General features: G+C 37.2%; 107 protein-coding genes, 4 tRNA genes, 3 rRNA genes, 1 other RNA gene and 1 riboswitch (2 of these 116 cut by a window edge). Of the genes, 7 read left to right on the top strand and 108 right to left on the bottom strand.

The annotated features are described in order from the left end of the window. The 52 genes from TEPIRE1_RS05865 to yfmF form a co-directional block, all read right to left on the bottom strand. On the bottom strand, window positions 1-1,389 hold the 5' portion of the coding sequence (locus TEPIRE1_RS05865; protein ID WP_013778244.1) for a SpoIID/LytB domain-containing protein. 108 nt of this gene lie to the left of the window's left edge; 1,389 of the gene's 1,497 nt are visible here — the first part of the coding sequence; it begins with the start codon at window positions 1,387-1,389; its stop codon lies off the left edge, out of view. Between the two features lie 33 nt (window positions 1,390-1,422). Next, window positions 1,423-2,421: a Holliday junction branch migration DNA helicase RuvB gene (gene ruvB, locus TEPIRE1_RS05860; RefSeq protein WP_013778243.1), complete on the bottom strand. Its 999-nt coding sequence runs from the start codon at window positions 2,419-2,421 to the stop codon at window positions 1,423-1,425. A 12-nt stretch (window positions 2,422-2,433) separates the two neighbouring features. After that, window positions 2,434-3,015, bottom strand: coding sequence for a Holliday junction branch migration protein RuvA (ruvA, locus tag TEPIRE1_RS05855; protein WP_013778242.1), 582 nt, complete (start codon window positions 3,013-3,015; stop codon window positions 2,434-2,436). Between the two features lie 2 nt (window positions 3,016-3,017). Then, window positions 3,018-3,518, bottom strand: a complete 501-nt coding sequence (gene ruvC / locus TEPIRE1_RS05850; RefSeq protein ID WP_013778241.1) for a crossover junction endodeoxyribonuclease RuvC — start codon at window positions 3,516-3,518, stop codon at window positions 3,018-3,020. A gap of 62 nt (window positions 3,519-3,580) precedes the next feature. Continuing rightward, window positions 3,581-4,138, bottom strand: a complete 558-nt coding sequence (locus TEPIRE1_RS05845) for a BofC C-terminal domain-containing protein (RefSeq protein ID WP_013778240.1) — start codon at window positions 4,136-4,138, stop codon at window positions 3,581-3,583. An 88-nt stretch (window positions 4,139-4,226) separates the two neighbouring features. Continuing rightward, window positions 4,227-4,964 (bottom strand): YebC/PmpR family DNA-binding transcriptional regulator, encoded by a 738-nt coding sequence (locus TEPIRE1_RS05840; RefSeq protein WP_013778239.1) that lies wholly within the window; start codon window positions 4,962-4,964, stop codon window positions 4,227-4,229. Window positions 4,965-5,010: 46 nt separating this feature from the next. Beyond that, complete coding sequence (nadE, locus tag TEPIRE1_RS05835; RefSeq protein ID WP_013778238.1) at window positions 5,011-5,736, bottom strand: NAD(+) synthase; 726 nt, start codon at window positions 5,734-5,736, stop codon at window positions 5,011-5,013. Window positions 5,737-5,785: 49 nt separating this feature from the next. Beyond that, entirely contained in the window at window positions 5,786-6,415 is a 630-nt protein-coding gene (locus TEPIRE1_RS05830) for a YigZ family protein (RefSeq protein ID WP_013778237.1), read from the bottom strand. A 144-nt stretch (window positions 6,416-6,559) separates the two neighbouring features. Further along, the gene (locus tag TEPIRE1_RS05825) at window positions 6,560-7,246 is read right to left on the bottom strand and encodes a cell wall hydrolase (RefSeq protein WP_013778236.1); all 687 of its coding nucleotides are present in this window, start codon (window positions 7,244-7,246) and stop codon (window positions 6,560-6,562) included. A 608-nt stretch (window positions 7,247-7,854) separates the two neighbouring features. Beyond that, window positions 7,855-7,929: transfer RNA gene (locus tag TEPIRE1_RS05820), tRNA-Asn, on the bottom strand. Between the two features lie 36 nt (window positions 7,930-7,965). Further along, window positions 7,966-8,078: ribosomal RNA gene (rrf, locus tag TEPIRE1_RS05815) — 5S ribosomal RNA — on the bottom strand. Window positions 8,079-8,122: 44 nt separating this feature from the next. Next, window positions 8,123-11,086 (bottom strand): 23S ribosomal RNA (locus TEPIRE1_RS05810). A 78-nt stretch (window positions 11,087-11,164) separates the two neighbouring features. Then, window positions 11,165-11,241, bottom strand: a tRNA-Ile gene (locus TEPIRE1_RS05805). 10 nt (window positions 11,242-11,251) lie between these two features. Next, window positions 11,252-11,327: transfer RNA gene (locus TEPIRE1_RS05800), tRNA-Ala, on the bottom strand. Window positions 11,328-11,388: 61 nt separating this feature from the next. Continuing rightward, window positions 11,389-12,912, bottom strand: a 16S ribosomal RNA gene (locus TEPIRE1_RS05795). The 16S, 23S and 5S rRNA genes sit together here with 3 tRNA genes alongside, the layout of an rRNA operon. Before the next feature lie 326 nt (window positions 12,913-13,238). Next, complete coding sequence (gene yunB / locus TEPIRE1_RS05790) at window positions 13,239-13,886, bottom strand: sporulation protein YunB (protein ID WP_013778235.1); 648 nt, start codon at window positions 13,884-13,886, stop codon at window positions 13,239-13,241. A 127-nt stretch (window positions 13,887-14,013) separates the two neighbouring features. Further along, complete coding sequence (locus TEPIRE1_RS05785) at window positions 14,014-14,973, bottom strand: P1 family peptidase (protein ID WP_013778234.1); 960 nt, start codon at window positions 14,971-14,973, stop codon at window positions 14,014-14,016. 27 nt (window positions 14,974-15,000) lie between these two features. Beyond that, a complete protein-coding gene (locus TEPIRE1_RS05780; protein ID WP_013778233.1) occupies window positions 15,001-16,041 on the bottom strand; it encodes a protein-glutamate methylesterase/protein-glutamine glutaminase in 1,041 nt (346 codons plus the stop codon). Between the two features lie 72 nt (window positions 16,042-16,113). Then, window positions 16,114-17,442, bottom strand: coding sequence for a replication-associated recombination protein A (locus TEPIRE1_RS05775; RefSeq protein WP_015295280.1), 1,329 nt, complete (start codon window positions 17,440-17,442; stop codon window positions 16,114-16,116). A gap of 5 nt (window positions 17,443-17,447) precedes the next feature. Beyond that, window positions 17,448-17,723 carry an acylphosphatase gene (locus TEPIRE1_RS05770; RefSeq protein ID WP_013778231.1) on the bottom strand — a complete coding sequence of 92 codons (276 nt, stop codon included), beginning with the start codon at window positions 17,721-17,723 and terminating at the stop codon, window positions 17,448-17,450. 724 nt (window positions 17,724-18,447) lie between these two features. Then, window positions 18,448-19,926 carry a stage IV sporulation protein A gene (gene spoIVA, locus TEPIRE1_RS05765; protein ID WP_013778230.1) on the bottom strand — a complete coding sequence of 493 codons (1,479 nt, stop codon included), beginning with the start codon at window positions 19,924-19,926 and terminating at the stop codon, window positions 18,448-18,450. A gap of 186 nt (window positions 19,927-20,112) precedes the next feature. After that, window positions 20,113-21,147, bottom strand: coding sequence for an NAD(P)H-dependent glycerol-3-phosphate dehydrogenase (locus TEPIRE1_RS05760; RefSeq protein WP_013778229.1), 1,035 nt, complete (start codon window positions 21,145-21,147; stop codon window positions 20,113-20,115). A 2-nt stretch (window positions 21,148-21,149) separates the two neighbouring features. After that, window positions 21,150-22,469, bottom strand: coding sequence for a ribosome biogenesis GTPase Der (der, locus tag TEPIRE1_RS05755; protein ID WP_013778228.1), 1,320 nt, complete (start codon window positions 22,467-22,469; stop codon window positions 21,150-21,152). A 119-nt stretch (window positions 22,470-22,588) separates the two neighbouring features. Continuing rightward, complete coding sequence (locus TEPIRE1_RS05750; protein WP_013778227.1) at window positions 22,589-23,062, bottom strand: DUF3189 family protein; 474 nt, start codon at window positions 23,060-23,062, stop codon at window positions 22,589-22,591. Continuing rightward, window positions 23,059-23,541 (bottom strand): DUF3189 family protein, encoded by a 483-nt coding sequence (locus TEPIRE1_RS05745; protein ID WP_013778226.1) that lies wholly within the window; start codon window positions 23,539-23,541, stop codon window positions 23,059-23,061. Before TEPIRE1_RS05745 ends, TEPIRE1_RS05750 begins: the two co-directional genes overlap by 4 nt. A 33-nt stretch (window positions 23,542-23,574) precedes the next feature. Beyond that, window positions 23,575-24,741, bottom strand: coding sequence for a stage II sporulation protein P (spoIIP, locus tag TEPIRE1_RS05740; protein ID WP_013778225.1), 1,167 nt, complete (start codon window positions 24,739-24,741; stop codon window positions 23,575-23,577). Continuing rightward, the gene (locus tag TEPIRE1_RS05735; protein WP_013778224.1) at window positions 24,722-25,420 is read right to left on the bottom strand and encodes a DUF1614 domain-containing protein; all 699 of its coding nucleotides are present in this window, start codon (window positions 25,418-25,420) and stop codon (window positions 24,722-24,724) included. The genes spoIIP (TEPIRE1_RS05740) and TEPIRE1_RS05735 overlap by 20 nt, the downstream gene beginning before the upstream one ends. A 179-nt stretch (window positions 25,421-25,599) precedes the next feature. Continuing rightward, on the bottom strand, window positions 25,600-27,321 hold the full coding sequence (locus TEPIRE1_RS05730) for a B12-binding domain-containing radical SAM protein (protein WP_013778223.1): 1,722 nt from the start codon (window positions 27,319-27,321) through the stop codon (window positions 25,600-25,602). Between the two features lie 28 nt (window positions 27,322-27,349). Next, window positions 27,350-27,805, bottom strand: coding sequence for a transcriptional regulator NrdR (gene nrdR / locus TEPIRE1_RS05725; protein ID WP_013778222.1), 456 nt, complete (start codon window positions 27,803-27,805; stop codon window positions 27,350-27,352). Between the two features lie 61 nt (window positions 27,806-27,866). Beyond that, complete coding sequence (locus TEPIRE1_RS05720) at window positions 27,867-28,124, bottom strand: YlmC/YmxH family sporulation protein (RefSeq protein ID WP_013778221.1); 258 nt, start codon at window positions 28,122-28,124, stop codon at window positions 27,867-27,869. Window positions 28,125-28,400: 276 nt separating this feature from the next. After that, entirely contained in the window at window positions 28,401-29,174 is a 774-nt protein-coding gene (gene sigG / locus TEPIRE1_RS05710) for an RNA polymerase sporulation sigma factor SigG (RefSeq protein WP_013778219.1), read from the bottom strand. A 79-nt stretch (window positions 29,175-29,253) separates the two neighbouring features. Next, on the bottom strand, window positions 29,254-29,973 hold the full coding sequence (gene sigE / locus TEPIRE1_RS05705; protein ID WP_013778218.1) for an RNA polymerase sporulation sigma factor SigE: 720 nt from the start codon (window positions 29,971-29,973) through the stop codon (window positions 29,254-29,256). 25 nt (window positions 29,974-29,998) lie between these two features. Beyond that, window positions 29,999-30,898, bottom strand: a complete 900-nt coding sequence (spoIIGA, locus tag TEPIRE1_RS05700) for a sigma-E processing peptidase SpoIIGA (RefSeq protein ID WP_013778217.1) — start codon at window positions 30,896-30,898, stop codon at window positions 29,999-30,001. A 143-nt stretch (window positions 30,899-31,041) separates the two neighbouring features. Then, window positions 31,042-32,094 carry a cell division protein FtsZ gene (gene ftsZ / locus TEPIRE1_RS05695; protein WP_013778216.1) on the bottom strand — a complete coding sequence of 351 codons (1,053 nt, stop codon included), beginning with the start codon at window positions 32,092-32,094 and terminating at the stop codon, window positions 31,042-31,044. A gap of 18 nt (window positions 32,095-32,112) precedes the next feature. Further along, entirely contained in the window at window positions 32,113-33,330 is a 1,218-nt protein-coding gene (gene ftsA, locus TEPIRE1_RS05690) for a cell division protein FtsA (protein WP_013778215.1), read from the bottom strand. Between the two features lie 82 nt (window positions 33,331-33,412). Continuing rightward, the gene (locus tag TEPIRE1_RS05685) at window positions 33,413-33,760 is read right to left on the bottom strand and encodes a small basic family protein (RefSeq protein WP_041591528.1); all 348 of its coding nucleotides are present in this window, start codon (window positions 33,758-33,760) and stop codon (window positions 33,413-33,415) included. A 5-nt stretch (window positions 33,761-33,765) separates the two neighbouring features. Then, window positions 33,766-34,497 carry a DUF881 domain-containing protein gene (locus TEPIRE1_RS05680; protein ID WP_013778213.1) on the bottom strand — a complete coding sequence of 244 codons (732 nt, stop codon included), beginning with the start codon at window positions 34,495-34,497 and terminating at the stop codon, window positions 33,766-33,768. 3 nt (window positions 34,498-34,500) lie between these two features. Next, a complete protein-coding gene (locus TEPIRE1_RS05675; RefSeq protein WP_013778212.1) occupies window positions 34,501-35,301 on the bottom strand; it encodes a cell division protein FtsQ/DivIB in 801 nt (266 codons plus the stop codon). Between the two features lie 104 nt (window positions 35,302-35,405). Continuing rightward, window positions 35,406-36,662 (bottom strand): UDP-N-acetylglucosamine 1-carboxyvinyltransferase, encoded by a 1,257-nt coding sequence (gene murA / locus TEPIRE1_RS05670; protein WP_013778211.1) that lies wholly within the window; start codon window positions 36,660-36,662, stop codon window positions 35,406-35,408. Window positions 36,663-36,667: 5 nt separating this feature from the next. After that, window positions 36,668-38,074, bottom strand: coding sequence for a UDP-N-acetylmuramate--L-alanine ligase (gene murC / locus TEPIRE1_RS05665; protein WP_013778210.1), 1,407 nt, complete (start codon window positions 38,072-38,074; stop codon window positions 36,668-36,670). A gap of 133 nt (window positions 38,075-38,207) precedes the next feature. Further along, complete coding sequence (gene murG / locus TEPIRE1_RS05660) at window positions 38,208-39,332, bottom strand: undecaprenyldiphospho-muramoylpentapeptide beta-N-acetylglucosaminyltransferase (RefSeq protein ID WP_013778209.1); 1,125 nt, start codon at window positions 39,330-39,332, stop codon at window positions 38,208-38,210. 1 nt (window position 39,333) lies between these two features. After that, complete coding sequence (gene spoVE / locus TEPIRE1_RS05655) at window positions 39,334-40,437, bottom strand: stage V sporulation protein E (RefSeq protein ID WP_023211472.1); 1,104 nt, start codon at window positions 40,435-40,437, stop codon at window positions 39,334-39,336. 7 nt (window positions 40,438-40,444) lie between these two features. Continuing rightward, complete coding sequence (gene murD / locus TEPIRE1_RS05650; protein WP_041591527.1) at window positions 40,445-41,800, bottom strand: UDP-N-acetylmuramoyl-L-alanine--D-glutamate ligase; 1,356 nt, start codon at window positions 41,798-41,800, stop codon at window positions 40,445-40,447. A gap of 53 nt (window positions 41,801-41,853) precedes the next feature. Next, on the bottom strand, window positions 41,854-42,774 hold the full coding sequence (mraY, locus tag TEPIRE1_RS05645) for a phospho-N-acetylmuramoyl-pentapeptide-transferase (protein ID WP_048894732.1): 921 nt from the start codon (window positions 42,772-42,774) through the stop codon (window positions 41,854-41,856). 40 nt (window positions 42,775-42,814) lie between these two features. Next, window positions 42,815-44,203, bottom strand: a complete 1,389-nt coding sequence (locus tag TEPIRE1_RS05640) for a UDP-N-acetylmuramoyl-tripeptide--D-alanyl-D-alanine ligase (protein WP_013778205.1) — start codon at window positions 44,201-44,203, stop codon at window positions 42,815-42,817. After that, entirely contained in the window at window positions 44,200-45,648 is a 1,449-nt protein-coding gene (locus TEPIRE1_RS05635) for a UDP-N-acetylmuramoyl-L-alanyl-D-glutamate--2,6-diaminopimelate ligase (RefSeq protein WP_013778204.1), read from the bottom strand. Before TEPIRE1_RS05635 ends, TEPIRE1_RS05640 begins: the two co-directional genes overlap by 4 nt. A 43-nt stretch (window positions 45,649-45,691) precedes the next feature. Further along, window positions 45,692-47,773 (bottom strand): stage V sporulation protein D, encoded by a 2,082-nt coding sequence (locus TEPIRE1_RS05630; protein ID WP_013778203.1) that lies wholly within the window; start codon window positions 47,771-47,773, stop codon window positions 45,692-45,694. A gap of 19 nt (window positions 47,774-47,792) precedes the next feature. Then, window positions 47,793-48,161: a cell division protein FtsL gene (gene ftsL / locus TEPIRE1_RS05625; protein ID WP_013778202.1), complete on the bottom strand. Its 369-nt coding sequence runs from the start codon at window positions 48,159-48,161 to the stop codon at window positions 47,793-47,795. Between the two features lies 1 nt (window position 48,162). Continuing rightward, entirely contained in the window at window positions 48,163-49,125 is a 963-nt protein-coding gene (rsmH, locus tag TEPIRE1_RS05620; RefSeq protein WP_013778201.1) for a 16S rRNA (cytosine(1402)-N(4))-methyltransferase RsmH, read from the bottom strand. 14 nt (window positions 49,126-49,139) lie between these two features. Continuing rightward, a complete protein-coding gene (gene mraZ / locus TEPIRE1_RS05615; RefSeq protein ID WP_013778200.1) occupies window positions 49,140-49,568 on the bottom strand; it encodes a division/cell wall cluster transcriptional repressor MraZ in 429 nt (142 codons plus the stop codon). 263 nt (window positions 49,569-49,831) lie between these two features. Further along, window positions 49,832-51,103, bottom strand: coding sequence for an EF-P 5-aminopentanol modification-associated protein YfmH (gene yfmH / locus TEPIRE1_RS05610; RefSeq protein WP_013778199.1), 1,272 nt, complete (start codon window positions 51,101-51,103; stop codon window positions 49,832-49,834). Between the two features lie 17 nt (window positions 51,104-51,120). Then, window positions 51,121-52,389: an EF-P 5-aminopentanol modification-associated protein YfmF gene (gene yfmF, locus TEPIRE1_RS05605; protein ID WP_144312794.1), complete on the bottom strand. Its 1,269-nt coding sequence runs from the start codon at window positions 52,387-52,389 to the stop codon at window positions 51,121-51,123. Window positions 52,390-52,564: 175 nt separating this feature from the next. Between yfmF and TEPIRE1_RS05600 the strand changes: the two genes are divergently transcribed. After that, window positions 52,565-52,641, top strand: a tRNA-Pro gene (locus TEPIRE1_RS05600). A gap of 166 nt (window positions 52,642-52,807) precedes the next feature. Here TEPIRE1_RS05600 and TEPIRE1_RS13450 read toward each other — a convergent pair. Continuing rightward, window positions 52,808-52,969: an aspartyl-phosphate phosphatase Spo0E family protein gene (locus tag TEPIRE1_RS13450; RefSeq protein ID WP_013778197.1), complete on the bottom strand. Its 162-nt coding sequence runs from the start codon at window positions 52,967-52,969 to the stop codon at window positions 52,808-52,810. 230 nt (window positions 52,970-53,199) lie between these two features. Further along, window positions 53,200-54,564, bottom strand: a complete 1,365-nt coding sequence (gene scfB, locus TEPIRE1_RS05595) for a thioether cross-link-forming SCIFF peptide maturase (protein WP_013778196.1) — start codon at window positions 54,562-54,564, stop codon at window positions 53,200-53,202. Between the two features lie 229 nt (window positions 54,565-54,793). On the opposite strand from scfB, the gene TEPIRE1_RS05590 reads away from it, so the two are divergent. Continuing rightward, complete coding sequence (locus tag TEPIRE1_RS05590) at window positions 54,794-55,189, top strand: bacteriohemerythrin (protein WP_013778195.1); 396 nt, start codon at window positions 54,794-54,796, stop codon at window positions 55,187-55,189. A 321-nt stretch (window positions 55,190-55,510) separates the two neighbouring features. Here TEPIRE1_RS05590 and rnpB read toward each other — a convergent pair. From rnpB to TEPIRE1_RS05400, 39 genes are all read right to left on the bottom strand, one after another. Next, window positions 55,511-55,889, bottom strand: an RNA gene (gene rnpB, locus TEPIRE1_RS13275) — RNase P RNA component class A. A gap of 76 nt (window positions 55,890-55,965) precedes the next feature. After that, window positions 55,966-56,391 carry a ribonuclease HI family protein gene (locus TEPIRE1_RS05585; protein ID WP_013778194.1) on the bottom strand — a complete coding sequence of 142 codons (426 nt, stop codon included), beginning with the start codon at window positions 56,389-56,391 and terminating at the stop codon, window positions 55,966-55,968. A 21-nt stretch (window positions 56,392-56,412) separates the two neighbouring features. Continuing rightward, window positions 56,413-57,123 carry a zinc ribbon domain-containing protein gene (locus TEPIRE1_RS05580; protein ID WP_013778193.1) on the bottom strand — a complete coding sequence of 237 codons (711 nt, stop codon included), beginning with the start codon at window positions 57,121-57,123 and terminating at the stop codon, window positions 56,413-56,415. Between the two features lie 52 nt (window positions 57,124-57,175). Further along, on the bottom strand, window positions 57,176-58,288 hold the full coding sequence (locus TEPIRE1_RS05575; protein ID WP_013778192.1) for a Nif3-like dinuclear metal center hexameric protein: 1,113 nt from the start codon (window positions 58,286-58,288) through the stop codon (window positions 57,176-57,178). Beyond that, window positions 58,285-58,968 carry a tRNA (adenine(22)-N(1))-methyltransferase gene (locus tag TEPIRE1_RS05570; RefSeq protein WP_013778191.1) on the bottom strand — a complete coding sequence of 228 codons (684 nt, stop codon included), beginning with the start codon at window positions 58,966-58,968 and terminating at the stop codon, window positions 58,285-58,287. Before TEPIRE1_RS05570 ends, TEPIRE1_RS05575 begins: the two co-directional genes overlap by 4 nt. A 69-nt stretch (window positions 58,969-59,037) precedes the next feature. Then, window positions 59,038-60,162 (bottom strand): RNA polymerase sigma factor RpoD, encoded by a 1,125-nt coding sequence (gene rpoD / locus TEPIRE1_RS05565; RefSeq protein WP_013778190.1) that lies wholly within the window; start codon window positions 60,160-60,162, stop codon window positions 59,038-59,040. Continuing rightward, entirely contained in the window at window positions 60,163-61,992 is a 1,830-nt protein-coding gene (dnaG, locus tag TEPIRE1_RS05560) for a DNA primase (RefSeq protein WP_231848372.1), read from the bottom strand. Between the two features lie 160 nt (window positions 61,993-62,152). Further along, window positions 62,153-63,157, bottom strand: coding sequence for a deoxyguanosinetriphosphate triphosphohydrolase (locus TEPIRE1_RS05555; RefSeq protein ID WP_013778188.1), 1,005 nt, complete (start codon window positions 63,155-63,157; stop codon window positions 62,153-62,155). Window positions 63,158-63,279: 122 nt separating this feature from the next. Next, window positions 63,280-65,919 (bottom strand): pyruvate, phosphate dikinase, encoded by a 2,640-nt coding sequence (gene ppdK, locus TEPIRE1_RS05550; RefSeq protein ID WP_013778187.1) that lies wholly within the window; start codon window positions 65,917-65,919, stop codon window positions 63,280-63,282. Window position 65,920: 1 nt separating this feature from the next. Beyond that, on the bottom strand, window positions 65,921-66,751 hold the full coding sequence (locus tag TEPIRE1_RS05545; protein ID WP_013778186.1) for a pyruvate, water dikinase regulatory protein: 831 nt from the start codon (window positions 66,749-66,751) through the stop codon (window positions 65,921-65,923). A gap of 10 nt (window positions 66,752-66,761) precedes the next feature. Then, window positions 66,762-67,394, bottom strand: coding sequence for a helix-turn-helix transcriptional regulator (locus TEPIRE1_RS05540; RefSeq protein WP_013778185.1), 633 nt, complete (start codon window positions 67,392-67,394; stop codon window positions 66,762-66,764). Window positions 67,395-67,602: 208 nt separating this feature from the next. Continuing rightward, a complete protein-coding gene (recO, locus tag TEPIRE1_RS05535) occupies window positions 67,603-68,397 on the bottom strand; it encodes a DNA repair protein RecO (RefSeq protein ID WP_023211469.1) in 795 nt (264 codons plus the stop codon). Next, complete coding sequence (locus TEPIRE1_RS05530; RefSeq protein ID WP_013778183.1) at window positions 68,375-69,433, bottom strand: DUF3048 domain-containing protein; 1,059 nt, start codon at window positions 69,431-69,433, stop codon at window positions 68,375-68,377. The genes recO and TEPIRE1_RS05530 overlap by 23 nt, the downstream gene beginning before the upstream one ends. 19 nt (window positions 69,434-69,452) lie before the next feature. Next, a complete protein-coding gene (locus TEPIRE1_RS05525) occupies window positions 69,453-69,830 on the bottom strand; it encodes a diacylglycerol kinase family protein (RefSeq protein ID WP_013778182.1) in 378 nt (125 codons plus the stop codon). A 1-nt stretch (window position 69,831) separates the two neighbouring features. Further along, window positions 69,832-70,320, bottom strand: coding sequence for an rRNA maturation RNase YbeY (gene ybeY, locus TEPIRE1_RS05520; RefSeq protein ID WP_013778181.1), 489 nt, complete (start codon window positions 70,318-70,320; stop codon window positions 69,832-69,834). Further along, a complete protein-coding gene (locus TEPIRE1_RS05515) occupies window positions 70,313-72,400 on the bottom strand; it encodes an HD family phosphohydrolase (RefSeq protein WP_041591425.1) in 2,088 nt (695 codons plus the stop codon). Before TEPIRE1_RS05515 ends, ybeY begins: the two co-directional genes overlap by 8 nt. Before the next feature lie 10 nt (window positions 72,401-72,410). After that, a complete protein-coding gene (locus tag TEPIRE1_RS05510; RefSeq protein ID WP_048894730.1) occupies window positions 72,411-73,343 on the bottom strand; it encodes a PhoH family protein in 933 nt (310 codons plus the stop codon). A gap of 47 nt (window positions 73,344-73,390) precedes the next feature. Then, window positions 73,391-74,593 (bottom strand): sporulation protein YqfD, encoded by a 1,203-nt coding sequence (yqfD, locus tag TEPIRE1_RS05505; RefSeq protein WP_013778178.1) that lies wholly within the window; start codon window positions 74,591-74,593, stop codon window positions 73,391-73,393. A 16-nt stretch (window positions 74,594-74,609) separates the two neighbouring features. Next, window positions 74,610-74,879 (bottom strand): sporulation protein YqfC, encoded by a 270-nt coding sequence (gene yqfC, locus TEPIRE1_RS05500; RefSeq protein ID WP_013778177.1) that lies wholly within the window; start codon window positions 74,877-74,879, stop codon window positions 74,610-74,612. Window positions 74,880-75,004: 125 nt separating this feature from the next. Next, complete coding sequence (locus TEPIRE1_RS05495) at window positions 75,005-75,409, bottom strand: hypothetical protein (protein WP_013778176.1); 405 nt, start codon at window positions 75,407-75,409, stop codon at window positions 75,005-75,007. A gap of 13 nt (window positions 75,410-75,422) precedes the next feature. Then, entirely contained in the window at window positions 75,423-76,421 is a 999-nt protein-coding gene (gene floA, locus TEPIRE1_RS05490) for a flotillin-like protein FloA (RefSeq protein WP_013778175.1), read from the bottom strand. Next, complete coding sequence (locus tag TEPIRE1_RS05485; protein WP_013778174.1) at window positions 76,421-77,758, bottom strand: NfeD family protein; 1,338 nt, start codon at window positions 77,756-77,758, stop codon at window positions 76,421-76,423. Before TEPIRE1_RS05485 ends, floA begins: the two co-directional genes overlap by 1 nt. Window positions 77,759-77,868: 110 nt before the next feature. Further along, window positions 77,869-78,312 carry a GatB/YqeY domain-containing protein gene (locus TEPIRE1_RS05480; RefSeq protein ID WP_013778173.1) on the bottom strand — a complete coding sequence of 148 codons (444 nt, stop codon included), beginning with the start codon at window positions 78,310-78,312 and terminating at the stop codon, window positions 77,869-77,871. Window positions 78,313-78,326: 14 nt separating this feature from the next. Next, complete coding sequence (gene rpsU, locus TEPIRE1_RS05475; RefSeq protein WP_013778172.1) at window positions 78,327-78,509, bottom strand: 30S ribosomal protein S21; 183 nt, start codon at window positions 78,507-78,509, stop codon at window positions 78,327-78,329. Window positions 78,510-78,609: 100 nt separating this feature from the next. Then, entirely contained in the window at window positions 78,610-78,951 is a 342-nt protein-coding gene (locus TEPIRE1_RS05470; protein ID WP_013778171.1) for a histidine triad nucleotide-binding protein, read from the bottom strand. An 88-nt stretch (window positions 78,952-79,039) separates the two neighbouring features. Further along, complete coding sequence (mtaB, locus tag TEPIRE1_RS05465; RefSeq protein ID WP_013778170.1) at window positions 79,040-80,347, bottom strand: tRNA (N(6)-L-threonylcarbamoyladenosine(37)-C(2))-methylthiotransferase MtaB; 1,308 nt, start codon at window positions 80,345-80,347, stop codon at window positions 79,040-79,042. Continuing rightward, on the bottom strand, window positions 80,347-81,105 hold the full coding sequence (locus TEPIRE1_RS05460; RefSeq protein ID WP_013778169.1) for a 16S rRNA (uracil(1498)-N(3))-methyltransferase: 759 nt from the start codon (window positions 81,103-81,105) through the stop codon (window positions 80,347-80,349). Before TEPIRE1_RS05460 ends, mtaB begins: the two co-directional genes overlap by 1 nt. 17 nt (window positions 81,106-81,122) lie before the next feature. Further along, the gene (prmA, locus tag TEPIRE1_RS05455) at window positions 81,123-82,067 is read right to left on the bottom strand and encodes a 50S ribosomal protein L11 methyltransferase (RefSeq protein ID WP_013778168.1); all 945 of its coding nucleotides are present in this window, start codon (window positions 82,065-82,067) and stop codon (window positions 81,123-81,125) included. A 14-nt stretch (window positions 82,068-82,081) separates the two neighbouring features. Then, window positions 82,082-83,248 (bottom strand): molecular chaperone DnaJ, encoded by a 1,167-nt coding sequence (gene dnaJ / locus TEPIRE1_RS05450; RefSeq protein ID WP_013778167.1) that lies wholly within the window; start codon window positions 83,246-83,248, stop codon window positions 82,082-82,084. Window positions 83,249-83,286: 38 nt separating this feature from the next. Further along, window positions 83,287-85,086: a molecular chaperone DnaK gene (dnaK, locus tag TEPIRE1_RS05445; RefSeq protein WP_462708869.1), complete on the bottom strand. Its 1,800-nt coding sequence runs from the start codon at window positions 85,084-85,086 to the stop codon at window positions 83,287-83,289. A gap of 69 nt (window positions 85,087-85,155) precedes the next feature. Further along, window positions 85,156-85,776, bottom strand: a complete 621-nt coding sequence (grpE, locus tag TEPIRE1_RS05440; protein WP_013778165.1) for a nucleotide exchange factor GrpE — start codon at window positions 85,774-85,776, stop codon at window positions 85,156-85,158. A gap of 28 nt (window positions 85,777-85,804) precedes the next feature. Then, window positions 85,805-87,391 (bottom strand): TCP-1/cpn60 chaperonin family protein, encoded by a 1,587-nt coding sequence (locus TEPIRE1_RS05435; protein WP_013778164.1) that lies wholly within the window; start codon window positions 87,389-87,391, stop codon window positions 85,805-85,807. A 21-nt stretch (window positions 87,392-87,412) separates the two neighbouring features. Continuing rightward, complete coding sequence (gene hrcA, locus TEPIRE1_RS05430) at window positions 87,413-88,447, bottom strand: heat-inducible transcriptional repressor HrcA (protein ID WP_013778163.1); 1,035 nt, start codon at window positions 88,445-88,447, stop codon at window positions 87,413-87,415. Between the two features lie 86 nt (window positions 88,448-88,533). Next, window positions 88,534-89,661: a radical SAM family heme chaperone HemW gene (gene hemW, locus TEPIRE1_RS05425; RefSeq protein ID WP_013778162.1), complete on the bottom strand. Its 1,128-nt coding sequence runs from the start codon at window positions 89,659-89,661 to the stop codon at window positions 88,534-88,536. Window positions 89,662-89,663: 2 nt separating this feature from the next. Beyond that, window positions 89,664-91,469, bottom strand: coding sequence for a translation elongation factor 4 (gene lepA / locus TEPIRE1_RS05420; protein WP_013778161.1), 1,806 nt, complete (start codon window positions 91,467-91,469; stop codon window positions 89,664-89,666). A gap of 32 nt (window positions 91,470-91,501) precedes the next feature. Next, the gene (locus TEPIRE1_RS05415) at window positions 91,502-91,900 is read right to left on the bottom strand and encodes a hypothetical protein (protein ID WP_023211462.1); all 399 of its coding nucleotides are present in this window, start codon (window positions 91,898-91,900) and stop codon (window positions 91,502-91,504) included. A gap of 11 nt (window positions 91,901-91,911) precedes the next feature. Beyond that, window positions 91,912-93,102, bottom strand: a complete 1,191-nt coding sequence (gene spoIIP / locus TEPIRE1_RS05410) for a stage II sporulation protein P (RefSeq protein ID WP_414929841.1) — start codon at window positions 93,100-93,102, stop codon at window positions 91,912-91,914. 58 nt (window positions 93,103-93,160) lie between these two features. Next, entirely contained in the window at window positions 93,161-94,135 is a 975-nt protein-coding gene (gene gpr, locus TEPIRE1_RS05405; RefSeq protein ID WP_013778158.1) for a GPR endopeptidase, read from the bottom strand. A 15-nt stretch (window positions 94,136-94,150) separates the two neighbouring features. Beyond that, window positions 94,151-94,477, bottom strand: coding sequence for a phage holin family protein (locus tag TEPIRE1_RS05400; protein ID WP_013778157.1), 327 nt, complete (start codon window positions 94,475-94,477; stop codon window positions 94,151-94,153). A gap of 165 nt (window positions 94,478-94,642) precedes the next feature. Here TEPIRE1_RS05400 and rpsT point away from each other — a divergent pair, with 165 nt between their 5' ends. Beyond that, a complete protein-coding gene (gene rpsT, locus TEPIRE1_RS05395) occupies window positions 94,643-94,915 on the top strand; it encodes a 30S ribosomal protein S20 (protein ID WP_013778156.1) in 273 nt (90 codons plus the stop codon). A gap of 143 nt (window positions 94,916-95,058) precedes the next feature. Here the strand turns inward: rpsT and holA are convergent, their stop codons facing one another. Both holA and TEPIRE1_RS05385 read right to left on the bottom strand, forming a co-directional pair. After that, complete coding sequence (gene holA / locus TEPIRE1_RS05390; protein WP_013778155.1) at window positions 95,059-96,003, bottom strand: DNA polymerase III subunit delta; 945 nt, start codon at window positions 96,001-96,003, stop codon at window positions 95,059-95,061. Next, entirely contained in the window at window positions 96,000-98,345 is a 2,346-nt protein-coding gene (locus TEPIRE1_RS05385) for a DNA internalization-related competence protein ComEC/Rec2 (RefSeq protein ID WP_013778154.1), read from the bottom strand. Before TEPIRE1_RS05385 ends, holA begins: the two co-directional genes overlap by 4 nt. A gap of 157 nt (window positions 98,346-98,502) precedes the next feature. Then, window positions 98,503-98,686: riboswitch (cobalamin riboswitch) on the top strand. A gap of 124 nt (window positions 98,687-98,810) precedes the next feature. On the opposite strand from TEPIRE1_RS05385, the gene cobT reads away from it, so the two are divergent. Beyond that, window positions 98,811-99,866 (top strand): nicotinate-nucleotide--dimethylbenzimidazole phosphoribosyltransferase, encoded by a 1,056-nt coding sequence (cobT, locus tag TEPIRE1_RS05380; RefSeq protein WP_013778153.1) that lies wholly within the window; start codon window positions 98,811-98,813, stop codon window positions 99,864-99,866. 218 nt (window positions 99,867-100,084) lie between these two features. Next, entirely contained in the window at window positions 100,085-100,447 is a 363-nt protein-coding gene (locus tag TEPIRE1_RS05375; protein WP_013778152.1) for a zinc ribbon domain-containing protein, read from the top strand. Here TEPIRE1_RS05375 and dapB read toward each other — a convergent pair. Further along, complete coding sequence (gene dapB / locus TEPIRE1_RS05370) at window positions 100,444-101,199, bottom strand: 4-hydroxy-tetrahydrodipicolinate reductase (protein ID WP_013778151.1); 756 nt, start codon at window positions 101,197-101,199, stop codon at window positions 100,444-100,446. The genes TEPIRE1_RS05375 and dapB overlap by 4 nt on opposite strands. 205 nt (window positions 101,200-101,404) lie before the next feature. Between dapB and rbr the strand changes: the two genes are divergently transcribed. Then, on the top strand, window positions 101,405-101,938 hold the full coding sequence (gene rbr / locus TEPIRE1_RS05365) for a rubrerythrin (RefSeq protein ID WP_041591522.1): 534 nt from the start codon (window positions 101,405-101,407) through the stop codon (window positions 101,936-101,938). A 101-nt stretch (window positions 101,939-102,039) separates the two neighbouring features. Here rbr and purD read toward each other — a convergent pair whose 3' ends face one another. The 9 genes from purD to TEPIRE1_RS05320 all read right to left on the bottom strand — a co-directional run bounded on the left by purD (window position 102,040) and on the right by TEPIRE1_RS05320 (window position 112,590). Further along, window positions 102,040-103,293, bottom strand: coding sequence for a phosphoribosylamine--glycine ligase (gene purD, locus TEPIRE1_RS05360; protein WP_013778149.1), 1,254 nt, complete (start codon window positions 103,291-103,293; stop codon window positions 102,040-102,042). Between the two features lie 83 nt (window positions 103,294-103,376). Then, on the bottom strand, window positions 103,377-104,939 hold the full coding sequence (purH, locus tag TEPIRE1_RS05355) for a bifunctional phosphoribosylaminoimidazolecarboxamide formyltransferase/IMP cyclohydrolase (protein WP_013778148.1): 1,563 nt from the start codon (window positions 104,937-104,939) through the stop codon (window positions 103,377-103,379). Further along, window positions 104,936-105,577 (bottom strand): phosphoribosylglycinamide formyltransferase, encoded by a 642-nt coding sequence (purN, locus tag TEPIRE1_RS05350; RefSeq protein WP_015295237.1) that lies wholly within the window; start codon window positions 105,575-105,577, stop codon window positions 104,936-104,938. Before purN ends, purH begins: the two co-directional genes overlap by 4 nt. Then, window positions 105,565-106,563: a phosphoribosylformylglycinamidine cyclo-ligase gene (gene purM / locus TEPIRE1_RS05345; RefSeq protein ID WP_269450232.1), complete on the bottom strand. Its 999-nt coding sequence runs from the start codon at window positions 106,561-106,563 to the stop codon at window positions 105,565-105,567. Before purM ends, purN begins: the two co-directional genes overlap by 13 nt. A 60-nt stretch (window positions 106,564-106,623) precedes the next feature. Beyond that, complete coding sequence (purF, locus tag TEPIRE1_RS05340; protein ID WP_013778145.1) at window positions 106,624-108,030, bottom strand: amidophosphoribosyltransferase; 1,407 nt, start codon at window positions 108,028-108,030, stop codon at window positions 106,624-106,626. Beyond that, window positions 108,027-110,240: a phosphoribosylformylglycinamidine synthase subunit PurL gene (gene purL / locus TEPIRE1_RS05335; RefSeq protein WP_013778144.1), complete on the bottom strand. Its 2,214-nt coding sequence runs from the start codon at window positions 110,238-110,240 to the stop codon at window positions 108,027-108,029. The genes purF and purL overlap by 4 nt, the downstream gene beginning before the upstream one ends. Then, window positions 110,218-110,943: a phosphoribosylformylglycinamidine synthase subunit PurQ gene (gene purQ / locus TEPIRE1_RS05330; RefSeq protein ID WP_013778143.1), complete on the bottom strand. Its 726-nt coding sequence runs from the start codon at window positions 110,941-110,943 to the stop codon at window positions 110,218-110,220. Before purQ ends, purL begins: the two co-directional genes overlap by 23 nt. 2 nt (window positions 110,944-110,945) lie before the next feature. Beyond that, window positions 110,946-111,194, bottom strand: coding sequence for a phosphoribosylformylglycinamidine synthase subunit PurS (gene purS / locus TEPIRE1_RS05325; RefSeq protein ID WP_013778142.1), 249 nt, complete (start codon window positions 111,192-111,194; stop codon window positions 110,946-110,948). Window positions 111,195-111,426: 232 nt separating this feature from the next. Continuing rightward, window positions 111,427-112,590, bottom strand: a complete 1,164-nt coding sequence (locus TEPIRE1_RS05320; RefSeq protein WP_013778141.1) for an aminotransferase class I/II-fold pyridoxal phosphate-dependent enzyme — start codon at window positions 112,588-112,590, stop codon at window positions 111,427-111,429. A gap of 146 nt (window positions 112,591-112,736) precedes the next feature. Here TEPIRE1_RS05320 and TEPIRE1_RS05315 point away from each other — a divergent pair, with 146 nt between their 5' ends. Next, window positions 112,737-113,582, top strand: a complete 846-nt coding sequence (locus TEPIRE1_RS05315; protein ID WP_013778140.1) for a phosphatase PAP2 family protein — start codon at window positions 112,737-112,739, stop codon at window positions 113,580-113,582. Between the two features lie 188 nt (window positions 113,583-113,770). Here the strand turns inward: TEPIRE1_RS05315 and sspI are convergent, their stop codons facing one another. The 3 genes from sspI to TEPIRE1_RS05305 all read right to left on the bottom strand — a co-directional run. Continuing rightward, window positions 113,771-113,995, bottom strand: coding sequence for a small acid-soluble spore protein SspI (gene sspI / locus TEPIRE1_RS05310; protein ID WP_013778139.1), 225 nt, complete (start codon window positions 113,993-113,995; stop codon window positions 113,771-113,773). 203 nt (window positions 113,996-114,198) lie between these two features. Then, on the bottom strand, window positions 114,199-115,038 hold the full coding sequence (locus TEPIRE1_RS13915) for a hypothetical protein (RefSeq protein WP_023211459.1): 840 nt from the start codon (window positions 115,036-115,038) through the stop codon (window positions 114,199-114,201). Further along, window positions 115,035-115,343: the 3' end of an MBL fold metallo-hydrolase gene (locus TEPIRE1_RS05305; RefSeq protein ID WP_023211457.1), read on the bottom strand. 1,350 nt of this gene lie beyond the right edge of the window; only the last 309 of its 1,659 coding nucleotides appear in the window; its start codon lies off the right edge, out of view; the stop codon is at window positions 115,035-115,037. Before TEPIRE1_RS05305 ends, TEPIRE1_RS13915 begins: the two co-directional genes overlap by 4 nt.

Here is a 115,343-nt window from a genome sequence, read left to right as displayed (position 1 = left end):
TCCATAGCCGTGGCCATAGAATATATATGTATTGTCGGTGGTATTAAGATTAATATTTCTAAATAAATTAGCACCTGCAATAGAAGCATACCCCGTCGAGATGTGGCTTAACCCTTCCTGTGCTATAATATTTTTTCCATTTAACTTAACATTTTTCTTTATTCCGTCCCCTGTTATTGAAACAACATCAAGTTTCGATCCTCCTGAAATATTAAAGAAATTGCTCTTTAATTGAAGCACACTTCTGATATTGCTGTTTTCAATTATAGCTTCTCCCGACTTGCCTTTCACCAATAGTTTCTTGACCCTACCGGCTGAAGTGTTTTCAATTATGGAAACTTCATTAATTTCACCTACAGATTGCATAACAGCTTTTGCACGCTCGCTGATATCATCTGATGATAAGTGTATCTCCCAATTTGAATATGGAGAATTTACATCGACTATATCATCTACTGGTTGTAAATATGGTAAGTCTAAGCCGAAGACATCTCTACATGCTTCTGTCCTTCCGCCACTATCAGCATGGTAAAAAGCGGTAATAGGGTTTTCATCATAAATAATAATTTGCCCTTTTGTTTCATCAACTGCCTGATTGGTTCTAGCATCTTCAACATCATAACCGCCATAAAGTTGATCGCTGGGGCTTGCATCAACATCAAAACCATAGTTTTTCCATTTAGATAGATTTGCAACCGCATAAGTCCTGGCGGCTACTGCCTGGGCTTTTAAAGCTTCCATATGCCAGCTTGGTGGCATTTCCCCAGGGACAACGCCATATAAATATTCATCTAACCCCAATTCATTTACTACTTGAATACTTTTTCCTGAAATCAGCGCCATCTCAAGTATGCCACGATACTGCCGACCTTCAATTGTTATTGGACTTGTCATGTTATTACTTGCTAAAAATATCGGTTTGTCCATCGTAATAGGAAAAATAAGCCCAGGGTTTTGAGAGTCTCCTTTAACTACAACTAAGTCAAAATCACTTGAAATTGTAGTTTTATTTGAACTTCTAGTCCAAACCGACCAGTCATCATCAAAAAGCAGGTAACTTTCAATACCCATCTGTGCTAATTGTGATGCATATTCCATAGCGATGTTTTTATCTCTTATATTATTTTTTTTAGGCACAAAATCCGTTGAATTTGCGCTATAAACCTCTAATAATTTATCGGAGAGACTTATTACTGATAGATCTGTCGTAAATCCCACTCTAAACCCACTGCCTGAATATAATTGATATGAACTGCGTGCTGAGCTGTCATAGTAAAGGCCCACTCTTATTTTATCCGGAATAAGATACATTGCTTGTCCCTTTATGGGTATCAAGATACTTATACCTATGATAAAAATCGTAAGGCATAATAAAAAATACTTTCTCATTTTTTAACAGCTACCTCCTCTCAGTAAAATTAATTATTCGCACTTTTTGTCGAGATGGTCATATGCCTTATCTGAAACAATTCGGCCTCTTGCCGTCCTGAACATGTAACCTTCCTGAATAAGATAAGGTTCATAAATATCTTCAATTGTCGAAACATCTTCATTAAGCGCTGCTGCAATCGACTCAATACCTACGGGGCCTCCATCGAATTTATCAATAACAGTCAAAAGTAATCTTCGATCATTTTGATCAAGGCCGTGAGAATCAATTTCCAAAAGTCTTAATCCTTCTTCTGTAATATCCATCGTAATTACTCCATCTCCTCGGACTTGCGCAAAATCCCTGATACGTTTGAGCAACCTATTGGCAAGCCTTGGAGTTCCTCTGGAACATAATGCTATCCGCTCAGCAGCTTTTTGCTCGATATCAACTTTTAAAAGTGCAGCAGACCTTTTTATAATTGTTACCAGGTCTGATATTTTATAAAAGTCTAAATGTAAACTCATACCAAAGCGATCCCTCAAAGGTGATGTTAATCGCCCTGCCTTAGTAGTAGCACCTACTAAAGTAAAAGGGCTTAAATTCAGTCTCATAGATCGGGCACTAGGCCCTTTACCCACCATAATATCTAATGCAAAGTCTTCCATAGCTGGGTATAGTATTTCTTCAACGCTTGGATGAAGCCGATGTATTTCATCGATGAACAGCAAATCCCTATTCCCTAGATTTGTAAGAATTGCCGCCAAATCTCCAGCCCGTTCTATAGCAGGCCCCGAGGTTATTCTTATATTTACACCTAATTCCCTAGCTATAATATAGGCTAAGGTTGTTTTTCCAAGTCCAGGTGGCCCAAATAAAAGAACGTGATCTAAGGCTTCACGTCTCATTAAAGCTGCTTTTATAAAAACTTGAAGGTTTTCCTTTACACGATCTTGGCCAACATATTCATTAAAGCTCAGAGGTCTTATATTTTTTTCATATTCTAATTCTTCATCATTTTTCAAAGCCGGAGTAACAATTCTATCGTCCAATTTTTCCACCCTTTACTTTGACAGTTTTTTCAGCGCACATTTTATGATGTCTTCTACAGAATCATTGTTTTTTACCGAATCCTCATCTAAAACTAATTGTATTTCCATAGGATTAAAGCCCAAAGAAATAAGTGCTTCTCTTGCTTCAATAATAGAATTATACATGCCTTCATCAGAGGTCACAGGTAAGTCTTTTATACGGTCTTTTAACTCGATTATGATTTTTTGAGCCGTTTTTTTGCCAATACCCGGTACCTTTACAAGGTCTTTGACATCTTCAGATAATATACTGGTTTTTAATCGTGCAACATCCATTAACGAGAGAATGGAAATTGCTGCTTTGGGGCCAATTCCAGAAACCTTATTTAAAAGTACATAGGCTTGTCTTTCAACTACGTCAAAAAAACCAAATAGTTCTACAGCATCATCCCTTAACACCATTTGTGTATAAAGTTTTAATTTATTACCAAGCTCAGTTTTTATTTTATTGTAAGTAAACATTGAAATGTTTAGCTTTAAGCCCCAACCACCTATATCAATTATGGCAAAGTCAGGTTCGACATGAACCAACACACCTTCTAAATAATCTAACATACTTAAAATCCTCTTCCATCCATTATATTTCGAAGTTTATATGAGTTCATGTGGCATAAAGCTACTGCCAAAGCATCGGCAGCATCATCGGGTTTGGGTAGCTCTTCTAAATTAAAGCTAGTTTTAATCATTTGCTGAACTTGCTGTTTATCTGCACGACCATAACCAACAACTGCCTGCTTTACTTGTAATGGAGTGTACTCAAAAACCTCAATCTTCGACAATGCTGCAGCCAAAACCGCCACTCCGCGTGCTTGTCCTACAGAAATTATTGTCTTCGCATTTTTATTAAAAAATAATTCTTCAACAGCTACAACATCAGGTTTATACTTTTGTATGAGTTCAATATAACCTTCATGTATTTGCTTTAATCTATAAGGCATAGCAAGTTTCGGCGGTGTTCTTATTACTCCGTATTCGACGACATAACAATTGCTCTGCTCATTAGAAATAATTCCATATCCGCTTATAGCTATACCTGGATCGACTCCCATAATTAACATAAAATCACCCTTAGTATAATTCTACATCTAAGGGTGAATATCCTTCTTGACTATAAAAACTATTAATTTGTTAAACCTTCTCTAATTTTTAAAAATTCCTCTTCGTTTTTAATAATAAGACCTCTTTCCAGAATTGCTCTGTCATCTTCTCTCAAAGTATCTGCAATAATATCGGTTTGCTCTATAAGAGTCGACTTTATTCCTGGAATACCTTGAAAAAGTGATACATATCCATTTTGTACACCGATATAATAATGGTCGTCGCAAATATCGTTTATTTCCCTTTTTAATTTAACTTCATCGGGTGTAAAACTGAAAATCTCCCATCCTTTTTCATTCTGCTGTAATTCGGTTTTTGTGCAATTTATATATTTATCATCAATATATTTTTCTTCAACTACTTCGTCACCACATATCACATAATAAGTAATATATATCAATTTTGCACCTGCATTAAGCTTCATTTCAGATATGTCTGATACATTTTGTTCCAAGTAATCAAGACTGTGACCTTCTTCCGGCGGTTTAAATGAAAAGAAAGTCTTGAAATACCCGTAACTAAAACCTATCACAATTATAAAAAATATTATAATAATATACCTAAAAATGCTTCTGGGCATACGTACTCCTCCTTTAACTCTTCAGATGAATAGTATGCCCACTTAATACATAATTATACAATTGTAGTATTTATTGCTTACTATCTTACTATAAGGATTCTTCTTCAGGTTCATAATTTGTATAAACATTTTGAACATCGTCATGTTCTTCAAGGATTTCTAATAACTTTTCCAGCTTTTCACTTTCCGATTCATGCAGGGTAACAGTTGTGTTTGGTATGAATGATAATTCTGCCGAGAAAATATCTATGTTATTATCTTGTAAGTAGTTCTTTACTGTCTCAAATTTTTCAACACTTGTAGTTATCTCAATAGAATCTTCGAGCTCTTCAACATCTTCTGCGCCTGAGTCTATGGCCAGCATCATTATCTGCTCAACATCAGTATCGTCTTTTTTTTCGATTAATATTAATCCTTTCTTTTCAAACATCCAGGCAACGCAGCCTGTTTCACCTAAATTTCCGCCATGCTTATCAAACAAATGTCTCATCTCTCCGGCAGTTCGATTTCTGTTATCCGTGGTAGCATCAATTAAAATTGCAACACCGCCAGGACCATATCCTTCATACATAATTTCCTCATAATCGGCTCCGCCAAGCTCTCCGCTTCCTCTTTTAATTGCTCTTTCAATATTATCATTAGGCATGTTAGCCTGTTTCGCTTTTTCAATTATATCCTTAAGTCGCGAATTAGTATTCGGATCTGGACCACCTTCGCGCGCAGCTACTATAATTAATTTGCTAAATCTCGTATATATTTTCCCTTTTTGAGCATCCATCTTAGCTTTTTTGTTTTTAATATTTGACCATTTAGAATGTCCTGACATACAAGTTCCCCCTTTGACTTAATTCATAAAAAATAATTTATATTTATTAATCGAGTTTAAACTCAGGTATTTTTGCAAGTCTTCGTTTGTGTTCACTTTTTATATATAATGCTCTTATTCGATCTCTAATTTCAGGGTTTGCAATTTCACCTGTTAAAATATATCTGTCCAGTTCATTGTAGGTTATACCCATCTCTTTTTCATCGCTTTGACCGCTCCATAGGCCCGCTGTAGGAACTTTGTCAATAATTTTTTGTGGAATATCAAGGTAAGCAGCAAGCTTTTTTACTTGACCTTTTACAAGATTGCCTATGGGCCATAAATCTGCCCCACCATCACCATATTTTGTAAAATATCCCACTGTAATTTCACTTTTATTTTCCGATCCTACAACAAGATAATGATTCAACGCTGCATAATAATAAAGTGCTATCATCCTCAGACGCGGTTTAATATTTGCTTTAGCCATTTGATTTTCACTTTTAACCATTACTTTTAAAAACTCATCATAAACATCATCAAGAATGATTGTTTGATATTTTATATCAAATTTATCAGCTACTAATTTTGCATCCCTTTCATCATCTTTATCACTGTAGCACGGCATTATAAGACCAAGTGCATTTTCACCAAAAGCTCTTTTGCACAGCACGCTGACTACTGCTGAATCAATTCCGCCACTCATACCGAAAACAGCTCCCAGTGCTCCAGCTTTTTGAGTGTAATCCTTTAACCACGTTACTAAACTATCACATAATTCATTGACATCCAATATAAACACTCCTTGCAAAGCTTCTAATATAAATTGATTTTAAAAATCATTATTGAGTAGCATAATAATTTCCGACCCATTCAATTAATGCACTGCCCGATGTTATATTTGAAATAAGCTGTTCTAAATCTATATTATAAATTATCGGAACATATATATTCATTTGTACATTTTCAGTATAGCTAATATCACTAATAATAATATTCCTTTGATTTAGCTCCCACTGCACCTTTCCCAGCATATTATAATCAGTAGTTATCTTATATGCATTACACCTTATTTTCTTGATTATACTGGAATTTTTCAAGCCTCTTGAAGCACTTTCGCTATATGCTCTTACAAGTCCGCCGGCACCCAACAAAATACCTCCAAAGTAGCGAGTTACAACTATTAGCACGTTTTTTACATTGTTGGACTTTATTACTTCCAAAACCGGCTTACCAGCAGTTCCAGAAGGCTCACCATCATCACTGAACTTTTGTATATCATCATTTAAACCTAGCACGTAAGCATAAACATTATGAGTTGCATCCCAGTATTTTTTACGGATTTTTTTGATATAATCTTCAGCTTCTTCATTATCTTTTATAGGTACAACATTGGAAATAAATTTGGATTTTTTAACTGTATAAAGACTCTCGGAAGGTTTCGCAACAGTTAAGAATTCAGCTTTGCACATTTAAATAACCTCTTTCGGTACTTACAACACTAAAAATGCATCTAGTTAATTATAACATAAAAGTAATCTTCGGACTATACACAATCACTAAATATGAATAAAAGGGGCTTCTAAAAAGAAGCCCCTTTTATTCATATACTATCACTATTTCGAAAAAACATGGTTTCCTATCGCTGTTACATATGATCTGTTTCTTACCCATTGGTCACTAGTTTTACTGGGGTTATAAAAAGTAGTCGCTCCTCCTGTAGGATCTACACCACTTAATGCATCAACAACAGCTCTTCTTGCGGTTTCATCCGGAACTAAATTGATTTGGCCGTCTAGCACAGGGCTATATTGATAATGACCGTCGACAACCTGAAATATTATCTCAGGGATGCTCTTGGGATAAGCTGGATTGTTTAGCCTGTTCAACACAGTTGCGGCTACTGCTACTTGACCTGAATAAGGCTCCCCTCTTGCCTCAGCATAAACTAATTTTGCAAGAAGTTCTACATCCCTTGTGGAAAATCTACCGCTACTGCCTCGATACGACGTATCAACACCTAATGCACTGAATGTTTCAAAACCTGCAATACCGTCAGCTTTTAGTCCCTTAGCTTTCTGAAACTTTACCAGCGCATCGACTGTCTTGTTTCCCAATATGCCATCTGCATATCCCGACCAAAATCCTTTATTGTTTAAAACTTGCTGGAGCTGAGCTACATCTTGTCCTCTACAACCCTTCGTTAAAACTCGATCACCTAACTGTGCCGCGATCGCGGCCGGTGTAACAATTAAAAACAATGTTGATATCAACAATACTTTCGCTAATATTATTTTCCGCATATTTTCCCCTCCTTTTGTTTTTCGCCAAATCTTAGTAAAAACCAACTGATTTGGTGGAAACTAAGTGCGGCTTTCACAGAATTCTATTTGCCGCAAATCGGTCTTTTACCGAAGAAGAGATGTGAAGATTATAGCATTAGATTAGCGACTTGGCAAAAAGCATAGGTAGGGAAAATAGATTGTTTTTTGTTAACAGTAACTATGCTATTTTATTATAGCATTGTTGATTAACTTTTCTTATAATAGCTCAAGTTACTGGCATCATGGCTTTTGATGTAACTTAAACAAATATTAAACTATAATTCATAGATATGGTAGTTAAACCATTAATGTGTATTACAAATTATCTAGGAATACTCCCCACAGTAAAATCAATAGTTATTACTTAATTAAGCACCCTTATCATTACTGCACTCGTATAAAATATTTAGACTATATTTTAAGGTTAGTCTTTCTTAGGTTTTTTTGCTTTTACTTAAAAATTGTTCTTAATATATTATCAGATTGCTTTATAAAAACTATACTTTATATATAATACTATAATATTTCATTTAACGTGTTTATTTTAAACATAAACTATTTGATTATCAAAGTATTTGGTATAAATATGGCTCCTCGAGTAGGATTCGAACCTACGACCCTTCGGTTAACAGCCGAATGCTCTACCGCTGAGCTATCGAGGAACGGTTAGGTGATAAATATGTTAAATATATATAAATTCTCGGCAGCGACCTACTCTCCCAGGCATTTGCCTAGTACCATCGGCGCTGGAGGGCTTAACCTATGTGTTCGGGATGGAAACCGGTGTTTCCCCTCCGCTATGGCCACCGAGAATTTTTATGCGTTTTTGCACCTTCAAAATTACACAGTGAGGTTTTGGTCAAGCCCTCGACTTATTAGTATCAGTCGGCTTAAAGCTTTACAACTCTTACACCTCTGACCTATCTACCGGGTAGTCTTCCCGGAGTCTTACTCCCTTTTTGGGATGGGATACCTTATCTTAAGGTGGGCTTCGCACTTAGATGCTTTCAGCGCTTATCCCTGCCGGACTTGGCTACTCAGCTATGCCGTTGGCACGACAACTGATACACCATCGGTCCGTCCACCCCGGTCCTCTCGTACTAGGGGCAGCTCCCTTCAAGTATCCTACGCCCACGACGGATAGGGACCGAACTGTCTCACGACGTTCTGAACCCAGCTCGCGTGCCGCTTTAATGGGCGAACAGCCCAACCCTTGGAACCTACTTCAGCTCCAGGATGCGACGAGCCGACATCGAGGTGCCAAACCTCCCCGTCGATGTGGACTCTTGGGGGAGATCAGCCTGTTATCCCCAGGGTAGCTTTTATCCGTTGAGCGACGGCCCTTCCATTCAGTGCCGCCGGATCACTAAGCCCGTCTTTCGACTCTGCTCGACTTGTTGGTCTCGCAGTTAGGCTACCTTATGCCTTTGCACTCAATGCACGATTCCCAACCGTGCTGAGGTAACCTTTGGGCGCCTCCGTTACTTTTTGGGAGGCGACCGCCCCAGTCAAACTGTCCACCTGACAATGTCCCACAGCCGGCTTACGGCTTGTGGTTAGAACTTCAGTATCAAAAGGGTGGTATCCCAAGGGCGGCTCCCCAGATCCTGACGAACCTGGTTCTGTGCCTCCCACCTATCCTGTACATTTGATACCGAAATCCAATATCAGGTTGCAGTAAAGCTCCATGGGGTCTTTCCGTCCTGTCGCGGGTAATGAGTATCTTCACTCATATTACAATTTCGCCGGGTCTCTTGTTAAGACAGCGCCCAAGTCGTTACGCCATTCGTGCGGGTCGGAACTTACCCGACAAGGAATTTCGCTACCTTAGGACCGTTATAGTTACGGCCGCCGTTCACTGGGGCTTCGGTTCACACCTTCGCTTGCGCTAAGCGTTCCCCTTAACCTTCCAGCACCGGGCAGGCGTCAGCCCCTATACGTCGGATTTCTCCTTAGCAGAGACCTGTGTTTTTGCTAAACAGTCGCTTGGGCCTATTCACTGCGACCTTTTCATCTTAAGTTGTGCTTAAGATTACTCAGGTACCCCTTCTCCCTAAGTTACGGGGTTAGTTTGCCGAGTTCCTTAACAAGAGTTTTCCCGCTCGCCTTAGGATTCTCTCCTCGCCTACCTGTGTCGGTTTGCAGTACGGGCACCTTTAGCCTTGCTAGAGGCTTTTCTTGGCAGTATGGGTTCGGCCGCTTCGTTACTTTAGTTTCACTCCCCATCACACTTCAGCCATGACCCGGCGGTTTTGCCTACCGGGTTTGCCTTTGTGTTTGGACACGCTCTACCAACCGCGTGCTCAGCTTACCCTCCTGCGTCACCCCTTCGCTCATACGGCTTTAGGTGGCACTGGATTTTCAACCAGTTGTCCATCGCCTACGCATGTTATGCCTCGGCTTAGGCCCCGGCTTACCCTGAGCGGACGAGCCTTCCTCAGGAAACCTTAGGCTTTCGGCGGACAGGATTCTCACCTGCCTCTCGCTACTTATACCGGCATTCTCACTTCCTATAAGTCCACATAGCTTTTCAACTATGCTTCTACCTCATAGGAACGCTCCCCTACCCCTTGCAGCTTGCGCTGCAAAGCCGCAGCTTCGGTGTGAACCTTGAGCCCCGTTACATTTTCGGCGCAGTATCACTCGACCAGTGAGCTATTACGCACTCTTTGAATGTGTGGCTGCTTCTAAGCCAACATCCTGGTTGTCTTCGCAATACAACATCCTTTCCCACTTAGGTTCACTTGGGGACCTTAGCTGACGGTCTGGGCTGTTTCCCTCTCGACTATGGAGCTTATCCCCCACAGTCTGACTCCTAACTAGCGCTCCTCGGCATTCGGAGTTTGATAGGGTTCGGTAACCTTTTCGGCCCCTAGCCCATTCAGTGCTCTACCTCCGAGGGCGTTCGGTTAAGGCTAGCCCTAAAGCTATTTCGGGGAGAACCAGCTATCTCCGTGTTCGATTGGCTTTTCACCCCTACCCACAGCTCATCCCATGACTTTTCAACGTCAACACGGTTCGGGCCTCCACGAGAGGTTAGTCTCGCTTCACCCTGTCCATGGGTAGATCACACGGTTTCGGGTCTACCGCATTAAACTTTATGCCCTTTTAAGACTCGCTTTCGCTTCGGCTGCGGAGCTTTACTCCTTAACCTCGCTTAATACGGTAACTCGCCGGTCCGTTCTACAAAAAGTACGAGGTCGCTTACGCTCCCTCCGCTTGTAGACACACGGTTTCAGGTTCTCTTTCACTCCCCTCCCGGGGTGCTTTTCACCTTTCCCTCACGGTACTAGTTCGCTATCGGTCGTAAGGTGGTATTTAGCCTTGGGAGATGGTCCTCCCTATTTCCTACGGGGTTCCTCGTGCCCCGCAGTACTCTGGATGTGTCGGCTAGGTCTTCAGGTTTCGCATACTAGGCTCTCACTTTCTATGGCCCTGCTTTCCAGCAGTGTTCTGCTACCTTTTACCTTCGCCTGCCTATCCGTTATTTGGCTCGACACTCCTTAACTCCATATATGCAACGGTAACGGCCTTGCACATATATGGTTTGGGCTCTTCCCCGTTCGCTCGCCGCTACTTAGGGAATCGATGTTTCTTTCTTTTCCTCGGGTTACTTAGATGTTTCAGTTTACCCGGTTAGCTTCTCATACCTATGGATTCAGTATGAGATACTTGAGGTTCGCCTCAAGTGGGTTCCCCCATTCGGATATCTCCGGATCAAAGCTCGCTTGCAGCTCCCCGGAGCGTTTCGCCGCTCGCTGCGTCCTTCGTCGCCCCCTTACGCCAAGGCATCCTCCGTGTGCCCTTGTTCGCTTGACCTTGCAAAATTGTTCCCTTAATTTAATAGGTTAATATTTCTTTTCCTCACTGTGTAGTTTTCAAGGTGCAAAGATTATATGGTGGGCTTGGATGGACTCGAACCATCGACCTCACGCTTATCAGGCGTGCGCTCTCACCACCTGAGCTACAAGCCCAAGAATCTAATGGTGGAGATGAGGAGATTCGAACTCCTGACCCCCTGCGTGCAAGGCAGGTGCTCTCCCAACTGAGCTACACCCCCATATAATTGAGAGGTGGTCTCTCAAAACTAAACAGTGTTATACCCGGTCAAATCTCCTTAGAAAGGAGGTGATCCAGCCGCACCTTCCGATACGGCTACCTTGTTACGACTTCACCCCAATCGCTGGCCCCACCTTCGACGGTTAATCCCGGCTTCGGGTGTTGCCAACTTTCGTGGTGTGACGGGCGGTGTGTACAAGGCCCGAGAACGTATTCACCGCGGCATGCTGATCCGCGATTACTAGCGATTCCTACTTCATGCAGGCGAGTTGCAGCCTGCAATCCGAACTGAGACCTGTTTTTAGGGATTCGCTCAGGATCGCTCCTTCGCTGCCCGTTGTTTAGGCCATTGTAGCACGTGTGTCGCCCAGACCATAAAGGGCATGATGATTTGACGTCGTCCCCACCTTCCTCCGTCTTATCGACGGCAGTCTACTTAGAGTGCCCACCTTATGTGCTGGCAACTAAGTATAGGGGTTGCGCTCGTTGCGGGACTTAACCCAACATCTCACGACACGAGCTGACGACAACCATGCACCACCTGTATAGGCTCCTTAGGTTTCCCTAAGGTCGATTGCGTTTCCGCTCTCTACTACCTATATGTCAAGGCCTGGTAAGGTTCTTCGCGTTGCTTCGAATTAAACCACATGCTCCACCGCTTGTGCGGGCCCCCGTCAATTCCTTTGAGTTTCAACCTTGCGGCCGTACTCCCCAGGTGGGTCACTTATTGCGTTAGCTCCGGCACGGATGGCTTGACCACCACCCACACCTAGTGACCATCGTTTACGGCTAGGACTACCGGGGTATCTAATCCCGTTCGCTACCCTAGCTTTCGCGCCTCAGCGTCAGTGATAGGCCAGGAAGCCGCCTTCGCCACTGGTGTTCTTCCCGGTATCTACGCATTTCACCGCTACTCCGGAAATTCCACTTCCCTCTCCTATACTCAAGAGATACAGTTTTATCGGCAAGCCCGTGGTTGAGCCTCGGGTTTTTACCGGTAACTTGTATCCCCGCCTACACGCCCTTTACACCCAGTAATTCCGGACAACGCTCGCCCCCTACGTATTACCGCGGCTGCTGGCACGTAGTTAGCCGGGGCTTCCTCTTTGGGTACTGTCCTTTTCATCCCCAATGACTGAGCTTTACGACCCGAAGGCCTTCTTCGCTCACGCGGCGTCGCTGCGTCAGGGTTTCCCCCATTGCGCAAAATTCCCCACTGCTGCCTCCCGTAGGAGTCTGGACCGTGTCTAAGTTCCAGTGTGGCCGGTCGCCCTCTCAGGCCGGCTACCCATCGTCGCCTTGGTGGGCTGTTATCTCACCAACTAGCTAATGGGACGCAGGCCCATCCATGACCGCTTTGTCGCTTTCTTTATACATTATGCAATGTGTAAAGGTACCGGGTATTACCTTCGGTTTCCCGAAGCTATCCCCGTGTCATGGGCAGGTTACCTACGTGTTACTCACCCGTCCGCCGCTAAGTTTAAGCTGCTTTGACCGAAGTCGCTGCAGCTTATCCTTCGCTCGACTTGCATGTGTTAGGCACGCCGCCAGCGTTCGTCCTGAGCCAGGATCAAACTCTCATGTTATTGCTTTTAAAATTCGCTAAATCTTTTCGAAACTCTCAGGCATAACACTGTTCAGTTTTCAAAGACCACTTTAGTTAATTTCGACTGGATTTTTATCTTACTACATTTTAATAATCTTGTCAAGGTTTTTCATGTGATTAATTTACAGTCTATCCAATCTGCATCAACCGTTTCTCAGCTTTAGTCTAACACGGAAACGGCCAACGTGGTATAATATATCATAAACAGATTTCAACTTCAATTATTGCAAACAATCACCTTTTAATTTCTAGTCCGAAATCCTCTTATATACTTCATATATCGCACTTTTTCATCGTTATAAAATATTATTTGAAATCCAAAATCGCGTGAGGAACATTTCCAATAATAATAGTTTCCACCAAAGGAACATCTGTCTTAACAGTTATATTTGAGCTTAGCAGAGGTCGTATAATTTGAATATTAGTTGTTACTTCCAAAACTATAATGTGTCTTGTTTGATTTATACCTGCCTCTTCAAAAGCTTCGACCGTATTAACATGTGCAGTACCGGCAGGTAATAGCGACAGATGTATTGCAGGACCAAAATTTGATAATATTTTGCTGCCTGTAGCTAAACCTATAGGTAATGTAATTCCGTCCATAGTTACTTCACGTAAGGCCTTTATTACTTCTAATGCGGTTTCCGACTCTAGTCTATTTATTTCTACAGTATTTATCTGAATTAAAGTTATCTGGCCGCTGGTATCCTTATGTATTGATATTAAATCCTTGTATTGCACATTTTTTGCTATTTTGTTTTTCACTGCCTCGTTAATAGCTTCTGTTGAAATAATTCTCGCTTGGGCTTCAGCAATAGCTATTATATTAGGGGTTAATTGATACTCAATAAAACTAAACACGCCAAAAAAAAGGATTATAAATAGAAAAATTGATATATAAATTTTCAGGGTCCTGAATTTTAAAGTCCTTAAAAATCGTCGGACTCTAAACATAAAAAAGCCCCCCTTCCTGTCTATTTTATGCATAAAAGGGGAATAATGTGACTTTTCCAAGCGTTTTAATTGATGTAAAAGTTACATTTCGTAAATAAATAACAGCTGAAAAATTTAAATATCAAGACTAGTCAATGAAGGATTTATATGCCTTTCTGCCATACATTGGTTCCGCACTTTTTACCGCACATACTACAGCCTTTGCAACCACTTCGGCTGCAAGGATTCCAATCGTAGTAACATCTGCTTCTATGTTCCCTAATGAAAGACAAAAAATAGTATCCCCATCAAACATAGTATGAACCGGTCTAATAGTCCTTGCAAAGCCGTCATGCGCCATAGAGGCAGTCTTTTTTGCTCCGGATTTAGAAAGTGAGGCATTTGTGGCGACTACACCAATAGTGGTATTCCTGCCAAAAAAGTTTTTAGATTTTAGCTCATTCTTTATACTTTCAATGGTGTTTGCAAATCCTGTTTTCGTTTTATTTAAAGCTCCTGCCAAAATATTTCCTGTATCATTATCCGTTACATCCCCTAAGCAATTCACAACTACAAGAGCAGCCACCACTAATTCGCCAATTTTGATAGAAGCAGTGCCAAGACCGCCCTTCATGGAAAACTCATCACCAAAATATTTGCCTACGGTAGCTCCGGTTCCTGCTCCAATATTTCCTAATACATCATTTTTTGTCTTGGTGTTCAGACAAGCTTCATAGCCCATGTTGAAATCAGGCCTTTTCCTAAAGTCTCCAACAGTTAAATCAAAAATTACAGCGGCCGGTACAATAGGAACCTTTGTTACCCCAACATCAAAACCGATCCCTTTTTTCTCCAGATAATGCATAACCCCCGATGCACCATCAAGGCCAAAAGCACTTCCGCCGCTCAAATATACGGCATGTACTTTTTGTACTAAATTTTCAGGAGCCATCAAGTCTGTTTCTCTGGTTCCGGGAGCTCCTCCACGCACGTCAACACCAGCAACTGCACCTTCACTACATAAAACAACCGTGCATCCGGTCCCAGCCTCATAATCCTGTGCGTGACCTACCTGTATTCCCTTTACATCGGTCAAATAACCTAACATTTTTATGTTCCTTTCTCAAACTAAGCATTACGACTTTTGCTTTACCAGTTTTACTATTTCCTTTGGTATTTCATGGTCAGGTAACACTAAATCAACACACCCAGTTTCATAAGCAGCCCTAGGCATTCCGTAAATAACCGATGTGCTTTCGTCTTGAGCCATAGTCAAACCGCCCTTGGCTTTAATTGCTTTTACACCTTCAGCTCCATCCCTTCCCATTCCCGTAAAAACGCAGCAAATAATCTTGTCTTTATAAACTTCGGCAGCTGAGATGAATAATTTATCAACTGCCGGCCTTACTCCGTGGATAGCCGGAGATGTATCAAGAATGATTTTCCCGGGATTTACGATCATGTGATATCCTCCCGGAGCTATATAAACTACCCCTGGTTTAATAACATCTTCGTGTTTTGCTTCAACTACTCTAAGAAAACTGTTTTTGTCCAACCTGTCTGCAAACGCTTTGGTAAATCCCGCAGGCATATGCTGAACTACAAATACCGGAATGCCTATATCCTTAGGCAGACTTGTAATAACATCATACAGCACTTTTGGGCCGCCGGTAGAAGCACCTAATGCTATTGCTTCAATCTTACCGATCGCCTCAATGTGTACATATTTTTCTTCGGTAACTACTTTTGACATATTCATATTTACTTTTTTATTTTTAAGTTTCCATGCATAGCGTATTTTATCAAGTAAATTCCTTTTCATTTCTTGCATTTGGTCAATCGTCGCTCGACTTGGTTTTTCTACAAAATCAAAAGCTCCTGTACTAAGTGCTTCAATTGTTACAACCGAACCTTCTGTGGTAAGGCCGCTTAACATAATTACTTCAGCAGAACTTATTTTCTTAATCTCTCTCAACACTTCCAACCCATTTTTACCGGGCATTTCAACATCTAGCGTTACTACATCAGGTTTTAAAGACTTAACTTTTTCAATAGCTGTATTTCCATCTCCTGCAGAATCGATCACCTTCATATCGGGTTCTTTATTTATCATATCCGATATATACTTTCTCATAAAAGCCGAATCATCAACGACTAATACCCTTATTCTTTCCATCATACTGCCCCCAAAAAACCATTATTTGTTTGTTGCACTTAGAATATTAATATTTGTATCATGAAACTTCTGCTATTTTTCTTGCAACAAGCTAAGTTTCCTTTTTATTTCTTTAAATTTCTTCTCTTCCCCCATGTCTGTTGGACAATAGTATTGTGTGCCAATTAAATTTTCCGGCAGACATTCCATGGATGCAACCTTGTTTTCAAAATCATGTGCATATTTATAGCCCTTGCCATAGCCCAAATCCCTCATTAGATTTGTCGGAGCATTTCTTATATGTAGCGGAACAGGTTGTGCAATGGTTTTTTCTGCATCTTCCCTTGCTTTAAGATAGCCAATATATACGGCATTGGATTTTGGTGCCAGTGCTAGATATACCGCCGCCTGAGCCAAGCTTGTGCTGCACTCCGGCATACCAATAAAATGTGCTGCATGAAATGCTGCAACCGCCTGCTCCATAGCTTTCGGTTCAGCTAACCCTATATCTTCTGATGCAATGCGGATCATCCTTCTTGCTATATATAGTGGATCCTCACCCGATTCTAACATTCGGGCAAGCCAATAAACTGCAGCATCACTATCGCTGTTTCTTATAGATTTATGGAATGCCGATATAAGATTATAATGTTCTTCGCCTTTTTTATCATACAAAAAGGTTTTCTTTTGAAAAGCTTGTTCAAGTATATCATTCGTAATATAAATAGAACCATCTTTTGCCGGTATTGCAATTAGAGCTGAAAGTTCTAGCGTATTCAATGCTACTCTGGCATCTCCGTTAGAATATACTGCAAGCTTTTCAAGGGTTTCATCACTAATGTCCACATTCATCTTACCTAATCCACGTTCTTTATCTTTTATAGCTCTTTTTAACAGTAATATAATATTTTCTGGTTTTAAAGGGTTTAATGTAAATACTTTTGACCGTGAAAGAAGAGCAGAATTTAATTCAAAAGAAGGATTTTCAGTAGTAGCTCCTATTAAAATTATGTCTCCCTTTTCTACAAAAGGCAGAAAAGCATCTTGCTGTGATTTGTTAAATCGATGAATTTCATCAATAAAGAGTAATGTTCTTTGACCATACAGCCTGCGTTCTTCAGCTTGCTTCATAACTTCTCTTATTTCCTTTATTCCCGAAAGCACGGCACTAAAATTTTCAAATTTAGCATGGGTTTTTTCTGCAATAATTTTAGCAAGCGTTGTCTTGCCTACTCCTGGCGGTCCCCATAATATCATAGATGTAATGCTGTCACTTTCAATAAGCTTCCTCAATACCTTTCCTTCACCAAGTAAATGTTCTTGGCCCTCAAATTCATCAAGAGTTTGGGGCCTCATTCTATCAGCCAATGGACCTGGAGTTTTATTTTTATCCATATCGAAAATTGAGGTTTGATCATTCATTATTATCACCCAAAGATTTTAAATTCTTTATATTTCCCTTCATATTCTTCCCAAATTACTTTTGTCCTTTCAACTTTAGCCCATCGAACATCATTTTTGACATAATCCAGTAATGATAGTATCGCTACTTCATCCCCTTCAACTTCAATCTTAACGCTGCCATCAGGCATATTTTTAACATATCCGGATAGTCCTAGACTTACAGCTTTTCTATAAACTGAATATCTCATACCTACACCTTGAACTATTCCATAAAGAAAAATGCGAGCAGATTTTTTCATTAAAAGCCACCTCTGCAACAAACCATTTGAACTAACCTCAAAAACTAATTATAGATGTTATGATATTTAAAGTATAATAGCTCTTATATCAGAACAAACTGAGAAACATCGAATAAACGCATCAAGCCATCAAGCAACTAGAATATTACCAGTAATAATAACTTAGAAAGAATTTAAAATCAAGTACCATAGCATAAATCAAACGCTGCTCTATGAGCAAAAATCCAAAGTTCTTTTTGATTGTTACAAGCAATAAGAATGGCTTGGCAAATTGTAAGCACATCTTCCAAGACGTTTAAGAAATACTAAAGCAGAACCCGTTTAATAGGATTTTTCGTAAAATAGGTAGAGGAAAATGTTCTTATAAAAAAACAATATTAAACATCCCTGAATATTTATTTTATATATAAGGTTATTTTCTATGTTATTATTAAAAAATCCTGCTATATTATTAATAATGAAAATGTATTTCTTTTATCAATAACAAGTTAAATACAAATTAGAGGTCAAGACAGGTTACTGTAAACCTATCTGACCTCTACCTGCTTACTTGAATTGCAACTAAATGTTATACATTTAAATTTCGATCATGACGTAAAAAGCTGATTTTAGCTTAAAAATATCTATCCATGGTTCCTGATTATGATAGAGCGAACTTTATATTAAATATAGCAAAATTTATTTTTATGTCTGCCATATTTATTGTGTCTAAAATATTACCATATTAAAGAATTATGCAGATTAATCCGCCACTGCCTTCATTTACAATACGTTGGAGTGTCTCTTGAATCTTTTCTTGTGCTGATTCCGGCATATTTAAGAGCTTATTTTGTATTCCTTCGCGCACAAGATCATTTAAAGATTTGCCAAATAAATTAGTTTCCCAAAGTTTTGATGGATCGCTTTCAAATTCACTCATTAAATAATTAATAAGTTCTTCACTCTGTCTTTCCGTACCGATAATAGGTGATACTTCTGCATTAATATCAGTTCTTATCATGTGAATGGACGGCGCTACAGCTTTTAATTTAACACCGAACCTGCCTCCTTGACGAATAATCTCCGGTTCCTCCAGTGTCATCTCATCTAATTGAGGAGGTACTATTCCATAGCCTACCTTCTGAACATCTTCTAAGGCTTTAGCCACCTTATCATAGGCTTTCTTTGCCTCGGTCAGTTCTCCCATGATTTGTAAAAGGTCTTTTTCTCCCTTTATTGTCATATCAGAGAACTCGCTAAGAACCTGGTAAAATAGGTCTTTGCTGACATCCATTAAAACTTCTGCTACTCCCGAACCTAAATTCATTTCCTTTAGTTGAACTTTTTCAATAAAATCATAAATCTTTGAGACTTCTAAAGTTTTTTCCATATCTCTCAATCGTTTTATGTCTTTTACGGTATCTTTAATTGCCTCTTCAAATTTCTGCCTAAGCCAATGCTCCTTCTCAAGCACTTGAATCCAGTCAGGTATACTTATATTTATTTCCATAATCGGGAACTCGTAAAGAACTTCTTCCAATATTTTATATATATCCTCCACATCCATGTTCGCACAATCTACAGGCAAAACTGGTACATCATACCTTGACTCAAGTATTTCTTTTATATTTTTGGTTTTTTCATCATAAGGTTGTGCCGTATTCAGTACAATAACAAAGGGCTTACCAATAGATTTTAATTCCTCAACAATTCTTTCTTCAGCTGGAACATAGTTTTCTCTTGGAATCTCAGTAACAGATCCATCAGTAGTCACAACCAAGCCCAAGGTAGAGTGTTCTTCAATAACCTTTCTTGTCCCGATCTCAGCAGCTTCTTGGAAGGGAATTTCTTTTTCAAACCAAGGCGTGGTTACCATTCTGGGGCCGTTTTCATCCTCATATCCCAAAGCACCTCTGACACTGTAGCCAACATTATCTACTAATCTAACTCTGAACTTAATATTATCTTTAATGGTTATTTCTACGGCTTCACTTGGAATAAATTTTGGTTCTGCAGTGGTAATGGTTCTACCTGCACCGCTTTGCGGAAGCTCATCTTTAGCTCTTAAACGTTCATTAGAATCCGGTATATTAGGTATAACCATCAGTTCCATAAATTTTTTAACAAATGTCGATTTACCTGCACGTACAGGACCTACTACACCAATATAAATATCCCCTCCGGTCCTTTCAACAATATCTCTAAATAAATCAAATTTTTCCATCCATTTCCCTCCTTTTTTCTTTCCCCCCCTTCAAATTAATAATGCCTTACTTTTGTTGCTAAAGCTTATCCGAGTTTCCAGCGGAGGGGTGATTTACTTTAACAATATACAATATATATATATGACAAGGTATATTGTTTATTACTTAAAAAAAATAAAAAAACGTGGAAAAAAACTCCACGTTTTTTAACGTATAAAAAAATTTTGTGAAATCGTATCCTCATGCTCGTGCTTACCGACTCTATTCATAAGAGAATTAACAGCAGCAGCAGGATTTTTCCCTTCAAAAAGTACTAAATATGCTTGTTCAGTTATAGGCATCTCGATCCCATATTTTTTAGCCAGTAAAAATGTTGCTTTGGTTGTATTAAAGCCTTCTATAACCATATTAGTAGATTCTGTAATTTCTTTTACTGTCTTTCCTTGGCCTATTTTCATACCTGCTTTCCGATTACGGCTAAATTGGCTACTGCAAGTTACGATGAGATCTCCTATTCCTGAAAGGCCCGAAAAAGTTTCAGGCTTTGCACCAAGTGCTATACCCAACCTGATTATTTCAGTTATACCGCGAGTCATTAAAGCCGCTCGACTATTATCGCCAAATCCAAGGCCATCGGAAATCCCCGAACAAATAGCTATCACATTTTTTAGTGCACCGCCTAGTTCAACTCCAATAATATCGGTATTTGTATAGATTCTAAAATTGGTATTCATAAGGGCATCCTGAAGCATTTCGGCTGCATGCTGATTAGAAGAAGCTGCCACTATTGCAGTCGGCAGATTCCTAATTACTTCTTCGGCATGACTGGGTCCTGATAATGCTACGAGATTTTTATTATCTCCATTGTATAGTTCTTCAGCCAAGACTTGTGACATACGTTTAAAGCTGTCGAGTTCTATACCTTTAGAAGCACTTACAACAACAACATCATTTTTTAAATAATATCGTAACTGTTTAGCCATCACCCTAACTGCATGAGATGGAACTGCCATTATAACAATATCAGCTTTTGATACTACCTGCTCGAGGTTTGTAGAAATATTTATTTCTGTCGATATTTTTGCACCGGGCAAATATAATCTGTTCTCATGTGTTTTTATAATTTCATCTGCTAATTTTCTACGCCTAACCCAAAGATATGTACAATTAGCATTTTCGGCTGCTATATTAGCTAAAGCCGTCCCCCAGCTTCCAGCACCTATCACAGCTACTTTTAACATATTCAGTCTTCACCCTTCCTTTGCCTTGGTTTTATAATTATAGGAGTTCCTTCAAATCCAAAAGTCTGGCGAAGGGTATTCTCTAAATACCTTGCATATGAAAAATGAAAAAGCTTTATATCATTTACAAAAAAAATAAAGGTTGGCGGCTTTATTCCTGTCTGTGTAGCATAAAATATTTTTAATTTCTTTCCCTTGATGGACGGTGGTTCTGATACGGCAGTGGCTTCTCTCACTAATTCATTTAATAAACTTGTCTTGACTCTAAAAGTATAATTGTCCATGACAAAATTTATAAGTTCTAAAATGCGACCGACTCTCTGGCCTGTTTTAGCCGAAACGTAAACAATAGGTGCATATTGCATAAAAGCCAATTCATTTTTTATTTTTTTACTAAATTCATCAGTTGTATGTGAATCCTTATCTATTAAATCCCATTTGTTTACGATTATTATTACTGCTTTTCCGGCCTCATGTGCAATACCTGCTATCCTTTTATCTTGTTCCGATATATTCTGGGATGCATCTAAGACCATTAGCACAACATCTGCCCTGTCTATAGCACCTAAAGCCCGCACAGTGCTGTAATATTCCACATCTTCACTTATCCTGCTCTTTTTCCTAAGTCCTGCGGTATCAATAAAAAGCATCTTTTTCCCATTAATTTCAAAATATGAATCTATAGCATCTCTTGTAGTTCCGGGAATATCGCTTACTATAACCCTTTCCTCTCCTAAAATAGCATTTAAAAGTGAGGATTTTCCTACATTAGGCTTACCTATAATAGCTACTTTAATAATGTCTTCATCTTCTGACAAAATATGCGGTTCTTCTATATAATCCGTTATTTTATCAAGTAAATCTCCTACAGCCAAACCATGAACTGCTGAAATAAATATTGGATCACCGAAACCTAATTTATAAAATTCATAATCATAAGCTGTATTTGTATAGTTATCTACCTTATTAACTACTAATAAGACCGGTTTACCACTTCTTCTTAAAATCTGAGCTACATCTAAATCAGTTGGAGTAAGCCCCTCTTTTCCATCCACCATAAACAGAATTAGATTTGCAGTTTCGATGGCAAAATCCGCTTGGCGCTTCATTTGACTAAGTATTATGTCTTTACTTGCCGGTTCTACTCCTCCTGTGTCAACCATGGTAAACTTTTTGCCATTCCATTCTGCCTCTCCATAAATCCTGTCACGGGTTACACCGGGTTTATCATCAACGATGGAGATTCTTTTTCCGATAATTCTGTTAAATAGTGTTGATTTACCAACATTTGGCTTACCAACGACTGCAACAATAAAACTCATTTTATGGCCCCCATAATCATATTCTGCAAATTAATAGATAAGTCCTGATTACTCATATGTTTATTTTATAGCAAGTTATATTACCTGCTATTAATATTATGTCAAAAAGCAGTTTTAAGTCAAGTTAAATTTGTCATCATTTGTTCCTTCATTTTTACATTGTTTACTAAGGAAGTGAAGCTTTCGTATTTTTGCTGAATACCTATAATCGTCAACGGCCTACCAATACTCACAAGACCTAATCTCCTTGAAAAAAAACCTCCTACCTTAGTTATCATATTTACATTTTTTAGAGTATCTATCATCAATAAATCTTGGAGATCCAAGCCTGAATGTTCTAAAAAACTTAGTATAGCCTTTTTTATTATTTTTCTATGGTTTGCCATGCCCAATATAAAAATCTCTGAGTTGAATTCATCTTTTCCCATATAGAAAGGTGTTCCTATTTCAGAGGTCTCTATTTTATCATAGTATGGCAAACGTTTAATTTCATTTGAAGTTGGAATTCGCTCAACAGGCAATAGGCCAAGATGAATGGAAGCGGCCACCACTGATGAATGGGTACTGCCATAGCAACAATAAAATATTCTCATCTATTCACCTCTTGCTTATTTCCTTCATAAATTGGTTCGGCTTTAACACACTGAACCTTCTTTATTATCTTATCATAATTCTTTGCAATACCTTTTAACACTAGCTTCATTCCTGTTTTAATTAAACCTAATCTTTTAATCAATAAAATTCCAAGTAACAGCAAAATATTGTAATAAGGGTTGAGATCTATTAACATTACTGAATCTTTCCCAAAGCCATATATCTCTGCTACACCCTTTAAAGCTTTTTCTAATATTTTACCGGAATTCTTTGAACCCATTACATAAATTTCGCTTTTTTTATCATCTATCCCTATAAAAAAAAGCTCTCCAAGCTCCATATCGCTTATTTTATTGAATAAACGCAGCGAAAGAATATCATTTTTATTATATTTATTAACGTCAATTAACTCCAGATGCAATGAAGCAGCTACCACAGCAAGGTAGCTGCCCCAATAGCAAGAATAAATTACTTTCAACTTGGTTTTCTCATTCCTTCTTGTTTTTATCGTTTATTCGTTGTCATTATCTTTCTTTTTCTCATTTAATGTCGATTTTCTGCTGGAAAAGCTCTTAAGCTTTGCTGATAATTCATTTATACCTCCTGTAGATATAAGCATATAACCTCCAAAGCCTACAATTATCAAGCCTATTACCCACAGTAATGTCTTAAATGTATTGCTGCCCTCCTTTGGTACTTCTGTAGTTTTTCTTCCGCTTAGATCGATTTCTTTCTCATAGTCCTCGCCATAAAGAGTTGTAGCGATAACATCCGCTAAAATATTAGCTCCATCTTGTGCCTTATATCTTGAATTTGTATAAGTACCAGCTTCAATTAATATACTTCTTGGATAAAGATCTTGATTAAAGCCACCTTTTCCATAAAAAATTCCTTTTATAAGTCCTGGATATTTTTTATCAGCCGTTGCCTTAATTTGTTTAGCAAAATTATCTATAGTATTCAGTTGAGGATTCTGCCGGCCCACTACTAGCTGCATCTTAGCTATTGTTTGGCCTTTTACCTGGCCTTGATATTCTTCGGCCGGAACCCCATCACGATGGATATCTATAATCGCATCTGGAACATTTTTCAAGAGTTCGGTTGCAGTGCGTCGTGATCTTTGATATGCCATTGAATCGTGAGGGTCATGTGGTTGATAAGACTGAATCACTTTTATGCCTTTTTTTTCTAAAGCTGTTTTTAAAGCCGAACCTACTTTAAAAATTCCTCCTTTATATGGAATACTTGCTTTGCCATCGGTTGGTATATATGACTCATCGCTATGCGTATGGTATATTGCGACAACTTTCTCTTTCTTTTCACCAGACGTTTTTAACGTATCCTGTTTATCCTGAAAAATTTCTGAAGTAACTTGTGATTCTGGTAGCTCTAGCGCTTGCTCGATATCTACCTCTTCTTTAAATTTAGCATAAGCTTTATTGCCGGATACCTTAACGATTTCATATAATATATTCTGTTCGTTCAAATATTGATCTCCTATACTGACGACTCTAGCTGTGGAAAATATTTTTTTATTGGTTCCTTCTTCATAGACAGTGTAATAGCCTTTTTCCATTTCTTGCTCGGCTAACGCCGTCGGAGCCCACAGAAGCATTAAGACTATAATGATTGTGATTATTTTAGTCGGTATCTTATTCTTACTTGCTGCTCTCATCATTTTCACCTTCTTCCTTAGGCTCATCATGTTTTAGCAGTACATTCATTTTTGGAGGTTCTTTCTTTGATTTCTTAACAGCCCAGCTGCCACCCTTAAGTTTTTCACCGGTTTCACCGACTATTTCACATAATCCAACTGCAATTACCCCTGAAATGACTACTGCATCTAAAATTCCTGCCCCTCCAATAGTTGTGCTTGCAGTTCTTCCTGTAACACCAAAAGCTGAAATAATGTCACTTATTGTTATTCCTAAAATACCGGCTATAAACGCTCCTCTTCTCGAGCGGCCAAAGACGTATGCTATAATACCTGCTAAGATAGAAAAAGCTATTATTGGCTCAATAAACATTGTTCCCGGTTCCGCAGGCAGTACTTTACCGGCAATATAAACTGTAATTCCTGTTATAATAGATGCAATTATAGATCTTAACTTTTCTATATCTTCATCAGAAGTAGCAATAAGGTAAATTGCAATAACAATCGGTATAACACCACCGCCAATATTTATAGACATTCGAGATCCAAGGGGAATATTCGGTAAAAAACTTCCTACTATCATTGCTCCTATAAATATTATTGCCATACTATCCGTTATACGCATTCTGTCCAAGACCCTTTGTAATAATCCGAAATAAATCATTACCGCTATTAAAATCAGTAAAATAACTCCTACAGGCATTTTTTTACTCCTTTCTAGAAAAATTCCTGTCATTAGGTTGCCCGTAGAATTTTAAAAATATACTTATTACATGGTTAATCCAAATAATGCTGCAGCTAAAATTACAATCTTAAAACAATAAAAAAAGCTACACAAATTAATGTAGCTTAGATTGAAACTTTATATGCGTTTTACCTATTCTATTTATGCTGACAAATCTTACATACTTTGCATTTTTCATCAGTACATCTTGCCGTAGCTTCGCCTTTGATTGCTCTATTATATTCAGAAATAAAATATTCCTTTTTTAAACCTAAATTAATATGGTCCCATGGTAAAACATCATTCTTGCGTAATTGTCTATGTGCATAATATTTTATCCCTTTGCCGTCAATTTCTGCTTTATTAAAGGCTGAAGTTCTAGCACCGCTTTTATATATATCATAAAGCAGCAGACCTGTTTGTCGATTTCCTCGGGAAAGAGCAGATTGAATTTCAGAAAGGCGGGGACTTTCAAAAATTACTTTGATTCCCTTGGGTTTTAAACGGTTTTGTATTAATTTAATCCTTTCATTTAATACTCCCACGGACTCCATTCCTAGCCACTGAAAAGGAGTAAAGGGTTTTGGGATAAAAGGGTTTATACTTATAGTAAGGTTACCGCGCTTATTTCCCAATGCTTTCATGTAATCCTTTAAAAATGTTAAAAAATCTATCATTTCATCTATATCATCCTCAGTTTCTCCCGGTAAGCCTATGATGTAATATAATTTCACATTTTCAATGCTATATTGATATGCCAACTTTACAGCATTTATTACATGTTCATCTGTAATCCCTTTATTTATAATTTTTCTTAACCTATTAGAACCGGCTTCAGGTGCAACGGTTAATGTTTTATGTCCGCTATAGGCAAGTCCCATCATCAAAGGCTCTCGTAATGTATCGGCCCTTAGGGACGATACTGAAAATTTAATACCGTTTTCTACAAACTTTTCGGCGAGCTCATCAATAAAGGGATAATCTGAAACAGCCGCTCCAACAAGCCCAATTTTTCCTTTGTATTTTAGGCCAAATTCCGATCGTTCCAATATTTTATCCATAGATCTATAGCGAGGGACTCTATAACAATATCCTGCCATACAAAATCTACAATTTCTGCCGCATCCTCTTGATATCTCTATTAAAAACATATCCTTAAATTCAGTATAAGGCGTTAAAATAACCGATTCGGTATCATACTTGTTTATATCTCTTACCCATCGTTTTTTTATTTGCCTCGGTGCAAGAGATGTAGTTGTTATGTTCTGAACATTGCCTTCCCTATCATATTCAATATCATAAAAAGAAGGAACGTAAACTCCCTCTATTTGTGCTAAAGCTTCAAGTATCTCCTGTTTTTCCCTGTTCTTCAATTCCTTATATTTTCCCATTATTTCATGAATTACTTCTTCGCCTTCGCCGACAACAAAAAAATCCACAAAAGGTGCTAGCGGTTCTGGATTAAAAGTGGCTGCAGGTCCACCGACCATTATTAATGGTGTTTGTCTGTCTTGCGAAAAAACCGGAATCTTCATCGTTTCAAGGATTTTGATAATATTTATATAATCCATTTCAAAAGATATGGAAAAACCAATAATGTCATATTCATTTATAGGTTTGTCCGCTTCCAATGTATTAATTTCACAAGGATAACTATTCTTTAAAGAAAGAAAAGCTCTGTGGCACAATGCATCTTCTCTTGAATTTATCTGAAAAAATATAGAATGAAATCCCAGATTAGACATTCCGATACTGTAAGTATTTGGATATACTAATGAAACATTTACAGGCACAGATCCTATGGTTTTTACAGGCGTAAAAGCTGTTTCACTGGATATAATATTTTTTATGATAACTTTGTCCTGATACTTTCCGGTCATTTAACTGCCTCCATAAAGCATAAAATAATTACTTATTGTTTTTTAATTTTTTTATTTCCTCAATATAAGAATCTATATCTTTAAATTGTCTATAGACCGATGCGAATCGGACATAAGCCACTTCATCCATTTCCTTTAGTCTATCCATTACCATCTCGCCAATCCTGCGACTTTCAATTTCCTGTTCCATCGTATTTTTTAGCTCTTTTTCTATATCATTTGCAATGTTTTGGAGGTCGTCTATAGAAATGGGCCTTTTTTCACAGGCTTTAATTAAACCGTTTATTATTTTATGCGGATCAAAGACCTCCCGCATTCCGCTCTTTTTTATCACAGTCAGCGGTAACTCATCAACCCTTTCATAAGTTGTAAATCTTTTTTTGCATGAAGGGCATTCCCGACGCCGTCGTATTATAGTTCCTTCCTCTGTTGGCCTTGAATCCATAACCTTGCTGTCGGTATTTCCGCAAAACGGGCATTTCATTCAGCCACCTCCTTTTACAACTATTATAAAGCTTCTCCCGGCAAATATAAAGCAATTTCAATCATTCTAGCCTTGTTGGATTAATATAATCTAATTCCACTAGAATAACATCGGATCCTATTCTTTTTATTTGTTCCCACGGTATTACATAATCTCCTGACTTAGAAAAAAAACTGAATACTTTATTTTGTCCGGGAATTATTATAGACTTTACTACACCTTTCTCTAAATCAATATCCAAATCTGTAACAAAACCCAGTCTTTTACCATCAGTTATATTTATGACCTCTCTTTGTTTTAAATCTGATGTCTTAATCATATATACAACCTCCGTAATTTATATTATATTATCATATATAAGTATATTACTGAAATACAAAAAACGTGAATAAAAAAACTAAGGTCTTAAAAGACCTTAGTTTTTGCTAACACTTTTTGTTATATCTTGTTTTGCCATAATATTCATCGTGGTTAAATTTTTGGTATTATATGCAACAACGCTCTTAGGTGCTAAATAGAAATTCATTAAAACTAGAAATGTTACAGCTAATACAATACATCTATTTATACACAACCGCATCTGCATCATCTCCATTTATATAAATTTCCTCATATGCTTAAGTGCTGCTTTTTCAAGTCGGGAAACCTGTGCCTGTGATATGCCAATTTCCTGGGCAACCTCCATCTGTGTTTTCCCTTCAAAGAATCTTAAATTTAAAATCTTCTTTTCTCTTTCACCCAGTCTTTGCATTGCTTCCTTAATAGATATGCCTTGAAGCCATTGGTCATCTTGATTTTTCTCGTCACTTATTTGATCCATGACAAAGATTGGATCTCCCCCATCATGATAGATTGGTTCAAATAGAGAAACCGGTTCCTGGATAGCATCTAGTGCAAATACGACTTCTTCGCTGGGCATATTCATCTCTTTCGCCACTTCATTTATGGACGGTTCTCTAGAGTTTTTGGTAACCAAGCTATCTCTTACTTGAAGAGCTTTATATGCAGTGTCTCTAAGAGAACGACTTACTCTTATTTGATTATTGTCTCTCAAATACCTACGTATTTCACCGATTATCATTGGAACAGCATATGTTGAAAATTTTACATTTTGGCTCAGATCGAAGTTATCTATAGCCTTTATTAAACCAATACAGCCAACTTGAAATAAATCATCCACGTATTCTCCACGATTATTAAATCTTTGTATTACACTTAAAACCAGTCTTAAATTACCACTAATTAGTTTCTCTCTGGCGCTTTTATCGCCTTTTTGAAGCTGTAAAAACAGCTCCTTCATCTTCGCATTGGAAAGGACCGGAAGTTTTGAAGTATCAACTCCGCATATCTCAACTTTATTTACAATCATAGAAACCTCCTCCTGTCTTTCCAGTCTTCATTTAAAGTTTTGCCATTAGGAGGAGTTTTTATGCATAATTTAACTCAAATTACATCATACGAACCATTTCTTTTTTTAGCCTTTTTATTATTTTCTTTTCTAACCGAGAAATATAAGATTGCGATATACCTAAAAGATCCGCTACTTCTTTCTGAGTCTTTTCGACACCACCATTCAAACCAAAACGAAGTTTTATTATACATCGTTCCCTTTGTGATAATCTTTTCATAGCAGTATAAAGCAATTCTCTATCAACTTCATCTTCAATATATTTATAAATCATATCATTGTCTGTTCCTAATATATCAGATAATAACAGCTCATTGCCATCCCAATCAATATTAAGCGGTTCGTCAAAAGATACTTCCATTCTAGTCTTATTATTTCTCCTTAAATACATCAATATTTCATTTTCAATACATTTTGAAGCATATGTAGCAAGTTTGATTTTTTTATTAGGATCAAATGTATTAATTGCTTTTATAAGACCTATGGTTCCGATGGAAATCAAATCTTCTATACATATACCAGTATTTTCAAACTTACGAGCAATATAAACTACCAGCCGTAAGTTTCGCTCAATTAAAACTGTCTTAACCGTTTGATCTCCCATTTGCAATTTTTTTAAATAAAAAACTTCTTCATCACTAGTCAGCGGAGGAGGTAAAGTTTCGCTGCCTCCAATGTAATAAATAACCGGCTTCTGTAATATTCCCAATTTTTTTAATAAATTCATCAATTTTGTTTTGATTTTAGTAGACTTTATCATAATTTCCCCTCCATACTTTTTCCATTCAGTTTATGAGGATAGGATTTAATAAAGCTCTGTAAGTTCCTTCGTGTGAGAGAGTTTTTTGATATATACCAATTACAGCATCCTTAGTCGTCAAAATTTTTTTATCATATTTTATGGTCACTGAATCAGGTTTGAATCCCAACATTAAGCCTTTATTTCTTCCAATACTTTCAAAAGGTATTACTCTAAATCTACTAGCCCACTTTGAATTAGCTGCCAACTCGCTGATTGCTGCGAGGTTTTTTTCTATACCTTCTTCAAAAACAACATCAAAATCCATACCGAAGATATTTTTAACAGCGTTCAATTCAACGATAATAACCGGATAATTCGATATTGGGTCAAAAAGATCATTGCCTGTATCAATCAAGGCAGTAACTTCCGTGGTTTTTTCATCCAAAACAATAGTTATAAGAACTAGCAGAGCATCCTTAGACAATATCCTATATATTATAGGCCATATATATTTTAAAAATACAAACACTGTAAATGCAGAAACAAGTAATATCCACCAAGGAATTGAAATACTATTAAATATAATGTTATTAATTAGTGAACTTTCTTGGAGATTTAACAAAAAAAAGAATGCCAATACACCTCCGCCCATCATAAATGATATAATATATAAAAAGCTAATGGTTTTTAAAAAGTCTCTTATATTTTTCGTAGAAAAACTTATAAAAACCATAGCAATTGATAATATGATTTTAGAGGGCAGCTTTGTTAAGAATGCAAATTTCGGATATACCATTCCTATCAAAAATATACAACCCAGCACTGCACCCAAAAATAATTTATAATATACTTTTTCCTTATTCAAAATCAAGGCAACAAGGTACAATATTACATAATTCATAATTAGATTTATAAACAAAACAACATCAAAGTAAAGAATCATATGTCCACCTCTTAACAAGACCAGCCTATAAAAAATTTATATGCATTTTTTTAATCCATTATGATTATTTTAACATCATGTTTATTAAAAAAATGTCACTTCTTAATTTATTGCATAAAAAAAAAGAGCGCTTTTTTGCGCTCCTATCTTTTTCTATTCTTCCTCAAAAATGCAGGAATCTCAAGGTCTTCGTCCATAAATTGTCCAACTTCAAATTCTTCTATTTCTAAAGGCTTTTCTTTTACGGTTTCAAAACCTGTCGCAATAACCGTAATTCTTATTTCATCCTGTAGTTTTTCATCGATAACTGCTCCAAATATTATATTAGCTTCCGGGTCAGCAACTGACGATATAAGTTCAGCAGCCTCATTAACTTCAAGCAAACCAAGATTTGCTCCTCCTGTAATGTTCAGCAGTACACCTTTTGCGCCGTCTATGGATGTTTCCAGTAAAGGACTTGATATGGCTTGTTTTGCAGCTTCAATAGCTCGGCTCTCTCCGGAGCCTTTACCGATTCCCATATGAGCTAGACCCGTGCTCAACATTATCGTCCTTACATCGGCAAAATCTAAATTAATCAAGCCTGGCACAGCGATTAAATCAGAAATACCTTGAACTCCTTGTCTAAGTATGTCATCCGCCATTTTAAAAGCATCAATCATTGAAGTCTTCTTTTCTGCTATTGATAAAAGCCTATCATTGGGGATAGTAATTAAAGTATCAACATTATTCTTTATATCACTTATTCCTAGTTCTGCGTTGGCCATTCGCTTTTTGCCTTCAAATGAGAAAGGTTTTGTTACTACACCAACTGTCAATATGCCGAGACTTTTAGATATCTCAGCAATTACCGGTGCAGCACCGGTTCCGGTTCCTCCGCCCATTCCTGCAGTAATGAAAATCATATCGGCACCACCAAGAGCTTCTTCAACTATATCCTTACTCTCTTCTGCCGCTTTCTTGCCAATTTCGGGGTTGGCTCCTGCACCAAGGCCTTTAGTGAGTTTCTCACCAATTTGTATCTTTTTGTCGGCTTTGGATAAGTAAAGAGCCTGGGCATCAGTATTAACCGAAATGAACTCTACTCCCTTCAGGCCTGCATCTATCATTCGATTTATTGCATTATTACCGCCACCACCAATTCCTATTACCTTGATATTCGCGAATTGTTCCATCTCAACATCAAAATCTAACACGTTAATACCTCCCAAACTTTAAAAATACTCTCTTAATATCCTCTTTACTCTTTCTAGAAGTCCATAAGCCGTTCTTTCTTTCGTAGTTGAACTTAAATCAAAAGCCCTATGCTTTATAAGATAGTTCAGTAAACCCAAAGCTATTGTAAAAGTCTGATCTCTGTCATAGGAATCAGTGGTCCCTAACCTAACAGGTAAATTCAGCAATTGTTGAGACATTTCCATAGCCCCTTGTATATGTACTAAGCCTCCTCCTGTAAAAACAATGCCGGCAGGCAGTATAGCTTTAAGATCAAAGTCTTTTATGCTTCTGGTAATATAAGATAGAATTTCTTGGACACGCGGTTCCACAACTGCAGTTAAATCTTTCTGTGAAATTTTTCTTGAAAAAGAATCTCCTAAACTCTGGATTTCTATATCAGGCTTGTCAGATGCCATATGCGGCAATGCACACGCATATTTACGCTTGATTTCTTCAGCATAAGAATATGGTAATCGTAATCCAATAGCTATATCATTTGTAATAAGATCCCCACCTATAGGAATCATGTCATAACCAGTTATACATCCCTCTTGAAAAACAGCAATTTCTGTGGTACCCGCACCTACATCTACTAGCACTACCCCCATATCCATTTCGTCTTCCGTAAGCAGCATTTCGGCTGCCGCTAAAGGTCTTAGAATCATAGATTCCACAGATAAGCCAGCCCTTTGCACACATCTGACAATGTTTTGTACTGCTGTCAAAAGACCTAAAACGATGCATGCGGAAACCTCCAGCCTTGTTCCCGCCATACCAACCGGATCCTTTATACCATCACATCCGTCTACGATAAACTCTCGTGGTATTACATCTATAATTTCTCTGTCATAGGGTATAGCCATTATTTTTGCAGCTTGAATCACTCTTTCTACATCTTGAGGTGTTATTTCACTTTCATTTCTGGGAATAGCAACAACCCCTCGATTTGTCAAGAGCGAAATATTACCTCCTGATAGTCCTACAGCTACATGGCTTATTTTTGTATTTGACATTTGTTCTGCAATATTAACGGCCTTTAATATACTTTGAACCACTAAATCAATATTAATTACTACACCTTTTTTGATTCCTAAAGCTTCAGAAATACCATATCCTAAAATATCTATATCGCCTGAGCGAGTTATTTCTCCTACCATGCAGCATGTCTTAGAAGTTCCAAGGTCTAAACTAGCTATAATGTTGCCTTTTCCCAACTTTACACCTCCCCTTCCCTCTCGGGCAGGTTGCTTTAATTATTAAAAGTTCTATATGCAAACCAAATTTTCCTTTTTATTTTTAATTATTTTTAGAAAATAATCTTTTAATTATGCTGCGGCGTATAATCGCAAGATTTTGGAATATCCTTACACCAAAAGCAAAAATCGCAGCAAGATACAACTGTATCCCCAGTCGGTCTCCAAAATAAGCTAAAAATCCTGCCATAAGAGTGTTGATAAAAAAACCCGATACAAATATACTAGTGTCAAAATTATCTTCCTCCATCGCCTTTATACCGCCAAGGACCGAATCTAAAGCAGCTAGGATTGAAATCGAAACATAAGGTGCATATATAACAGGTACCGAAATAGGCAATTTAAAACCAACCAGTAAACCCAAGGCAAAACCTATAAACGGATATATCATCATGTTTACATTTCACCTGCCTTAACAGGTTCGAAATATTTAAACTGAATCGGCCCGGTATAAGCCGGCATGTCAATTTTATCCTGCTTTTTTATATTTATTTGTATCCCAAAAACCTGTAGCGATTCGATAACTCCCCCTCGCATTTTAAGGGAAGTTTCTAGTATATCAGGATCACCTATAGCTTGAATAATAAAAGGTGGTGCAAGTTTTACTGAATTAATAATAATAGTGGGCCCTACACATCTTATCTCACTATTGGCTATAATACGTTGCCCGTTTACCGAAATCGCCTCTGCACCTGCAGCAAACAACTCATTAATTACTTTTAAAAGGTCCTCATCATGAATCAAAAACAAGTTTGGGTCTTCACCGGGCTGTCGTGGCAAATTACTATCATCGAGAGTAATAATTACGCCTTGCCCAGTTCCTGCCGTTAGTCCTGCTAACATTCGAACTTTTTCCAATTCCTTTTTCATAGTTTCAGTCAAGCTGCTTGTTTTAGAGGCTGCATTTTCGTACTCAGCAAGTCTATTTCTAAGTTCTAATAACTCCTTTTTATACATATCTCGTTCCTCTGTAACGGTTTTTAGTTGTGTAGACAGCTCTTGAGCTCTTTGAAGGGAAATTGCAGTACCACCGCTTATTTGAACACTTCTAAATTGAGCTACAAGCAACATACCTAATATAAAGCAGACGACAGATATAGCAAAATGTGCTTTAGTAGTATCTTTCATAATTTATTCCTTCTCCTCCTCGGGTTCTATATGAAAGGGTTTAAAAATTGGTGTATTATGACTTATGTCTAACAAACCTGTTCCCATACCCTTTTTTCTTACATCTTGCAGCAAGGTCTGTAGAATTGTTATTTTTTTATCATTAAATTCACCTAAAAAAACTTGGTATCCATCCAAAGTATATAAATAAAAGTTTGCATTGTGATTGTCATCAACCACAATATTGATTTCTGAGAGTTCTTGTAATATTGGTTTTAACGATTCAATCAGACTAAGCAGTACTTTAAAATGAGCTGTATTTTCTTCTAACAACGGTTTTTCTGCAACTTTTGCCTTAACTACTTTAAGGCCAGTCACTATTGGTACTGAATAATTTTCAAGCTTTGATGCCAGTTTGACAATGAAGCCGTTAGAATCTATTAATACAAAACCATCCAAGTAATTTAAAGCAGCCGAAATCTCTCTTTCTTTTATTTCAAGAATAAGAGTATGCGGAAGCTCATACTTTACAATAACATCCTCAATAGGCATCGTTTCTTGTATGGCTTCTTTTACCTGCCTGGGTTTAACGGTTAATAAATTTACACCCATATAATAATTGATTGACTTTAATATTTCCTTGGTAGATATATTGTTGTTACCTTTCACTTTAATATCTTCAATGGCAAAAAGAGAGCTGGATGCTATTAGTATCAATGTTATTATACATAAAAAACTAATCGGTAACAATAGTCTTTTATAGTTGATTTTCCTTTTTATTCTATTATGATGAATATTATATCTGGTTTGATTTCGTTCGTACATAACGACCACTTGTCCTTTTTTTCAATAGAAAATAATATTTACCGCAAATAAAAAAGACTGTTTTTGCAGTAAATTATATCACATTATGAATATTTATGCTTTATTTAGTCTTTTTTGACAATTTTAGCACCTAGAGCCGCTAAATTGTCTTCTATGTTTTCATATCCTCGTTCTATATGGCATACACCTTCCACATATGTTTCTCCTTCTGCAGCTAAAGCAGCTATTATAAGTGCTGCACCTGCACGAAGATCTTTTGCTTCCACCATGGCACCGGTAAGTTTGTCAACCCCTTTGATTATTGCAGTGTTACCGTTTATGGAGATATTTGCTCCCATTCTTCTGAGCTCCTGTGCATGTTTAAATCTATTTTCAAAAACAGTTTCCACAAGAATCGATGTGCCTTCTACTGTTGACAAAAGAGCCATCATCGGTGCTTGCATATCTGTGGGAAAACCCGGATACGGCAATGTTCTCAAGCTGTCTAGCGAATTTAATGGCTTATTTACATATAACTCAATTACACCATTGCTGCAATTTATCATACAGCCCATTTCTCTCAATTTAGCCAAAATAGGTTCCACGTGTTCGGCAATAACATTTGTGAGCCAGATATGGCCATTCGTGATGGCCGCTGCTACAAGATATGTTCCGGCAGCAATTCTATCGGGAATTATTGTGTAATCCTCTACCTGCTGCAAATCGTCGATTTTACATCCTTCTATTTTTATAGTATCGGTACCTGCACCTTTTATGTTTGCTCCCATTCGGTTTAAAAAATTTTGTAAATCTACGATTTCCGGTTCTTTTGCCACATTTCTTATTATAGTAGTTCCTTGTGCAAGTACTCCTGCCAACATTATATTCTCCGTAGCCCCCACACTTGGAAAATCAAGGTGAATATCCGCACCCCTTAGCTTATCGGTTTTTGCATAAATAAAGCCATGACCTTCACCAAATTCCACACCCATCTGAGCAAGACCTTTTAGATGCAAGTCAATTGGCCTAGGTCCTATTTCGCATCCGCCGGGGTATGAAACCTTAGCCTTACCAAATCTCCCCAGCAAGGCACCCATAAGAACTATAGATGAACGCATTTCTCTCATTAGGTGTTCGGGAACATCAGAACAGTTAACATTTCCAGAATCAACTACCATTAGATTATTATCTCTAATTATATCAGCACCAAGATATGACAAAATTTCAGTCATTACCGCAATATCTTTAATTTTTGGCACATCTCTAATTGTATTTTTTCGTCCATTTAATATGCTTGCGGCTAATATTGGGAGACTGGAGTTTTTTGAACCTTGAACCCTTATTTTCCCATAAAGAGTTTCTCCGCCCTTTATAATATACATCCCGCTTAATTCACCTCCCGAAATTCACCAATTACCTCCTTCGGGCAAGCTTCTAACTTATCTGCAATATTATAGGCAATCTTATTTATATCTCCCGCCCCTATAGTTAAAATATAATCTCCCGGCATAGCTCTATCAAGTATATAGTCCGCAATATCTTCTTTATTCTCTATAAATACAACATTTTTCTCATTTCTTTTCAACGAATTGATTATAAGTGCAGAAGATACCCCTTTTATCGGCTGTTCACCGGCACTATAAATGCTGGTAATTATTACCTCATCTGCATCTATAAATGCAGCTCCAAATTCTTCTGCCAACAATTGAGTTCTGGTATACCTATGAGGTTGGAAAATTGCATAGATTTTTTTAGGATTACAGTTTCTAGCAGCTCTCAGCGTAGCTTTTATTTCTGTGGGATGATGTGCATAATCATCGATAACTTTTATCCCTCTGATATCACTGATGATTTGAAACCTTCGCTGTACCCCTCGAAATGTTTTTATTGCTTCAATCATACCTTCCATATCAATACCTATGCGATTTCCTACGGCTATAGCAGTGGTTGCATTAAGTATATTATGAAGGCCGGGTACATGTAGTTCGACTTTGCCCAATAATTTTTCTCTAAAACATACGTCAAAATGTGTTATTAATCCATTCATTTTAACATTTTTCGCCATAAAATCCGACGGATAATTAATTCCAACGGTATAATACTCTTTATTGGTTTCTTTTACCAATTCCTGAACGTGCTTATTATCATTACCAAAAATAATAAATCCGTCTTTGTTCACATTATCTATAAATTTTTTAAATGCTTTCTTCATCGAATTCATATTTTTGTAATAATCCATATGATCGTTTTCTATATTTGTAATAACTGCTATATGTGGATGTAGTTTCATGAAAGAGCCATCACTTTCATCAGCTTCAGCTACCAAATACTCTCCTTTTCCCAAAGTGGCATTTCCACCTATATCATTCAATTCTCCGCCTATTATGACAGTAGGATCGAATCCATTTTTTTCCATTATTAATGAAATCATCGAAGTAGTTGTTGTTTTCCCATGAGCTCCGGTTATGGCAATTCCTTTTTTAGGAGTCATCAATAAGCTCAGCATATCGGCTCGATGTATTACGGGAATATTGGATTCAATAGCTCTTATATATTCCGGATTTGCCTTTGGTATGGCAGATGATACAACTACTATATCAGCTCCTTCAACATTTGAGGCGTTATGACCAATAAAGACCCGGGCGCCGGCATCTCTAAGTCGAATTAAGGCTTCTGATACTTTTAAATCGGAACCTGAAACGGTATATCCCATATTCATCAAAATTTTTGCTATACCACTCATGCCTGTGCCGCCAATTCCGATAAAATGAATTCGATTACTATTTCCTGTCAAATCATTCGCTCCTTCCATGAGACCAAACAATTATTATATATAATATATTATGCAAAAAAAATTAAGGTGTTACTATCATAGCACTTGTACAAATTTATATTAACATACTGTATAACTTAAGTAAATATTTCACTTACTTTACCAATTTCACTATCTCGGCTAAAATCTTTTCAAGTGCATCCTCTCTTGCTAAGTTCTTGCTAGCTGCCGCCATCTGATGTAAACGTTTTTGGTCAAAAATAATATTACTAATTGTGTCAAGAAGCTTTTCCCCTGAAAGACTTGCTTCAGAAATAACTATAGCAGCACCGTTTTCCTCCATAAACTTAGCGTTGAAATCCTGGTGACGGTTAGCTGCTGTAGGAAGTGGGATTAAAATTGCCGGTTTGCCACATGCATTCAATTCTGATATGCTAAGCGCTCCTGCTCTTGAAATAACTAAATCAGCAACAGCATAAGCGTCTTGCATCTCATGAATATATGGCCTTATAATAATGTGCCCTAACTTACTTAAATCTATCCCTTTATTTGCTAACAAGTCTATTGTCTTTTCATAATGATTTATTCCTGTGATATGTATCAGTTGAAATCGTTTTGTATCTTTAATTTCGTTAATAATATAAAGAATAGCATCATTTAAGCGCGCGGCTCCCTGACTGCCTCCAAAACAGAGTACTGTAGGAATATTTAATAGTAATCCAAACTTTTTTAAAGCTTGGGAGCGTATACTTTTAGTAATTTCGTTTCGTACTGGATTTCCTGTTAGCACTGTCTTATTTTTGGGAAAATACTTCAGCGAATCCGGAAAACTGATAAAAACTTTCTCAACAAACTTAGATAAAATTCTATTTGTTATACCCGGTGTAACATTTTGTTCGTGAATAGCGGTATGAACTCCCATAAGTGAGGCAAAAAACACTACGGGACCAGCTACATATCCTCCTGTCCCAATAACTATATCCGGTTTTTCTTTCTTTATTATGTTAACTGAATCTATAGCGCTAAGTGCCAGTTCCTTAACGGATATAATTGTATCAAAAGATAGTTTTCTTTGAAAGCCTTTTACTCTTATGGTTTTTAAGGAAAATCCGGCTTTTTTAACCAATTCCTTTTCAAGACCTTTGTTTGTTCCAATAAAAAGAATATCAGAATCCGGAAATTCCTGTTTCAACCCTGTTGCAATAGCTATGGCAGGGTAAATATGCCCGCCTGTACCACCACCTGCCAAGATAATTTTCTTATTTTTTTTGGGGGGCATTTCACTTAACCTCCGTATATTTGGAAATATTTAATAAAATACCTACCTGGGACATAGTAATAGTCAGTGAAGAACCGCCATAACTTATAAAGGGTAGAGGCATTCCTGTTACAGGCACCGAAGCTGTTACAACGGCTACATTTATTAAAAACTGCAGTGTTATAAGTGTAGTTATGCCTGTTGCCACCAATTTTCCGAACATATCCGGGGCTGACATAGCTATTCTGTAACCCCTCCAAATGAAAAACATGAACAACAATATTACAAAGGCTGCTCCTAAAAAGCCTAATTCTTCACCTATAACCGAAAATATAAAATCTGTTTGTGGCTCCGGAAGATAAAAAAATTTTTGTCTGCTTCTGCCAAGACCTACCCCAATTAAGCCTCCTGAACCCAGTGCATATAAGGACTGTATGATATGATATCCTCCATCGCTGGGATTCTTCCATGGATCTAAAAATGAAAGAAGCCTTCTGAGTCTGTAAGGTTTCTTAACGATTAGCACTAGTGCCAAAGCGGAACCTACAATCCCCAAACTTGCCATGTGTATAATTCTAGCCCCTGCGACAAACAGTATTACAAGTGTCGTCATCCCTATAAGCACTGCCGCACTTAGATGAGGTTCCTTAAGAATTAAACCACATACACATCCCATTACTATTAGAAATGGGAGAATACCTATAAAAAAAGATTTAATTTTATCTCCTTTCCTTTCCAGGCCACAAGAAAGATATATAATCATGCCCAGTTTTGCAATTTCCGAGGGCTGCAACGTTAAATTTCCTACGCCAATCCAGCGCCGTGCATCATTAACTATTTTGCCAATTCCAGGAATGAGAACTAAGATTAATAATAAAATCATAACAAAAACAATTGGTTTTTCATACTGCTTTATCTTCCAATAATCATAATTCATAAAAAAAACCATTGCAATAAATCCTAAAACAGACCAGATGAGTTGACGCTTTAAAAAATAGAAACTATCATTAAAATAATAATACGCCCTTACACTGCTGGAACTAAAGACCATTATCATTCCAAAACACGTTAAGGCTAAAACTGCAAAAAGGATAGCAAAATCAGGCGGCTTTCGGGACATACGCATCGCTCCTTCACCTCTTTAAAGAATGCACTGTTTCTTTAAAAATCCGTCCCCTTTCTTCAAAGCTTTCAAACATATCCCAACTAGCGCAAGCTGGTGATAAAAGCACTACATCACCTGCTGCAGCTGCATTATAAGCAGATTTTACAGCATCTTGCAATGAGTTAGCTTTTTCAATGTCAAAAAAACCATGTTTTATAGCAGTATCTTCTATAATAGAAGCCGTATCACCTATTAAGATTAGTTTTTTAACTTTTCCTTTAAACGTTTTTATAAAATCACTATAATCACTCTTCTTGTCATATCCGCCGGCTATGAGCACAATAGGTTCTTCCAACGCCTCAATAGCCTTTTGAGCGGCATCGGGATTTGTAGCTTTAGAATCATTAATAAACTTTATACCATCAATATTTGCCACAAATTCTAAGCGATGCTCCACGCCGCGGAAATCCTTCATCGTCTCTGCCATATTATTTAAATTAATCCTTGTTATCCAAGCAACACAAGCAGCTGCCAAAGCATTTTCTAGGTTATGGCTACCTTTTATACCCAATTCCTCGGCTTTAAGTACCGGGTATATCTTACCATTATCTCTTATTACTATTACGCCATTTTTTACGTACGCACCTCGTTCGAGCTCTTCCTTCCGGCTAAAAAATAAAACTTTCGGTTTAGCCTTTTTTGCAAAGGTTCTTACAATAGGATCATCATAATTTAATACGGTATAATCCCCTTCTATTTGATTCTCAAGTATTCTTGCTTTTGCCTCTATGTATTTTTCAAAGGTTTTATGTCGATTTAAATGATCTTTGGTGATATTTAATATTACGCTTATCTTAGGTCTGAAATGCATAATATTTTCTAATTGAAAGCTGCTAACCTCTACCACTAAATAATCTTTGTCTTCAGCTTTCTCCACTTCTCTTATCAGCGGTATTCCGATATTACCAGCTAAAATAATGTTCTTCTCGCCATTTTTCAGTATCTCACCAATTAATGTTGTCGTTGTCGTTTTACCATTTGTTCCAGTAACGGCAATTATTGGTGCTTTGGCAAACCAGTAACCCAGCTCTAATTCGCTGATAATTGGGATATTGCGTTTCTTCGCTTCTTTTAAGATTTCTAAATCGTCTGGGACTCCCGGACTTAACACAATAAGATCGCATTGGTTCAAAAGTGTCAACGGATGACCGCCAAACACGAGATGAACACCTATAGATTCTAAGAAACTCATATCTTTAAATTCTTTCCTGGGCTTTATATCACTAGCAGTTACTGTTGTTCCAAGATTTGCAAGTTCCATCGCCGCAGCAATTCCGCTTCGTGCCAGCCCTAATATCAGCACATTTTTTCCCTTAAGTTCCACAAAGTATTTCCCCTTTCTTCTTAAAGTATTGTATGATACAAAACAACTCATAATTACCCCTTATATATCATAAAAGCTATGATTCCCATAATTAAGGTAATTAGCCAGAAAGTATGAACCACTTTGCGCTCACTCCATCCACATAACTCGAAATGGTGGTGGATGGGACTCATCTTGAATATCCTCTTTCCGGTTATTTTGAAAAAAACAACCTGCAAAATAACTGACAGGGTTTCAATTACAAATATTATGCCAAAAACAGCAAGATAAAAATGGCTGCGAGATAAGACAGCAATTGATGCTATGGCACCACCCAGACCAAGTGAGCCGGTATCTCCCATAAACACCTTAGCCGGATAATGATTAAATAACAAAAATCCAAGGCAAGCACCGGTTATGGCTGCACTGAATATAGCTAAGTCTGGATAATCATTTATAATCAAAAAAACTGTATAAAAAAAACTTACAATAGCAACTATACCCGAAACCAGTCCATCTAAACCATCTGTTAGATTTACACTATTTACTGTACCTATAATAACAAAGATTATAGTTATTGGAATATAAAATAAACCAAGATTAATCATCTTCGGATAAAAAGGCAGTAAAATTTCTGTAGGTCTGCTATAATTAATAAACACGTATAATACCAGCACAATAGAAAATATTAGCTGAAATAAAAGTTTTTGATTTGCTCTAAGCCCCAAAGACCTTTTTTTGGTTATTTTTATAAAATCATCGGCAAAACCAATAAGACCAAATCCTATCATTGAAATAATCGCCACAAATGTATCAAATGAAAAACCGGTAAAGAGCAGTGTTGTCAATGCAATAGCCGGAATAAAAATAATACCTCCCATAGTTGGTGTTCCCATTTTCTTTAAATGGCGTTGAGGACCATCATCTCTAACTGTTTGTCCAAATTTAAGTTTCTCCAATATAGGGATTAATAATAATCCTAAAGCTGCTGTCATAGCATAAGAAACTATAACTGTATAAAACTCAATGTGCAATTCATGACCCCCTGACCAATGTCTGCGTAATTTGTTCCATTTTCATACCTCTAGATGCTTTTATTAAAATTATATCACAATCTTCGACAAGTTTTTTTATTTCTCCGACTGCCTCTTTAACTGTTAAAAAGGTATGAATATATCGGCTGTCCAAGTGACCTTGCAGAGCTCCCTTCTTAAAACTTTGAGCGTAATTTCCTACAGCAATAAATATATCTGCCCTTTCAGCCGCATACTTACCGATTTCAAAATGGGCTTTTTCAGATAAATCCCCTAGTTCCAGCATATCTCCTAATATTACAGCTCGTTTCTTGCCATAGCTGTATTGCTGTAAAAAATCAAGAGCTGATTTCATAGAGTCTGGGTTAGCATTATATGCATCATCAATAATGTCAGCTCCAAAATAGGATTTTTTAAACTGAAGTCTCATTTCAGGTAATTTTAAATTTAAAAACCCCTGCTGTATTTCCTCTTTTGTAAGGCCCATTTCAAAGCCAACGGCTATAGCGGCTAAGGCATTATTAACATTGTGAATTCCAGGTAATAAAGCCTTAAATGTCATTTCGCCATAGCAGCCATATATATCAAACTCTAATTCATTTGTGCTGTTAGATTTTATATTCCTTGCTTTTATATCTCCACGCTCTTGTCCAAAAAATACCGTTTTAGGGACAATGGTTTTTCGTGCATCCCATAATTCCTGACAATCACCGTTTAAAACAGCTAAATCATTCTCCCCTAAAGGTTCAAGGATTTCCATCTTAGCCCGAGCTATATTTTGTTTGCTTCCAAGTTTTTCTATATGTGCAATGCCTATATTCGTAATAACGGCAATCTTGGGTCTTACCACACTTGCCATACGGCTTATCTCTCCAAGAGCACTCATCCCTAATTCTACTACTCCAACCTGATAACCTTCCTCCAGCCTAAAAATAGTCAGTGGCAGACCTATTTCGTTATTAAGATTTCCCGAAGTCTTTAAAACTTTAAACCTCATATTTAATATTTCGGCAGTCATCTCTTTAGTAGTAGTTTTGCCTACACTACCCGTAATCGCAACAAAAGGAATATCGAAGAGCCTTCGATAATATGCCGAAAGACTCAATAAAGCTGACTGTGGATTATCTACGAAAATAATATTTTTAATTGGTAAATTATCGACTTTACTCCTTTTATTTTTATCGCAAAGAATAGCAGCTGCACCTTTTTCAAAGGCTCGCTCTATAAAATCGTGACCGTCAAAATTAGGGCCAGTCAAAGGAACAAATAATTCTCCCTTATTGATTGTTCTAGAGTCAGTAGAAACCCCCGTTATTTGTATGTTGAATTGATTACCCAAATACTCCCCGCTAGTATATTTAATAACTTCTTTAATAGTTAGCGCCTTCATTTAAATGACCCCTTGCTTAAACACTCTTTTGCGACCTCTCTATCATCAAAATGGATAATCTTATCATTAAATATTTGATAAGTTTCATGTCCCTTGCCGGCTATCAAAACAGCATCACCCTTTTTAGCTATGGAAATGGCTTTCTTTATAGCCTCCGCACGTTCAGTAATTTTTTCATAATTATCTCCGATGATTCCGCTTTCTATTTGCTCAATTATAGCTTCGGGCTTTTCACTCCTAGGGTTGTCCGAAGTTATAATTGTATAATCTGAAAGCTCTGAGGATATTTTACCCATAATAGGCCTTTTACCCTTATCTCTGTCGCCTCCGCAGCCAAAAACAGTAATTATTTTCCCAGTGCAAAATTCTCTAATTGTTAATAAAACATTTTTCAAGCCATCAGGTTTATGTGCGTAGTCTACTATTACAATAATTCCTTGATTGTTTTCAACAAGTTCAAACCTGCCGGGAACTCCCTTTGCTTTTTTGAGAGTATTGATTAAGTCATCTATCGGAAAACCTAAAGCCACTCCTGCAGTTATAGCTGCCAAGGAGTTATAGACACTAAATAATCCCGGGGTAGAATAGAACACAGGATAAATTTTGTTTCTGAAAACCAAATCATATGAAACTCCATTAGCTGTCATCCGAATATTTTCAGCCCTTAAATCAGCTTTTTTATCCAGACCATAGGTGTATCTGGGGATATTAATAATGCTTAACAATCTTTTACCGCTCTCGTCATCAATATTTATCACAGCTTGCTTTGATTGACTAAAGAGTTTTTTCTTTGAATTAAAATAATCTTCAAAGGTCTTATGAAAATCCAAATGGTCTTGGGTCAAATTAGTAAAAACTCCCACATCGAATTTTATTCCTTCCACTCGCTGCAGTTTTAAGGAATGTGAGGATACTTCCATTGCCAAATATTCAATGTTTTCTTCTACCATTTTGGAAAAAAGTTGGTTTAATTCTAAGGATTCGGGAGTAGTATGCGATGTTGGTAACTTTCGATTATTTAACACATTCCCGATTGTTCCGATTATGCCTGTACAAATACCGATATCTTTTAACATCTCGCTAATTAAATATGTTACAGTAGTCTTACCGCTGGTACCTGTAACACCAATTAACTTCAATTTATCAGCAGGATATCCATAAAACCATGCAGAGCTTAAAGCTAGAGCCTTTCGACTGTCTTTAACTCTTATATACAGTTTTCCTCCCAGATCTAAGGCTTTTTCTCCAATTACAACACCGGCGCCACGCTCAAGAGCTTCAGGAATAAAATCATGTCCGTCATAATTAAAGCCTGGAATAGCTACAAAAATTGCTCCATTTTTTATTCTTTTTGAGTTATAGTCAATAGACTCAATCGGCACATCAGTATAACCTTTTACTGATAGTATGTCCGGAATAATCTGTATTAGTTCTTGTGCATTCACTGGTAATCCCTCTTTTTTACTAATTTAATCATTACATATAAATCTACATATTAGGTGTCTGAGAAAATTCAACTTTTACCGTAGTTCCAAGACTGACTCCTACTCCTGGCAGAGGGTTTTGCTTAACGGCATAACCGCTTCCTGCTATCTCAATATTTAAGCCAATAGCGTTAATTATATCGGTTGCCTCTTTAACAGTTCTGCCTTTTAAATCAGGTATTGTCACTGGGTCCTTATTTGTACGTGAATCAGACACTTTTAGTATTACTGTGGAATCCTTTTTAACTTCGACACCCGGCAATGGTGCTTGTTCTGTCACTACATAGCCTTCTCCTTCAACTCGAGATGACAGGCCCTTTTGAATTAATATCTTCTTAGCATCTTCTATAAAAAGGTTGCGTAAATCAGGCACCTTAACACTGTCGCTATCTTCAGCCTGAGGAATTTCAGGTTTTATACCTAAATAATTCAATGAGTCTGCCATTACTTTCTGGAAAACAGGACCTGCGATAGTTCCGCCATAAATCACGTCACCTGAGGGTTCATCAATAATAACTAATATAGCCAATTTAGGATCATCACAAGGTGCAAATCCCTCATAAGACACCACATATTTTCCGGGAGAATATTTTTCTGCAGTACCGGTCTTACCTCCCACTCTATATCCTTCTATTTTACCTTTTCCACCGGTACCATTAGTAACAACACTTTCTAGAATCGTCTTCATTTCTTGTGCAGTATCGTAAGATATAACTTGACGCAAAGGCTCGAAGGAAAACTCTTGTATAATTTTTCCATCTTTATCCGTAACTGCTTTAGCTACATGCGGCTGCACCATTTTACCATCATTAGCTATAGTTGCAAGAGCCGAAATAAGCTGAATAGGTGTCACTGAAATTCCTTGTCCGAAGGAAATAGTAGCCAGCTCCACAGGACCGACTTTTGATGGATCAATAAGGCCAAGCGCCTCTCCCGGTAAATCTATTCCAGTGGCTTCACCAAAGCCAAAACCTTTTATGTATTTCATAAACCGGTCTTTGCCGAGTTTCATCGCCACATCAACAAAACCGGGATTACATGAATTTTCAACTATTTGAATAAAGGTTTGACTTCCATGACCCCCATGATACCAGCACCCTATTCTTACACCGGAAACCATGACATATCCAGGATCGTAAAACTTATCTTCAGGACGAACTACTCCTTCCTCCAAAGCAGCTGAAGCAGTAACGATTTTAAAAGTTGACCCCGGTTCATAAGCATCGGATATGGCTGCATTTCGCCATAGTTGCTGTGAAAATTCACTATATATATTAGGGTCATAATCCGGTTTATTGGACATTGCTAGTATTTCACCGTTTTTAGGATCCATTACAATAATTGTGCCTCTTTTAGCTTTATGTTCTGCTAAAGCTTTTTCCAATTCTCGTTCTGCAATATGTTGAATGATTTTATCTATTGTTAGAACCAAATTCAATCCGTCTTCCGGCGGTACGTACTTATCCACACCAAATGGAAGTTTTCTGCTCAAGGCATCTTTTTCTGATACAATCCTGCCGGGATTGCCTTTAAGGTATTTATCATAAATCAATTCTACTCCATCAAGGCCTTGACTGTCTATGCCCGTAAAGCCTAAAACATGAGAGCAGAGATTTCTTTCAGGATAAAATCTTTTATTTTCCTTGGTAAAATATATCCCTTTTAAATTCAGGTTCCTTATTGCTTCTGATTCTTCATCAGTTATTTTGCGTTTTATGTATATAGCACCTTTTTTTTCGGTTTTGGCTTCATTTAAAGTCTTTTCCAGCTCTTCCTGATCCATATCCAGAGCATCAGATAACAATGCTGCCGTTTTTTCTATATCTTCAATATCCGGAGGACTTGCTACAACAGTATCAACTGTAGCACTGATGGCAAGAGGATTGTTGTTTCTATCACATATGTCGCCCCTTTTAGGCTCAATAGGTACATCACTTGTCCATTGACCTAATGCTCGGTTTTTCAATTCTTCGCCCCGGACAAATTGTATCCAGAAAACACGTCCTAGTAAAGCAAAACTAAGAACTAATGAAAATAAAAGGAGTACAACCAATCTCCTTTTAATGACAATTTGAGGAACAGCCATTTTCTATTCACCTACACAATTACTCTACATTTAAGTATATTATTTGTTGGCTTTCAGGCTCTTTCATGTTTAATTTACTTCTTGCAATATCTTCAATTCTTGCAACCGATTTCAAATTAGCTATTTCAACTTTTAAGTGCTCATTTTGTAATTCTACTTCCTTAATCTCCGACTGCAATTTGTCAATTCGATATTGGCTTTCAGTAATTATAGCGAATCTGTATAATGGCAAAAAAGCCAAAAGAGCAACGCATAAGAGCCTGATTATATACTTTGCTTTATAGCTTGAGCTGGATTTTCTTTCCTGTTGTCTTGTATTTTGACGATTTACTTCATGTTGATTTTGGTAAAAATTTCTTCTTTGTAGATCTCTTTCAGCTACTACCACTTTATTCACCCTTTCCTGATTTTAGAACAGGAAGCTTTTGAGCCACTCTAAGTTTAGCACTGCGGGCTCGCGGATTTGACTCAATCTCTTCTTGTGATGGGTATATTGGTTTTGATGTCAATACTTTAAGGACCTTTGTGTGATTGCATGTACAGATTAAGGCTTCTTTAGGGCAGATACAGGCCGTGGCCAATAATTTAAAAGCATTTTTAACTATTCGATCTTCTAACGAATGAAAAGTTATAACACAAATCCTGCCGCCAGGCTTTAAAAGTTCCACTGCATCCTTTATGCTTGAATCTAAAATTTCAAGTTCTTCATTGACATAAATACGAAGTGCTTGAAATGTCTTGCGAGCCGGGTGTCCACCTTTTCGCCTAGCCCTAGCCGGTATGGCATTTTTAATAATTTCAACTAATTCACCCGTAGTAGTTATCTCTTTTCGGCTGCGTGCTTCACATATAAAATCAGCTATACGTCCGGCCCAAGATTCCTCTCCATATTCACTAATTATCTGTTTTAACTCATCTCTGGACATCTTATTGACAACATCTTTAGCACTTAAAGTTTTTCGCTGATCCATCCTCATATCCAATGGAGCATCTTTGTTATACGAAAAGCCCCTTGAGCCTTCATCAAATTGATATGAAGATACTCCAAGGTCAAATAGTATTCCGTCTATTTCGCTTAACTTATTTTCTTTGATTATTTTTTTTAAATTATAAAAATTGTCATGTATAAGGCGTATATCGTAGGAAAACTTAGAAAAATTTTCCTTTGCTGTTGAAATTGCTACTTCGTCCTGATCTATGCCAATAAAGGTTCCTTCATACTCAGCCTTTTTTAGAAGCTCACGAAAATGTCCTCCTCCTCCCAGTGTAGCATCAACATACACACCACCAGGCTTAGGGTCTAACATTTCTATAGTCTTATGTAAAAGTATTGGTACATGATGATATTCCATGCGCGTTGCATCTCCTATATACCTAAATCCAATTTTTCAGCAATATCTTCATAAGATAGGGCAGCTTTTGCATTATAAGATTCCCACTGTTCCTGACTCCATATTTCAACGCGGTTTGACACGCCTAATACAACCACGTCTTTATCGATATGGGCATGTTCCCTAAGTTGCACAGGAATTAAAATCCTGCCCTGCTTATCCATTTCAGCTTCTACAGCGCCTGCGAAAAAAAACCTTATAAAAGCTCTAGCATCTTTTTGGGTAAACGGAAGGGCTTTTAGCTTCTGTTCCAGCACTATCCACTCACTATTAGGATAAACAAATAAGCATGAATCTAAACCCTTGGTCAAAACAAAGCTTTGCCCAAGCATTTCACGGAACTTGGACGGAATTATTAATCTACCCTTTTGATCTAAAGAATGCTGAAACTGACCCATGAACATGGTTTTCACTCCACTTTGTCATCTTTCATGCCACTTCTCTCCACTTTAACCCACTTAAACTATTCTATGAATGTTAAAGAATTCCTTCTTTTGATAACAAAATAACAAAAAAATATACCACCTTTTTTACACCATAAAAAGCGAGCACATCATAATTACTCAAAAATAGTTTGATGTGCTCGCTTTTTGTTGTATCAAAACCGTAATCTTATATTACATTTTGTAGAATAGCAGCCAAAATAAAACCTGTTTCCTTTATTAGCTTATTTGGGCATTACTATAGAAACTGCATGTTTGGAAAGATCAAAGAAACTATTTAGACGCTTTGTAACATCTTCTAAGGTAATATCTCGTAATACGTTCATATAGTCAAAAACATTGATGTTTTTATGATGGTAAGATACAAATGCAGCAGCAATAAATTCCAATGAATTGAAATTCTGGATAAATTCTCCTATACATTTCTTTTTTACCCTTTCAAAATCCTTAAAGTCAATACCGGTTTTTATACTGTGAGAAATGCTTTTAATAAGCACTTTATGAAGTTTATCGGGATCCCTGGTTTCACCGCCTATGGTACAAAAACCATAATCTTTTTGCCCTTCATAATTGAAACTAAACCTATTATCAATCAGACCTTCTTCATACAATTTTTCATAAAACTCGGAACTTCGACCTAAAATAATTTCTAACAGGATTTCTGTAGTTATTTCTTTCTTTAAAAGTGGTAAGCCATCATATCCTACATCAACATCTTTAAACCCCATTAAAAATAAAGGTTCTGTTACATCTAGGCAGACTGTATGAGCGGATTTATGAACAGTAGCAGGTTCTTCCGGATAGATCCTTTTTATGTCGCCTTGCGGATATAAAGCTTTTGTGTTTTCATCTTTTTCTACTAATTCAAAAACCATTTCTGGTTCTATACAGCCAATAACAAATAAAACCATATTACTCGGATGATAAAACGTATTGTAACATTTATAAAGGGTATCCACATCTATTTTTTGTATGGAATCTACTGTTCCTCCGATATCTATTCTAACAGGGTGGTTATGATATAGACATTTTAAAAGATTCAACAAAACCTGCCATTCAGGTTCATCTTCGTACATGCGAAGTTCTTGAGCTATAATTCCCTTTTCTTTTTCTACGCTAGCTTCAGTAAAATATGGCGTTCCCACAAATTCCAATAGAAGTTTCAGATTTTCCTCAAAATATGATGTTGCGGAAAAAAGATATGTCGTATTAGTATAATTCGTAAAGGCATTTGATGATGCTCCCAACTCAGAAAACTTATCAAAAACATTTCCATATTCCATTTCAAACATCTTATGCTCCAAGAAATGGGCTATACCTTCCGGAACTTTTAGATGTTCACCGGTGCCAGGTACTATAAATTCACTGTCTATAGACCCATAACGAGTTGAATACATGGCAAATATTTTATTATAATCTTTTTTTGGCATAACATATACCTTAAGGCCGTTTTTTAGGCGTTTTGAAAAAAGGCTTTCTCCTAAATATGTATCCATTATTTACCACCTTTCGCTTACTTTTTATTCAAAAAAAATACAGTATCTAAACTTATTTTTTGTGCCACATTTATTACATCCTCTTTAGTTACCTTATGTAATTTTTCAATAATCTCTTCCGTAGTTTCTTGTAATCCATTTATGATACCGTCTAAATATAGACTTATAATCATAGATGGGTTATCTGCGGCTTCCTTGAAAGAGTTTGTAAGGCTCTTTATTGTGCTGTCAAACTCGTAATCAGAGATTTTGCCCTTGCATATATCATCTAACTGCTGGTTTATTATATCTAATACCCTGTCTTTGTTGTTAAATTCTATTCCAGAACTTATCAGCATTAAGCCTTTGTTTTTTTCGAGTCTTGAAAATGCATAGTATGCAAGACTTTCTTTTTCTCTTACATTTTGGAAAAGCTTTGAGTGGGTTCCTCCGCCGAGAATTCCATTGTATACCATTAGAGCATAATAATCTTTCTCACCATACCTGGTATTAGTCCTAAACCCCATAGCCAGTTTACCTTGATTAACATCTTGCTTTTCTTCAATATATTTGGGTTCTGCTATGGTTTTAGGAGTAAACTTTGTTTCAACTTGTTTGACTTCTTTTCTTTCAAATGAAAATGTATCTTCAATTATCTGTTCAATTTCTTGCTCATTTACATCTCCTAATACCAACAAGTCTATAGGACAATGAGAAATGCACTCTCTGTAATAGTCATATAAATTCCTATTATCGATAAAATTCAAATCTTCCACATTGCCATACCTGTAAATACTAAAAGCTTCATCTTTACACATTTCTTGAAAACATCTTTCAATTACATAATTAAACTTATCATTGTATAATGACTCTATATTTCTTTTTAACACATCTTTCTCTTGTGCTACATAATCTTTCTTAAAACCATCTTCTTCAATCACCGGATTTAGTATCATATCTCTAAAAGCTGCCAAGCCCCTGCTTAGTATATCTTTCTCATCCGCATATTTGGCATTTATCGCTTCCATAAAAAATTGTAAAATCTGAGTTTCACCACGTTTGAGTATATCCCCACCCATATTAGTACCATACAAATTTTCAAGAAATAAATTTAAGCTTCTTGAAGTAGGAAAATTTTTATTACCCCTTTTTAGTACAAATGGCAGGAGCGCAGTTTTTGTAGCAGTTTCTCTTGCCAACTCTTGATGGATGAATAAACAAAACGTAGTTGTTTTAAACTTTGAAGTAGAATGGATATATATATTCATACCATTCTTTAAAGTTTTTTGTCTAAAAGTATTTTTCACTGCACCGACCTCCTTAATTTTATCTGGCATAAATTATCTTCTCCCTTTTCTACAAAATTCCTGCTTTTATTTTATATTGTCCCATATTATGGTAAGTATACAGAAAATTGAATTTCTATATTAAAAATAAAAAAGGGTTTGAAATAAAAAGTTAATTATAGTATAATAGGTGCATCGGGGCGTAGCGCAGTTTGGTAGCGCGTTCGGTTCGGGTCCGAAAGGCCGTGGGTTCAAATCCCGCCGCCCCGACCATTTGTTTATAAGCATAATAATAATGTAACTAAATCAAAACCGCTTCGCACTAGAATACAAAAAGTGGTTTTTTGCTTTTTAATATGACCAAATTGTAAAGGGCTCAAACAAATATTCGATTTAAGCAAAAAAATAAACCGCAATTTGCGGTAGGAATAAAATTTTTTTAAGTTTCACTCTTAATCAACTTTAATTGATATTCAAGAATTAGTTTATCAAGTTTCGAGCTGAGAAAATATACTTTCTTGTTGATTAAGCTTTTTTCAGCCTCCAAGGCTGAATACAATTCCCCTTTGGCTTCATCTATCTCCTGTGCCAATCTCACCATCTACACTACCCCTTTGCTGCCTATATATAGCAAATTTTATCATAGCATTTTCATAAATTCAACTACAATTTTATCATAAATATAGTATTTTCTGTAAAAATGTTGAGTTATCTAGCTATTATTACTTATTCTTGTCAATTTCAGCAAATTATTACCTTAAAATGGAACATAGATAAATTTTATAAATTTGCAAAATTGCATTTTTTTGACAAGGCTGTATGTAATTTTTATTAATTAACCAAATTTAAGTATATTGCATATTCAATCCGCTTCTTTTGTAATTCGCAAGTAATTTTATAAGGTTTTTTCATATCGCCGTTTATTATAAAATTATTGGCATTGCATCCGCCACTGCAAAAATACCTTGCCCAGCATGTAGTACATTTTGGCTTAGAGAATACGTTAGTATCCTTCATTTCAGCGATTATATTTTCATCAAGCTCTTCTTCAAATACATTGCCCATTATAAATTTCTCCTGCCCTATAAACTGATGGCATGGGTATATGTCCCCAGAAGGAGTTATCGCCAAGTAATCACGACCTGCTCCACATGCCCAAAGTCTCTTATATATACATGGACCATCATATATATCCACATTGAAATGATAAAATTTAAAGGGATTTTTAACCGATTCTTTCCTCTTTAGATACTCATTGGCAATTTTTTCATACTGCTTAAAAAGAATTTCTAAATAATCTTGTTCTAACAGATAATCACCATCTTTTCCAACAACCGGTTCAATAGATATCTCATTAAAACCTAAATCAGCCATATGAAAGACATCTTGAGCAAAATTCAGATTATATTTTGTAAAAGTGCCCCGCACATAATACTCTTTTTTATCCCTCTTTCTCAATTCAACTATTTTTTTGATGTTCGAAACAATTTCATCATAAGTTCCGCTGCCATCGGCTCTTACACGGATGAAATCATTAACTTCCTTCCTGCCGTCAAGACTCAAGACGATGTTATCCATATGCTCGTGAAGATACTGCATAACTTCGTCATTGAGTAAAAGGGCATTTGTTGTGATTGTAAAGTGAAATTTCTTATGGCATAACTTTTCTATGGACTTAGCATATGAAATAACCTCTTTTATAGTATTCATAGCCATGAGTGGTTCTCCACCAAAAAAATCTATTTCTAAGTTTTTCATATCACCAGACTTTTCCACCAGGAAATCTACTGCCTTTTTCCCAACCTCAATACTCATCAATTCTCGTTTCCCATGGTAATCACCTTTTGAGGCAAAGCAATATTTACACCGTAAATTGCAGTCATGGGCAACGTTAAGGCAGAGAGCTTTAACATAGTGTCTTGTATCCAATCTATTCAGAATCGGATCAAGATTTATTTCGGTAAATAGGTATCCATCTTTCTTTAATGTTTCTATTTCTTCTAGGGCTTCTTTTATATTCTGCTTAGGATATTTCATTTCAAGTTCATTTAAAGCACTTTCAGTTATCAAAGAACATTCAGTGTAATAATCCAGAATATCATAAGCTAAATCATCAAGCTGTAAAACCGAACCACTATTTACATCGAGCACCAGATTCTTATCAAATACCTTGAACTTATGGATTTGAGCTGTCAAATATATCCTCTCCCATTGTTGCAATAATAGCTGTTTTTATTTTGAACCGTTCTCATTTTATCATAAATGCTGCTCTTGATAAAGATAAGTTCTTAAAAATATGCAAAAAGAAACCATTGTAAGTAGGTCATTTCTTACTAATTAAATCACCTTTTTAAAACTTTCTAATGCCATAAAAAACATAAATATGGTAATATAGTAAGAGAAATTTTATTTGGAGGTGTGTTTTTTGATTAAATGGAAAGAAGAATATAAGATAGGTGTTGAACAAATCGATAAACAGCATCAAAAATTATTTGAGATAGCCAATGAGGCTTATGAGCTTTTAAAAAATGACTTTTGCTATGATAAGTTCGATAGAATCATAGAGATTTTAACACAGCTTAGAGATTATGCAATATACCATTTCAAGTCAGAAGAAGAATACATGCTCAGTATAAATTATAAGGGCTATCCAGCACAAAAAGAAGCTCATGATAGCTTTGTTGACAAGCTTAACGCCGTAAAGCTCGATACAATAGACGAGAATCAGAATCAATACATACTTGAATTGTTGGATTTTATCATCAATTGGATAAGTAACCATATCCTAGGCAGTGATAAACTTATAGTTTCTCAAAAGTAAACAAAAAGGAGAAGATGATGCGACTGATAAGCTTAAATATGCCCCGCATTAAGCTTTGCCGTTTTAGGTTAATCTCCTTTTGGAAAAGCTTATGAATGCCGATATCCGATTTGGTTGATGCTTTAAGCTATGATGATATAGGTATTATGGTGAATTATATTATGAGTGAGTTAAAGGCCGAGGGCAAAAGCTTTATTTTATTCCTATGGCGGCTCTGAAAGCTTGGATAAAAACTTTACTTTATGATCACTGTCAAATTAATACATTTGACTTATAAGCAACAAACCCCAAGGCAGCATAATGCCTTGGGGTTTTAAAACTTAAATGAGTAAGTCTATAAGCCGAGTTCTGTTTTAGATAGTCATCTATCTAGGATGCCAGTTGCCTGACACCTCTAGCGACCATACCCGAGAGCACAGCGGGCCGCCGTTTAAGCTCTCCTATTTGGTCTTGCTCCAAGTGGGGTTTACAGAGCCGAGAAGTCACCATCTCGCTGGTGAGCTCTTACCTCACCTTTCCACCCTTACTTGGCAATCTGCCTTACAGCAAGAACGGTTAAAACCGTTACCAAAAATGCCAAGCGGTATATTTCTGTTGCACTGTCCTTGAGGTCACCCTCACTGGGCGTTACCCAGCACCTTGCCCTATGGAGCTCGGACTTTCCTCGAGCAGTAATGCCCGCGACCATCTGACTTACTCATCATTTATCATTTTATAAGGGGATTATAATTATAGCACAAGAATCATTATTGTCAAGTTTTATGAATTCCCATTTTTTAGATATCTAATTCTTCTTCATCAAGGGCTTCATCAATCCCACGGTTTGCTAATTCATCAGCTCTTTTATTGTTTTCCCGCCTTACATGCCTAACCGTATAACTTTTAAATTCTTCCAGCAGCTTACAGATTTCTTTATAGAGAGGTTTAAGACCTTCATTTTTTACTTGATATTCTTTATTAATTTGTTTTACCATAAGCTCGCTGTCAGAAATAACTTCAATTTCGTCAAAATCCATTTCTAAAGCTTCCTTTAAAGCTGTTATCATCGCGGTATATTCTGCAATATTATTGGTAGTTTCACCTATATACTCACTGATTTCTTTAATAACATTGTGATCTTCATCCAGCAAAAGGACTCCGATTCCTGCATTCCCGGGATTACCACGGGAAGCGCCATCTGTATAAGCTATAACTTTACTCATAAGGCCTCCTATTTCAGCTTATTATAATAGTATTCTTCCGCAATTCTCGCAATAAACCAAACCTACACACTGTTTAACTTCTAGGGCTATCATTACAGATATTTCAGTCATGCATCCGCTGCATTTTCTATCAGCTGAGACCATTGCAACAGGGTTATGTTTAACTTCCTTGATTCTGTTGTATTTGCTTAAAATTTCCGTAGAAATGCCGGCCTCCAACTGCTGTTTTTGTTTAAGTATCATATCTAGCTCTTTTTTTATTCTATCAATTTCCTGACAAGTTTTCAATCGTTTTTCATTGTATTCTTTTTTCTTTTTTGTAATTATCTCTTTGTCTTGTATAAGGTTTGTTTCCAAGTCGTCGAGTTCTTCCATCATTTCAAATGCTTTTTCTTCATAATCTTTTACTTTAAGTCTCGCAATTTCCTGTTTATCTCTAAGGATTTTAAGCTCTTTTATTGTTGTTACTTCGCCACCGTAAATTCTTTCTTCAAACTGTTTTATCATATTGCAATATTCATCTGTTTTCTGTTCAATTCGTTTTAGCTCTTTTTTTAAAAAGTTAACACGTTCCTTTTTATTTTTAAATTCCGTATCCAAATTATTTATAGTTTTTTTTAACTCAGACAAGTTTTTTAAAACAGGGTGACTTTTTATAGTTTTTTCAAGCATCTTGCATTGACCTTCTACTTCTTGAAGTTTATAAAGATTGTTTAACTCTTCCTTTATCATTGCCTGCTTTCCCTCCTTTAAAAAAATAAAGAGAATAGGATAATCCCTATTCTCATATAATTACAAACGGATCTTCATTTTTAAATATGGTAATCTCAGCTTGTTTATTCAAAAGCTTTATTTCTTGCTCAAGATAGCCCTTAAGCACCGGGAGTAAAAGATTTTCTGTAGAAAAGTGTCCAGCATCTATTATAGCAATGCCAGCAGCTTTAGCATCAAGTGCTTCATGGTATTTTAAGTCACCTGTAACAAATACATCTGCTCCAGAGAATATCGCTGCCTGAATCAAGTCACCACCGGCACCTCCGCACACGGCAACTTTTAGAATGTCTTTATTTAAATCTCCTACCGCTCTTATATGGGATGTGCCAAGTTTTTGCTTAACTGTTTTGCAAAAGTCCTTTAACGACACAGATTCCTTAATATATCCTATCCGGCCCAGGCCAAAGGCCTTACCAGAATTCTCAAGAGGGTATATATCAAAAGCCACTTCTTCATAGGGATGGGTTTTCAACATGGCGCTAATAACTTTTCTTTGTAAACTTTCAGGAACAATAGTCTCAATTCTTATTTCGTCAACCTTTTCCAGTTTTCCCTCTTGACCGATAAATGGCTTTGAGCCGGCTAGAGGTTTAAATGTACCAATACCGTTAACATTAAAACTACAGTGGCTATAATTCCCTGTATGGCCGGCACCTGCATTGCACATTGCATCCCTTACCGCATCTTTATAATCTTTCGGTACAAAGACAACTATTTTTTTTAATTTCTCTTCATAAGTTTGTTTTAAAATTTCTATATGCTGCAATTCTAAAACATTTGCCAGAATATCGTTAATCCCTCCGCAAGCAGCATCCATATTGGTATGAGCAGAATAAATAACGATATTGTTGTTTATCGCCTCATAGACTATTTGCCCAAGAGGTGTATCTTTTCGTAAAGATTTCAAAGGTTTAAAAAAAAGTGGGTGATGAGATATTATCATTTCGAAACCATTTTTTGCTGCAAATTCAACAGTTTCAAGGGTAACCGTAAGGGTTAAAAGAACCTTGGAAACATTTTCGGAAAGGTCACCTATAGCAAGACCTGGATTGTCCCAATCTAAAGCAAGATTTTTAGGAGCCCACTTCTCCAATATCTGCACTATTGTTTGGCAAGCAATCATTTTATGACCTCCTCTAATGTTTTTAATAGTTTTTCATATTTCAGAACAGCTTTTTGGCAAGCCTTTGTATCGGAAACTTTTAAGTCTTTAATAATACCTTGTAAAATATTTATTCGATAATTAATATATTCGATTATCACAGGATTTTTTTTATTGCGGATTACAGGACCCACTATAATATCAGTTTCATCAAATGGTGATAAGTTTGCTTTTCTAACTACTATTATCTCATAAAATTTATTATCTTCCCAAGTTACATCTTCATCAATTATCTTATATCCTATTTTAAAAAGGTATTTTCTCAATTCAGCCGGGTTTTTCATAGGCTGCAAAATAAGTTTTTCAAAAGAATCAGCAACTTGCTTCGACTCATTTATTATATTAATGATTGTCATCGCTCCCATACCTGCTATAACAGCAATATCAGCTTCTGCAGGATTTATGGTATTAAATCCCGGCCCCAACCGCAAATCAATAAAATCTTGAAGACCTGCTTTCGTAATATTTTTCTGAGCCTTTCTATAAGGCCCCAGAAGTATTTCGGTGGCTATGACTTTCTCTGAAATGCCTTTATTGACTAAATAAATAGGTAAATATGCATGATCAGTTCCCACATCAACCACTGTTAAGCCTTTTGGAATCTTTGATGTTATTGTTTGCAGTCTGTTCCCAAGTTTCATGTTTAACCTCGATATAAAAAGTGGATTTAAGTAAAAAAGTGGAGAAAAAAATCCCCACTATTTTTTAAGTTATTCTAGAAAGTCTTTAAGCCTTTTACTTCTACTAGGATGACGGAGTTTTCTTAAGGCCTTGGCTTCAATTTGTCTGATTCTCTCGCGGGTAACACCAAAAACCTGACCCACCTCTTCTAGTGTCCTAGGTCTGCCGTCATCAAGGCCAAACCTTAATCGCAAAACTTTTTCCTCTCTCGGTGTAAGAGTTTCCAGCACATCTTCCAACTGTTCTTTCAAAAGAAGATAGGCGGCTGCATCGGCAGGGGCTAAAGCCTCATCATCTGGAATAAAATCCCCTAAAAAACTATCCTCTTCTTCGCCGATAGGAGTCGCCAACGAAACAGGCTCTTGAGCTATTTTCATTATCTCTCTTACCTTTTCAACGGGCAATTCCATTTCTTCAGCTATTTCTTCCGGCAGCGGGTCTCGCCCGAGTTCCTGTAACAATTGCCTTTGTATGCGGATCAACTTGTTTATGGTCTCAACCATATGCACCGGAATTCTTATGGTTCTGGCCTGATCGGCAATAGCTCTGGTAATCGCTTGTCTAATCCACCAAGTTGCGTATGTGCTGAATTTATAACCTTTCTTATAGTCAAATTTTTCTACTGCCTTCATCAAACCCAGGTTGCCTTCTTGAATTAAGTCTAAGAAAAGCATACCTCTGCCTACATATTTCTTGGCAATGCTAACGACTAATCGCAGATTAGCTTCAGCTAATCGGCGCTTTGCCTCTTTATCTCCTTCTTCTATGCGTTTTGAAAGCATTATCTCTTCCTCAGCCGAAAGGAGTGGAACCTTACCTATTTCTTTCAAATACATCCTAACGGGATCATCAATGGCTACCCCTTCAGGAGCAGAAAGGTCTATTTCTTCAGTAGGAACTTCTTCCAAAGTTTCTTCCTCCGGGATTTCTTCGCCATCATCTAAAACCTCTATGCCCATTTCTTCAAAAGATTCATATATCTTGTCGATCTGTTCCGTGTCCAAATCTTCTATATCCTCTAAAGCATCCATAATTTCTCCGTAGGAAAGCACACCATTTTTCTTGCCTTTTTCAATTAAATCTCTTACTATTTTCATTTTATCCTGAACAGGTTTTTTATCGCTTTTCTTTTCAATCTGCTCTTTTTTTGCCATCTATGCTCCCTCCTTCCCTGGAGTATTACTTACCTCCACTTCATTCATTTCGGCTTTCAGTTGTTGATAAGTGTTCAAAAGACTGTTGATCTCCTCTCTTTGGCCCAATAATTCAGCCTTCCTGATTTGCTCTCTTACTTGAACAATAGACTTTTTAAAATAGCCTTGCTTTACCTTTTTTATAAGTGAATTTATAAGTTCTCCATCTTTTAAAACCACATTTTCCATAAGTATCGTTGAAAGTTCTGCACATCCTTCTTCATCCAAATAATTAAATATATATGAGCTATCTATATCTTGATTTTTATCGATCATTTCAAAGAGAACATCAGCAATTTTCTTCGTATTTTTGCCTGTGAAAAATCGAGGTTCAAGTTGACCTGCCATTTTTTTGCGCAACTTATCATTTTCAAGAATTAATTTTAATAATTTCCTCTCGGCTTTATGAAAACCTGTTACCTGCGATATTTTGTGAAATTCCTTATTATTATTTCTTATATGGCTTTTTTTATACTCATATCCATTGTCTGCCAATTTTCTTCTTTGAACTTCTTTTTTTATTGCCTGAACTGAAATTCCGAGCTCGCTGGCTAATTTTTTGGCATATAACTCCAGCTCCGGCTCATTATCGACACCTGTTAAAATATCCACTGCTCGTTTAATGAATTTCAGTTTTCCATCATGTGTTTGTATATTTATATCTTTTTTAGCCAGAAATAGTTTGTAGCTTATAAAATCCATAGAATCAGTTAACAGTTTTTGAAAATGTTGGGGACCATAAGTTTTTATGACTTCATCAGGGTCTTTTCCGTTTGGCATATTTAATACCTTGACTCTCAAACCTTCTTGTGCCAATATATCTATTCCCCTCATAGTTGCAGCCTTCCCGGCTTCATCTGCATCATATGAAAGAATAACCCCATCGGTATATTTTTTAAGCAATCTTGCTTGATTTTTTGTAAGAGCAGTCCCAAGAGAAGCTACAGACTGATTAAAACCATATTGGTGCAATGTTATGCAGTCCATATAGCCTTCCACCACTATGGTATCAAGCGCGGGGTCTTTTTTTATCATGGAAAGAGCGTATAAATTATCTCCTTTAGAAAACAATGGCGTTTCAGGAGTATTTAAATATTTAGGCATTGATTCATCAAGAGCTCGCCCGCCAAACCCAATAATATTCTTTGTAACATCTTCTATGGGAAACATTAACCTATTTCTAAATCTATCGTAATAGCCTTTATTATCCTTTCTAGGTATAATAAGACCGATTTTCTCTAATGTATCAATCTTTACGCCCTCAAAATGAGCAAATTTTATAAGTCCGTCCCAAGATGGCGGTGCATATCCTAGGTAAAATTTTTCTACTGTTTCTGCAGTCAATCCTCTCTCTTTTATATATTCCATGGCTTTAGAACCTTCGCGGGTATGCAGCAAACAGTGATTGTAGTATTTTGCTGCCAAGCGATTTACTCTAAGGTATTCACGTTTTTCTTGAAACTCCAGCGATAGGTCTTTGTCCATATTTCCCGGAAGTTTTATGTTGAACTTATCAGCCAAATATCGAACAGCCTCTGGAAAATTGAGGTTTTCTTTTTTCATTATAAAAGTAAATACATTTCCGCCTATGCCGCATCCGAAACAATAAAACAATTGTTTTTCCGCATCTACACTAAAGGAAGGAGTCTTTTCCTCATGAAACGGGCAAAGACCAATATGATTGCCTCCTTGTTTTTTCAGAGAAGTGTATTCAGATACAATTTCTACTATATCTGCTCTGTCCTGTACCTCTTTTATGACCTCTTCAGAATAAAACCCCATTTTTATCACCAAATCTTAAAAAATCTCCTCAAAGCCAGAATGAGGAGTTATTCTTGCAATAAATTGTAAAATTCTTCTCTCCTCCCTCTGAATTTACATACACATTATTCTACGTCAGTATCAATTATTCCTTCTTTTTGTCCTATAAAATAATTGATAAATTACTCTATCAGATTTCTAGCGGCCAAGATGAAGGCATAAAAAACTCTCGAAATTTTTTAATGGCGTATATATCCGTCATACCGGCTATATAATCGGCTACAGCTCTTTTTATATTCTCTTCTTTTGAAATTTTTATAAATTCAGGAGGCATGGAATTTGGGTGTTGGATATAATACTCAAATAAAAGTCTTAACATTGTTTTAACTTTTTTTTCCTGAGTTTTAGCAGAAGAACCTACGTAAACATTTTCAAATAAATACGACCGCAGCTTTTGCGTTGCATTATATATATCATCACTCATTGCTACTATAGGTTGCTTGAAACTTGTTGATATAACATCCTTAATCATTGTATCGATACGTTCACCGTGTTTTTTGCCCAAGACCTTTACTGATTCCTGAGGCAGATCTTCCGGCTTTAATATTCCTGCTCTTTCAGCATCATCGATATCGTGATTTATATACGCAATCCAATCAGATAATCTTACCACCTGGCCTTCAAGTGTGGCAGGGTTTCCGCGCGTAGTATGATTTTTTATACCATCCCTTACTTCCCATGTAAGATTTAAGCCCTTTCCTTGTTCTAAAAAATCTACAACTCTTACACTCTGTTCTTCGTGCCTAAATCCTGTCTCTAACAATTCATTTAGAACTTGTTCACCTGTATGACCGAAGGGTGTATGCCCTAAATCATGACCTAGCGCTATAGCTTCAGTAAGGTCTTCGTTTAACCTTAAGCTTCTAGATATCGTCCTTGCAATTTGAGATACCTCAAGTGTATGAGTCAATCTGGTCCTATAATGATCACCTTCAGGAGAAATAAACACCTGGGTTTTATGTTTCAATCGCCGGAAAGCTTTTGAGTGAAGTATTCTATCTCTGTCCCTTTGAAAATCGGTTCGTATACTGCATTTTTCACATGGAATACATCTGCCTTTACTCTTAGAGCTCAACGATGCATAAGGAGAAAGACAGCTTTTTTCGATTTCTTCTTGCCTTTTGCGAAAATTCATAAGGCTTCACCTCACAAAAGATTTCCGATGGATTTATTTCATTATTACTCTATTCGATATTCTCGTTGTTTTTTCCTCTTACATTTTGTAAAAAAGAGGCGAAAAATTCGCCTCTTTAAAAACTATTTATGATTTATTTTTGCCTGGGCGGCTGCAAGCCTTGCGATTGGCACTCTAAACGGTGAACAGCTGACGAAATCAAGGCCAATCATATGACAAAATTCAACGGAACTTGGTTCTCCGCCGTGCTCACCACAAATACCTATTAAAAGATCCGGCTTCACACTTCTGCCTTTATCCGTAGCCATCTTCATCAATGAACCAACACCTTTTCTATCAAGAACAATAAAGGGAGAATCTGAAAGTATTTTTTGTTCCACATAATGTGGAAGTATCTTGCCTTCTGCATCATCACGGCTGAATCCAAAAGTTGTCTGTGTCAGGTCATTTGTTCCAAATGAGAAGAAATCTGCAAAATTAGCAATTTCTTCAGCGGTCAGACATGCCCTTGGAAGTTCAATCATTGTTCCGATAAAGTAATGTACCTTTGTTCCTTCTTCTTCAAATACTTCCTCCGCAGTCTTTTCTACGATTTCTCTTAGAGTCTTAAGCTCTAATTCATGATTAACCAATGGTATTTCGATTTCAGGTATGACCTTAATACCTTTTTTAGTTAGATTGCATGCTGCTTTTAGTATGGCTTTCACCTGCATAACATAAATTTCTGGATATAATAGACCTAGTCTGCAACCTCTAAGACCCAACATCGGATTCATTTCTCTGAGGGCTCGCACTTTTTTAAGCATTTCTTGTTTTGCTTGTAGTTCTTTTGAACAACCCTTTGCTTTAAGTTCCATTATTTCTACAATAAGTTCTTCGGGATTAGGTAAGAATTCGTGAAGAGGCGGATCTAGCAACCTTACGGTAACAGGCAATCCTTCCATTACTTCAAAAATTCCCTCAAAGTCTTCCTGCTGTATAGGCAAAAGTTTAGCCAGGGCTTCTTCTCTTTCTTCTTTGGTTTCTGCCATAATCATTTGCTGAACTATTGGCAGCCGATCCTGCGCCATAAACATATGCTCGGTTCTGCAAAGCCCTATACCCTCTGCACCGAATTCTAAAGCTACTTTAGCATCATGAGGTGTATCAGCATTTGCCCTAACTTTTAGCTTTCGTATTTCATCAGCCCAACTCAATATTTTATTAAATTCATCGGAAAGTTCCGGATCAATCATGGGAACTTCGCCAATCATAACTTCTCCTGTAGATCCATCAATGGAAATTACATCACCTTTTTTGACTACAAGCTGTCCAACTGTAAACTCGCCTTTTTCATAGTCAATTTTTACGGCTTCACATCCGGATACACAAGGTTTTCCCATACCGCGAGCTACAACAGCAGCATGACTTGTCATGCCACCGCGGCTTGTAAGCACTCCTTGAGCTGCAACAATACCATGAATATCATCAGGAGTGGTTTCCGTCCTAACCAAAATTACTCTCTGACCTTCATTGCCCATGGCCTCTGCCTCATCTGGGTCAAAAACCACATGTCCCGAAGCTGCTCCTGGAGATGCTGGCAACCCCTTTGCTATAGGCTTAACATCAGCATTCGGGTCGATTCTGCGGTGGAGTAGGGTCTCTACCTGACCCGCCGGCACACGAAGAATCGCTTCATCCTTATTTATCAAGCCCTCTTTAACCATATCTACGGCAATTTTTACAGCAGCCTGAGCCGTCCGCTTACCGCTGCGCGTCTGGAGCATAAAAAGCTTCCCGTTTTCTATTGTAAATTCTATATCCTGCATATCTCTATAATGCTTCTCTAACAACTTGCATACATTTATAAATTGCTCATATACATCTGGCATGATATCTTTTAGCTGTTTTATGCTCTGTGGCGTCCTGATACCAGCCACAACATCTTCACCTTGTGCATTCATTAAAAATTCGCCGTAAACTTCTTTTTCTCCGGTTGAAGGATTTCTGGTAAAGGCAACACCGGTTCCTGAATCATCGCCTTTGTTTCCAAAAACCATAGTCTGAACGTTAACAGCCGTTCCTAAATCATCGGGGATTTTATTTATTCTCCTGTAAACCTTGGCTCTCTGATTGTTCCAAGACTTAAAAACTGCTTCTACGGCCATTAAAAGCTGTTCCTTGGGATCTTGCGGAAACTTTCGGCCTGTCTCGTCCTTTATTTTTTCCTTATAAAGCTCTATAACCTCTTTCCAGCCATCTGCATCCATTTCAGTGTCTTGGGTGATACCTTTTTTCTGCTTTACCTCATTTATGATGGATTCAAATTTATCATGCTCAACTTCCATAACTACATCGCCAAACATCTGGATAAATCTTCGATAGCTGTCATAGGCAAAACGTTCATTCCCTGTTTTTGCCGCCAATCCCTTAACGCTTTCATCGTTTAGGCCCAGGTTCAGTATTGTATCCATCATACCCGGCATAGAAATAACTGCTCCTGACCTAACTGATACTAACAACGGATCTTCATTATCTCCGAGTTTCTTGCCCATTTCTTTTTCGAGATCATCTAAAGCTTGGAAAATTTGAGATAAGATATCTTCGGATATCTTTTCACCTTCTTCATAATAGTTCAGGCAGGCTTCGGTTGTGATGGTAAAACCCATCGGTACAGGCAAGCCTATCTTAACCATTTCTGCCAGATTTGCACCTTTACCTCCTAGCAAGTTGCGCATTTGAGCATTGCCTTCGCGAAAACTGTATACATATTTTTTTGTCATATTATACTTCCCCTTTCCTTATTATCTCTAAAATGCTAGTGGCTATTTCCTCCACTGCTTTATTTGAAACATCAATTTTAGGACAACCAATTTTTTCCATTATCATGTCAGCATATTCGATTTCTTCCATAATTCTGCTAAGTTGAGCATAAGTTGCTTCTGTGCTAAGACCTAAGGCTTTAAGTCTTTCCTGCCTGATATCAAACAGCTTTTCAGGGCTTATAGTAAGACCGATAATTGTCTTTGGCGGAAGGTGAAATAATTCATCTGGGGGAGCAACCTCCGGTACCAAACGGAGATTTGCAACCTTTAATCTCTTATGAGCCAAAAACATTGCCAGGGGAGTTTTAGAAGTTCTTGAAACACCTATGAGAACAACATCTGCCCGAGATAAGCCTCTGGGATCCTTGCCATCATCATACTGAACCGCAAACTCTATTGCTTCTATTTTTTTGAAATAATCCTCATCTATTCGATGGACTAAACCCGGCTGTAAATGCGGTTTAACTTCAATTATCTTTGAAAAAGTATCCATCATCGGCCCCATTAAATCTACTATAGGTATCTGATTTTGCTCCGCCAGACTTAAAAGGTGCTGTCTGACTTCCGGTAAAATAATTGTGCATACAATAACACAATCAGCTGTATTTTTAGCTTCCTCTATGATATCTTCCACATACTCATTGTCAGTTACATAGGGAACTTTGCGAATATCAACTTTATCGGAATTAAATTGAACCATCGCCGCACGAATTACTAATTCGGCAGTTTCACCAATAGAATCGGAAACTGCAAACACTACCGGCTGGCTTTTTTTATCTTTTATAATCATCCCCTCCTTTCTAAGTCTTTCCAAGTTCAACAAAAAGTTTCGTAATTGTAGTCTTAGTTACTTTCCCAACTATCTTATATTTTTCCTGGTCATTTTCTGTTACAGCTTTCACTACCGGTAACGCATCAATTTGATGATCGACGATTTTTCTTGCAGCATCATAAGCACTTTCTTCAGGTGTTACTGTAATTATGTTTGGCATTCTGGTCATTACGATACCTATCGGCATTTTATGTATATCTGCATTTCCGATAGCTGTTTTTAGCAAATCCTTACGAGATACCAGCCCTGCTAAATTACCATCTTTGTCAGTGATGAAAAGGGTTCCCACATCTGTCAAAAATAAAGTTACTATAGCATCATATACGGAAGTATCTTCCTTTATGACCGACGGAACTGACTTTATCTTATCGACTTTTATATCATTCATTTTTTCTGATATGAGATTTTTAGGATCTTTCCCTGCAAAAAAGTATCCCACCCTAGGTCTGGCTTCTAAAATACCAAGCATGGTCAAAACTGCAAGATCAGGTCTTAGTGCTGACCGAGTTAAATTGAGTTTGTCCGCTATTTGTTCGCTGGTAATTGGTTCGTATTTCTTGACTATATCAACTATTAAAGCCTGCCTTGATGATAATTCTATGGGTTTTCACTCCCTTCGAACAGGCTGCAAATTGCCAAATATTATTATACTACAAAACATAAAAAAATCCTCTTTTTTTACTAAAGAATTTCATTAGATACGGTATTACTGTCAATTACCGCAGCCAAAAAATAAACTTATAAAAACTCTCAATAAAAGTATATTTTTTAAATAAATCCTATATTTTATCTGGGATTGTAATATCTTATTATTTGCTGTTTCCTATGTTTAACTTATTTACATCTTTTATGAATTCAGCAGTTTTAAGTTTATGGTCGACATGGTGTAATATAAAAAGATCTAAAACGTCTTTTAGTTGTTCAGCTACATATTTCTTTACTCTCAAACCTTCCAGCTCTTCATATGTTCCCATTAACATTTTTCTAAGTACATTTAAAGTATCTGAAGTAATGTTGATCGCTTTTGTATCTTTTCCATGACAGTCGTGACAGAGGATGCCTCCCATTGCCGTACTAAAATATATTTTATCAAAAGATTTTCTTCCACAGCCTACACATTGAAATAATTCCGGTGCAAAGCCCTGTATTGCCATAAGCTTTACTTCATAAATGCGGCTGAGTATCTCAATATTTTCCCACTTCTGAAGAAGATACATGGTTTTTAAAAAAAAGCGGAATAATTCCTGATTTTTATCTTCCAAAGGCGTAGAAACCCTGAGAAGTTCCGCAAAATATAAGCCATAAGCCATAGATTCTAAATTCTGACGTATTTTATAAAAAGACTCTTTTATTTCGCATTGACTAATAGTATCTAGATTTCGACCTTCTAAAATTAAAAAATTACTGTAAGAAAACAACTGACTCCCTGCAAGTATAGGATTTCGCGGTCGGCGCACACCTCTGGCTACCGCATGAATTTTACCTTTATCAGGTGAAAAAAGTGTGAGTATTTTATCTGCTTCGCCGAGGTTTCTATATCCTAATACTATAGCATCGGTTCTGTATAGAGCCATGTATAATTTACCCCTTTGTTGGTTTGTCATAATTAAATTTGCCCCACTGAGGCAGTATCTGAATCCAAGTATTGCCCGGATTTACAACAAGTTCTGTGTCATCTTCAAAAGTATAGCTTGTTCGCTCTTTTCTGTCATCTCTCCGCCATTTTATCTTGCTACAATACCCATTACTTATATAATAACCCTTTCCGCTGTCAACGGTCTTTATTGAAAGTCTGCCAACATCATCTACTACTTTAGTAACAGCAAATTGTAAAATAATATTTTTTACAAGAATTTGTTCACCGGTTTTTTTATCGGTATGAGGTTCGCCGTTAATATAACGCTTATACATCTTTTTATCTTTGTCATATGTATAGCTTACTACATAATTTTTAAAATATTCTAATTCAAACTCTTCAAGGACTTGATTCCCAGCAGGAGTCTCTTCTGAATTGAAATTCCACAAAGTCAGTTCAATGTCCCTGATAAAACCCTTTTTTTCTGATGTTTTTAAAATGTTCTTGGTATTTGTATATGCATTATGCGGCTCCTTTCGAGACCTATCTCGCCAAAAAGTTACATCATCATAAATACCGTTTATTGCATCAATGTTTAGTTTCTTTAAATCAATATACCCCTGAGGACTGGCACCATAGTGTATATATATGCTATCATATTCCATAGCATAATCAAGAAAATAAGGCCGTGCACTGCGTACAGGACCAATTTCATCTACCGTTTCTCCGAGAAAAAGTGCCAAAAAGCGAGTTATGCCTCCTTCGGTTAAAACTTCATATACTACACCCGCTTTATCTAGGCCCGACTGCGGTCGAGCATTGTATTCATTTTCGATCATAACCGCAAGAGGTCTTTGCTTCTCATGCTGAATGTCCATATCTGTGCCGGTAAGCGGATTTTTAACTTTAGGAATAATTTGTTCATTTTCTTGTGATTTCGTTACTTTGCCCCAATCGCTTGGTGTACCACAGGAATCTTTGCAGCTATTTTTATCGCTGCAACCTGCGTGAATTAATAAAAACAAAACTAGTATAACAATGGTCAGGTATCGCTTAAACAGCATAACTGTACCTCCTGCCATGCTATTTACTTAAACTCAAAAGCATCAAAATTCTTTTGTAAAACACAATGTAGCCAACAACAATTGCATTTATTGCAGATATTAGTACGGCTCCAGCGGCTACATTTTTAGCCACCGCTGCCAGTGGGTGATATTCTTGAGTATACATATCTACAACCGTTTCAATGGCTGTGTTTATCATCTCTGTAACTAACACAATTGTAATCGTCATAAAAACTGTCAAAATCTCTAAAGTACTAAGTTTTAATAAGTAGCTCATCAAAATTACCAGCAATGCAGTTGCAAAGTGGATTTTTATATTGCGCTGAGTTCTGAAAGCATACAATATACCGGATATGGCATAATAAAAACTTTCGCTTAGAGTTCGAGCTTTTTTCATTTTAATTAATCCCTCTTGTCAAATCAATAGCTTTTAAAATTTCTTCTTCCCTTTGCCTCATAACAACTTTTTCTTCACCAACTTCATGGTCGTATCCCAGCAAATGCAATATGCCGTGCACAACTAAAAAGCCGACTTCTCGCTCAAAAGAATGTCCATATTCTACAGCTTGCTCTTTTGCTCTTTCTAGTGAGATTACTACATCTCCCAGCAGTTCTTCCTCTTGAAATTCGAAGCTTCCACCCTCTTCAAAAACGGTTTCTCTCATAGCAAAAGATAATACATCGGTTGGTTCGTCTAAAGATCTGTACTGCCTGTTGAGCTTTTGGATGTATTCATCATCAACCAAAGCTATACTTACTTCTAAATCACCTGATACTTTTTCAACTGATATGGCTGTATTTACAGCCTTATTTATAAGTTCTTCTAATTTTTGCGTAACATCAATTTTATCTTGTAAATTGTTTATTACTACATTTACGTTAGCCATGATTTGAATCCTTTCTCTCTAATTCTTTCAGTTTGTCCGGATATTCTATGCGCGTATGGAAAATTCCAGTCAATACCCTTGAAAATGCTAAGGCAACTTTATCAAGGTCCTTTAATGTCAGGTCACATTCATCTAACTGACCATCAGCAAGTTTATCTTTGATTATCTGACGTATAAGCCCTTCTATCTTGCCTGCCGTAGGATTTGGCATAGACCTAACGGCAGCTTCGGCACAATCTGCCAGCATCACTATAGCTGTTTCACGAGTTTGAGGTTTTGGACCTTCATAACGGTAAGTTGTTTCATCTGCTTTTTTTTCACTGCTTTCATCCATAGCCTTATTATAAAAAAACGAAAGCAAGCTTGTACCGTGATGCTGTGCAATAAATGCCGTAATGCTTGAAGGCAGTCGATATTCTTGTGCAATTTCAAGTCCATCCTTGACATGCGATGTAATTATCAAAGCACTAAGCGTAGGACTTAGTTTATCATGTGGATTATCAGATGTTAGTTGATTTTCTATAAAAAAATAAGGTCGCTTCAATTTGCCTATATCATGATAATTAGCTCCTACTCGAGCCAATAATGAATCGGCTCCTACAGCTTCCGCTCCAGCTTCAGCCAGATTCCCCACGATTATTGAATGATGATAAGTGCCGGGTGCATCTAACATTAACTTTCTAAGCAGCAATTGATTTGGATTTGAAAGCTCGAGCAGCTTTACAGCACTGGTGATACCAAAAGCATTTTCAAGGAACGGCAAAGTGCCAATTGTCAATATAGACGAAAATATGCCGCTTATCATACCCCAACTGCTCTGTCGTAATATTTCCAAAAAAGTACCGTTATTTAAAAGCAGCAGGCCGGTTATAAGAAGGAAATTTACTCCGCCTATTATTCCACCTGCTTTGGTTAAATCAGAACGCTGAGATACTTTTGCAGTACAAAAAACTCCAACTACAGCTCCCGATAGAGCAACAAGTGTAAATAAAAAGTCACTGCCCAGCATAATCCCAATGGCTATACTCATTGTAAAGCTTGAAAATATAGCAATCTCCGGATTGATTAGTATGGATATAAGCATACTCCCTGCCGCCAATGGGACCAAATAATTGGAAATAGTTTTGACGCCTAAAGAAATAACAAGTGTTGATAAAATAATCAGCACCAATAATATTAAATAAACATTGTTATTATATACATCTCTATGAAAACGATATACTGCAAAAGCCAATGTCCCCGCTAGCATGCCTGATATACAAAAAGCTCCCATCAAAAGACTTACATTAGCTTTCGTGTCCCTAGCCAGCAATCCCAATTCTTTAAGCATTTCCTTATGCTCAGCAGTTATAACAGTTCCTTTTTCAATTAATACCTGATTTGGAAAAACCCTAACCGGCGCTACAGCTTCCATAGCTTCCTGCTGCTGCTTTTCGGTAGCTTCGCGATCATAGACCATATTGGGTTTTATCGTCAAAAGAGCAATCTCTTCCCCGATACTTTTAAGTTCATCAGGTAATTTTAAGCTTTTAAATTCTTCTATAACATACGTCTTTGTTCTCTCTAAAGAATCTTCCTTAACGCCTTCTTCCATAACTGTTTCAATAATAGCTTTTATTACGGTTTCCAACTCTTTTAAAGATGTGTCGCTCATAGATATAAGCTGGGTATATGATTCTTTTGAAATATCCTCGGATATCTTTTCTGTTAATAATTGTACCTTATCTTCATCTTCTAGATAATCACGATTTCTTACTTCTTTAACGTAATTTAAAATATCCTCAACATGATTTTTCACTTCAAGAGTAATGGTGTGATTTAAAGTATATTTTTTAGGAACAGCATCGGCCGCAGCCTGCTGAAGCTTATCTGTAGCAATGGTATTAATGGCATCCTTTCTGGCCGTAATACTTTCCTGAAGCACTTCTCCTACTTTAACATCATATTTTTGAGGAAGGGATGAAAAGAATATCATGGTTGTCAATACAGCAAAGAAAAAAAGCCCCAGCACCATTTTCTGGAACATAGAATTGTTTAAAACAGCTTTTACTACTTTGTTGGGAAAGGCTAAATTCATCATAGCCGCACAATCACCCCATATTCTGTAGGTGCTTCTTGTCAAACTTCTCATATGCCTTGATTATTCTCTGTACTACCTCATGACGTACAACATCTTTATCATCTAAATAAATAAATTGAATTCCCTTGACATCCTTTAAAACTTCTCTGACTTGTTCCAAACCCGAATAGACCCCTTTAGGTAAATCAATCTGAGTCAGATCTCCGGTAACTACTGCTTTAGAGCCAAAGCCCAGCCGCGTTAAAAACATTTTCATCTGTTCAGAGGTCGTATTCTGAGCTTCATCCAAAATAACGAAAGAATCGTCTAATGTACGCCCTCTCATATATGCTAAAGGTGCAACTTCAATTAAACCTTTTTCCATATAACGTCGGAAAGCATCCACACCCAAAATATCATATAAAGCATCATATAGTGGCCTAAGGTAAGGATCGACTTTGTCTTGCAGATCTCCGGGCAAAAATCCGAGTTTTTCACCGGCCTCCACTGCCGGTCTTGTTAATATAATTCGGTTTACTTCTTTCTCTTTAAAAGCTGTTACTGCCATAGCCATTGCAAGATAAGTTTTCCCCGTCCCTGCAGGCCCAATACCAAAAACTATGTCATTTTGTCTCATGGCAAGTGCGTAAAGCTTCTGTCCTACAGTTTTAGGCTTTATAGGTTTTCCGCGATGAGTATAGCAGATTATATCATCATATAAATCATTAAATTTTTCTCCCTCACCGCTTTTTGCAAGTTTTACAAAATACTTTACTTCGTTAGTTGTCAAAGAATTGCCGGCACGCAGCACTTCAAGCATTTGATTAAAAAGTTGTCGTACCGACTCCACATCTTTTTCTTCTCCGAGTATTGCAATTTCACCCTCACGAGTAATTACCTTTACATTAAATTCTTCTTCGATATATTTAACATTTATATCGCGATTACCAAATAAAAATACCATATTGTTTACGCTATCTATGGTAACTCTAGCTTCTGCCAGATTGTCTCTCAAATTTTTTCCTCCCCATATTTGATTTCTCTTTTCTGGCCTATATCTTCAATTACTTCTATTATCATTGAGCCAATAACCGATGTTTGATCTGAATCCAGCATATATTCCATCTTTTTTTGGGTTACTTTTTTTTCCTTCAAAATGTCCTTTAATTGCAAAAAAAGTTCAGCTTCTGCTTCACGAGATGCTTCTTCTATATTTAGAAACTCCTTTATTGGTTTCACTTCTGCATATTCAATAATATCGAACTGTATACCGCCTGACAATCTAGGCAATATACTAAATTCATTTATTGTTTTCTTATTGTAATAATCATACGCAATATCTCCAAGTTGAAAATTTAAGATGTGTTTCCCAAGCTGGAGCACTAAAGATTTTTTACTGTTACCCGTAGGAATCATTTTTGTTTTGACAAGCGGAACTTTTACAGCCTTCTGGTACCATACACGAGCATTTACGATACCTTTGGCATGCACTAGTAATACTTGATCTTGCTCCTGATCCAAAACAATTTTTCCGGTTATCAAGACATCTCCTTTACTTACCGTTTGACCCGGTTCAACCAGTGCTTCACCTCGAAAGTTTATTATTTCCTCTATTATACCATCTTTTGAGGCTATTATATCACAGGGCGTATTTTCTTCAAGCTCGGGTGGCAATTGTTTTTTTACAAGCTCAACTATAAGTTTTGAGCCTCTTATTTCAATTTCTGCCCAAGATATATTCTTATATTTTGTCAGCAACTTATTAAGATAATATTGCTTATCAAGCCCATACTTAAACGTTCCTTCTCTCAAGCCCCATTCCCGTAAATCCTGGATAATAGATGTGCTTAAATCATTATCCGAACATTTTATCTCAATGTTCCAAATGAATGACGACATTAAATAAATCGCTACCACAAAAAGCAAGGCACCAAACAGAAATGCTTTTCGCTTTTTTAGTTTGGATATTGTGAAAAACAGACCTACCCGCTGTAAAACATATATGCGGCTGCGGCTTTTTTTTGCTAAACGGGCAAGTTTAAAAAAATTCCTTACATTTATCTTGGCGGTTAACTCATTATCATTAATTCGCTTAACATCCCATAAATAGAGATTCTTCATTGCAGCTTGGTTTAATAGTCTTTCACCATACTCCCCTACAATTTTAATAATAACATAACCCGAAAGATAATTCCATAGTTTTATAAGAAGCACCGTTGTACCCCCTTAATCATTCCTCAAGCTCTATAGCTGTAATTTTTCCTTCAACAGTTATTTCATCGGCAATAATAGTTTTGATAAGAAGGTCTGCTCCCTTTATACAAACTACTCCAATTGAAGTATTTATTTTTACCAGCTCAGAGTTGTATTGTATAATACCTTTGTGATTTTCTATAAAAGCAGCAATCCTACCTGTAAGAATCACTTTGGGTACATTTAAAATTACATCTTGTGGCAGATCCAGGACATCAGATATCTTTTGTCTTATTCCTTCGCTCATGGTGATAACTCCTTTTAAACTTGTTTAGTTAAAATTTATTCGATCATTATCGGTTTAATAACTATAAAAAATAAAACCCTGCAGTTTTATAAAACTGCAGGGTTTTATTTTTTTTTTCAAAGCTGCTACGTGTAAAATCTGCGCTGCTTATGGGCAAGTGCCTTTGGCGGAGATAATATTTCTTGAAATACTATCCCTCTTAAAATATTTTCACGACTAAAAAACTCGGATATTTCATTATCAGATTCGGGTTGTGATTGTCGTTTCGGCTCTGTATAATCGCAAGTAATTGTATCTTCCAAGTCTTCTTCCATGGGTATGCTTGAAATATCAGCTTCAATTTTTATAGTTCTTAATTCGCTTATATTACTTGTTTCCGGCTTGAAATCTTGCAAGGTCGGCAGCGGGTATTCCTTACTCTTTTCCGGTCTTTTAAGTGTTGGAAATGTCTTTGTTTTTCGAGGTTGACCAAGTCGCTTAATTGCATTACTAAAAATCATAAGTAGGATAAGGAATATAATATTTTCCATTTAATCTAATCACCTACTCTTTATTCTGTTTATCTGCATTTTCGCCCTTTTGCCCCAGCTTAGATATAGAATCTCTCATCTGAGTATCGGCCATTACATTTTTCATATTATAATAATCCATAACTCCCAATTTTCCTTGCCGTAAAGCTTCTGCTAATGCTTTTGGGACATCTGCTTCAGCTTCAACCACTTTTGCTCTCATTTCTTGAACCATTGCTTTCATTTCTTGCTCTTTAGCTACTGCCATTGCTCGACGTTCTTCAGCTCTAGCTTGAGCAATACGCTTATCTGCCTCAGCCTGATCTGTTTGCAGCTGAGCACCTATATTTCTGCCTACATCCACATCAGCTATATCTATGGAAAGTATTTCAAAAGCCGTTCCCGAATCAAGTCCTTTATTCAAAACAGTGCGGGAAATTAAATCGGGATTTTCCAAAACAGCTTTATGGCTTTCAGCAGAGCCAACAGTCGTTACAATACCCTCTCCAACTCTTGCAATAATTGTTTCCTCACCGGCTCCTCCTACCAAACGGTCGATATTAGCCCTTACCGTAACTCGAGCCTTTGCTTTTACTTCAATTCCGTCTTTTGCTACTGCTGCAACAACAGGTGTTTCAATCACCTTAGGATTCACACTCATTTGAACTGCCTCAAGTACATTTCGGCCGGCTAAATCAATTGCCGCAGCACGCTCAAATGTCAATGGAATCTCTGCTCTTTGAGCTGCGATTAGTGCATTTACTACTCTATCTACATTACCACCCGCAAGATAATGTGCCTCGAGTTTATCAACTCCTACATCTATACCGGCTTTTATAGCTTTTATCAAAGGGTTTACAATATTATTCGGAGGCACGCGGCGAAGCCTCATACCAATCAGATTAAAAATTCCTATTTTTACCCCTGCAGCTAAGGCTGAAATCCATAACCCCAGAGGGACAAAGCTTAAAACAATTGCAAGTGCAATAAATATTAAAGCTATGATTAAAAGCAAACCTATTGCTGGTCCCATTATACATTCTCCCTTTCTATACTTTTTACGATAATCTTACTGCCTTCTACTCTTATAACCACAATGTCCGAATCACTTGGTATAAATTCTCCTTCTGCTAAAACATCAACTTTTCTTTCATCTATAATTGCCATACCTGCAGGTCTTAATGGAGTCACTGTTTTACCTCTGGCACCCAAAAGCTCGCTCATATCTTTATTTACGGCTATATATCCCTCTGATTTGTCTTGTTTTGTTCCCAGAATAATTCGACTAAAAATCGGATTCACCGTTATTCTCTTCATGAGGAAGTATATTATTATTCCACTGGCTACCATTGCAAACAGGATAGAAATCAGAGCCTGCTCTAAACTCGGAAAGGCCATTATCACACTTCCGATTATTGATAATATCCCTGTCACCCCAAAAACTCCAAAACCAGGAACAAACATTTCAATGACCAGAAGCAGCAGACCAATAATAAATAAACCCAAAACCCAAGATTGTGCAGCACCCGCCATAAAACTCCCGCCAAAAAATAAGCCAAAGGCTATAAGGCCAATTACCCCTGGAATACCAAAGCCCGGTGTCAGTATTTCAGTAATAATACCTACAATGCCCATGGTTAGAAGCACAGGTGCTACATAGGGATTTGAAACCATGTGTGCAATTCTTTCGGAAAGGTTCATATCAGCCTTAACCACTTCTACATTTTTTATATCGTCGGTGGTAATTCTTTGAATAACTTGGTCTAAGCTGTCTGCTTGCTCATCTACAAGACCTAATTTTATAGCTTCACCGGTGGTAAGTGAGAGAATCTTCCCCTTTTCCTTAACCCCCTCAATAACTACATCAGCATCAGCCATTGCAGCTACTAATTGAGGATCTCTGCCGGTCTTTTCGGCAACTGATCTCAATGCGGAAGACCAGTAGGAAATATATTTTTCTTCATTCGGCCTTGTTTCAGCAGCACCGATGGTAGCACCCGGAACAGCCATTATTGTCTCGGATGATATGGCAATAATTACACCGGCGGAAGTTGCTTCATTGTTTATAAAGCTCACCGTAGGGATAGAAGTTTTCAGAATAGCATTACTTATTTTTATAGCCGAACCCACTTCACCGCCAGGTGTATCTATTTCGAAAATCAAGGCTTTTGCTTGCATTTCTTCTGCTTCGCGTATGCCTCTTATGATGAAAGTAGCTAGGCCATTATCGATTACGCCTCTGACCGGAACAATATATACATATTCTGAAGCTTCTAAGGCTTTTACCGTATTTCCGGCTAAACTCTGCTCCATAGGAGCAAAAATCAAGCATATTAAAAAGATTGTAATCAGGATTTTTTTATATCTCATATTCCTCTCCCCGATCTTTGACTAAGCACCTTAATTCATCTGAATCTGTTTATTAGCCTAATATCATTGATAAAAAGCTTGGCATCTTCGGATACCAAGCTTTTTAATTATCACTGCAAAAGCATTTTTACCATATTGCTAATTAGGCCGCCGTCAGCCCTGCCTTTTACTTTAGACATGACGGTTCCCATAACTTTGCCCATATCTTTTATGCTATTCGCCCCAACTTCAATAATAGCCTGACGAACTATTTCTTCCACTTCTTCATCAGTCAATTGCTGAGGGAGATAACTGGATAGAATAGCTATTTCTCTTTCCAGACTTTCTACGACTTCGGCTTTGCCCAATCGTTCGTATTCATTTATATCATTTTTGCGCTTCTTTACTTCTTTAAAAAGTACTTCGATAACTTCTTCATCATCTAATTCATGAAGCTTCTCTTTTTCTGCATAAAGAATCGCCGATTTTGCCATACGAATAACCGAAAGCCTTTCTTTTTCTCCAGCTTTTAACGCAGCTTTCATGTCATTGTTTAACATATCTTTTATCGACATGTTATTATCTCTCCTTAAAATTTACGAGATTTTCTCTTGCGGGCTGCCTCAGATTTTTTCTTACGCTTTACACTTGGTTTTTCATAATGCTCACGCTTTCTTACTTCAGAGAGCACTCCTGACCTTTGACACTTTCTCTTAAACCTCCGAAGCGCATTGTCTAGTGATTCGTTTTCCCCTACTTTAACTTCCGACACTTTATATTCCCTCCCTCCGCTGCACTTTCTGCTACATAGAAGTCTTACTATAAAATGTGACTATAGTTAATTATAAAGCCAGATTCGATTATCGTCAACATCATCCGGGAGGCCATGTCATAAATCTGCCGCCTAACAGGTGAAAGTGCAAATGGTTAACGGTTTGGCCACCTTCCTCACCTGTATTAACTACCAACCTGAAACCTTTTTTATCTATGCTGCTTTCTCGGGCAAGATGCTGTGCAACTTTAGTAATTTGTTTAAGGATTTCTGCATTATCCTTATTAATTTCCATAATTGATGCTATATGTTTTTTTGGAATCAAAAGGAGATGGATAGGGGCTTGTGGATTAATATCATTAATAGCAATAACTTCCTCATCCTCATAAATTACTTTCGCCGGTATTTCTTTATTTATTATTTTGCAAAAAACGCAGTCCATCAAATTCCCACCTCCTTCATATATTTTTACTCTATTTAAATTTATTCAACATTAATATAAGTATTTCCTTCTTTCCTTAAACAAAATTTTACTCTTCAGTGACCTCACCGAAAACATAATCATTAAAATTTTTCTTTAATCTTACATGTATTATCTTATTATGAAGGTCTTGCTTTGATTTCACACCAACTTTAATGTAATTTTCGGTAAGGCCTTCATAGAAGTTATCGTCTTTTTTATCCTCAAACAGTACTTTTTGTATAGAGTTTACAAATCTTTTACAAAAATCCTTTTCGAGTTTTTCGCTTAAAGATATTAGCCTATGACTCCTCTCAACCTTTACACTTTTTTCAATTTGATTGGGCATATCATCAGCTAATGTTCCTTTTCTTGGAGAAAAAGGGAATACATGGAGTCTCGAAAAATTTATCTCTTTTATAAAGTTTTCGGTCTGTTTAAATTCTTCTTCGGTTTCTCCTGGAAAACCTACAATAACATCTGTGGTAATCGATGCATCCGGCATTAATTGTCTAATATAATCAATTCTATCTCTAAATTCATCTGTGGTATAACGACGGTTCATTCTGCGAAGCACAGTATCGCATCCGCTCTGAAGTGGTACATGAAAATGATGACAGAATTTTTTTATTCCGCATAAACTTTTCAAAAACTCATCTGTCAATTCCATAGCCTCAATAGAGCTTAATCGTATCCTTTCTATGCCTTCAATGTCTGCAATTCTTGAAATAACATCAAGTAGATGAATGTTTTCATCTTTAAAGTCACGACCATACAATCCCAAATGAATCCCTGTAAGCACGATTTCTTTAAAGCCATCTTTTGCTAAGCTTTGAGCTTCATCTATAATATTGTCAATCGAGCGGCTTCTCACAGGGCCTCGTGCATAAGGAATTATGCAATAGGAGCAAAACATGTTACAACCATCCTGTATTTTTAAAAATGCACGAGTCTTCTGACGATGGCCCTTTAAAGCTATCTCCTCAAATGTCTGCTGCTTCATTATGTTACCCACAGTCACAATTGGTTTACTGCACTGTTCGGCCTTTTCTACCAAGTCGACTATGCGATGCCTATCTTTTGTACCTACAGCAACTGATACGCCCTTTATATTTAACACCTCATGCAGAGCCATTTGAACATAACATCCCACAACCGCAACCTTAGCCGATGGATTGTTACGGATTGCTTTACGAATAATCTGCCGCGATTTTCTTGCACTTTCATTTGTTACATTACAAGTGTTTATTACATATACATCTGCTTTAGTATCGAAGTCAACTATTTCATAGCCTTTATTTTCAAAAAGCTCTGCAATGGCTGCAGATTCATATTGATTTACTTTACATCCTAGAGTAAAAAAAGCTACTTTCGGCATTATTTTCCTCCCATGTCGCCGATTTCATACATCAACACACTACATGCAACAATTCCTGCTGTTTCGGTTCTCAATATCCTGGGACCTAGGCTTACAGGTACGGCACCTGCAGCCTTTGCTTTTTCTACTTCATCTTTCGAAAAGCCACCTTCAGATCCTATAAATACTGCAATTTTTGAAATGCTCTTATTCTCGTTCATATCTTTAATTATATGTCTTATTGATATTTCTTTCTCGTTTTCCCAAGGAATTATACATAATGAGTATTTTTTGATTTCTTGCAGGGCAAGGTCAAAGCTTAAAACATCACCTATCTTAGGTATATCCATCCTCATACACTGTTTTGCAGCTTCCTTGACAATTTTCCCCCAGCGATTCTTTCGATGTCCTAATTTGGATGGCGAAATATTTACAACTGTCCTTTGTGTTATAATCGGTATAAATTCGCTTACTCCAATTTCTGTATTTTTTTGAAGTATCCAATCAAACTTTTCTCCCTTAGGCAAACCTTGAAATAATGTTATATAAGGGCTTATACTCTCTACCTTATTTTTCTCGATAATCTTCAATTTTACACTAGGGCCTTGCGTGTCGATGTCTAAAATAACCCCAATACTCTCAGTATTTGCACCATCTGATATATGGATCACATCACCTGTTTGATATCTAAGAACTCGAATTATATGATGTGCATCTTCTCCCGAAATTGTTATCTGATCATTAATATTTAAGTCTTGAAATACAAAAAATCTAGACATAAAAATAACCTCCCCCATCAATCACCGATGGGGGCTTGAGTTGAAACCAACGCAACCCATTCACCTTTTTCAAATTGCTCTATTAAATCAAAACCATTTTTTTCTAGTGCCTCTATAACAGATAATTTACGATCTTTTATAATTCCTGATGCAATGAAAACACCATTATCTTTTAAATATAAAGCTGCATCCTTACTTAAATCAATTATGACATCAGCTATTATATTGGCAACTATAATATCAGCTTTGAAATTAATGTTCTGTAATTTATCGCCCTTTACAGCCCTAACACAGGTTTCTAAATTGTTTCTCTTAATATTTTCGCGAGCAATTCGCACAGCATTTTCATCCCTATCGATAGCTAACACTTGTTTGGCTCCAAGCTTACCGCTGGCTATTGACAATATTCCGGAACCGCAACCAACATCAATAACCGTTATATCCTTTTTTATATATTTTTCTAAAATTTCGAGGCACAGCATCGTGGTTTCATGGGTTCCTGTACCAAATGCCATGCCCGGATCTAATTCAACAACAATCTCATCTCTCTCGGGTTTATATACCTCCCAGGAGGGTTTTATCACAATGTTTTTGCCTATATGGGTAGGTTTATAATATTTTTTCCAAGCACTACTCCAATCGGTTTCGGAAATCGTTGTTAGGACTACCTCTCCTTTTCCAATGTCAAGACCATAGCTCGGAAGTTCACTTATACGGTCACGAATTGACTGCGTCCTTTCAGCAAGACTACTGTCCTCGATCAAGTATCCCGTAACCTGAGCCACTTCAAAATCCAATCCTTCCGGAATATCAAGATAGTCCCACTCCTCAGGGTCATGTGATCTAAGATATATTTTAGGATCCTCGATTACCACTCCGGCTACCCCGGCTTCATAGAATATATTTGATACGGCTTCAATAGCTTCAGTCGTGGTCTTGACCTTTATCTCTACCCAGTTCATTTAAACCCTCCCAATTATACACCAAAAGCACCTTTCATTTTACCAAAAAGTCCCTTTGATGTTGGTTTCACATGCTCTCCGCTTATTTCAGCAAATTTTTGCAAAAGTTCTCTCTGTTGTTCGTTCAAATTCTTAGGTATTACTACTTCGGCTTCCACATACATATCCCCTCGACCATATCCTTTACTGCGAGGCACACCTTTTGATTTTAAACGAAATCTGGTTCCCGGCTGGGTCCCTTCAGGTATACGAAGTTTTACTTTCCCTTCCAGTGTAGGAACCTCTATTTCATCACCAAGAGCTGCTTGGACAAAAGATATCGGTGCTTTATATATCAGGTCATCGCCCTCTCTGACAAATAGTTTGTGAGGTTTAACTCGAATTATAATGTATAAATCACCCGGAGGGCCTCCGGCTTCACCGGGTTCACCTTCTCCGCTCATGCGGAGCCTTGAACCGGTATCAACGCCGGCGGGAATTTTTACTTTCAATTTACGGGCAACTCTGCTTTTCCCTGAGCCGCGACATTCCGGACATACTTCTTCCACAATACTTCCGCTGCCGCCACAAGTTCCACATGTAGTCACATTAGTAAATTGCATTGAACCAAGGTTTTGCACCTTTCTTACCTGCCCAGTCCCTGCACAAGTGGGACAGGTTTTGGGCCGGGTGCCGGGTTTGGCCCCGGTACCATTGCACTTTTTACAGTTCTCCATACGATATATCTCAATTTCTTTTTCTGCACCAAAAACAGCTTCTTCTAAAGTTATTTCCAAGTCATACCTTAAATCCGCCCCACGAACCGGGCCTCTTCGTCTACTTTGACTAAAACCGCCGCCAAACCCTCCGAACATATCAAATATGTCGTCAAAGAGACCACCGCCAAAATCACTAAAGTTGCCAAAACCTCCAAAATTACCGAAACCTCCGAAATTACTCGCATCAAAGTTCCCTTCACCAACACCGGCATGACCAAACTGATCATATCTGGCACGCTTTTCGGGATCTCGGAGAACTTCATACGCCTCATTTATTTCTTTAAACTTTTCAGCTGCATCTTTATCATCTTTGTTTACATCAGGATGATATTTACGGGCTAGCTTTCTAAATGCTTTCTTTATCTCCTCTTCACTTGCATCTCTACCGACGCCCAATATCTCATAATAATCTTTCTTTGCCAATCGGCATCACCCCATCCAAGTCAGCCCCGTAAGAGCCGTTAATTCTCATCATCCACAACCTTATAATCAGCATCTACCACTTTTTCATCACTTGTATTTTCAGCCGAATCAGATTTATTTGTTTCAGTGTATCCCTGCTTAGACGAATCTGTCTGTGCACCACTTGCTTGGTATAGCTTTGCAGATATATCATAGAATACCTTTGTTAAATCATCTGTTGCTTTTCGAATTTTTTCAGTATCATCTGATTCAATAGCCGCTTTTACATTATCGATTTCTTTTCTGACTTTTTCCTCGTCATCTTTACTTATTTTATCCGCTAAATCGGATAACATTTTTTCTGATTCATATACTAGTGAATCAGCTTTATTTTTGGCTTCTATTTTTTCTTGTTTTTTTCTATCCTCTTCAGCAAATTTTTCTGCATCTCTTATCATCCGCTGGATTTCTTCTTCATTTAAAGTAGAAGATGCTGTAATAGTTATCTTTTGCTCTTTTCCGGTACCCAAATCTTTAGCCGTTACATTTACAATTCCGTTTACATCAATATCGAAAGTAACTTGAATTTGCGGAACTCCTCTGGGGGCCGGTGGAATACCAGTGAGTTGAAATCTTCCTAGTGTAATATTGTCAGCCGCCATAGGACGTTCGCCTTGGAGTACATGAATATCTACTGCTGTTTGACCATCTGCCGCAGTTGTAAATATCTGGCTCTTTGATGTGGGGATGGTAGTATTCCTTTCAATTAGTTTAGTGAAAACTCCACCCAAAGTTTCAATTCCTAAAGACAGCGGCGTAACATCCAGCAGTACTATATCGTCAACTTCTCCTGCTAAAATCCCTGCTTGAATTGCAGCACCGAGTGCCACAACTTCATCGGGATTAACGCCTTTATGCGGTTCCTTGCCCATTAATTTTTTTATAGCTTCCTGAACCGCAGGAATTCGCGTTGAACCTCCGACAAGTATTATTTTATCTACATCTTGAGGTTTTAACCCGGCATCTGACAATGCCCTTTCGGTAGGACCCATGGTGGCTTCAACCAAATCCCGAGTCAGTTCTTCGAATTTAGCCCTTGTAAGTGTTACTTCAAGATGTTTCGGTCCATTCGCATCCGCTGTAATAAACGGTAAATTTATATCTGTGCTCATCACGCTAGATAATTCTATTTTAGCTTTCTCTGCGGCTTCCCTTAATCTTTGAAGAGCCATCCGATCTTTTCTGAGATCAATACCGTGCTCTTTTTTAAACTCATCAGCTATATAATCAACTATACGCTGGTCGAAATCATCTCCGCCTAATCTGTTATTACCGCTGGTGGCTTTTACTTCAAAAACTCCATCGCCAACTTCAAGAATAGATACATCAAATGTTCCACCGCCTAAATCAAAAACCAGAATGGTATGATCATTACTTTTATCAAGACCATAAGCCAATGCGGCAGCAGTAGGTTCATTTATTATTCTAAGCACTTCTAGACCGGCTATTGTTCCAGCATCTTTTGTAGCTTGCCGTTGACTATCGGAAAAATATGCGGGTACCGTAATAACCGCCTTAGTAATTTTTTCCCCTAAATAACTTTCAGCATCTTGTTTTAATTTCTGCAAAACCATTGCAGAAATCTCCTGTGGCGTATATGTCTTATCATCAATGTGAACCCTGTAGTCAGTACCCATATACCTTTTTATTGATTGAATAGTCCTTTCAGGGTTAGTTATAGCCTGACGCTTAGCCAACTGACCAACTAAACGCTCACCATCTTTAGTAAAAGCAACTACCGAAGGAGTAAGTCTTGACCCCTCCGCATTAGGTATAATTACTGGTTTACCACCTTCCATGTATGCTACTACTGAATTCGTCGTTCCAAGATCAATGCCTATTACTTTACTCATAAGCAATCACCCCTCTTAATTATTTTTAACAACTTTAACCATACTTGGTCTAATGACTTTAGAGTTATACATATAACCCTTCAGCATGACTTCAGCTACTGTACCAGGTTCGTATTCCTCACTTTCAACCATCATCACAGCATCATGAAAATTGGGATCAAAAGGCTTTCCTAGTGCTTCTATTTCTTTAATACCGTGTTTTTCAAGCACCTTTTTAAGTTGCTCATATATCAATTCAATACCTCTGTATAATGCATCATTTTTATCCTCTATTGAATCTAAAGCTCTCTCAAAATTATCTACAACCGGTAAAATATCCAATACTAATTGTTCACCGGCATAAAGATGAATTTCTTGAATATCTCTTTCAGTTCTTTTTCTGTAATTTTCTAAATCTGCCTGGGTTCTAAGCCATCTATTCTTGTAATTATCTATTTCCTTTTGTTTTTCTTCCAAAACCTTTTTCAAATCAACATTTTCTTGCATATCATCTATTTGCTCAGCTTGATTTCCGTTTTGTGTATTCTCCGCAGTCGTATCCGATTTATCACTGCAAATACACTCATTCTGCTTGAGTTCTTCATTGGTAACCTCATTTTGTTTGCAACTTCCATTTTCTTTTGATTTTATAGTCAATGGTTATATTCCCCCTTTCGTTTTTGTTTTAAAAATCCATCTCACCGGTAGCTATTGGTGACTCTTGGGGAGCTTTTTGGGCAGCAGTTGCATCATCACGTTTTTTTATTATGGTATTAATTCTTAAAATAGCCTCAGAAACTTCCCCTGCTGCTTTTAGGGCATAAGACTTTACTCTGGCGGGGTCTAATACTCCAAGCTCCACCATATCGGCCACTTCCCCATTTTCACAATTTATCCCTATAGAATTCATATCTTTTTCAGTCTGTGTATATATAACTTCTTCTACTTTTTCCAAAGGATTATACCCTGAGTTATATACGATTTGAGCTAATGGTTTTTTCAGGGCTAATATGACACAATCCAAGCCATAGGCGGCCATGCCCTTAATTTTAGCTCTCTGCTTCTCTAACTCTCTAGACATGGCTATTTCAATAGAACCCCCGCCGGGAACTATACCATAAAGGATTGCAGCTTGAAGCGATGATGCAGCATCCTTTGCAATACGCTCTCTTTCACCTGCTATTTCCTCTGTGGCAGCTCCTACCATAACAGTAGCCATAGGATTCCCTTTTCCGCCAACAATTCTGAGCTGCTTTGATTTTTCGTCTTCGTAAACCTTCTCAGCTCGGCCAATGTAATTTTGAATTTCTTCAACCGGTTTATTAAGGCCAAGCCTTTTTATTATACGAGCTCCCGTATGTTCTGCAACTTTTTCCATATCTTTTCTGGATACCCTTTCCAATGCAATAACACCTGCATCAGTAAGTATTTCTTCGGCTTCATCATTAATACCTTTATCAACCAACACCAAATTAACATTTAAGTCGACTATTTTTTTGAGATTTTCTTTAAATTCTTCCTTCATTGCTAAATAGCGGGCAAAACCTGCCTCAGTTCTTAATGCCTCAGGAGCAATTTCTTCCGGCTCCAAGGCGTCATCTATTAATAATACTCTTGTATCGGATATTTCTTGCGGCATTTGACTGTTCAGCTTTTCTTTGTCTATTATAAGTCCAAGAAATACCTCATTTTCAGCACCGGCTCTTGCCATTATGATATCCTTTAATTTGAAATTCTTATCTTTAAGCTTTTCTTCACCCACTAATTTTGCAGCCTTAGTAACAAGCTCCGCTATATCCTCATTTTCTCTTCCTGCAATTAGTGCAATATTTTTCAGATTTATATCATCAATCCCAGTTATGGGAATTGCATTGTACTCTAGGGTTTTTTGAGCCGTCTTTATACCTATCTTTATACCTTCAATTACCTTGGCAACAGGCACTCCTCTTAAAATTTGACCCACGCCTTCAGATACCATTGCTCCTGCCATAATAGTAGCAGTTGTAGTTCCGTCACCTACTTCTTCTTGCTGGGCTTTCGCTATATTTATGAGTATTTTTGCGGCAGGATGGTTTACATCCATTTGTTTTAAGATAGTAACACCATCATTGGTTATGGTCACTTCCCCAAAACGATCTACTAACATAATATCCAGGCCCTTGGGGCCAATAGTTCCCTCGACAGCCGATGCTACAGCTCTTATTGCATTTGAATTTGTTATCAAAGCTGCCAGTTTTTCATCGACTTCTTGTGTATTATCTTGAAATGACAATATGGATACCTCCTCTTTTAATTACAACATATCTGATACAGTTTTTATCAGATACTCTGTTACCTGTTCAAGTATGGATATAACTCTGGAATATTCCATACGGGTCGGCCCCATGATCCCGAATATACCCAAATTTTTTTTATCTACGGAAACATTTGCAGTTACTATACTGAAATCCTGCAATTCTGTCAATGTGTTCTCATTCCCAATAGTAACGGTTATAGTATTAGGTTTGGATAAATCCTTAAGTGCTTTTATAATCAACTCGCGATGTTCCAGTAAAGATAAAAAGCTCTTGACTTTTTCCACATCCTGAAACTCTGGATACTCTAGCATTTTAGAACTACCGGCAGAAACAACCTGGGTATTTTCTTGTATATCGCCAAGATTATCTAATAATATTTCTAATAACAGATTCAATATTTCATCATATTCTATCATCTCGGTCTTTACGGCATCCATTATTTCATTGGTAATCTCTGAAAAAGTTTTTCCGGTAAGATTTGCATTTAATATATTAGATATCCTTACAAAGTCAGAATCGCTAAAATTTTGAGGTATATCAATAATATGATGACTAACATTTCCATAATTTGTGACCATTAGTAAAAGGCCCTTAGTTTCATCTATACGGGTAATTTGAATGTGCTTTAAATGGCTGGTTTCCAATTGAGGCCCCATAATTATAGCGGTATAACTAGTAAGTCTTGATATTACACGTGCAGCCTGCTTTGCTATTTCTTCTAACTCGTTTACTCGTTTTTCAAAAGCCCGCCGTATCAACGTCTGATCAATTTCATTAAGCTTTTTTGACGGCAGCAAAAAATCCACATAGTACCTGTAACCTTTGTGTGAAGGTATCCTACCTGCTGATGTATGTGGCTGGAACAAGTATCCCGATTCTTCTAAATCGGCCATCTCATTTCTTATAGTTGCAGGGCTTATACCAAGATTATATTTTCTGGCTATGGTTCTAGAGCTTACAGGCTCAGCAGTTGAGATATATTCATCAATTATAGCCGCCAGTATCTTAATTTTTCTCTCCTCAAGCATCATATCACATACCCCCTTTTAGCACTCTCTTGATTAGAGTGCTAAATCTATTATAAAAAATACCACTAAGATTATTTTTTGTCAAGAATCTATGGCAAAAATTCTGCAAAAACTACATTGGCAAAATCTAATCCTCTGCTGGTTAAACTGATTTTATTCGCGTTTTCTTTAATAAGCTCTTGTTCTTTTAATTTTTCTACGGCTTCCCCGTAAACCTGCTTAAATTTCTTGCCAAACCTTTTTTGAAAGGCTTTTTTATCTAATCCATCCAAAAGTCGTAAACCTAAAAAGCAGAATTCAGCTTGCTGTTCCAATGTGGAAATAGTTTCCATGTCGGCAATGGCATTTGAATTCTCATTGATAGATTTTATATATGCTTGAATGGAAGAATAATTATAAAATCTTTTATTATCTAAAAAAGAATGTGCTCCTGCCCCTAATCCCAAATATTCCCGGTAAGTCCAGTAAATAATATTATGTTTTGATTTTCGCCCGGGCATTGCAAAGTTTGAAATTTCATAATGATTGTAGCCTTTATTTGTTAATAGCTCAATGGCCCTATAGTACATTTCTCGCTCATCATCCTCAGAAGGAAGTAATAAGGTCCCTTCTTGCTGTCGACGATAAAATTCCGTATGCTCCTCTACAGACAAAGAATAACAGGAAATGTGTTCCGGGAAAATGTGTAGAACTTTTTTTAGTGTTTCATCAAAATCCTCAACTTTCTGATTTGGAAGGCCAAAAATTAAATCTATATTAATATTGTCAAATCCAACATTTCGTGCTGTTTCAAAATTTTTTTCAAAATCTTCAACAGTATGAATCCTGCCCATGATTTTCAGCAACTGATTTTGATAAGCTTGAAGGCCGATACTAAGTCTGTTCACTCCTAAACTCTTCAATGATATTAATTTTTCCCGAGTTAAAGTTCCGGGATTTGCTTCTATAGTGATTTCCGCGTCTTTAGCTATATATACGCTTTCATGTAGAGTTCTTAAGATATCGGCCAATTGCTCGCATCTTAATATTGTCGGAGTTCCACCGCCAATAAATATAGTTTGGGCAGTATATTCACACTTTTGTAAACTTAAAATTTCTTTCTTTAATGCTGCAAGGTATTCAGGTATAAGCTCCAAAGTTGTAAAAGAGTTAAAGTCACAGTAATGGCACTTTTTTATACAAAAAGGAATATGAATATACAATCCTATGGTTTTCATGGCTATTCCATTTTCAATACAGCCATAAAGGCTTCTTGAGGTAATTCTACATTGCCTATCTTACGCATTCGTTTCTTGCCTTCTTTTTGTTTTTCAAGAAGTTTTTTCTTACGCGATATATCTCCGCCATAACATTTAGCAAGAACATTTTTTCTTAAAGCCTTTACTGTTTCACGAGCTATAATTTTCCCTCCGATAGCTGCCTGAATTGGAACTTCAAATAAATGCCTTGGTATAACCTCTTTCAATTTTTCCGTTATCTGGCGGGCACGACCATATGCTTTGTCCTTGTGCACAATAAATGAGAGTGCATCGACAATTTCTCCATTTAATAAGATATCCAGTTTTACCATATCGGATTTTTTATATCCCGTAAGCTCATAGTCAAGCGATGCATAGCCTCGTGTCCTGGATTTGAGTTGATCAAAGAGATCATATATTATTTCTGAAAGGGGCATATCATACCTCAAAATTACCCTCTTCTCATTAATATATTCCATATCTTTCATAGTGCCGCGCTTTTCCTGGCATAAATCCATAACTGCCCCCATATATTCTGTAGGCAGCATTATGGAGGCCTCCACATACGGCTCTTCTATATATTCTATCTCGGCCGGATCCGGAAAATTAGTAGGATTGTCCACTTCAATTTTACTGCCATCAGTCTTTTTTACTTTAAAGATAACACTGGGAGCTGTTGTTATAATATTAAGATTGTACTCCCTTTCTAAGCGTTCTTGTACGACATCCATATGCAATAATCCTAAAAAGCCGCATCGAAATCCAAATCCGAGTGCGGCAGAAGTTTCAGGTTCAAAAAACAGCGATGCGTCACTGAGCTGTAATTTGCCTAAGGCTTCTTTTAAGCTCTCATATTCTTCGCCTTCAGCAGGATACATGCCGCAAAAAACCATCGGTACAGCTTTTTTATAACCAGGTAAGGGCTTTTTTGCCGGATTTTCCGCATCGGTTATGGTATCACCGACCCTTGTATCAATTACATTTTTTATACCGGCAGCTACGTATCCTACTTCACCTGCCTGCAGATATTGTACCGGCTGCATGTCAGGGTTGAATACACCTATTTCGGCTACTTCGAAAATATTATTGGTTGACATCATTTTAATCATTTGTTTTGGCCGTATATGACCATCTATTACTCGGACAAAAGCGACCGCTCCTTTATATGGATCATAGAGTGAATCAAAGATAAGAGCTCGCAGAGGTAGTTCATTACAACCTTCTGGTGCTGGAATACGCTGTACAATAGCCTCTAACACTTCTTTTACGCCTTGGCCCGTCTTAGCAGAAGTCATGATCGCATTTTCAGCATCAAGACCGATAATTTCTTCAACTTCGCGTTTGGCCTCATCAGGTTCAGCACTTGGAAGATCTATTTTATTTATTATTGGTATTATTTCCAAATTATGCTCTAAAGCAAGATACGTATTTGCCAAAGTCTGAGCTTCGATACCCTGACTGGCATCTACAATAAGCAGAGCACCTTCGCATGCTGCAAGGCTTCTTGATACCTCATAGTTGAAATCTACATGACCCGGTGTATCAATAAGATTTAAAAGATATTCTTTGCCATCATCTGCTTTATATATCATCCTTACTGCCTTGGCTTTAATAGTAATACCTCTTTCCTTTTCTAAATCCATTTTATCCAATACTTGATCCTGCATCTTACGCTCAGAAATAGTATTTGTATATTCCAAGAGTCTATCGGCCAAGGTAGACTTGCCATGGTCTATGTGGGCAATAATGCAAAAATTCCTGATTCTCTGCCGGGGTATAGATAACATTATGTTCCTCCTCTTTATACCTTAACTTAAATTTAATTATACCTATTTGCGGGTTTTTTATCAACATTTTGGCGGTCTTTTAATATTGTTCTTGCAGGAATCAAGGAATAGAGGGTAAACTGTTTTTCATTGATTTTTAAGCTCATGCAGCCTTTACCAACAAATATTTCACCTACTTTATAGTACTTTTGAAATTTAAAAGTTTTTCCTAATATACTTAAATCGTATGTTCTATCATTGAAAATGATAAAGTTAAAACTCTTTGGTCTTATATCAAGACCCATCATAGCATTCAAGCCTTCTTCGGCAATTCGAATGCCAAGAGAAAGGATAATTGCAAATATAACAAAAAGCGTCAAAAGGTCTTTATAAATCATTATTGTATTTCCTTTATTTGATTTCATGAATTGGTCAAACTTATTTTTATCCATTTCTCATGTTTTCATTCAGCAATTGACAATTCGTTTATTATATCAGCAAGTACTTTGGCAAATATTTCCGCTGACTTTATTGATTCTTCCAAGGTATTGCCATGACTCCCGATTTCTAATAAAATAGCTTTTTTGGATAAATGTTGGTTAAACCGCTCACTTCTTAAATTGATGCCGCGAGAAATTCCCGGATAAAGTTGTTCTAATTTATCATTTAGCAAATTAGCAAACTGGTAATTTTCCTGCCAGTTAGGATGAGGAAAATTTTTGTCAGTGCCTATAACCAGCATTAATCGAGAATAAGTAGTACCATCGATTTTAACTGTAGTTATCTCTCTGGACTTTTGCGGATCGGCTACAGGGGCATCTCTATGAAGGTCTATAATTATCTTAATGGACGGATTCTGTTTTAAAATTTGTTCAACGGTTTTAAGTGAGTTCGCATATGATGTCATATAAGTTGGAATATCATGAACTGTTTTATTATGCATTGTTGGTATTTTTAGGCGGTTTAATTGGCTTGTCATGACTTCTCCAACTTTTACAACAGTATAATTTAAGTCTTCCGTGTGATAAGTATTATCACGGGGTTTATAATTAAATTTTTCCGACGGCATATACGCTTCAGTAGTATGGGTATGATAAATAAGTACAAGCGGCTGTCCTGAAATAGGTTCCAGCTTTTCAACTTCATTATCTTCTATCTCATTTATTTGCGGTTGTGGCAGTTCTTCCGACGGTTCATGTTCATTCTCAGTAATAATATCCGAATCTTGTATCGGCAACTCAACTCCTGGTGTCATTGCCATCTCAGTATTTATCAAGCTGATAACAGGAAGATGCATAAAAAAATAGGTTTCGGGATTTAAAACATCGATATTTGTCAGTGTGCGAGAAATAAAGCTTGTTGATTTTTTTAAATCTATCGAAGGCCCTTCAACTTCATTTATATAATCCAATATAGGTAGACTTATATGTAATATCCTTTTAAATACCTTATTATCCACATTGTGTAAAAAATTCTTCTGTTTTTTTATTTGCACATCGCTTCCGCTTATAACGGAGTTACTGCCATGGTTTACGTGATTTTTTACGAAAGTTGCCGCAATGTTCAAAAGTAATAAACAGATAAGAGTAAATAACATAAAAATCTTTATCTTGGGTTTTACTTTTATTACTTTAATTCTTATCAAATTTATCACATCCTCTCCATAAGCATATTCAATTAAAAATAAAAAAATGAGGCGAAATTTAGCCTCATTATTGAAGAAAAGTACTGACTTCATTATATTGTATTCCTGGATGAAGGGCCAGATTTAAGCCTCCCGCAAGAGTTTTAGCAGTATTATCAATTAAGGAGTCAATTTCCTTTGGCGTCACTACTAACTGTCCTACAAAAGGTGACATAACTTCCTGAATAAGCTTGTATTTTTCCTCCTTATCAAGGGTTTCCAAGAGCTTATAAAAATCGCTTCCTGGTTTAGCCTGTCTTGTGAACTGGCCGATAAGCATATCCAGGGTGTCATTAGCCATTGTTGCAGCGTCTACTACGGTAGGTATACCTATTGCAATCACCGGTACGCCCATATTTTCCTGAGTTATGCCCATGCGTTTGTTGCCAACACCGGATCCGGGATAAACACCAGTATCCGTAATTTGTATTGTTGTACTTATGCGCTCCATACTCCTTGACGCTAAAGCGTCTATAGCAATAATCATATCAGGCTTTACTTTTTCCACCAAGCCGCTGATTATATCTCCGGTTTCTATGCCGGTTATACCTAAAACTCCCGGGGCAAGCGCACATACGGGTCGTATGCCATCTTTTGTATTGAATTTTTCAGGCATATATTCAATTAAATGTCTTGTAACTATAAGTTTTTCTATGACCTTCGGGCCGAGGGAATCAGGCGTAACATTCCAATTACCCAGACCTATAACAAGTACTGTTGCTTCTATGGGGATTTCAACCATTCTCTTAAGCTCATCGGCTAAATTCTTACTGACTTCTTCCGTAAGAGCCGAATCTTTTTCTTTTAATCTGGGCACTTCTAAAGTTACATAATATCCTATGGGCTTACCCATTTTCTCTGAGCCTTCTTCATCCTCTATTCTGACCCTGCTTATAGTCATTTGCTTAGATTTTTCGGTATCCACCGTAACCCCCGGGATTTCTTCTTCTCCCGCAAGCTCTCGCGCTTCTAATGCAAGATCAGTACGTATGTTGATACTTATGACCTGATCACCTCCTTATCTAAGTTCAGTTGGAACAAATGCGTCAACCACACCTATAACCAATGATGTTAATAGCGCTCCCCACCAAGTTACGCTCATAGCAGGCACCAAAAACTGCGCAAAATATATAACTACTGCAGCAGTGATGAAGCCTACTATGCCTCTGCTTTGTGGGGAAACCTTATCTCCGAAAAGGCTTTCCACTATAAAACCTAAAATAGCAATCACTATTGCGGCAATCAGAGCTCCAGTAAAGCCAGCCACCTCAAAGCCGGGAAGTATAAAGCTCATCAGCATAAGCACCAAAGCAGATACAATAAATCTAATTATCATTCCTATCATAAAATTAGCACCTCCATTTATTTTTCATTAATATAGTAACCGTTAATTTTTTATAATATACTAAAAACAAGTTTTTTATATCAGTATTTTATATTGTGCCTTCTCTTGCATTTTATCCAATGAAGTGATAAAATATCCCTAGTGTTTTAAGGGGGTGAATAAATTTTGGCAAATATTGCATCGGCAAAAAAACGCGTACGCCAGGCAAATAAGCGAACGCTTCAGAATAACAAAGTAAAGTCGCAAATGAGATATTCCATTAAAAAGTTTTTAGAAGCTGTCGATACAGCTGATTTTGATAACATTCAGACTAGTTTTAAAGAAGCCGTAAAGATAATCGATAAGGCTGCTTCCAAAGGAGTTATTCATAAAAATGCCGCAGCTCGTAAGAAATCAAATCTTTATAAGAAACTTTTAGAAGTCAATAAAGCAAGTTAATCAGCGTAAGCAGAGCTTACGCATTTTCTCTTTTTTACGCCTGTGCACGATAGATATATATGATATTTAGGTCAAAATTAGCTTTGTAAAATTAGAATTGATGTTTATTGAATATTCACTATTTTGATGGCATGCTTTTCTTCTTAGGAGATATTAGTCACCAACAGCTCAAGGCCTATTCTTTCCTGAATTTTCCCCATTTTAATATCCATATCAAGATCTTGGCATAATTTCAAAGATCTTTTTAGTTCGTCTAAAGTAAAATTCTCGGACTGTTTTATGGCCTTTCGAATCACAAAAGGATGCAGTCCCGATTTTTCTGTTATTTCCTGAAAACTTAAGCCCTGCAAAGATTTTACCGTTATTAAATTCATCACATGTTTCGATATCATGTACAGTATAACGATGCCTTTTTCTCCTTGTTCCAATAGGCGATTTATTATCTTAACGGCTTCTGTAGACTTTTTTGAGCCTATACAGTCCATCATTTCAAATATATTACCTTCCAAGGATTTATAAAAGATATCAGATAAATTATTCTGTTCAACAGTCTGTTTCTCAGCCAAAAAAGCAGCTATCTTTCTGAGCTCACTGTCAGTTTGGTATAAATCTGCGGTATATTCAGCTATAAAATATGCCGTCTTTAAATCCATACTCTTTCCATACAATTTTATCCTTTGCTGCACCCAAAGTGCCTTGTCTTTTAGTGAAGGTGTATTAAATTCTCGAACGATCCCTTTGGATTTAATCATCTTAAATATTTTCCTTCGCTTATCTGCTTTTGTGGCAGTAAAAACAAGATAAGTATGGTCAGGTATAATCTCCAATTCATTTAAAAAATAATCTTCTTGTTTGGTTTTTTCACTTTCAAAAAACCTGGCATCATAAACAACTACCAGTTTTTTTGCTGACATCATCGGCACTATGTTGCATGCTTTTAATATATCTTCTTCAATTACCGTTTTGCCGTCAAGTGGAATAAAATTGATAGCTTCTAAGTTTTTGGGAACAATTTTTTGTTTTATTTTTGCAACTTCTTCTTTTATTAAAAGTTTTTCTTCTCCAAAAAAAAGAATTAAGTTTTTCATGGCTCTTTTAACTCCTCAGGAATTGTTGTATATATTTTAACACTGCTGTTGGAAATTTTAAAGCTGACTGCACCGCTAAAGTCCGTTCTAAGCACTGTTACGCCACCGTTTTTCAGCAGTTCTATTACTTGTGGTGACGGATGGCCAAAATTGTTATCTTTGCCGACAGAAATTATGCCATATGAAGGTTTAACTTTTGATATGAATTCTTCAGATGTGGATGATTGACTCCCATGGTGACCAACCTTTAGAACATCTGAGCTTATATCAATCTCAGAACTTATCAGGCTTTGCTCTCCTTCGTATTCCAAATCACCTGTGAATAAAAAACTTATACCCTTATAATTCATCTTAAGCACAACCGAACCATTATTACTCGAGTAATTCGTTTTTTCATTTTCGACAGGATTTAGCACATCAAAAATAGCATCATCAATAATAAACTGATCTCCTCTGCCAACCTGTATGGTTTTAATTTGCTTTTGCTGTGCAATCTTAAGCATTTCTTTGAAAATAGCACAATCTTCAGGCACACCATATACAATGCTTTTAACTTTCATAGAATTTAATATGGATAAAAGACCTTTTGCATGGTCATCATCAAAATGAGTAAAAACTAATACGTCAATTTTATTTATTCCTTTTGAATAAAGCAAGGGCATGATTATATCTTCACCCGTGTCAAAATCGCCATTATAATATACAGGTGTGCCGCCACCATCGATTAATACAACTTTTTTGCTTTCGGTTTGAATGAGAATAGAATCACCTTGTCCTACATCTATAAAAGTCACCTCAAAAGCTTTTAGAGGTATAATGACAGGTATAAGCGCAAGAAACATTAGAATAACTGCACAAAGCCTTTTATGTCTTGATTCAATTTTACCAAAGGACGGTACAAAATCAAACATCAAAACCAAAAACATAAAATACAGAACTATACTTATTGGAGGTATTGCGGGAACTATTATTGTTGAAAAAGGCAGTTTTGAATTAATAAGGATAATTTTTTCTGCAATCTTTAATAAAAAGCTAGGAACTGTCATAAAAAGTGGCCCCGCGAAGGTAAACAAGAGCCCAATAATGCCTGAAATAAGTCCGCTGATTAATATTATACTTACTAAAGGTATTACCAAGATATTAGTTACAAATCCGATTAGTGATATGCTGTTAAAATAATAAGCCAAAAAAGGCCATACAGTAAGTTGTGCCGATACCATGACTGCGATTGAGTCCCTAAGATACCTTGGAAGCTTTTCAAGGATTAACTTTAAAGGAGCGAAAAAAAGCATTATTCCAAGCACCGCAGCATAAGAAAGCTGAAAACTGATGGAGAACAGAGTTAGCGGGTTCATAAATAATAAAAACGTTGCCGAAAGGCAAAGCGTATTTATAGGGTCGTTTTTTCTCCCTACGACCTTGGCTAACATAAATACTATTATCATTATAGCCGCTCTTATGACTGACGGTGATAGCCCTGCCATAAAACTATAGAAAATAATGGCAGTACTTCCTATGATAAAAGAAATAATGTTTGATAAACTTAATCTGGAAAAAACCATTTCAAGAGCGGCATATATGATTCCTGTATGAAGGCCGGACACTGCTAAGACATGTGCCACTCCGCCATTTTTTACAGCTTTCATGGTTTCGGCAGGGATGTTGTCCTTTATTCCAAGAGCAATACCAACCATCAGTGATGACAAGTTTGGAGGAAGGCAGGATTCATAAAAAGACGTTAAATTCTCTCTTAAACGAAAAGCAGTTGATACAAAAGGGTTTATTTTATATCTCCCAATTTTATCTATTCCCTTGGAAAACATTGAGGCCGAGATGCCTTTTTGCAAAAGAAACGCTTTATAATCAATGCCGTTTGGATTTCGCCGGCCTTGTGGAAGTTTCAACTTACCAGAAAACTTTATAACATCGCCATATCGATATATTATACTTTCGTCATCTAAGAGCGAAGAAAGTCTTACTTTCCCAGTTACAACTTCATACTTTTCGTCATCCAGCAAATATAAAACTTTTACATCATATACCACTTTATCTTGTTTTGCTGTAGGAACGCCACTTACCATACCTATCAAAGTCTGCTGCTGCTCTGCAAAATCAGCTACTGTTCCTACCATTTTATCTAATCTGAAGTTATGATAAAATGCTCCAAAAAATACTATAGCCACGGATAATAATGCCATTCTTGCTTTTTTATTTTTAATTAATATACTTCCTGCAAAGCTTATAATAGATATAACAATAAACATTCCGGCAGCTTTTACAGAATTACCCAGCATTATACCGGGAATGAAAAATATCACAAAAAACAGAAAGGGTCGGTACATTTTATGACTCCTTAAGCTTTATTTTAACAATAGTTATTTCTGGATTTATTAGGAAAATCCTGCTTTTGAATTCATTCGGTGCTGACTGCAAAAATAATTTACAAACTTAAAGAAGGAAAAATAAAATTTTTAGAGAATACTTATATTAATTATAAATTAAATAGTAAACTTTTTAGGTGCCCATTAGGGAGAATAGGGAATCAGGTGAAAATCCTGCAGCGGACCCGCCACTGTAAGCAGGAAGTTTCCCACAATTGCCACTGAAAGTTATAAGCTTTTGGGAAGGCGTGGGTAAGCACTGAACTGCAAGCCAGGAGACCTGCCTAAAATGTTTATAAGATATCTTTAGGATGATGGTAAAGTTCTAAGATTGAGTTTTTTTCTTCAATCTTAGAACTTTTTTGTTCATCCAAACACTTAGTTAAATTAAATCTATGATTTAAATCTTATTGAGGAGGAAGTTTTATGACAAAACTTGAACAGACCTTACAACAAATTAAACCTTTAGATGAAGAAGTTATGGAAAAAACCCAGGCTCGCCTGGATGACCTGACAAAACCTGTCGGAAGCTTGGGTATGTTAGAAAATATCGCAAAGCAAATTGCCGGTATAACAGGCAGCGTGGTCCCAGAATTGCCAAAAAAGGCTGCAATTTTAATGGCAGGAGACCATGGTATCGTTAAAGAAGGGGTAGCACCTTTCCCACAGGAAGTAACACCTCAAATGGTACTTAATTTTGTAAATGGCGGAGCTGCCATGAGCGTACTAGCACGACATGAAAATGCTAAATTGTATGTGGTTGACATTGGCGTAGCTTCAGATTTACCTGATGTGCCAAACATCATCAAGAGGAAAGTAGCATATGGAACGAAAAACATGGCCGAAGGACCTGCTATGACTTATGAAGAAGCAACTCAAGCTGTAGAAGTAGGAATTGATATTGCTGAAATGGTTATTAGGGAAGGTGCCGGAATAATAGCTATTGGCGAAATGGGTATTGGAAACACCAGTCCCAGCTCTGCCATTATTGCTACTTATAGCAATCTTCCGGTTAAAAATGTAGTAGGGAGAGGCACCGGAGTAGATGATGAAAAATTGAAAATAAAAATAGCTGCTATTGAAAAAGCTTTAACTGTAAATAAACCAAATCCTAAAAACCCCCTGGATGTCCTATCAAAGGTAGGCGGTTTTGAAATCGCCGGACTTACCGGAGTTATACTAGCTTGTGCCGCAAACCGAGTTCCAGTTATAATTGATGGATTTATTTCCGGAGCTGCCGCAGTTATAGCAAAAGAAATGTCACCATTAGCTGTAAACTACATGTTGGGCTCACATCTATCAGAAGAACCCGGGCACAAGATAATTCTGGACTTTTTAGGCATCAAGCCAATACTAATGATGAATATGCGATTAGGAGAGGGCACCGGTGCAGCTCTTGCAATGAACGTGATAGATGCAAGCCTAAAAATATTAAAGGAAATGTCAACATTTAGTGAAGCTGGTGTTTCAAACAAACTGTAAATTAAATAACAGCCCGTAATTATTCCAAATTATTAAGTAATCCCTGTGCTAAGCTGCTTGGCAAGGGATTACTTTTTACTTTATAAAAACCAATATTGCTTTTAAATGTGGATAAAATAACTCTGGTGATTCTTTTTTTGAGCAGCTCTTTATTTTCCTTATTGAGTATTATATAATTTACAATAATAAATCAAAAAAGTTTTTACGGGGGAATGTCTATGTTTTTCTTTGGCATCTTTGGAATTCAGCAAAAGGACCGTCCTGTAAAAGAATTCGATAATATTATTTGTCCCGAGTGTGGAAGGCTTACCCGAGCAGAACTCAGAGAGTCATTTACATATTTTCACTTCTTTTTTATACCGATATTCAAGTGGAATAAACAATATTTTCTTCAGCTTAGATGCTGTGGCAGTATATATACTGTAAATCCGGACTATGTAAGAGAACTTCAGCATGGAGATAGTGTAGATTTTGACCGGTTACAAAAAATGCAAATGCCAAACAATATTTGTCCTCACTGTGGAAGTTTCATAAATCCGAATTTTGCTTATTGCCCTTTTTGCGGACAAAAGCTTTCTTAGTGACTCAAGCTGCTTATCAAATCTTGCATGATGTAGTAACCCGGTTTTTGTTGAGCAATAAATCTGATAACTTTTATAGCTCCATTTGCCAAAACTTTTCTTGATGTCAGCTTATGAGAAATTTCTACGGTTTCATCTTCACCTATAAAAAACACCGTATGTTCTCCTACTAAATTGCCGCCCCGAATTGCATGAATACCAATTTCATTTTTATCGCGTTTTTTTCTTATATCAGCTCTGTTATATACATAGTATACATCCTTACGAACTTCTTTAATGCCATTGGCAATCATAAGTGCAGTTCCGCTGGGTGCATCAATTTTTTGATTGTGATGCTTTTCGATAATTTCAATATCATGGTCCGATAAAATCTCTGCAGCCTGCTTAGCTAAGCTCAAAAGCAGAGAAATACCTAAACACATATTATGTGAAACAAATACAGGCACAGTCCTTGCAGCATTATAAAGCAATTCTATATGCTCTTCTTCAAGGCCTGTGGTACCCACTGCCAAAGCAACACCTTTAGCGGCAGCATAATCAGTAAGTTGTTTTATAGCAGAAGGATTGGAGAAATCTATTATTACATCCGGAATTTCCGGAATTTTAAACAAGTCATCATAAATGACTAAATCTCCTTCATTATAGGCTATATCAAAACCGGCTATTGCTTTCATGTCATTATAATTTCTTATTAACTGAATTACAGTTTTTCCCATTTTGCCTTGAGCACCGCTTACAACTACTTTTATCATGTTAAAAAACCTCCGATTTACATATTAATAGATTAATAATATATATTATGTGTAATAATATCATTTGGTTTCAAGTTATTCAATTATATTTTTTATAATTTTATGCTCATATTTTTTATTATCTAGAAGAAGGAATTACTGGTTTTTTGTCGAATAATATATTAATAGAAACTATAACTATTATCAAAAAGGGAGGCAAATAATGATGGAATTAAAAGGTTCTAAGACAGAAAAAAATCTTCTAGAAGCCTTTGCAGGTGAATCCATGGCCCGCAACAAATATAATTTTTTTGCTTCAATAGCAAAAAAAGAGGGCTATGAACAAATAATGGGTGTTTTTCAGGAAACCGCCGACAATGAAAAGGAACACGCCAAAATGTGGGCTAAATATCTGGGATTAATCGGAGATACCAAAGAAAATCTTGAAGAGGCCGCAAAGGGTGAAAACTATGAATGGTCAAAGATGTACAAAGAATTTGCCGAAACAGCCAGAGAAGAAGGATTTAACGATATAGCCGCACATTTTGAAAAAGTTGCGGAAGTTGAAGCCGAACATGAGAAAAGATATCTAAAACTGCTTTCACGAGTACAAGACGGAACTGTCTTCAAGCGTTCAGAACCTATCAAATGGCGCTGCCGCAATTGCGGTTATATCCATGAAGGTCCCGAGCCACCTGAAATATGTCCAGCTTGTGCACATCCAAAGGCATTTTACGAGCCTGCCTCATTTAATTATTAAATTTAAAAGCCTCCGATCGGAGGCTTTTAAATTTCATGCACGGTTTATTGTAAATATTTATAAATAAATTTAGAAATCATTATTAAGTTAATTATTTACTCTTAGAGACCAATGTCTTTTCTGTAATGCATGCCGTCAAAATATATCTTTGAAACAGATTTATAAACTAATTCACGAGCATCTTGTACGTCCTTCCCCAAAGCTGTTACTCCTAGAACTCTCCCGCCTGCCGTAACAATTTCACCATTCTTCAAGGCTGTACCTGCATGAAATACTATACTTCCGTTTTTTTCAGCATCTGCTAGACCTCTTATGGGTTTACCTGTTTCATAGGAGCCCGGATAGCCACCGGATGCTATAACCACGCATACTGCAGCTTCTTGCTTCCACTCTATTTTAGTATTTAGTAAATTTCCATTTATTACGGATTCTACAATATCTACCAGATCCGTTTTAAGTCGAGGAATTACCACTTGAGTCTCAGGGTCACCAAACCGGCAGTTATATTCCAAGACTTTGGGGCCAGACTTTGTAAGCATAAGCCCGGTATATAAAATTCCTTTAAATGGTATACCTTCACTAGCCATAGCATCAACAGTCCGCTGAATAATGTCATGTTCTACAGTTTTTGCTAATTCTAAGGTATAAGCTGGGGCAGGCGAAACTGCTCCCATACCCCCGGTATTCGGGCCTTCATTATTATCAAAAACTCTCTTGTGGTCGCGACTGCTCACCATTGGAACAGCCACTTTGCCATCGCAAAAAGCAAGCACTGTCACTTCAGGACCTTCTAAATACTCTTCGATAACTATACGCGATCCGGATTCCCCAAAGGCTCTATCGATCATTATGCTCTTAACTGCTTCTTTGGCAGTATCCCTATCATGTGCAATAATAACTCCCTTACCTGCCGCTAGACCCTCGGCTTTAACAACTAGAGGCATTTGGGCAGTATTTATATAATCCGCAGCATCCTGAGCCCTTTCAAAGACTCGATAGTCAGCTGTCGGGATTTTATACTTTTTCATTAAGTCCTTTGAAAATACTTTACTACCTTCTATTTGAGCTGCTGCTTTACTGGGACCGAAAATACCCAGTCCCCTGCTTTCAAATTCATCGACTATACCTGCCACCAATGGTGCTTCCGGACCCACTATTGTCAAATCAATATTATTTTTTTTTGCAAAATCTGCCAATCTATTTATATCGTTTACCGATATATCAACACAAGTTGCAAGATTTTTAATGCCAGGATTACCTGGAGCGGAGTATATCCGGTCAACCCTAGGACTTTGAGCAAGCTTCCATACCAAAGTGTGTTCTCGGCCCCCGCCTCCAACTACAAGGACTTTCAAGCGCGCTACCTCCTTTTGCTAAACAGTTTATTAATATGCGTATAAGCGGGCGGTCAAAGGCCGCCCATACATATGCTACTGAATTAATGTTTGAAATGCCTCATTCCTGTAAAGACCATGGCAATGTCGTTGGCATCTGCTGCTTTAATAGAATCTTCATCGCGCAATGAGCCTCCCGGCTGAATAATAGCCGTTATTCCAGCATCTGCTGCTGCCTCTACCACATCAGAGAATGGGAAGAATGCATCTGAGGCTAACACTGCACCTTTGGCCTTGTCACCTGCATGAGCAATACTTTGCTCTGTCGGCCAAATCCTGTTAACCTGCCCTGCACCGACACCGACAGTAATAAGGTCTTTTGCTAAAACTATGGCATTAGATTTTACATGCTTTACAACTTTCCAGCCAAAGAGCAGGTCTTTCATCTCCTTATCAGACGGGGCACGCTTTGTCACAACTTTTAAATCACTTTCGTCAAAATCTTTTATATCCAGCTCTTGAACCAGCAAACCTCCTGACACTTTTTTCATATCTAAGCCGAAATCGGATTTATTATCAAAATCTACTTCCAATATCCGTAGATTTTTCTTGGTCTTCAATATTTCCAGAGCTTCAGGTTCATATCCCGGTGCAATTACAATTTCCAAGAATATCTTAACCAATTCTTCAGCCGTCTGGGCATCCACAGGTCTATTTAATGCCACAATCCCGCCAAAAATTGATACAGGATCAGCTGCATATGCCTTAACATAAGCATCATAAATATTATCACTGCATGCCACACCGCAAGGATTTGTGTGCTTTAAGCCTACCGCTGCCGGCATATCAAACTCCCTAACTGCCTTGAGTGCAGCATCTGCATCATTTATGTTGTTGAATGATAATTCCTTGCCTCCAAGCTGTTTAGCACCGGCTAATGTACCAGAATGCCTTCCTATTTCGCCATAAAAAGCCGCCTTCTGGTGAGGATTTTCTCCATAGCGCAGGTCTTGAATTTTTTCGTACGCCAAAGTAAGATTCTCTGGAAACTCTGTAACTGCTAAATCAGCAGGTTCGTCAGCTAAAATCTGTTTTTCCAAATACCCTGAAATCAAAGCATCATAATGGGCTGTATGCTCAAAAACCTTGCAAGCCAGCTTAATTCGCTGCTTGACGTCGATATTACCTTTCTTTTTCAATTCATCCAGCACCAGCGAATAATCCTCAGGGTCCACAACGACAACCACATCCTTATGGTTTTTGGCTGCAGAACGCAGCATTGACGGCCCTCCGATGTCTATGTTTTCAATAGCCTCCTCCAAAGTTACGCCTGGCTTTTCAATGGTTTGTTTAAATGGATAAAGATTTATAGCTACAAGGTCAATAGGTTCTATGCCCAGCTTTGATATTTGCTGCATATGTTCATCATTGTTCCTAATTGCCAGTATTCCGCCATGAATCTTGGGGTGAAGGGTTTTGACCCTACCATCGAGAATTTCCGGAAATCCGGTAACATCGGACACAGTGGTAACTTCTATACCGGCTTCTTGTAAAGCTTTAGCTGTACCTCCTGTAGAGAGTATCTCTACTCCTAATTCACGAAGGCCTCTTGCAAATTCTACTAGGCCCTCTTTATTTGAAACTGATATTAGAGCTCGTTTAATCATTGCGAATCCTCCTTGCTGATTATTTTGACCCTACGGCCATTAGTTTCTAATCTACCTTCGGCAAATAGTTTTATTGCTTCCGGGTATATTCTGTGCTCCTCTTCTAACACCCGTGCTGCCAAAGTTTCAACAGTATCATCATCCTTAACGGGTACAGCTCTTTGCAGAATTATGGGACCTGTGTCAGCCCCTTCATCCACAAAATGAACTGTTACTCCGGTTAGCTTCACGCCGTAATCCAGCACGGCTTTATGCACTTTTTCGCCATAAAATCCTTCACCGCAAAAAGCCGGTATGAGAGATGGGTGAATATTCATGATTTTACCTTGAAAAGCCCTGACAAAATGTGGAGATAGGACTCTGATATATCCTGCAAGTATGACTAAATCCACATTGTAGGAATTAAGGATTTTTATGAGCTCATCTTCATATTCTTCCCTAGTTTTATAATTCTTCGGCAGCACTACCGCTGTAGGAATATTGTGTTTCTTTGCCCTTTCCAGGGCATAAACATCTTGCTTGCTGGAAATGACTACAACAACTTCTGCCGGAAAGTAGCCTGCTTCCGCTTTGTCAATGATGGATTGCAGGTTGGAACCTCCGCCGGATACCAAAATCCCAAGCCTCAGCTTTGGCAAAATACCACCCCGCCTTTCCCCATAGATACCTGTCCAATAATCCAAGCGTTTTCTCCTTGTTCTCTTACAGTATTTAAAATAGCATCGGCATTTTCTTTCGGTGCAACAAGTACATACCCTATGCCCATATTAAAAGTCCTATACATTTCTTTATCTTCAATCTGCCCTATTTTTTGAATCAAGTGAAATACCGGCGGAATTTCCCAAGACCCCTTATTGATTATAAACTCCATGCCCTCCGGTAATATACGCGGTAGGTTTTCTATCAATCCCCCACCGGTAATATGTGCCATGCCATGGATATCGAAATTTTCAAGAGATTTAACCGCTTTTGAATATATTTTTGTAGGTTTTAATAGTTCCTCTCCTAACGTTTCCCCAAAATCTTCAATATAATCTTCCGGCAAAAGCCCACCCAACTCAAAAAATACTTTCCTTGCTAAGGAGTAACCATTGCTGTGAAGACCTGATGATGCAATTCCAATAACAACATCATCTTTTTTTATAGATGAACCATCAATGATTTTAGTTTTATCCACAACTCCCACAGCAAAGCCTGCAATATCATACTCATCTTCATCATACATTCCTGGCATCTCCGCTGTTTCACCGCCAAGAAGTGCACATCCGGCCATCTTACAGCCATCAGCTACACCTTTAACTATATCGGCAACCTTTTCGGGAACAAGTTTTCCAAGTGCAATGTAATCCAGGAAAAATAAGGGTTCCGCACCGTGAACTAATATATCATTTACACACATTGCTACACCATCGATACCTATCGTATCGTGCTTGTCCATCATAAAAGCTATCTTGAGCTTTGTACCGACTCCATCAGTGCCGGAAACCAGCACAGGTTCTTTATATTTCTTGACGTCAAGCTGAAAAAAGCCGCCAAAACTTCCTAAATTTCCTAACACACCTGGCCTGAAGGTAGAACGCACATGGTCTTTTATGAGCTCGACTGCTCGATTACCCGCATCCACATCCACTCCGGCACTTTTATAAGTGGCTCTTTTTATTTTAACTCACATCCTTTTTCAGATTTAACGTTTTTCAAATACATAACGTTTTCCTTCACGAGGAACCTCAATCGGATATGCTCCCGAAAAACATCCCGTGCAAAATCTCTCACCCGAAAAACCCGTGGCCTTCATTAGGCCGTCCAAACTTAAATATCCCAAGCTATCGGCTCCTATATACTGCCTGATTTCTTCTATCTTCCGTTGAGCGCCTATAAGTTCTTTGTGAGTGGAAGTATCAATGCCAAAATAACAAGAGTGCATAACCGGCGGTGAACTTACGCGAACATGTACTTCTTTAGCTCCAGCTTCTTTTAAAACCTTAACTATGAGACCGCTGGTGGTGCCACGCACGATAGAATCATCGACCATTATAAGGCGTTTACCGCGAACGGCTTCCTTTACAGCATTTAGCTTGAGTTTAACTCCAATCTCCCTTGAGCTTTGGGTAGCTTTAATAAAAGTCCTACCAACATAGCGATTTTTAATAAGCCCGATGCCAAATGGAATCCCGGCGGCTTCGGCATAGCCCATGGCAGATACCGTTCCTGAATCCGGTACACCTATGACCAAATCAGCCTCCACTGGATGCTCCTTTGCAAGTAGCTTCCCCGCTTCCCAACGAGCCATATGAACATTGCTCCCATCAATGGTACTATCAGGTCGTGCAAAGTACACAAATTCAAAAATACACAGTGCCGAACTTGAATTATCTTTATTCTTTTTGATACTCTTCACTCCATCCTTATTTATAACAATTATTTCTCCGGGCTCTACATCTCTGATAAATTTAGCATCAATAGTATCCAATGCACAGCTTTCTGATGTAAGAATATATGAATCGTTTTGCTTTCCCAGACACAGTGGTCTGATACCATGCGGATCCCGCATGCCTATTAAGGTATCTTCTGTCATAATAACCAATGCATAGGAGCCCTTTATTTTCTCCATACAAATTTCTGCTGCCTTTATAATATCTTCAGAATGTTCCTGCGCAATTAAAAAAGCTACTACTTCACTGTCTATTTCAGTCTGGAAAGCCACTCCACGTTCTTCCAGCTCTCTACGCAGTTCCTGGGAATTTACCAGATTGCCATTATGAACTACAGCTAAAGAACCTTTTTTGTACCTAACTACAAGCGGTTGAGAATTAATAAGAGTGTTGGCTTCCGTGGTTGAGTATCTTACATGACCTACACCTATGTGCCCGGACAGTTCGTCCAGTATCTCATCATTAAACACTTCAGAAACTAAGCCCATTGCTTTATGATATTTTATACCGCTGCCTGAAGTTACTGCAATTCCGGCGCTTTCCTGGCCTCGATGCTGCAGTGCATAAAGACCGTAAAATATATTGCGCCCGAGAGCAGCATCTTTTTGTGGATTGTATATACCAAAAACACCGCAGGCTTCTTTTAGTTTATCGCTCATTTTTCTATTCTCCGTTTAATAGCATTATTCCATATTTCAGCTATTCTCTCTGTTGATACTTCTATTTTGCCAACAACTTGCTCTTTTTGTTTCACTTGTATGTTTAAACCACCGGATTTTACAAATCCCAGCACACTTGTTTTGACACCGATTTCTTTAGCAAGCTTATTTAAGACAGAAAGATTTTCTTCTGGTAAACTTAATATTATTCTAGATTGGCCTTCTCCAAAAAGCAGCGTATCCGGTCTTAAATCGGTTTCAATCTCTCCGGAAAAGCCGAGATTCCCTGCTATGCAGCATTCGGCCAATGCAACAGCCAAACCGCCTTGAACAACATCATGGGCAGAATTGACAAGCCCTAATTCAATGGCTTTTAAACAACAGGTTTGCACTTTCTTTTCTAATTCAATATCAAGCCTGGGTGCAGGACCTGCAGTAATGTTTAATACTTCCTGCAAATAAGTAGATCCTCCTAATTCATCAGTATTCTCACCAAGAAGGACTACCAAATCACCCTGTTTCTTAAAATTCATCGTGCAATGTTTATTTACATCATCTAAAACTCCAACCATTCCTACTATTGGTGTGGGATATACGGCACTGAACTTTCCTTCATTATAAAAGCTGACATTACCGCTTATAACTGGAATATTCAACTTCTTGGAAACTTCTGATATGCCATCGACACATTTTTCAAATTGGTAATAAACCTCTGGTTTTTCAGGATTGCCAAAGTTGAGACCATCAGTAAGTGCTAAAGGTTTTGCGCCACTTGCCACCAGATTTCTGGCAGCTTCTGCTACTATCTGTTTACCTCCCTCATATGGGTCAAGGTAGCAATAATAACCGTTACCGTCAACAGAAACTGCGATTCCCTTTTTTGTCCCTTTTATTCTAATAACTGCAGCATCTGACCCTGGTGCAACTACGGTATTTGTACCTATAGTCTGGTCAAATTGGCGGTATACTATAGCTTTACTGGCAATATTAGGTGAATCAAGCAGTTTAAACAATACTTCATTTAAATCATCAGTTACCGGGATTTTCAAAAAATCAATTTGAAGTTTATCCATATATATCGGTCTTTTACTTTCTCGTTTGACAATAGGTACACCTTCAGCCAGTGATGCGGCCGGGACTTCACCTACAACCTTCCCGTTTTCTAATATTCTCAGCATTCCATCATCGGTAACCGTTCCAAATTTTACAGCATCTAAATCCCATTTTTTAAAGATTTTCTTTACATCATCCTCATGGCCTTTCTCCACAATTACCAACATTCGTTCCTGAGATTCAGATATCATAATTTCATGGGGTTTCATGTCCTTATCTCTTTGAGTGACCAAAGCAACATCAAGTTCTATTCCGCTTCCGGCTCGGGCAGCAGTTTCGCATGTAGATGAAACTACTCCTGCGGCTCCCATATCCTGAACGCCGACTACCCAATCATTTTGTAGCAGTTCAAGACAGGCTTCCATCAGTTGTTTTTCCTTAAACGGGTCACCAACTTGCATCGGAGAACCCTGATCCGGATTGTCATCCGAGAGCTCCCCTGAGGCAAAACTTGCTCCGTGCATGCCATCACGTCCTGTAGCAGCACCAACCACCATTACAGAATTGCCTACTCCTGCTGCTTTTCCACGAACAATCTTGTCATGTTTAATTATTCCAACACACATGGCATTAACCAAGGGATTCTCTTTATATGAATCGTCAAAGTAGACCTCACCGCCGACCGTTGGAATACCCATAGCATTTCCGTAATCGCCAATTCCAGCAACTGCTTCTTCAAATAAATACTGTGTCCGATCATCACAAAGACATCCAAAGCGAAGAGAATTTAAGAGAGCAATCGGTCTTGCACCCATAGTAAAAATATCCCGAATCATACCTCCTGCACCTGTAGCTGCTCCCTGATAAGGGTCAACCGCTGAAGGATGATTGTGGCTTTCAACCTTCATAGCAACTGCTAAATTATCTCCAATGTCAACTATTCCAGCGTTTTCACCAGGACCTTGCAGTACCTGTGGACCTTGAGTCGGAAACCGCTTCAATACAGGCTTTGAATTCTTATAACTGCAGTGTTCTGACCACATAACACTGTAAAGACTCAGTTCCAAATAATTAGGTTCCCTGCCCAGAATTTTTAATATTTCGTCAAATTCTAAATCAGTCAAGCCTAACTTCTTAGCTTCTTCTCGAGCAGTCATGGATTTTACCTCCTTCTACATACTGCAGAATAGACTGAAACATTCTTATTCCATCGGTGTTACCGAGAATTTCTTCGGCACATCTTTCCGAATGAGGCATCAGACCCAATATATTACCTTCTTGGTTTGCTATAGCTGCTATGTTTTCCATTGAACCCAAAGGATTCGACGCCTCCGCTGCGTTTCCGTTTATATCACAGTACGTCAAAACTATTTTATTTTGTGTCTTTAGTTGTTCCATTGTCTTTTTATCAGCATAATAGTTGCCATATTTGCATGCAACAGTCAAGCGAATTACTTCGCCATTTTTGTAAAGATTAGTAAAAGGAGTAGCATTATTTTCAACCCGAACAAAAACATCATCAGAATAGAATTTCAGGTCTTTATTTATCAGCATTGTTCCGGGCAAAAGGCCAGCTTCTAATAATATTTGAAATCCATTGCCTATACCCAATATGTACTTTCCGGCATTGGCAGCATCTATTACGGATTTAATGACTTTTGAACGAGCTGCCAGTGCTCCCGGGCGCAGATAATCGCCATGAGATGCTCCGCCTGGAAGAATGATGAGATCAAAGTCTTGAGCGGCAAAAGTTTCTTTGTGAAAAATGTATTCCACAGGTTGGCCTAAAATATTTTTACAAACATGATAACAATCACCATCGCCACCACTTCCGGCAAACTGTATCACCGCACAATTCATGTTCAAACCTCCATTATTTCAAATTTGTAATCTTCAACTACAGGATTTACTAAAACTTTTTCACATAATTCCTTCATTATTTCCTTTGCTTTAGCTACATCACAAGCATTAATTCTTACCTCATAATACTTGCCCGTTTGTATATCTTGAATATCCTTAAATCCAATATTTGAAACAGTTGCTTTTATTGCGCTGCCTTGCGGATCCAGCACTCCAGTCCTAGGAAAAGTAAATACTCTTGCCAAAAACATACGCTTAACTCTCCTTTTATCATTTTATTTGTATTTTGCAACAGACAATACCATTGGTTTTTTCGGTGTTCTCTGTTACAGCATTGTAAAACTTTGCAGTATCATTGAATTTTGATAATTACATATTAACATAGGCCACTTTATTTAGCAATACTTTTTACGAACATTTTTATAAATATTTATGATATCGTGCGGTTTTAGGTCGGATTAGATTGGGCAGTCCCCCGGAATATTAGAGTTTATTTAAAAAAATTCTTATCCTTTTTACTGCTTCTTCCAGGTTTTCCATCGAAGTAGCATAAGCCATCCTCACAAAACCTTGACCGTTTTCGCCAAATGAACCGCCGGGAATAACTGCAACTTTGCCTTCCCATAAAAGTTTTTGGGCAAATTCCTCTGAAGAAAGACCGGTTTTTTTAATTGAGGGGAACACATAAAATGCTCCTTTGGGTTCAAAACAATCAAGCCCCATACTGCTTAGGCTTTCATATAAAAATTTTCTTCTTTTATCATATTCCATTCGCATATTCACAATATCTGCATCACCATTTCTCAAGGCCTCTATTGCAGCATACTGGCCCATGGTTGCCGCGCAGGTTACATTGTACTGATGAACCTTCAGCATTTCCTTAGTCAGACCCTCCGGTGCTGCAATATATCCCAACCTCCATCCCGTCATAGCATAGGATTTAGAAAATCCGTTTATAGTAACCGTCCTCTCCCACATATCGGGAATCCCAGCAAAAGCCGTATGATCCACACCATAAGTAAGTTCTGAATAAATTTCATCCGCAGCCACAATTAAATCATATTTCTTTATAATCGGAGCTAACTCTTCCAATGCTTCTTTAGTCATTACTGCTCCGGTAGGATTGTTCGGATATGGCAGAATTAACAATTTTGTTCTGTCGGTAATATACCTTTCCAGTATATCGGCTCTTAGCGCAAAATCATCTTCTTGATATGTAGGCACATAAACCGGTTTACCTCCGGCTAAAATAGTACAAGGCTTATAAGCCACAAAAGAAGGTTGGGGGATTAATACTTCATCACCGGATTCTACCAATGTTCTTATAACAACATCGATGGCTTGACTTGCTCCTATGGTAACAATAATTTCCGTTTCGGGTTTATAGCTTATTTTATATCGTTCTTCTAAGTACTTTGATATTTCTTGTCTGAGTTCAAACAAACCTGCATTAGGGGTATAGAAGGTATGACCCTGTTTAAGAGCCTCGACAGCAGCTTGATTTATATGAGCCGGTGTTGTAAAATCAGGTTCACCAATACATAGAGAAACTGCCCCTTCAACCTCGTTTACCATATTAAAAAAATAACGTATTGTTGAAATTTCAATATCTTTTGCCCGCTGTGTTACGTATTTCTGATAATCCAAAAAATCTCCTCCCTTAAATTAATTGATTTTTTAATTATGATTATATCTTCAAATGATTTCTTCGGCAAGATATTATATTATCGTAAAGAAGGAACTCTTGATAAAAAAGAGAAGTTATAAGAAATAACAAAAGCCGGAGGTAAGTCATGGAACTGCAAGCCGAAATTATTAAAATTATTCAGTCCTTTAGCAATCCAATGCTTGATGCCTTTTTTATTGCAGTCACGAATCTGGGAAGCAGTCTATTCTATTATCTTATGATTCCTATATTTTACTGGAATATTAATAAAAAAATCGGTATAACCTTAATTACATCGCTGCTATTTTCGATGTACATTAATGTATCATTAAAAGAAGTTGTCACTCTTGTAAGGCCAATAGGATACCCGGGTATAAGGAGTTTATTCGTAATCTCTGCCGGAGGCTTTTCTTTCCCCAGCGGACACGCTCAAGGAACATCTACGTTTTGGGGAGTTATTATGAAATGGTACCGCCACCAATGGATCTATATACTTGGAACTGCGGTTATTTTTCTGGTCAGCTTTTCGAGGCTGTATCTTGGTGTTCACTGGCCTTTAGATGTTTTAATAGGCATAATTTTGGGCTTATCCATATCTTCCGTTTTCGTGTGGATATCAAGAATATGTAAGCCCATACCGCTGATTTATAATACAGTGCTCTCCATTATTGTGCCAATTATACTAATTTGTTTATTCCCTCATGAAGATAATTTTATTTACACAGGAATGCTATCGGGTAGCTGGTTAGGATATGTTTGGGAAAATTACTTTATAGATTTTGAGCCAAAATGTAAAACCATGATTAAAACATTGATAAAATATCTGATAGGTATTATTGGTTTTTTATTGATATATGAGGGTTTGAAGTTGATTTTGCCGCCTTATAATTTTTGTCGTATGCTAAGATATTTCAGCATTGGATTATGGTTAACATTTGGAGCACCTATTTTCTTTTACCGACTTGGCCTTTAAGAACCGTCTAAATAATAAAAAAGTTCGTTTAATAGGCTCTCATTTTCGAAACTTCTTTTAGTTCTTTTTTCAGCTTCAGTCTCCAACTTTCTAATTCTGATAATATCTACCAATAGCTTATCTTATTAAAGGTTAGTTTTCAAGCTTAGTAAACTGAAAAATCGGGCTTTCCCCGATTTTTCAGTTTACTACATCTCAGCAGTTTGTATACCTTGCATTATTTTATCCATCATGGTGTTTTTCTCAGTTGCATTGGATTTGTCCCATACAAGCTCAAAAAGAATTCCCATCCCAGGCAGTGCCTCTTCCTCTCTTGTATCAATAGTTTCTTGGATATAGCCTTCAATCTCCTCCCGACTACTTCCTGAAAGATTGTGAATTACAAGATTTCTGATATCCAAAGCTGGTCCCACTACAATCTACCTTCCTTTCATTTTAATTCTAAGTATATTAGTTCCCAAATTTATAAAAAAAAATGACGGTTTGTACCATCATTTAAGAGTTTATTAGCTTTAACCTTGGAAAATTTATATAATTATACGCCAACCAGATTTTCCTCATCATCAATACACAGTTCTATTACTTCCTTAATATTTTTTAAGGCTTCATCTTACTTTTATTTAATTTCTAGAATTAATCCTGTCATATCTAAAAACTGTTTTTCAATCTCTTTTTTTATTAAGTCATCTATATCTTGATCTACTACCAATTGTACAGACATTTTATCGAGAAATACACTCGGATTTCTCTTTGCTTTAATACCTTTTTCATTTATGAGTCGTTTTGTAATATTGATTATTTCTATTTGGTTGCAGGAGTCGCTTACGGTTATTGAATAGCCGGTTTCTCTTTCCAACTCTTTAATTACATTACTATATTTTTCACCAATGGGTTTTGATATAAATGAAAGTTCGATGTATTTCACACCATTGCTTGTTACTTTTATGCTTTTTTTATAAGGTCTGTGTGGTTGCGCATAAAATTTTTCATCTATATGCCTTAGAGCCTCATTTTGCTCCATTTGGTTTATATTTGTGTCAGCAAGTATATTAGGATTGGTTTCATTTTCCTCATTTACTGCTAAGGATAAGCCTGTTATTTCTTTAAATTTATCAGACAGCATTTTGCCATCAGGCAATTCGCCTTCTGCAAGAACTTTAACTTTACCGGAGTAAGGCATATACGATATTTTATTTATTGTCACATCTGCAGGAAATAAATTATAAACAATCTCATCAATGGCAGATTTGTTTACATTTTCATTTATTTCAACACGCCAGCCCGTATGCACCTCAAATTCTTTAATCTTACTATAATACTTTGTCTTGGCAATATCCGGAAAGTTAAAATATAGTAATGCGATTTTATCATCAAATCTTGCACCTTTTTTATACAGACCTGATTCGTAGCCGAAAAACTCATCTGCCAATTGCAGCATTTCATTGACTTCCATCACTTTAGCTCGCTCAGCTTCTCTATTTCGCTTTCCTTTACAGCATGATATAGAAACATACGACGTGGGTTCGGTTCAAAGTACGGAGAGTTGTTTAGTATTTCCTTTACTTCTAATGTGTCCTGCTCATACCCCCAAATTTCCATAAGTTCTTCTGCGGAAAGAGCAGTTTCTGTGCCTAAATTGTCTTTTACAAATTCCCATAATTCTTTTATACTTTCCTGAGTTAGAGGTTCATTACGTTTCATGTTAGGGTATTTCGATATACCTCTTTGTTTTCGAGGTTTTTTTATATTTATTTCATATTG

This window comes from Tepidanaerobacter acetatoxydans Re1, from assembly GCF_000328765.2.
GTDB lineage: Bacteria > Bacillota > Thermosediminibacteria > Thermosediminibacterales > Tepidanaerobacteraceae > Tepidanaerobacter > Tepidanaerobacter acetatoxydans.
Note: the sequence above shows the minus strand (reverse complement) of the source record. Positions and strands in the feature narration are given on the sequence as shown.

Excerpts from the sequence above, each read along its gene's own strand:
- ruvA (WP_013778242.1), bottom strand. The coding sequence starts at position 3,015 with ATGTTAGATTATTTAGAAGGTGTGTTGGTTCATGTCGAACCTGACTTT.
- ruvC (WP_013778241.1), bottom strand. The coding sequence starts at position 3,518 with ATGTTAATTATGGGAGTCGATCCAGGTATAGCTATAAGCGGATATGGA.
- TEPIRE1_RS05845 (WP_013778240.1), bottom strand. The coding sequence starts at position 4,138 with ATGCCCAGAAGCATTTTTAGGTATATTATTATAATATTTTTTATAATT.
- TEPIRE1_RS05840 (WP_013778239.1), bottom strand. The coding sequence starts at position 4,964 with ATGTCAGGACATTCTAAATGGTCAAATATTAAAAACAAAAAAGCTAAG.
- TEPIRE1_RS05830 (WP_013778237.1), bottom strand. The coding sequence starts at position 6,415 with ATGTGCAAAGCTGAATTCTTAACTGTTGCGAAACCTTCCGAGAGTCTT.
- TEPIRE1_RS05825 (WP_013778236.1), bottom strand. The coding sequence starts at position 7,246 with ATGCGGAAAATAATATTAGCGAAAGTATTGTTGATATCAACATTGTTT.
- yunB (WP_013778235.1), bottom strand. The coding sequence starts at position 13,886 with ATGTTTAGAGTCCGACGATTTTTAAGGACTTTAAAATTCAGGACCCTG.
- TEPIRE1_RS05785 (WP_013778234.1), bottom strand. The coding sequence starts at position 14,973 with ATGTTAGGTTATTTGACCGATGTAAAGGGAATACAGGTAGGTCACGCA.
- TEPIRE1_RS05780 (WP_013778233.1), bottom strand. The coding sequence starts at position 16,041 with ATGGAAAGAATAAGGGTATTAGTCGTTGATGATTCGGCTTTTATGAGA.
- TEPIRE1_RS05775 (WP_015295280.1), bottom strand. The coding sequence starts at position 17,442 with ATGAATGATCAAACCTCAATTTTCGATATGGATAAAAATAAAACTCCA.
- TEPIRE1_RS05770 (WP_013778231.1), bottom strand. The coding sequence starts at position 17,723 with ATGAAAAAATCTGCTCGCATTTTTCTTTATGGAATAGTTCAAGGTGTA.
- spoIVA (WP_013778230.1), bottom strand. The coding sequence starts at position 19,926 with ATGGAAAAATTTGATTTATTTAGAGATATTGTTGAAAGGACCGGAGGG.
- TEPIRE1_RS05760 (WP_013778229.1), bottom strand. The coding sequence starts at position 21,147 with ATGTTAAAAGTAGCTGTGATAGGTGCTGGAAGCTGGGGGACGGCTTTA.
- der (WP_013778228.1), bottom strand. The coding sequence starts at position 22,469 with ATGAGTTTTATTGTTGCAGTCGTTGGTAAGCCAAATGTTGGTAAATCA.
- TEPIRE1_RS05750 (WP_013778227.1), bottom strand. The coding sequence starts at position 23,062 with ATGAGAATATTTTATTGTTGCTATGGCAGTACCCATTCATCAGTGGTG.
- spoIIP (WP_013778225.1), bottom strand. The coding sequence starts at position 24,741 with ATGATGAGAGCAGCAAGTAAGAATAAGATACCGACTAAAATAATCACA.
- TEPIRE1_RS05735 (WP_013778224.1), bottom strand. The coding sequence starts at position 25,420 with ATGCCTGTAGGAGTTATTTTACTGATTTTAATAGCGGTAATGATTTAT.
- TEPIRE1_RS05730 (WP_013778223.1), bottom strand. The coding sequence starts at position 27,321 with ATGACCGGAAAGTATCAGGACAAAGTTATCATAAAAAATATTATATCC.
- nrdR (WP_013778222.1), bottom strand. The coding sequence starts at position 27,805 with ATGAAATGCCCGTTTTGCGGAAATACCGACAGCAAGGTTATGGATTCA.
- TEPIRE1_RS05720 (WP_013778221.1), bottom strand. The coding sequence starts at position 28,124 with ATGATTAAGACATCAGATTTAAAACAAAGAGAGGTCATAAATATAACT.
- sigG (WP_013778219.1), bottom strand. The coding sequence starts at position 29,174 with ATGATTGTAAATAAAGTTGAGATATGCGGAGTTGATACTTCAAAACTT.
- sigE (WP_013778218.1), bottom strand. The coding sequence starts at position 29,973 with ATGATAAAGTCTACTAAAATCAAAACAAAATTGATGAATTTATTAAAA.
- spoIIGA (WP_013778217.1), bottom strand. The coding sequence starts at position 30,898 with ATGATTCTTTACTTTGATGTTGTTTTGTTTATAAATCTAATTATGAAT.
- TEPIRE1_RS05685 (WP_041591528.1), bottom strand. The coding sequence starts at position 33,760 with ATGATATATCCGTTTATAGGTTTTGCCTTGGGTTTACTGGTTGGTTTT.
- TEPIRE1_RS05680 (WP_013778213.1), bottom strand. The coding sequence starts at position 34,497 with ATGAAAGATACTACTAAAGCACATTTTGCTATATCTGTCGTCTGCTTT.
- TEPIRE1_RS05675 (WP_013778212.1), bottom strand. The coding sequence starts at position 35,301 with ATGTACGAACGAAATCAAACCAGATATAATATTCATCATAATAGAATA.
- murA (WP_013778211.1), bottom strand. The coding sequence starts at position 36,662 with ATGTATATTATAAAGGGCGGAGAAACTCTTTATGGGAAAATAAGGGTT.
- murG (WP_013778209.1), bottom strand. The coding sequence starts at position 39,332 with ATGCCCCCCAAAAAAAATAAGAAAATTATCTTGGCAGGTGGTGGTACA.
- spoVE (WP_023211472.1), bottom strand. The coding sequence starts at position 40,437 with ATGCGTATGTCCCGAAAGCCGCCTGATTTTGCTATCCTTTTTGCAGTT.
- mraY (WP_048894732.1), bottom strand. The coding sequence starts at position 42,774 with ATGACAGCAGCTTTAGGATTATTATTAATCCCTATATTGGAGAAACTT.
- TEPIRE1_RS05640 (WP_013778205.1), bottom strand. The coding sequence starts at position 44,203 with ATGAAGGCGCTAACTATTAAAGAAGTTATTAAATATACTAGCGGGGAG.
- TEPIRE1_RS05630 (WP_013778203.1), bottom strand. The coding sequence starts at position 47,773 with ATGGCTGTTCCTCAAATTGTCATTAAAAGGAGATTGGTTGTACTCCTT.
- rsmH (WP_013778201.1), bottom strand. The coding sequence starts at position 49,125 with ATGGAATATCATCATGTACCAATACTTTTACATAAGACTATAGAAATG.
- mraZ (WP_013778200.1), bottom strand. The coding sequence starts at position 49,568 with ATGTTCATGGGTCAGTTTCAGCATTCTTTAGATCAAAAGGGTAGATTA.
- yfmH (WP_013778199.1), bottom strand. The coding sequence starts at position 51,103 with ATGGATACATATTTAGGAGAAAGCCTTTTTTCAAAACGCCTAAAAAAC.
- TEPIRE1_RS13450 (WP_013778197.1), bottom strand. The coding sequence starts at position 52,969 with ATGGTGAGATTGGCACAGGAGATAGATGAAGCCAAAGGGGAATTGTAT.
- TEPIRE1_RS05585 (WP_013778194.1), bottom strand. The coding sequence starts at position 56,391 with ATGAGTAAAGTTATAGCTTATACAGATGGCGCTTCCCGTGGTAATCCC.
- TEPIRE1_RS05580 (WP_013778193.1), bottom strand. The coding sequence starts at position 57,123 with ATGATAAAGGAAGAGTTAAACAATCTTTATAAACTTCAAGAAGTAGAA.
- TEPIRE1_RS05575 (WP_013778192.1), bottom strand. The coding sequence starts at position 58,288 with ATGATTGCTTGCCAAACAATAGTGCAGATATTGGAGAAGTGGGCTCCT.
- TEPIRE1_RS05570 (WP_013778191.1), bottom strand. The coding sequence starts at position 58,968 with ATGAAACTTGGGAACAGACTGCAAACAATAACATCAAAGATTCCAAAA.
- rpoD (WP_013778190.1), bottom strand. The coding sequence starts at position 60,162 with ATGGCAAAAAAAGAGCAGATTGAAAAGAAAAGCGATAAAAAACCTGTT.
- TEPIRE1_RS05555 (WP_013778188.1), bottom strand. The coding sequence starts at position 63,157 with ATGAATTTTCGCAAAAGGCAAGAAGAAATCGAAAAAAGCTGTCTTTCT.
- ppdK (WP_013778187.1), bottom strand. The coding sequence starts at position 65,919 with ATGACAAAAAAATATGTATACAGTTTTCGCGAAGGCAATGCTCAAATG.
- TEPIRE1_RS05545 (WP_013778186.1), bottom strand. The coding sequence starts at position 66,751 with ATGATTATAAAAGATAAAAAAAGCCAGCCGGTAGTGTTTGCAGTTTCC.
- recO (WP_023211469.1), bottom strand. The coding sequence starts at position 68,397 with ATGACAAACCAACAAAGGGGTAAATTATACATGGCTCTATACAGAACC.
- TEPIRE1_RS05530 (WP_013778183.1), bottom strand. The coding sequence starts at position 69,433 with ATGCTGTTTAAGCGATACCTGACCATTGTTATACTAGTTTTGTTTTTA.
- TEPIRE1_RS05525 (WP_013778182.1), bottom strand. The coding sequence starts at position 69,830 with ATGAAAAAAGCTCGAACTCTAAGCGAAAGTTTTTATTATGCCATATCC.
- ybeY (WP_013778181.1), bottom strand. The coding sequence starts at position 70,320 with ATGGCTAACGTAAATGTAGTAATAAACAATTTACAAGATAAAATTGAT.
- TEPIRE1_RS05515 (WP_041591425.1), bottom strand. The coding sequence starts at position 72,400 with ATGATGAATTTAGCCTTTCCCAACAAAGTAGTAAAAGCTGTTTTAAAC.
- TEPIRE1_RS05510 (WP_048894730.1), bottom strand. The coding sequence starts at position 73,343 with ATGGTATTTTTATTTGGTAATCGCGATATAAATGTTAAATATATCGAA.
- yqfC (WP_013778177.1), bottom strand. The coding sequence starts at position 74,879 with ATGAGCGAAGGAATAAGACAAAAGATATCTGATGTCCTGGATCTGCCA.
- TEPIRE1_RS05495 (WP_013778176.1), bottom strand. The coding sequence starts at position 75,409 with ATGGAAAATATTATATTCCTTATCCTACTTATGATTTTTAGTAATGCA.
- floA (WP_013778175.1), bottom strand. The coding sequence starts at position 76,421 with ATGGGACCAGCAATAGGTTTGCTTTTAATCATAGCTTTAATATTTATT.
- TEPIRE1_RS05485 (WP_013778174.1), bottom strand. The coding sequence starts at position 77,758 with ATGAGATATAAAAAAATCCTGATTACAATCTTTTTAATATGCTTGATT.
- TEPIRE1_RS05480 (WP_013778173.1), bottom strand. The coding sequence starts at position 78,312 with ATGTCGATAAAAGATATGTTAAACAATGACATGAAAGCTGCGTTAAAA.
- TEPIRE1_RS05470 (WP_013778171.1), bottom strand. The coding sequence starts at position 78,951 with ATGGACTGCGTTTTTTGCAAAATAATAAATAAAGAAATACCGGCGAAA.
- mtaB (WP_013778170.1), bottom strand. The coding sequence starts at position 80,347 with ATGCCGAAAGTAGCTTTTTTTACTCTAGGATGTAAAGTAAATCAATAT.
- TEPIRE1_RS05460 (WP_013778169.1), bottom strand. The coding sequence starts at position 81,105 with ATGTCTAGATTTTTTGTATTTCAAGACTTAAATATTAATGATCAGATA.
- prmA (WP_013778168.1), bottom strand. The coding sequence starts at position 82,067 with ATGAACTGGGTAGAGATAAAGGTCAAGACCACGACTGAAGCTATTGAA.
- dnaK (WP_462708869.1), bottom strand. The coding sequence starts at position 85,086 with ATGGAAGGTGGTAAACCAGTAATTATACCTAATGCGGAGGGGTCAAGA.
- hrcA (WP_013778163.1), bottom strand. The coding sequence starts at position 88,447 with ATGATGCTTGAGGAGAGAAAAATTAAGATACTGGCGGCTATAATTGAT.
- hemW (WP_013778162.1), bottom strand. The coding sequence starts at position 89,661 with ATGAAAACCATAGGATTGTATATTCATATTCCTTTTTGTATAAAAAAG.
- lepA (WP_013778161.1), bottom strand. The coding sequence starts at position 91,469 with ATGTTATCTATACCCCGGCAGAGAATCAGGAATTTTTGCATTATTGCC.
- TEPIRE1_RS05415 (WP_023211462.1), bottom strand. The coding sequence starts at position 91,900 with ATGGATAAAAATAAGTTTGACCAATTCATGAAATCAAATAAAGGAAAT.
- TEPIRE1_RS05400 (WP_013778157.1), bottom strand. The coding sequence starts at position 94,477 with ATGATAGGAATGATAATTAGATTTATTGTATCTGCTTTGGTGCTTATG.
- holA (WP_013778155.1), bottom strand. The coding sequence starts at position 96,003 with ATGAAAAACTTAATTCTTTTTTTTGGAGAAGAAAAACTTTTAATAAAA.
- TEPIRE1_RS05385 (WP_013778154.1), bottom strand. The coding sequence starts at position 98,345 with ATGTACCGACCCTTTCTGTTTTTTGTGATATTTTTCATTCCCGGTATA.
- cobT (WP_013778153.1), top strand. The coding sequence starts at position 98,811 with ATGACAAAACTTGAACAGACCTTACAACAAATTAAACCTTTAGATGAA.
- TEPIRE1_RS05375 (WP_013778152.1), top strand. The coding sequence starts at position 100,085 with ATGTTTTTCTTTGGCATCTTTGGAATTCAGCAAAAGGACCGTCCTGTA.
- dapB (WP_013778151.1), bottom strand. The coding sequence starts at position 101,199 with ATGATAAAAGTAGTTGTAAGCGGTGCTCAAGGCAAAATGGGAAAAACT.
- rbr (WP_041591522.1), top strand. The coding sequence starts at position 101,405 with ATGGAATTAAAAGGTTCTAAGACAGAAAAAAATCTTCTAGAAGCCTTT.
- purH (WP_013778148.1), bottom strand. The coding sequence starts at position 104,939 with ATGATTAAACGAGCTCTAATATCAGTTTCAAATAAAGAGGGCCTAGTA.
- purF (WP_013778145.1), bottom strand. The coding sequence starts at position 108,030 with ATGAGCGATAAACTAAAAGAAGCCTGCGGTGTTTTTGGTATATACAAT.
- purL (WP_013778144.1), bottom strand. The coding sequence starts at position 110,240 with ATGACTGCTCGAGAAGAAGCTAAGAAGTTAGGCTTGACTGATTTAGAA.
- purQ (WP_013778143.1), bottom strand. The coding sequence starts at position 110,943 with ATGAATTGTGCGGTGATACAGTTTGCCGGAAGTGGTGGCGATGGTGAT.
- purS (WP_013778142.1), bottom strand. The coding sequence starts at position 111,194 with ATGTTTTTGGCAAGAGTATTTACTTTTCCTAGGACTGGAGTGCTGGAT.
- TEPIRE1_RS05315 (WP_013778140.1), top strand. The coding sequence starts at position 112,737 with ATGGAACTGCAAGCCGAAATTATTAAAATTATTCAGTCCTTTAGCAAT.